This window comes from Aurantimonas endophytica, from assembly GCF_014196845.1.
Taxonomy (GTDB): domain Bacteria; phylum Pseudomonadota; class Alphaproteobacteria; order Rhizobiales; family Rhizobiaceae; genus Aurantimonas; species Aurantimonas endophytica.
Genome location: NZ_JACIEM010000005.1, coordinates 172,085 through 284,566, shown reverse-complemented (window position 1 = coordinate 284,566; position 112,482 = coordinate 172,085). Strand labels below are relative to the sequence as shown.

General features: G+C 63.0%; 104 protein-coding genes and 9 pseudogenes (2 of these 113 only partly in view). 61 read left to right on the top strand and 52 right to left on the bottom strand.

The genetic code is table 11. The annotated features are described in order from the left end of the window. The 5 genes from GGR03_RS18880 to GGR03_RS24805 all read right to left on the bottom strand — a co-directional run. Positions 1–394: the 5' portion of an ATP-binding cassette domain-containing protein gene (locus GGR03_RS18880; protein ID WP_183210321.1), read on the bottom strand. It extends 419 nt beyond the left edge of the window; the window shows 394 of its 813 coding nt (coding positions 1–394); the start codon lies at positions 392–394; its stop codon lies beyond the left edge, outside the window. Beyond that, positions 391–1,464, bottom strand: a complete 1,074-nt coding sequence (locus GGR03_RS18875) for a FecCD family ABC transporter permease (protein WP_183210320.1) — start codon at positions 1,462–1,464, stop codon at positions 391–393. Before GGR03_RS18875 ends, GGR03_RS18880 begins: the two co-directional genes overlap by 4 nt. Beyond that, positions 1,461–2,534 (bottom strand): ABC transporter substrate-binding protein, encoded by a 1,074-nt coding sequence (locus GGR03_RS18870; RefSeq protein WP_183210319.1) that lies wholly within the window; start codon positions 2,532–2,534, stop codon positions 1,461–1,463. Before GGR03_RS18870 ends, GGR03_RS18875 begins: the two co-directional genes overlap by 4 nt. A 173-nt stretch (positions 2,535–2,707) precedes the next feature. Continuing rightward, a complete protein-coding gene (locus GGR03_RS18865; protein WP_183210318.1) occupies positions 2,708–4,858 on the bottom strand; it encodes a TonB-dependent siderophore receptor in 2,151 nt (716 codons plus the stop codon). Positions 4,859–5,056: 198 nt separating this feature from the next. Continuing rightward, on the bottom strand, positions 5,057–5,887 hold the full coding sequence (locus GGR03_RS24805; RefSeq protein ID WP_183210317.1) for a helix-turn-helix domain-containing protein: 831 nt from the start codon (positions 5,885–5,887) through the stop codon (positions 5,057–5,059). Between the two features lie 511 nt (positions 5,888–6,398). On the opposite strand from GGR03_RS24805, the gene GGR03_RS18855 reads away from it, so the two are divergent. Both GGR03_RS18855 and GGR03_RS18850 read left to right on the top strand, forming a co-directional pair. After that, positions 6,399–7,142, top strand: coding sequence for a Rossmann-fold NAD(P)-binding domain-containing protein (locus tag GGR03_RS18855; protein ID WP_183210316.1), 744 nt, complete (start codon positions 6,399–6,401; stop codon positions 7,140–7,142). Positions 7,143–7,194: 52 nt separating this feature from the next. Beyond that, entirely contained in the window at positions 7,195–7,677 is a 483-nt protein-coding gene (locus GGR03_RS18850; RefSeq protein WP_183210315.1) for a VOC family protein, read from the top strand. A 242-nt stretch (positions 7,678–7,919) separates the two neighbouring features. Here GGR03_RS18850 and GGR03_RS18845 read toward each other — a convergent pair whose 3' ends face one another. The 3 genes from GGR03_RS18845 to GGR03_RS18835 all read right to left on the bottom strand — a co-directional run bounded on the left by GGR03_RS18845 (position 7,920) and on the right by GGR03_RS18835 (position 10,166). Then, a complete protein-coding gene (locus GGR03_RS18845; protein WP_252920305.1) occupies positions 7,920–8,744 on the bottom strand; it encodes a DUF3626 domain-containing protein in 825 nt (274 codons plus the stop codon). A gap of 307 nt (positions 8,745–9,051) precedes the next feature. Beyond that, positions 9,052–9,756, bottom strand: coding sequence for an RES domain-containing protein (locus GGR03_RS18840; protein ID WP_183210314.1), 705 nt, complete (start codon positions 9,754–9,756; stop codon positions 9,052–9,054). Further along, positions 9,753–10,166 carry an MbcA/ParS/Xre antitoxin family protein gene (locus tag GGR03_RS18835; RefSeq protein ID WP_183210313.1) on the bottom strand — a complete coding sequence of 138 codons (414 nt, stop codon included), beginning with the start codon at positions 10,164–10,166 and terminating at the stop codon, positions 9,753–9,755. The genes GGR03_RS18840 and GGR03_RS18835 overlap by 4 nt, the downstream gene beginning before the upstream one ends. Before the next feature lie 771 nt (positions 10,167–10,937). On the opposite strand from GGR03_RS18835, the gene GGR03_RS18830 reads away from it, so the two are divergent. Beyond that, on the top strand, positions 10,938–11,423 hold the full coding sequence (locus GGR03_RS18830) for a nuclear transport factor 2 family protein (RefSeq protein ID WP_183210312.1): 486 nt from the start codon (positions 10,938–10,940) through the stop codon (positions 11,421–11,423). A gap of 497 nt (positions 11,424–11,920) precedes the next feature. Beyond that, positions 11,921–12,133: a hypothetical protein gene (locus GGR03_RS18820; RefSeq protein ID WP_183210311.1), complete on the top strand. Its 213-nt coding sequence runs from the start codon at positions 11,921–11,923 to the stop codon at positions 12,131–12,133. A 96-nt stretch (positions 12,134–12,229) separates the two neighbouring features. Here GGR03_RS18820 and GGR03_RS18815 read toward each other — a convergent pair whose 3' ends face one another. The 4 genes from GGR03_RS18815 to GGR03_RS18800 form a co-directional block, all read right to left on the bottom strand. Continuing rightward, positions 12,230–12,406: a hypothetical protein gene (locus tag GGR03_RS18815; protein ID WP_183210310.1), complete on the bottom strand. Its 177-nt coding sequence runs from the start codon at positions 12,404–12,406 to the stop codon at positions 12,230–12,232. Then, positions 12,403–12,594: a hypothetical protein gene (locus tag GGR03_RS18810; RefSeq protein ID WP_183210309.1), complete on the bottom strand. Its 192-nt coding sequence runs from the start codon at positions 12,592–12,594 to the stop codon at positions 12,403–12,405. The genes GGR03_RS18815 and GGR03_RS18810 overlap by 4 nt, the downstream gene beginning before the upstream one ends. Positions 12,595–13,817: 1,223 nt before the next feature. After that, a complete protein-coding gene (locus GGR03_RS18805) occupies positions 13,818–14,078 on the bottom strand; it encodes a hypothetical protein (RefSeq protein ID WP_183210308.1) in 261 nt (86 codons plus the stop codon). A 385-nt stretch (positions 14,079–14,463) separates the two neighbouring features. Beyond that, entirely contained in the window at positions 14,464–15,237 is a 774-nt protein-coding gene (locus GGR03_RS18800; protein WP_183210307.1) for a DUF4142 domain-containing protein, read from the bottom strand. A 259-nt stretch (positions 15,238–15,496) separates the two neighbouring features. Here GGR03_RS18800 and GGR03_RS18795 point away from each other — a divergent pair, with 259 nt between their 5' ends. After that, complete coding sequence (locus tag GGR03_RS18795; protein ID WP_183210306.1) at positions 15,497–16,003, top strand: hypothetical protein; 507 nt, start codon at positions 15,497–15,499, stop codon at positions 16,001–16,003. A 68-nt stretch (positions 16,004–16,071) separates the two neighbouring features. Here GGR03_RS18795 and GGR03_RS18790 read toward each other — a convergent pair whose 3' ends face one another. The 4 genes from GGR03_RS18790 to GGR03_RS18775 form a co-directional block, all read right to left on the bottom strand. Beyond that, positions 16,072–16,839: a DUF2243 domain-containing protein gene (locus GGR03_RS18790; protein WP_183210305.1), complete on the bottom strand. Its 768-nt coding sequence runs from the start codon at positions 16,837–16,839 to the stop codon at positions 16,072–16,074. Positions 16,840–16,881: 42 nt separating this feature from the next. Further along, the gene (locus GGR03_RS18785; protein WP_183210304.1) at positions 16,882–17,856 is read right to left on the bottom strand and encodes an SDR family oxidoreductase; all 975 of its coding nucleotides are present in this window, start codon (positions 17,854–17,856) and stop codon (positions 16,882–16,884) included. A 283-nt stretch (positions 17,857–18,139) separates the two neighbouring features. Next, on the bottom strand, positions 18,140–18,514 hold the full coding sequence (locus tag GGR03_RS18780; RefSeq protein WP_281379057.1) for a DUF427 domain-containing protein: 375 nt from the start codon (positions 18,512–18,514) through the stop codon (positions 18,140–18,142). Between the two features lie 307 nt (positions 18,515–18,821). After that, positions 18,822–19,058, bottom strand: coding sequence for a hypothetical protein (locus GGR03_RS18775; protein WP_183210302.1), 237 nt, complete (start codon positions 19,056–19,058; stop codon positions 18,822–18,824). Positions 19,059–19,333: 275 nt separating this feature from the next. On the opposite strand from GGR03_RS18775, the gene GGR03_RS18770 reads away from it, so the two are divergent. After that, positions 19,334–20,161, top strand: coding sequence for an MBL fold metallo-hydrolase (locus GGR03_RS18770; RefSeq protein ID WP_183210301.1), 828 nt, complete (start codon positions 19,334–19,336; stop codon positions 20,159–20,161). 70 nt (positions 20,162–20,231) lie between these two features. Beyond that, complete coding sequence (locus GGR03_RS18765; RefSeq protein ID WP_183210300.1) at positions 20,232–20,678, top strand: DUF2383 domain-containing protein; 447 nt, start codon at positions 20,232–20,234, stop codon at positions 20,676–20,678. 62 nt (positions 20,679–20,740) lie between these two features. Here GGR03_RS18765 and GGR03_RS18760 read toward each other — a convergent pair whose 3' ends face one another. Together GGR03_RS18760 and GGR03_RS18755 are read right to left on the bottom strand one after the other, a co-directional pair. Then, positions 20,741–20,917, bottom strand: coding sequence for a hypothetical protein (locus GGR03_RS18760; RefSeq protein WP_183210299.1), 177 nt, complete (start codon positions 20,915–20,917; stop codon positions 20,741–20,743). After that, a complete protein-coding gene (locus tag GGR03_RS18755) occupies positions 20,914–21,204 on the bottom strand; it encodes a hypothetical protein (protein WP_183210298.1) in 291 nt (96 codons plus the stop codon). The genes GGR03_RS18760 and GGR03_RS18755 overlap by 4 nt, the downstream gene beginning before the upstream one ends. A gap of 149 nt (positions 21,205–21,353) precedes the next feature. Between GGR03_RS18755 and GGR03_RS18750 the strand changes: the two genes are divergently transcribed. From GGR03_RS18750 to GGR03_RS18705, 10 genes are all read left to right on the top strand, one after another. Beyond that, a complete protein-coding gene (locus tag GGR03_RS18750; protein WP_183210297.1) occupies positions 21,354–22,307 on the top strand; it encodes an MDR/zinc-dependent alcohol dehydrogenase-like family protein in 954 nt (317 codons plus the stop codon). Positions 22,308–22,646: 339 nt separating this feature from the next. Further along, positions 22,647–24,110: a UDP-glucose dehydrogenase family protein gene (locus GGR03_RS18745; protein ID WP_183210296.1), complete on the top strand. Its 1,464-nt coding sequence runs from the start codon at positions 22,647–22,649 to the stop codon at positions 24,108–24,110. A gap of 107 nt (positions 24,111–24,217) precedes the next feature. Continuing rightward, positions 24,218–25,321, top strand: a complete 1,104-nt coding sequence (locus GGR03_RS18740) for an NAD-dependent epimerase/dehydratase family protein (protein WP_183210295.1) — start codon at positions 24,218–24,220, stop codon at positions 25,319–25,321. Continuing rightward, on the top strand, positions 25,318–27,381 hold the full coding sequence (locus GGR03_RS18735; protein ID WP_183210294.1) for an SDR family NAD(P)-dependent oxidoreductase: 2,064 nt from the start codon (positions 25,318–25,320) through the stop codon (positions 27,379–27,381). The genes GGR03_RS18740 and GGR03_RS18735 overlap by 4 nt, the downstream gene beginning before the upstream one ends. Further along, complete coding sequence (locus GGR03_RS18730) at positions 27,378–28,508, top strand: glycosyltransferase (protein WP_252920303.1); 1,131 nt, start codon at positions 27,378–27,380, stop codon at positions 28,506–28,508. The genes GGR03_RS18735 and GGR03_RS18730 overlap by 4 nt, the downstream gene beginning before the upstream one ends. Positions 28,509–28,512: 4 nt before the next feature. Beyond that, complete coding sequence (locus GGR03_RS18725; protein WP_183210293.1) at positions 28,513–29,628, top strand: CgeB family protein; 1,116 nt, start codon at positions 28,513–28,515, stop codon at positions 29,626–29,628. Next, positions 29,625–30,719 carry a glycosyltransferase family protein gene (locus tag GGR03_RS18720; RefSeq protein ID WP_183210292.1) on the top strand — a complete coding sequence of 365 codons (1,095 nt, stop codon included), beginning with the start codon at positions 29,625–29,627 and terminating at the stop codon, positions 30,717–30,719. Before GGR03_RS18725 ends, GGR03_RS18720 begins: the two co-directional genes overlap by 4 nt. Next, positions 30,716–31,822 carry a glycosyltransferase family protein gene (locus tag GGR03_RS18715; RefSeq protein WP_183210291.1) on the top strand — a complete coding sequence of 369 codons (1,107 nt, stop codon included), beginning with the start codon at positions 30,716–30,718 and terminating at the stop codon, positions 31,820–31,822. Before GGR03_RS18720 ends, GGR03_RS18715 begins: the two co-directional genes overlap by 4 nt. 80 nt (positions 31,823–31,902) lie before the next feature. Then, a complete protein-coding gene (locus GGR03_RS18710) occupies positions 31,903–32,934 on the top strand; it encodes a UDP-glucuronic acid decarboxylase family protein (protein ID WP_246368284.1) in 1,032 nt (343 codons plus the stop codon). Positions 32,935–32,986: 52 nt separating this feature from the next. After that, on the top strand, positions 32,987–33,766 hold the full coding sequence (locus GGR03_RS18705) for a TIGR04290 family methyltransferase (protein WP_183210289.1): 780 nt from the start codon (positions 32,987–32,989) through the stop codon (positions 33,764–33,766). A 702-nt stretch (positions 33,767–34,468) separates the two neighbouring features. Here GGR03_RS18705 and GGR03_RS18700 read toward each other — a convergent pair. After that, on the bottom strand, positions 34,469–34,612 hold the full coding sequence (locus GGR03_RS18700; protein WP_183210288.1) for a hypothetical protein: 144 nt from the start codon (positions 34,610–34,612) through the stop codon (positions 34,469–34,471). A gap of 167 nt (positions 34,613–34,779) precedes the next feature. Between GGR03_RS18700 and GGR03_RS18695 the strand changes: the two genes are divergently transcribed. Next, entirely contained in the window at positions 34,780–35,538 is a 759-nt protein-coding gene (locus GGR03_RS18695) for a histidine phosphatase family protein (protein WP_183210287.1), read from the top strand. Continuing rightward, on the top strand, positions 35,535–36,422 hold the full coding sequence (locus tag GGR03_RS18690; protein WP_183210286.1) for an NAD(P)H-hydrate dehydratase: 888 nt from the start codon (positions 35,535–35,537) through the stop codon (positions 36,420–36,422). Before GGR03_RS18695 ends, GGR03_RS18690 begins: the two co-directional genes overlap by 4 nt. A 411-nt stretch (positions 36,423–36,833) precedes the next feature. On the opposite strand, the gene GGR03_RS18685 is transcribed toward GGR03_RS18690, so the two are convergent. Further along, positions 36,834–37,874: a class I SAM-dependent methyltransferase gene (locus GGR03_RS18685; RefSeq protein ID WP_183210285.1), complete on the bottom strand. Its 1,041-nt coding sequence runs from the start codon at positions 37,872–37,874 to the stop codon at positions 36,834–36,836. Positions 37,875–38,133: 259 nt separating this feature from the next. Between GGR03_RS18685 and GGR03_RS18680 the strand changes: the two genes are divergently transcribed. Then, positions 38,134–40,203 (top strand): putative bifunctional diguanylate cyclase/phosphodiesterase, encoded by a 2,070-nt coding sequence (locus tag GGR03_RS18680; RefSeq protein WP_183210284.1) that lies wholly within the window; start codon positions 38,134–38,136, stop codon positions 40,201–40,203. An 810-nt stretch (positions 40,204–41,013) separates the two neighbouring features. On the opposite strand, the gene GGR03_RS18675 is transcribed toward GGR03_RS18680, so the two are convergent. From GGR03_RS18675 to GGR03_RS18655, 4 genes are all read right to left on the bottom strand, one after another. Then, a complete protein-coding gene (locus tag GGR03_RS18675; RefSeq protein ID WP_246368230.1) occupies positions 41,014–41,670 on the bottom strand; it encodes a class I SAM-dependent methyltransferase in 657 nt (218 codons plus the stop codon). A gap of 81 nt (positions 41,671–41,751) precedes the next feature. After that, complete coding sequence (locus tag GGR03_RS18670) at positions 41,752–42,573, bottom strand: class I SAM-dependent methyltransferase (RefSeq protein ID WP_183210283.1); 822 nt, start codon at positions 42,571–42,573, stop codon at positions 41,752–41,754. 116 nt (positions 42,574–42,689) lie between these two features. Next, complete coding sequence (locus GGR03_RS18665; RefSeq protein ID WP_425486724.1) at positions 42,690–42,962, bottom strand: SDR family NAD(P)-dependent oxidoreductase; 273 nt, start codon at positions 42,960–42,962, stop codon at positions 42,690–42,692. A gap of 277 nt (positions 42,963–43,239) precedes the next feature. Then, on the bottom strand, positions 43,240–43,746 hold the full coding sequence (locus GGR03_RS18655; RefSeq protein ID WP_183210281.1) for a YciE/YciF ferroxidase family protein: 507 nt from the start codon (positions 43,744–43,746) through the stop codon (positions 43,240–43,242). A 343-nt stretch (positions 43,747–44,089) separates the two neighbouring features. Here GGR03_RS18655 and GGR03_RS18650 point away from each other — a divergent pair, with 343 nt between their 5' ends. The 10 genes and pseudogenes from GGR03_RS18650 (at position 44,090) to GGR03_RS18605 (ending at position 52,342) form a co-directional block, all read left to right on the top strand. Further along, the gene (locus GGR03_RS18650) at positions 44,090–44,770 is read left to right on the top strand and encodes a DUF4336 domain-containing protein (protein ID WP_183210280.1); all 681 of its coding nucleotides are present in this window, start codon (positions 44,090–44,092) and stop codon (positions 44,768–44,770) included. After that, positions 44,767–45,492, top strand: a pseudogene (locus GGR03_RS18645) (SDR family NAD(P)-dependent oxidoreductase). Before GGR03_RS18650 ends, GGR03_RS18645 begins: the two are co-directional and overlap by 4 nt. A 187-nt stretch (positions 45,493–45,679) precedes the next feature. Further along, on the top strand, positions 45,680–47,182 hold the full coding sequence (gene nadE / locus GGR03_RS18640) for an NAD(+) synthase (protein WP_183210279.1): 1,503 nt from the start codon (positions 45,680–45,682) through the stop codon (positions 47,180–47,182). Between the two features lie 889 nt (positions 47,183–48,071). Further along, the gene (locus GGR03_RS18635; protein ID WP_183210278.1) at positions 48,072–49,031 is read left to right on the top strand and encodes a TIGR03885 family FMN-dependent LLM class oxidoreductase; all 960 of its coding nucleotides are present in this window, start codon (positions 48,072–48,074) and stop codon (positions 49,029–49,031) included. A gap of 691 nt (positions 49,032–49,722) precedes the next feature. Further along, on the top strand, positions 49,723–50,001 hold the full coding sequence (locus GGR03_RS18630; protein ID WP_183210277.1) for a hypothetical protein: 279 nt from the start codon (positions 49,723–49,725) through the stop codon (positions 49,999–50,001). A 165-nt stretch (positions 50,002–50,166) separates the two neighbouring features. Next, positions 50,167–50,607 (top strand): hypothetical protein, encoded by a 441-nt coding sequence (locus GGR03_RS18625; protein WP_183210276.1) that lies wholly within the window; start codon positions 50,167–50,169, stop codon positions 50,605–50,607. 153 nt (positions 50,608–50,760) lie between these two features. Beyond that, positions 50,761–51,036 carry a hypothetical protein gene (locus GGR03_RS18620; protein WP_183210275.1) on the top strand — a complete coding sequence of 92 codons (276 nt, stop codon included), beginning with the start codon at positions 50,761–50,763 and terminating at the stop codon, positions 51,034–51,036. A gap of 211 nt (positions 51,037–51,247) precedes the next feature. Next, entirely contained in the window at positions 51,248–51,508 is a 261-nt protein-coding gene (locus GGR03_RS18615) for a hypothetical protein (protein WP_183210274.1), read from the top strand. Between the two features lie 58 nt (positions 51,509–51,566). After that, positions 51,567–51,830 (top strand): hypothetical protein, encoded by a 264-nt coding sequence (locus GGR03_RS18610; protein WP_183210273.1) that lies wholly within the window; start codon positions 51,567–51,569, stop codon positions 51,828–51,830. Positions 51,831–51,898: 68 nt separating this feature from the next. Continuing rightward, complete coding sequence (locus GGR03_RS18605) at positions 51,899–52,342, top strand: MarR family winged helix-turn-helix transcriptional regulator (RefSeq protein WP_183210272.1); 444 nt, start codon at positions 51,899–51,901, stop codon at positions 52,340–52,342. 1 nt (position 52,343) lies between these two features. Here GGR03_RS18605 and GGR03_RS18600 read toward each other — a convergent pair. Continuing rightward, positions 52,344–52,998: pseudogene (locus GGR03_RS18600) on the bottom strand (SOS response-associated peptidase). A 262-nt stretch (positions 52,999–53,260) separates the two neighbouring features. Beyond that, positions 53,261–54,265 (bottom strand): annotated as a pseudogene (locus GGR03_RS18595) (IS110 family RNA-guided transposase). 293 nt (positions 54,266–54,558) lie between these two features. On the opposite strand from GGR03_RS18595, the gene GGR03_RS18590 reads away from it, so the two are divergent. After that, positions 54,559–55,293 carry a Crp/Fnr family transcriptional regulator gene (locus tag GGR03_RS18590; RefSeq protein WP_183210271.1) on the top strand — a complete coding sequence of 245 codons (735 nt, stop codon included), beginning with the start codon at positions 54,559–54,561 and terminating at the stop codon, positions 55,291–55,293. A gap of 176 nt (positions 55,294–55,469) precedes the next feature. After that, entirely contained in the window at positions 55,470–55,622 is a 153-nt protein-coding gene (locus GGR03_RS24935) for a DUF6894 family protein (RefSeq protein WP_425486723.1), read from the top strand. A 78-nt stretch (positions 55,623–55,700) separates the two neighbouring features. Here the strand turns inward: GGR03_RS24935 and GGR03_RS24800 are convergent, their stop codons facing one another. Beyond that, on the bottom strand, positions 55,701–55,973 hold the full coding sequence (locus tag GGR03_RS24800) for a WGxxGxxG family protein (protein WP_183210270.1): 273 nt from the start codon (positions 55,971–55,973) through the stop codon (positions 55,701–55,703). 330 nt (positions 55,974–56,303) lie between these two features. On the opposite strand from GGR03_RS24800, the gene ligD reads away from it, so the two are divergent. Both ligD and GGR03_RS18575 read left to right on the top strand, forming a co-directional pair. After that, a complete protein-coding gene (ligD, locus tag GGR03_RS18580; protein ID WP_183210269.1) occupies positions 56,304–57,404 on the top strand; it encodes a non-homologous end-joining DNA ligase in 1,101 nt (366 codons plus the stop codon). A gap of 77 nt (positions 57,405–57,481) precedes the next feature. Next, the gene (locus GGR03_RS18575) at positions 57,482–57,718 is read left to right on the top strand and encodes a DUF6894 family protein (RefSeq protein WP_183210268.1); all 237 of its coding nucleotides are present in this window, start codon (positions 57,482–57,484) and stop codon (positions 57,716–57,718) included. Positions 57,719–57,796: 78 nt separating this feature from the next. On the opposite strand, the gene GGR03_RS18570 is transcribed toward GGR03_RS18575, so the two are convergent. From GGR03_RS18570 to GGR03_RS18560, 3 genes are all read right to left on the bottom strand, one after another. Next, positions 57,797–58,687 (bottom strand): outer membrane protein, encoded by an 891-nt coding sequence (locus tag GGR03_RS18570; protein ID WP_425486728.1) that lies wholly within the window; start codon positions 58,685–58,687, stop codon positions 57,797–57,799. A gap of 1,146 nt (positions 58,688–59,833) precedes the next feature. Beyond that, positions 59,834–60,010, bottom strand: coding sequence for a hypothetical protein (locus tag GGR03_RS18565; protein ID WP_183210266.1), 177 nt, complete (start codon positions 60,008–60,010; stop codon positions 59,834–59,836). 450 nt (positions 60,011–60,460) lie between these two features. After that, positions 60,461–60,697 carry an acyl carrier protein gene (locus GGR03_RS18560; protein WP_183210265.1) on the bottom strand — a complete coding sequence of 79 codons (237 nt, stop codon included), beginning with the start codon at positions 60,695–60,697 and terminating at the stop codon, positions 60,461–60,463. An 80-nt stretch (positions 60,698–60,777) separates the two neighbouring features. Between GGR03_RS18560 and GGR03_RS18555 the strand changes: the two genes are divergently transcribed. Then, entirely contained in the window at positions 60,778–61,113 is a 336-nt protein-coding gene (locus GGR03_RS18555) for a hypothetical protein (RefSeq protein WP_183210264.1), read from the top strand. A gap of 255 nt (positions 61,114–61,368) precedes the next feature. Here GGR03_RS18555 and GGR03_RS18550 read toward each other — a convergent pair whose 3' ends face one another. Then, entirely contained in the window at positions 61,369–62,370 is a 1,002-nt protein-coding gene (locus GGR03_RS18550) for an MBL fold metallo-hydrolase (protein WP_183210263.1), read from the bottom strand. A gap of 90 nt (positions 62,371–62,460) precedes the next feature. Between GGR03_RS18550 and GGR03_RS18545 the strand changes: the two genes are divergently transcribed. Beyond that, positions 62,461–63,270, top strand: a complete 810-nt coding sequence (locus GGR03_RS18545) for a helix-turn-helix domain-containing protein (protein WP_183210262.1) — start codon at positions 62,461–62,463, stop codon at positions 63,268–63,270. A 366-nt stretch (positions 63,271–63,636) separates the two neighbouring features. Here the strand turns inward: GGR03_RS18545 and GGR03_RS18540 are convergent, their stop codons facing one another. Next, a complete protein-coding gene (locus tag GGR03_RS18540; RefSeq protein WP_183210261.1) occupies positions 63,637–63,846 on the bottom strand; it encodes a hypothetical protein in 210 nt (69 codons plus the stop codon). 1,137 nt (positions 63,847–64,983) lie between these two features. Here GGR03_RS18540 and GGR03_RS25000 point away from each other — a divergent pair. From GGR03_RS25000 to GGR03_RS18530, 3 genes and pseudogenes are all read left to right on the top strand, one after another. Next, positions 64,984–65,127 (top strand): annotated as a pseudogene (locus tag GGR03_RS25000) (SH3 domain-containing protein); the annotation flags it as partial. Between the two features lie 67 nt (positions 65,128–65,194). Then, positions 65,195–65,359 (top strand): SH3 domain-containing protein, encoded by a 165-nt coding sequence (locus GGR03_RS24995; protein WP_484463083.1) that lies wholly within the window; start codon positions 65,195–65,197, stop codon positions 65,357–65,359. 328 nt (positions 65,360–65,687) lie between these two features. Beyond that, positions 65,688–65,873, top strand: coding sequence for a hypothetical protein (locus GGR03_RS18530; protein ID WP_183210259.1), 186 nt, complete (start codon positions 65,688–65,690; stop codon positions 65,871–65,873). Between the two features lie 258 nt (positions 65,874–66,131). Here the strand turns inward: GGR03_RS18530 and GGR03_RS24410 are convergent. Further along, a pseudogene (locus GGR03_RS24410) lies at positions 66,132–66,263 on the bottom strand (VOC family protein); the annotation flags it as partial. Positions 66,264–66,301: 38 nt separating this feature from the next. Continuing rightward, positions 66,302–67,030, bottom strand: a complete 729-nt coding sequence (locus tag GGR03_RS18525) for a TetR/AcrR family transcriptional regulator (protein WP_183210258.1) — start codon at positions 67,028–67,030, stop codon at positions 66,302–66,304. 105 nt (positions 67,031–67,135) lie between these two features. Between GGR03_RS18525 and GGR03_RS18520 the strand changes: the two genes are divergently transcribed. Together GGR03_RS18520 and GGR03_RS18515 are read left to right on the top strand one after the other, a co-directional pair. Continuing rightward, a complete protein-coding gene (locus GGR03_RS18520) occupies positions 67,136–68,512 on the top strand; it encodes a cytochrome P450 (RefSeq protein ID WP_183210617.1) in 1,377 nt (458 codons plus the stop codon). A gap of 370 nt (positions 68,513–68,882) precedes the next feature. Then, a complete protein-coding gene (locus tag GGR03_RS18515) occupies positions 68,883–69,311 on the top strand; it encodes an oxygenase MpaB family protein (RefSeq protein WP_252920300.1) in 429 nt (142 codons plus the stop codon). A 278-nt stretch (positions 69,312–69,589) separates the two neighbouring features. Here the strand turns inward: GGR03_RS18515 and GGR03_RS24925 are convergent, their stop codons facing one another. Together GGR03_RS24925 and GGR03_RS18505 are read right to left on the bottom strand one after the other, a co-directional pair. Continuing rightward, positions 69,590–69,817 (bottom strand): DUF1153 domain-containing protein, encoded by a 228-nt coding sequence (locus GGR03_RS24925; protein WP_183210257.1) that lies wholly within the window; start codon positions 69,815–69,817, stop codon positions 69,590–69,592. 1,339 nt (positions 69,818–71,156) lie between these two features. Then, positions 71,157–71,540: a hypothetical protein gene (locus tag GGR03_RS18505; protein WP_183210256.1), complete on the bottom strand. Its 384-nt coding sequence runs from the start codon at positions 71,538–71,540 to the stop codon at positions 71,157–71,159. A gap of 557 nt (positions 71,541–72,097) precedes the next feature. Between GGR03_RS18505 and GGR03_RS18500 the strand changes: the two genes are divergently transcribed. Together GGR03_RS18500 and GGR03_RS18495 are read left to right on the top strand one after the other, a co-directional pair. Next, a complete protein-coding gene (locus tag GGR03_RS18500; protein ID WP_183210255.1) occupies positions 72,098–72,601 on the top strand; it encodes a type 2 periplasmic-binding domain-containing protein in 504 nt (167 codons plus the stop codon). A gap of 38 nt (positions 72,602–72,639) precedes the next feature. Next, entirely contained in the window at positions 72,640–73,560 is a 921-nt protein-coding gene (locus tag GGR03_RS18495; protein WP_210292210.1) for a cation efflux transmembrane domain-containing protein, read from the top strand. A gap of 588 nt (positions 73,561–74,148) precedes the next feature. Here the strand turns inward: GGR03_RS18495 and GGR03_RS24795 are convergent. Further along, the gene (locus GGR03_RS24795) at positions 74,149–74,799 is read right to left on the bottom strand and encodes a response regulator (protein WP_183210254.1); all 651 of its coding nucleotides are present in this window, start codon (positions 74,797–74,799) and stop codon (positions 74,149–74,151) included. Positions 74,800–75,247: 448 nt separating this feature from the next. Here GGR03_RS24795 and GGR03_RS18485 point away from each other — a divergent pair, with 448 nt between their 5' ends. Then, positions 75,248–75,448: a hypothetical protein gene (locus GGR03_RS18485; protein ID WP_183210253.1), complete on the top strand. Its 201-nt coding sequence runs from the start codon at positions 75,248–75,250 to the stop codon at positions 75,446–75,448. On the opposite strand, the pseudogene GGR03_RS18480 reads toward GGR03_RS18485, so the two are convergent. Beyond that, a pseudogene (locus tag GGR03_RS18480) lies at positions 75,445–76,106 on the bottom strand (SOS response-associated peptidase). The gene GGR03_RS18485 and the pseudogene GGR03_RS18480 overlap by 4 nt on opposite strands. A 116-nt stretch (positions 76,107–76,222) precedes the next feature. Here GGR03_RS18480 and GGR03_RS18475 point away from each other — a divergent pair. The 5 genes from GGR03_RS18475 (at position 76,223) to GGR03_RS24920 (ending at position 80,430) form a co-directional block, all read left to right on the top strand. Continuing rightward, a complete protein-coding gene (locus GGR03_RS18475; protein WP_183210252.1) occupies positions 76,223–76,570 on the top strand; it encodes an ArsR/SmtB family transcription factor in 348 nt (115 codons plus the stop codon). Between the two features lie 73 nt (positions 76,571–76,643). Further along, positions 76,644–78,344, top strand: a complete 1,701-nt coding sequence (locus tag GGR03_RS18470; protein WP_183210251.1) for an MFS transporter — start codon at positions 76,644–76,646, stop codon at positions 78,342–78,344. Next, positions 78,341–79,510 (top strand): SRPBCC domain-containing protein, encoded by a 1,170-nt coding sequence (locus GGR03_RS18465; RefSeq protein WP_183210250.1) that lies wholly within the window; start codon positions 78,341–78,343, stop codon positions 79,508–79,510. The genes GGR03_RS18470 and GGR03_RS18465 overlap by 4 nt, the downstream gene beginning before the upstream one ends. A 441-nt stretch (positions 79,511–79,951) precedes the next feature. Further along, complete coding sequence (locus GGR03_RS24095) at positions 79,952–80,338, top strand: ABC transporter substrate-binding protein (RefSeq protein WP_210292209.1); 387 nt, start codon at positions 79,952–79,954, stop codon at positions 80,336–80,338. Next, entirely contained in the window at positions 80,287–80,430 is a 144-nt protein-coding gene (locus GGR03_RS24920; protein ID WP_353956213.1) for a hypothetical protein, read from the top strand. The genes GGR03_RS24095 and GGR03_RS24920 overlap by 52 nt, the downstream gene beginning before the upstream one ends. Before the next feature lie 129 nt (positions 80,431–80,559). On the opposite strand, the gene GGR03_RS18455 is transcribed toward GGR03_RS24920, so the two are convergent. From GGR03_RS18455 to GGR03_RS18445, 3 genes are read right to left on the bottom strand one after another with little or no spacing between them, the layout of a single operon-like run. Further along, a complete protein-coding gene (locus tag GGR03_RS18455; protein ID WP_210292207.1) occupies positions 80,560–82,017 on the bottom strand; it encodes a glycoside hydrolase 5 family protein in 1,458 nt (485 codons plus the stop codon). A gap of 27 nt (positions 82,018–82,044) precedes the next feature. Next, complete coding sequence (gene glf, locus GGR03_RS18450; RefSeq protein ID WP_183210249.1) at positions 82,045–83,208, bottom strand: UDP-galactopyranose mutase; 1,164 nt, start codon at positions 83,206–83,208, stop codon at positions 82,045–82,047. Next, positions 83,201–84,358 carry a glycosyltransferase family 1 protein gene (locus GGR03_RS18445; RefSeq protein ID WP_246368219.1) on the bottom strand — a complete coding sequence of 386 codons (1,158 nt, stop codon included), beginning with the start codon at positions 84,356–84,358 and terminating at the stop codon, positions 83,201–83,203. The genes glf and GGR03_RS18445 overlap by 8 nt, the downstream gene beginning before the upstream one ends. 203 nt (positions 84,359–84,561) lie before the next feature. On the opposite strand from GGR03_RS18445, the gene GGR03_RS18440 reads away from it, so the two are divergent. From GGR03_RS18440 to GGR03_RS18410, 7 genes are all read left to right on the top strand, one after another. Further along, positions 84,562–85,728, top strand: coding sequence for a glycoside hydrolase family 1 protein (locus GGR03_RS18440; protein WP_183210247.1), 1,167 nt, complete (start codon positions 84,562–84,564; stop codon positions 85,726–85,728). Continuing rightward, the gene (locus GGR03_RS18435) at positions 85,725–87,683 is read left to right on the top strand and encodes an ABC transporter ATP-binding protein (RefSeq protein WP_183210246.1); all 1,959 of its coding nucleotides are present in this window, start codon (positions 85,725–85,727) and stop codon (positions 87,681–87,683) included. Before GGR03_RS18440 ends, GGR03_RS18435 begins: the two co-directional genes overlap by 4 nt. A 191-nt stretch (positions 87,684–87,874) precedes the next feature. After that, the gene (gene istB, locus GGR03_RS18430; protein ID WP_183210612.1) at positions 87,875–88,690 is read left to right on the top strand and encodes an IS21-like element helper ATPase IstB; all 816 of its coding nucleotides are present in this window, start codon (positions 87,875–87,877) and stop codon (positions 88,688–88,690) included. A gap of 440 nt (positions 88,691–89,130) precedes the next feature. After that, positions 89,131–90,420 carry a PQQ-dependent sugar dehydrogenase gene (locus GGR03_RS18425; protein ID WP_183210245.1) on the top strand — a complete coding sequence of 430 codons (1,290 nt, stop codon included), beginning with the start codon at positions 89,131–89,133 and terminating at the stop codon, positions 90,418–90,420. Positions 90,421–90,800: 380 nt separating this feature from the next. After that, positions 90,801–91,253 carry a (2Fe-2S)-binding protein gene (locus GGR03_RS18420; protein ID WP_183210244.1) on the top strand — a complete coding sequence of 151 codons (453 nt, stop codon included), beginning with the start codon at positions 90,801–90,803 and terminating at the stop codon, positions 91,251–91,253. Further along, positions 91,253–93,544 carry a xanthine dehydrogenase family protein molybdopterin-binding subunit gene (locus GGR03_RS18415; protein WP_183210243.1) on the top strand — a complete coding sequence of 764 codons (2,292 nt, stop codon included), beginning with the start codon at positions 91,253–91,255 and terminating at the stop codon, positions 93,542–93,544. Before GGR03_RS18420 ends, GGR03_RS18415 begins: the two co-directional genes overlap by 1 nt. Positions 93,545–93,558: 14 nt before the next feature. Continuing rightward, complete coding sequence (locus GGR03_RS18410; protein ID WP_183210242.1) at positions 93,559–93,963, top strand: hypothetical protein; 405 nt, start codon at positions 93,559–93,561, stop codon at positions 93,961–93,963. Positions 93,964–94,316: 353 nt separating this feature from the next. Here GGR03_RS18410 and GGR03_RS18405 read toward each other — a convergent pair whose 3' ends face one another. Then, entirely contained in the window at positions 94,317–97,094 is a 2,778-nt protein-coding gene (locus GGR03_RS18405) for an EAL domain-containing protein (protein ID WP_183210241.1), read from the bottom strand. Between the two features lie 50 nt (positions 97,095–97,144). Beyond that, positions 97,145–98,578 carry a FecR domain-containing protein gene (locus GGR03_RS18400; protein WP_183210240.1) on the bottom strand — a complete coding sequence of 478 codons (1,434 nt, stop codon included), beginning with the start codon at positions 98,576–98,578 and terminating at the stop codon, positions 97,145–97,147. A 379-nt stretch (positions 98,579–98,957) separates the two neighbouring features. On the opposite strand from GGR03_RS18400, the pseudogene GGR03_RS18395 reads away from it, so the two are divergent. Then, positions 98,958–99,193 (top strand): annotated as a pseudogene (locus GGR03_RS18395) (DUF4287 domain-containing protein). A gap of 336 nt (positions 99,194–99,529) precedes the next feature. Here the strand turns inward: GGR03_RS18395 and GGR03_RS24405 are convergent. From GGR03_RS24405 to GGR03_RS18380, 3 genes and pseudogenes are all read right to left on the bottom strand, one after another. Continuing rightward, positions 99,530–99,695: pseudogene (locus GGR03_RS24405) on the bottom strand (integrase); the annotation flags it as partial. Positions 99,696–99,916: 221 nt separating this feature from the next. Then, complete coding sequence (locus GGR03_RS18385; protein ID WP_183210239.1) at positions 99,917–101,947, bottom strand: TRAP transporter permease; 2,031 nt, start codon at positions 101,945–101,947, stop codon at positions 99,917–99,919. An 82-nt stretch (positions 101,948–102,029) separates the two neighbouring features. Then, positions 102,030–103,079: a TAXI family TRAP transporter solute-binding subunit gene (locus GGR03_RS18380; RefSeq protein WP_425486722.1), complete on the bottom strand. Its 1,050-nt coding sequence runs from the start codon at positions 103,077–103,079 to the stop codon at positions 102,030–102,032. Positions 103,080–103,349: 270 nt separating this feature from the next. On the opposite strand from GGR03_RS18380, the gene GGR03_RS18375 reads away from it, so the two are divergent. Then, positions 103,350–103,808 carry a GNAT family N-acetyltransferase gene (locus tag GGR03_RS18375; protein WP_183210238.1) on the top strand — a complete coding sequence of 153 codons (459 nt, stop codon included), beginning with the start codon at positions 103,350–103,352 and terminating at the stop codon, positions 103,806–103,808. Positions 103,809–103,995: 187 nt separating this feature from the next. Here the strand turns inward: GGR03_RS18375 and GGR03_RS24400 are convergent. After that, positions 103,996–105,158 (bottom strand): annotated as a pseudogene (locus GGR03_RS24400) (diguanylate cyclase). A 1,681-nt stretch (positions 105,159–106,839) separates the two neighbouring features. Beyond that, complete coding sequence (locus tag GGR03_RS18360; RefSeq protein ID WP_183210235.1) at positions 106,840–107,373, bottom strand: hypothetical protein; 534 nt, start codon at positions 107,371–107,373, stop codon at positions 106,840–106,842. Between the two features lie 262 nt (positions 107,374–107,635). Here GGR03_RS18360 and GGR03_RS18355 point away from each other — a divergent pair, with 262 nt between their 5' ends. Together GGR03_RS18355 and GGR03_RS18350 are read left to right on the top strand one after the other, a co-directional pair. Beyond that, a complete protein-coding gene (locus tag GGR03_RS18355) occupies positions 107,636–107,893 on the top strand; it encodes a hypothetical protein (RefSeq protein ID WP_183210234.1) in 258 nt (85 codons plus the stop codon). Positions 107,894–108,307: 414 nt separating this feature from the next. Next, entirely contained in the window at positions 108,308–108,517 is a 210-nt protein-coding gene (locus GGR03_RS18350) for a cold-shock protein (RefSeq protein WP_183210610.1), read from the top strand. Between the two features lie 365 nt (positions 108,518–108,882). On the opposite strand, the gene GGR03_RS18345 is transcribed toward GGR03_RS18350, so the two are convergent. Beyond that, positions 108,883–109,623 carry an SDR family NAD(P)-dependent oxidoreductase gene (locus GGR03_RS18345; RefSeq protein WP_183210233.1) on the bottom strand — a complete coding sequence of 247 codons (741 nt, stop codon included), beginning with the start codon at positions 109,621–109,623 and terminating at the stop codon, positions 108,883–108,885. 78 nt (positions 109,624–109,701) lie between these two features. Between GGR03_RS18345 and GGR03_RS18340 the strand changes: the two genes are divergently transcribed. Next, positions 109,702–110,364, top strand: a complete 663-nt coding sequence (locus GGR03_RS18340) for a TetR/AcrR family transcriptional regulator (protein WP_183210609.1) — start codon at positions 109,702–109,704, stop codon at positions 110,362–110,364. Between the two features lie 167 nt (positions 110,365–110,531). On the opposite strand, the gene GGR03_RS18335 is transcribed toward GGR03_RS18340, so the two are convergent. The 3 genes in view from GGR03_RS18335 to GGR03_RS18325 are tightly spaced (at most 46 nt apart) and all read right to left on the bottom strand, a layout consistent with a single transcriptional unit that may run on beyond the window. Next, entirely contained in the window at positions 110,532–111,335 is an 804-nt protein-coding gene (locus GGR03_RS18335) for an aspartate/glutamate racemase family protein (protein ID WP_343058882.1), read from the bottom strand. A 46-nt stretch (positions 111,336–111,381) separates the two neighbouring features. Beyond that, positions 111,382–112,158 carry a molybdopterin-binding protein gene (locus tag GGR03_RS18330; protein WP_183210231.1) on the bottom strand — a complete coding sequence of 259 codons (777 nt, stop codon included), beginning with the start codon at positions 112,156–112,158 and terminating at the stop codon, positions 111,382–111,384. Further along, on the bottom strand, positions 112,155–112,482 hold the 3' portion of the coding sequence (locus tag GGR03_RS18325) for a cytochrome b/b6 domain-containing protein (protein WP_183210230.1). Its footprint extends 530 nt past the window's final position; the window shows 328 of its 858 coding nt (coding positions 531–858); its start codon lies off the right edge, out of view; it ends in the stop codon at positions 112,155–112,157. The genes GGR03_RS18330 and GGR03_RS18325 overlap by 4 nt, the downstream gene beginning before the upstream one ends.

Genomic DNA, 112,482 nt, shown 5'->3' with positions numbered 1-112,482 from the left:
ACCGCGACAGGACAGCCATGGCCCGCGAGAGGACAGCGCGATCCGACGGGTCTGCGGCGTCCCCCGTCGGAGTCGCCTTGAGGGCGGCCATCGCGGCTTCAAGAACGGTCAGAGAAACGCCGACCGGAATTTGCTGCGGCATGAAGGCGACGCGTGCGGCGCGTTCGGTCAGCGAAAGTCGTTGGAGGTCGGCGCCGCCGAGGCGGATAGAGCCTGATGCCGGCAGGAGACCGGCGAGCGCCTTCAGGAGCGTCGACTTGCCGGCAGCGTTCGGGCCGACGAGCGCGGTAAGTGAACCACGCCGTATCCCGGAAAGGTTCAGGCCGCCGATGACCTCGCGGCGTCCGTACCGTACCCGCAGATCGACGATGTCAAAGGCGTCAGCCGCCGTCACAGCCGTTCCCGCCGCGTCAGAATCAACGAGAAGAACACCGGCAGGCCGACTGCGGCGGTGAGGATGCTGATCGGGATCACGATGCCGGGGATCAGCGTCTTGGAGGCGATGCTGGCGAAGGCCATCACGGTGGCACCAACGAGTGCACTTGCCGGCAGGAAGAAGCGGTGGTCCTCGCCGATCAGCATGCGGGCGATGTGCGGTCCGACGAGGCCGATGAAGGCGATGGTGCCAACGAAAGACACAGCGGTGGCCGCCAGAAGGCTGATGCGCAGCAGCGAAAACAGGCGCAGCCGCCCGACGTCGATCCCGAAGGAGCGGGCTCGATCCTCGCCAAGGCGCAAGGCCGTCATGCGCCAGGCGGAGGCGAGCGAGAAGGGCAGCGTCAGGACGAGCACGCCCGAGAGGATCGCGATCGCCAGCCAGTTGGCGCGCGCGAGGCTGCCCATGCTCCAGAAGACGAGTTGCTGCAGCGCGTCGGCGGATGCCACAAACTGAAGGAGCGAGACCGCGGCCTCGAATGTGAAGACGAGCGCGATGCCGAGGAGAACGAGGTTGTCCGGCCCGCCGGTGACGCGCCGGCCGAGCGCCTGGATGAGGAGGACGGAGGCGAAGGCGAACACGAACGCGTTGCTGGTGATCAGGAATGCCGGCGGCAGGCCAGGCACGCCGAGCCCGAGGACGATCGCGACTGCGGCGCCGAGCGAGGCGGCGGACGAAACGCCGAGGGTGAAGGGACTGGCGAGCGGGTTGTTGAGGATCGTCTGCATTTCGGCGCCGGACAGGGCGAGCGCGGCGCCGACGAGAAGCGCGATCAGCGCCACGGGCAACCGGATCTGCCAGACGATAACCTGCGTCGATGCCGGATAGGCGGCCGGGTCGACCAGCGCGCCGAACGTGTCGGCTAGCGTCATCGCTGAGGGACCGGTTACGAGGTCGATTGCGAAACCGCAGAGGCAGGTGACGAGGAGCACGGCGACGAGCACGAGGCGCCGGCGCAGAAGCGCCCGGTATCCGGCCTCCGCGGCGGTCGTGGCCACTGTCTGTATCTCCGGCGTGCCCGATGTCATCGAGCGCCGGCGTGCGGGCGAGGACCGGCCGCCGCATCGATCCAGAAGGCGCCTTCAAGTGGAATGGCGAGGAAGCGCGCGTTGATTTCGGCGAGCGTCTCCCGCGGGTCCAGATCGGAAAACAGCTCCGGGTGAAACCAGCGCGCCATCACCTCGATGGCAACGAGATGCAGCGGCGAGTGGGTGAAGTCGTGCCAGATCCCATGTGCACGTCCCTCGTTGACGGCGCTCAGCGCGGCAATCCCGGGGCGCTCGAGTAGGCGTTCGAACCCCGCTTGGACTGACACCTCCTCCACATTGCGCCCGAGGGTGAAGCCGCTCGCCGAGCCGCGGGCATAACCGCCGGTTGCGACGTAGACGTCCGGATCGCGCGACAGCACATATTCGAGGCTAAGCTGCCCAGTCGGCGTCGTGAGGAGGTCGGCGCCGATGTTGTGGCCGCCCGCAGCGCGGATGAAACCGTCAAGCGCGCCCTGGCCGGGCGAATAGCAGCAATCAGGACCGGCGGCGTGGGCGTGCATGAAGATGGCCGGGCGCTCGAGCGTAGAATCGGCCTCGGCAAGACGGCCTATGATCGCCGCCATGCGCCCCTCGTAGAAGTCGAGGAAGCCGGCAACATGCGCTTCGGTGCCCAGCATCTGCCCGAGGATGCGAAGGCTCTGCGTCGAGTTCGCGAGCGGCTCCACGAAGAAGTCGACCACGATCACTGGGATGCCGGCCGCCTCGAAGTGCTGCACCATCGGGCTCGCGCTTGCGCCCTCCGCCGCGCCGCCAATGTCGTAGACGTTGAGCAGCACGGCATCCGGCTCAAGGGCAACAATCGTCTCGAACGACACCGTGTCGAGCGACATCCTGCCGACCAGCGGGATCGCGTCGATATCCGGATGAAGACGCCGAAGCGCTGTTGCCTGCGCCTCGTCCATCACCGCCGTCAGACCGGACCAGCCGGCGATCAGGGCGATGGGGTCGGGATGGGCGAGCGCCAATGCCTCCAGGTTCATGGAAGAGCCGACGACGATGCGATCCGCCGGCTCCTGGAGCGTCACAGCGCGACCGGCGATGTCGGTCAATTGCACCTGCGCGCCAGCGCCCGTCGACGGAAAAAGCGTCGCAAGGAACATCAAAGCGATCACCGCGCCCCAGCGACGTGCGAGAGCGCCTAGAGGCGCGGGTGAAAGGAGCTGCATCGGACGGGACATAGCGTCACCACTGCAGCGCGCCGAGCCGCTTCTCGTCCCGTACCCTACCACTTGTAGCGCAGCGTGCCGAACACCTGACGACCGTTGCCGTAGTAGCAGGTAGCAAGATCGTTGCATGTCGAGACGTAGTCCTTGTCGAAGAGGTTGCTCGCGTTGACCGCGATATCGGCGCCTTCGAGCCGAGCGTCGAGATAGCCGAGGTCGTAGTTCGCCACGGCGTCGACCAGCGTGTAGGATGAGATCGGCAGATCGTTGGCAAGGTTTCCCCAGTGCTCCCCGAAATAGCGAACGCCGGCGCCGAGCGTCAGCCCGCCAAGCGCGCCGCTGTCGAACGTATAGCTCGCAAAGGCAGCCGCCTGATGGTTCGGTGTCACCGGTAGGTCGCTGCCCACGAAGAGCGGGTTGGTGTTCTCGGTAATCTCGCTGTCCAGGTATGAATAGGAGGCGATCAGGTCGAGATTGTCGGTCAGCGACACCTTGCCCTCGATCTCGAAGCCGCGAACCTCAACTGCACCCGCCTGCGTCTGGAAGCCCGGGTTGGCGGTGTCGGCGACCAGGACGTTCTCCTGCACGATCTGGAACACCGAGGCGGTGAATAGTCCGTCGATGAAGGTCGGCTCGTATTTCACGCCGGCTTCGATCTGATCGCCTGTGGTCGGTTCGAAAGCGGCGCCCCCGGCGCCGGTCACGACGGATGAGAGACCGCCGGAGAAGCCGACGCCAACTGTCGGCTGGAACAGCGTCGAGTAGCTGAGATAGGGCGAGATGCCGGGGTCGAGTTCGTAGAGCGCGCCGACGCGGTAGGTGAATTCGGCATCGTCCGCGGATGCCTCGACATCGGTGATCCGGTTGCGCGTGTCGTTGCTGGCCCAGTCCTGGCGGCCGCTGAGGAGCAGCACCAGACGATCGTAGCGGATCTGGTCCTGGACATAGATGCCGGTCTGCTCGACGCTCTGATCGATGTTACCCGTCAGCGGCGGCGGCAAGATCACGGCGCTGTAGTCCGGATCGAAGACGTCGAGCGGCGAGGTCGGCACGAGGTGGGTCTTGAAGTCGGAATCGAACTGGCGGTAGTCGAGCCCGGCCAACAGCGTATGCTCGAAAGCACCGGTGGTGAAATCGTAGACGAGCTGGTTGTCGACGGTCAGTCCGCCGATCTCGTCATCAAAGTTCACGGCGCGCCGGGTGACGTTGCGGAAGTTGGTCGGCACGCCGCCGACGCTCGGGAAGCCGAAGCCGCGCACCACCGGCAGACTCACGTCGACATCGGTGTAGCGCAGGTTCTGGCGCACGAGCAGCGACTCGGTGAACCGGTGCTCGAACTCGTAGCCGATGCCCCACTGCTCACGCTCGAAGTCGTCAAAGTCCGGATCGCCGATGAAGCGCTCGCGTGGGATCTGACCGTTCGGGTTAGGGAAGCGCGTGCCCTGCGAAGGGAGGAACTGAAGCGATTTGGCATCGTCTTTGATATAGAACGCGCTCAGCGTCAACGAGGTCTCTGCCGTCGGTGTCCAGGTGAAGCTCGGCGCGATGAAGGCACGATCGTCGTTGACGAAATCGACCTCGGTGTCGGACAGACGACCGAGGCCGATCAGCCGGTAGAGCACGGTCCCTTCGTCGTCGATGGGCCCGGTGAAGTCGAAGGCGCCCTGGAAGCGGTTGTGATTGCCGACCTGGAACTCGACCTCGCGCTGCGTTTCGTTCAGCGGCTTCTTGGAGACGAAGTTGATGAGGCCGCCCGGAGGCGACTGGCCGTAGAGCACCGAGGCCGGACCTTTGAGCACTTCCAGGCGCTCAATGCCGTAAGGCTCGTAGCGCGGCGTGGCATAGGTCGAGTTCGGCAGAAGCAGACCGTCGAGATAGGCCGGCGCGTCGAAGCCGCGGATCTTGATCCAGTCGTAGCGCGGATCGGCGCCGAAGCGCTCGACTTGGACGCCGGCATTGTAGCGCAGGGCCTCGCTCGGGTTCTGCGCATTCAGGATCTCGATCTGATCGGCGGTGACGACGCTGATGGACTGCGGCGTTTCGACGATCGGGGTATCGGTCTTGGTGCCGGTCGCGCTGCGGGACGCGACGACGCCCTCCACGGGTCCGTTGGCGCGTTCCGGCGAAACGCTGCCGGCCGCCCCACTGCCTCCGCCCTCGACAAGGACCGTGTCCAGTTCGATAACCGTCGCTTCCTGCGCGGCTGCCATGCCGATTGTCAGAGCGGAAAGCGCAGTCCCCAAGAGAAGCGTCGTGCGCCGATAGGACCGAGGTCTAGCGACCGTGTTCTTCATGAAAGCTTGTCCCCAAATGCCAACGACCTGCGGCAAGCCCCTGCCCCGCATCGCCTTCTTCATTGGAAGAGCCGCTCGAGGTGCGCAACACGCCGATGTTCGCAATCCTGACAATTACATTCTAGAAAAGTTAGGTCGTTTCGAAGGTGCGGCCTGGGCTTCGCTGTAGCTGCCTTTCGGCAACAACTCCCGCGGCGACAGGCCGAACCGCTTGCGGAAGAGCGTCGCGAAATGGGTCTGGCTGTAGCCCGTTTCGGCCGCCGCCCGGCCGACGCTCCATTGCGCGCTCACGAGCAGACGGAAGGCGGCCTGCAGCCGTTCCTCCTGGAGGAGCGCGTAGGGTGTCATGCCGTACAGCAAGCGAAACCCCCGGCTGAGCTTCCACGGATTCATGCCGGCGCTTGAAGCCAGCAGCGCCATGTTCGGCGCGTCGCTGAGCGATGCAAGGAGGAGATCCCGGGCGAGTCGGATCCGCTCCGCCTCCCAAGCGGTCAGCCGGCCTGGACGGGTGAGTGAACGATCCGCCTCGAAGCCGCCGAGAACGAGCGCGGTCAGCTCCAGCGCCTTGGACAGACGGTAGAGATCGTGTCGCTTGCCGGTCGGACAGGCGAAGATCTGAGCTGCGACGGCATGCGATGCCGGATCGGAGGGGCGGGCATTGAGGACGAGCCGCCGTGTTTCGGCCCGCCCCTGTGAGTCACGGAGCAAGCCGGCGGGATCGACCCCGGTTTCCGCTGCGACGAGGCTCGGGTCGATCTGGATGAGAACCGCCCGGAACCGCTCTCCTTCATGAAAGAGCTGATCGCGATCGGCCTCGCCATCGCTGAGGATCGCCAGACTTGTCGGACCTCTGCAGTCGAGCGGCCGCGCGTCGTCGGCGCGTAGGCGCATCGCCCCCGCCAGCATTACGACGATCCTCAGGCCGTCGCCGATCGGTGCGGTCACGCGCAGCGGCTCGATATAGGTCGTGTCGCCCGAAGCGATCCGAAGGCGCCCGCCGAGATGCGTCGATACAATATGGGGTAGGCTGTCGATGCCCGCCTCCGTCCTGGCTCCGCCGAGGCAGCATCGTCCTTCGGCATTCTGGCTCGTTCGGGAAACATGAGTAACACGGTCAAGAAAATCCGCCAGTGTCGGCCGAGTGCATGTCAGATCGCAAACTGGCTACAGCGGTCCTTACCCGGTCGTTCTGCGTCGACGAAGGTGAGTTGGCGAGCAGACCGCGCAGTTCCTTCGAAGGCAGCAATCCGGACGGCATCAACCGAAAGCGGACTGCCTGCATTCTACGCGATCAGGCCGAACGGCGCAAAGGAAGTGGACGCCTGAGGCGGTCGATCGGTTATCGATCAGGCCGCCTCTTCGATTTACTCAGATCAGGCTCCGAGAGCTGACGTCCGAATCCGGGAAGACCCCTTCGGCATTAACCCCACGACAAACGGCGGCGCCGCTTCAAGTCATGGGCGCGTCAATCGCAGTGGTCGACGTCGGGGATGCCGTTGCGCTTCGCGCAATCTTTCGAACAGGACCTCGTGCCTTTCTCCTGAACCCACCCGCGCCGGTCAGCGGCGATACGGATACAGAGGAGCGCAGGACGGCTTCGTCCATCGTGGAAGCGTTAAACGGATCGGGTCTGGAGAAGGTGGTTGCCCAATTGACCTACGGTGCCCAGCCCGGACGAGGCAAAGGCGACCTCAGCGTGCTCCACGAGTTCGAGGAAGCGCTCCGAGCGCAGCCGATCCCGGTGACGATCCAACGCGGGGCATACTACATGAGCAATTGGGACTCGATGGTCGATGCCGCGCGCCAGGGTAATCTGCCTTCCATGTTTCCGGCTGATTTCGCGCTTCCCATGGTTGCGCCGGCCGATCTGGGAAAGGAGGCTGCGTCGCTCTTGATGCAGAGCCCTTCAAACTCTGGAACAATCCACACCGAGGGTCCCGGGCGTTACACGCCTCGAAACGTCGCGGACGCCTTCGCCACATCGCTGGGTCGTCGGGTAGAGGTCGCCGTGACACCCCCTGAGGAATGGGAAGACACATTCCGGAAGCTCGGCTTCTCAGCGGAGGCAGCACGATCCTTCGCAGGCATGACCGCTGCGACGCTCGACGGAGGGGCGGACAGGCCAACAGGTACGAAGCAAGGGGAGACAACCCTCGTCGAGTACGTCGACAACCTTATCGCCCGAACGAAGACGAACTGACGCCTCGGCGAAAGTCAGCGACCGTATCGGGGCGAGAACGAGGAGCCTGGAAATGACCGAACTCGTCACATGCCTTTGGTTCGATCACGGCGAAGCGGCAAAAGCCGCAGCGTTCTATGCGTCGCTCTTCCCCGACAGCCGGGTTGAGCGGGTGAATGCGGCTGCATCCGATTATCCCGGCGGCAAGGAGGGCGACGATCTGACCGTCGAGTTCACCGTGCTCGGTCGAAAGTTCGTCGGCCTCAACGGAGGCCCAGACTTCACGCCCAACGAGTCCGTTTGCTTCATGGTCGTCACCGAAGACCAGGAGGAAACCGACCGCTATTGGGATGCGATCGTCGGCAACGGCGGTCAGGAAAGTGCCTGCGGGTGGTGCAAGGATCGTTGGGGCCACTCATGGCAGATCACCCCAAGGCTTCTGCTGGATCTCACGACGAGTTCCGACCGCGACCGGGCAAGGCGTGCTTTCGCGGCGATGATGACGATGCAGAAAATCGACATCGCGACGATCGCGGCAGCCGCGAAGGAGCGTTGACGGATATGCAACGATCGCCGAACCAAGCATCGTGCCCCTTTCTGATTGTCAGCTGCCAAACTCATACGCTCCGAGGCCGACAGTCCGCAAACCACCCGGTCGAGCCATTCGCCGCTCGGCGAGGCTGAGCCGGAAGCGGACCGGCAGGTTTCGGACGAAGACGCTGGGAAGCTGCCGTTCCGCTCACGACCCTTCTTAGACGGTTGGTACGCTGTTCGATCCGTCTGGAAGCGGACGAAGGCTCATGCGTGACCGAACTTGGCAATACAGTGCCAGACCCATTTTGCCGTTTGGTAATCGATTAGCCGATCGCGCGCTCGTCCGAGGATGGCCGGTGTGACGGCGCTATCCACCGCGATCCGAACAATCGCATCTGCCGCTTCTGATCCCCGAAACGTCTTACAATCGGCAAGACGGTCGAACGAAAGGCAGAAGCCTTCATGCCACTCCACGCGGCACCCAAGTAATCGCGCAGCCTCCTCTACACCTGTAGCGCGGAATGAGGGATCGAGAACAATGGCCTCGACGTCGTCTACGATCATCAGAGGGCCATGGATGTGCGCCTCGACGTAATTATCGAGCGGTTCAAGAGCGTACTGATTTTCCTCCGCCAGACGAACCAGTCGCCGTACGTCATCGATGGCAAAATCGCGGGGTTGCAGGTGACTGTCGGGGTAGCAGAAAGACGTTCTCGGGCGGACATGTTGAGCCATACGAAAATGGCACGAACCAAAGCGCCTCGAGCCACCGACGGGATCATGCCGGTGATTCAGCGCTCCGTATTTCGGACGTAGTGAAGGATGCCCCTCGTCATAGGCAGAGCCGAAGATACGGCTTTCCCAGTTCCACCGATCACCACCCCGAAAAGCCGTAAGGCCACCGCTGCTTGTCCCGGTCTCGAATTGGGATCGATAGGTTCCATGCGTGACAAGCAGATCAATCACCGCTTCGCCGCCGACGGCGATGTCTGGATGGAAATTGATCGTAATCGGCCAAGGGACCTCATCGGCGCCTGGGGAACTCTGCTGTCGCAGATGCGTCAATGCTTCTTCGACCGGATCGCCCACCCGGCTAGTCCTTCCGCCTTTCGATAGTTTGGATGGTACGCTGCGACGGCAGCTTATCCAAGAGCGAAGCCGAAAGCTGCCAGTCCGCTTTCCACCCTAGACGGCCGTCCGGCACCTGTCCGCTTTCGACTCCAAAGCGGAATTAATTACCAATGACGGGAGGGGCGGCAGGCTGCTGCTTCACTTCGGAAATGGACGGCGCGGCCAACGCACCACGAGCCTAGATGTGGGCCACCTCTCGAAGGAAACTTGATAGAGGTACGACCATCCTCTCCGGCGTGTTCAGAGACCCTCCTCACGACGCCGACTATCGCACCACGCGGAACACCTTTCCCTTCGTGTGGTCCCGCACGAAATCCACCTCCCTTCCGTTCCAGTGGTAGTCGAGGTGACGGCCTTGTACGGCGTTCGATGCCAGGTCGGGACGGAACAGCGCCGCGCATGTTCCGCTGGCGCACCTGACGCTCGGGTACCGGATACCGCCAGAGCGCGCCGCCCGCATCGCGGCTGCGAAAGTCTGGCTCCGCGCGTAGTCGTCCGGCTGAAGAAGCTCTGGAGAGGAGACCCCGTCTACGCAATGAAGCTCAGCCTCAACGTCGATGACGATCTCTCGGAACTGGCAGTCCCAGTTCTCCGGCTCGTCCGTGGCGGCCATGAAGACCGCATGGTGATGGATGGTTTCCGAGAGGGCGACAGCGAACGTGCGTCCGACATAGAGGACCCCGAAGCTCCCGTCGGATAACCTGCTCGCCCGGTAGGACGACACGTGCGTGAACGGAGCCATCAGGTAGCTCGACCCCGAGCCGCCGACACGGTGCGCGGGATCGACGCGGTCCAGCTCCCCGACCGACTCCATGAGCCGCGGGTTGGTTTTCATCTCGGCGGAGAGGATTGCTGGCCAATCTTCCGGCTCTGCGATGTCCTCGAACAGGTCGATCGGCGGGAAAACGCTGCGGATGATGCGGGACGCCCGGTTCCAGGTCACCCGCTCGATGGGGACCGCAGCGGTCACCACGCCCCTCGCTCGGCGTCCAGATAGCGGCGCACGCGAACAAGATCCGTCATCTCCCCGTTCAGCATGACGTCAAGAGCCGTCCTATCGCCAAAGCGGGCGTTCGGGGCGTCGATCCACTGGTAGACCCGCTCCGACTTCCCGAAGATGACCCGCAGCGCCTTGTGGATGCCCATGAGGATCGAGAGGCGGGTCCGGGTGTCGCGGCCCATGGCGTTTGGCCCCTGCGCCTTCCATCGTCGATAGGTCCTAACGTTCATGTCGAGAAGCGTGGCCGCCTGCTCGTCGGTGATCCCCCACCGCCCGAACAGATTTACGGCCGCGCGGAAGGACGCTGCGCCTTCCTCGTGTGAGATCGGCTCGGAAACGAAGTCGCCGATGTGGGAGGTGACCTCAATCAGATTTACCATCGCCTACCCCTGATGACATTTGTCCTCAATTTAACACTTGACGCGCAAATGACAACCAGGAGCGAGCGGAAGCCACGCCTGCCTCTGCGCTAGCTGAAACACCAAGAGCTTGTGCCTCAGCATCTGCCGGCAAACCGAAATTGCGAGAGCTTTACGTCCCCCTCCGTGGATGTGACGCAGCGGGATTCCACAAGAAGTCGTGACCACATCGCTAGCTCGGCGCCTCGCCTGAATACTTGATGGCACCGGCGTGTCCTGGCCCCTCCAGTCGCTGGCACCGAAGTGAGCGGACGTTCAGAAGCGGACGGGCGGCTCACGACCCATTGTTGCCCCACAGGAGTAAGTTGGCGAGGCTAATAAGCGGACATACATTCATGGGCCAAATCGTTCGGTGCCAGCGAAAGCCCATGTCTTCGTCGACAAAATTGCCGTGATCGTCAGGTCCGCCTGGGCGTATTACCCGACGTTCGGCCCTGACCATTATCTATCCCAACCGTTAGTGAACGAGATCCACTACGGAAGGACGTTCGCGAGCGCTGAGGCGGGCAAGTCTTTCGCATATCGACTGGCCAGACTGGCGCGAGCTGCGTGACTGTCTGAAGCCCCAACGCCGTCAATTTGATCCGATGACAGCGCAGGTCCTGCGCATCAATCGCCTTGCTCATCGATCCCTTCGCGACAAAGCGGGGTCGGCAGGCGCTGCGCCCGGTTCGTTTTGCGGCGGGAGTTCGATCGCAGGGTGCTCCAAGCGACGCGTGGGAGGCTGGGAAGGTGACAGACATTGAGCGGAATAAGCGCAACGTTCGCCGTTTCTACGAGCTGATATTTGACGAAGGTTTGCCACGCAGGGCCATCCAGGACTACGCGGGCAACGACTATATCCAGCACTACCCGCACGTGGCAGATGACAAGGAGGGCTTCATTGACTACTTCGAACGAATGGCGCGTGAGTGGTACGGTAAACACGTAAAGATCAAGCGCGTGATTGCGGAAGGAGACTTCGTGGTTGTTCATTGTCTCCAGCATTGGCCGGGCGGAGACGATTTCGCGGCAATCGACATCTTCCGCTTGGATACAGATGGAAAGATCGTAGAACACTGGGATGTGCTGCAGACGATCCGGTCTCCTCGACTCATCAGAATGGGATGTTCTGATCCACAGCCTCCGGGCCAAAGAAGCTGCCGGATCAGGCTAGCCCCGCGCGATTTGAGTGGTTCTCTACCCTCAGAAAAACCAAAGTATAGCGATTCTGCCTAGTTGTACCACTCAATTGGTGGTTATGCGACAACGAGTATCGAATGAAACAGGCGGGCGCGGAACGCACCGAGTCTTCTTCGTCGGCGGAAACAGCGTGGTCGTCCAAGGGTCGATCGACGAGATCTTCAAGCGCCTTTGGCCGTGAAACACGCCACGCAGTCCGCAGGCCCCCTTACCACTCGACATTCGGACGGGCTGCCGCATCTCTACAGCGCCACCAGCGGAGGACATCATGGCGGACGACAAGAGCAAGACCGATGGGCGAGACCGGGCGAAGGTCTCAGCGAGCTGAGCCGTATGAAGTCAGCTACTTCGCGAAGAAGCATGGGCTGACGTCGGAACAGGCTCGCGAGATCATCAAGAAGCACGGGCCGACACGGGCTGATGCAGATGCCGCGGCAGAGCGGATGAAGACATAGGCTCGCTCTAACCGTCGCAGCAATGCCACCTTTTTGCGGCTATAGCTAGGGCAGTGTCCACGCCTCTAAGGTTCCACGATGTCGATTGAGACCAACCAAGCCGATCGGTTTCTTGCCAAGGGATCCGACGGCAAGGCCTACGATGTTCATCAGGTTCAGGTGCCAGAGTCAGACGGCGGTCTCGAAAGAACCGAGTGGCTCCTTTCGTCAGGGGTCAAGCTGACCACCAGCGATGGCATCTCTTTCACCGTGCCGTGGGAAGATCTCGTCCTGACGAAGGTCGGGGGATGAGCCTTCATCCGGAACAAAGCCTTTGAGGTTGAACAGCCCGCGACCAGCAGCTTGGCGGGCTTGTCTCTGATATGAATGTTGGACAAACGTGTGGAGCTATGGACCGCCCGCAACAGAGCCCAAGACTACCATCACAAGATCATCCAAATCGACCGGGCCGTTGATGGTCACCCGGTTGTCCGTCGTAGTCACCTTCAACTGCCCATCGCTGTTCTCAGCCTGGCGCTGCAGCTCCTCGACAATGGCCTGACGGATCTCGATCTCGACGGTCATCGGGAGCGCTCCCTCGCCGGATCATGGTCGGGAATCTGGGTCTCCTCATCCATTGTCTCGTCGATCGCCTCACCGAGGGACTCGTCGACGCCCTTGGGCGGTAGCTTCTTGCCGGTGTTGACGTAAAGCGACTCTGGATCCTCGAAGACGCTGTTCTCTTTGGAAGCGTGGCTCTTGATGTTCGACATCGACATCTCTCCTCTGGTTGTCAGAGGAAAGCCGGAGGAGCTTGGATGTTCCAGGCACGGCGGGCACCGGCGTCAGCGGCCTGTCCGTGAGTTGGAAATGCTGAGGTGGAAGGTCACCCTGCCTTGCGCTCGGCCATCTGCCAGCGGCGCTTGTTCGCGCGCTCTGCCCAGCTGAAGTCCGGATCGTTCGGATCGTTCGCGCGGACGGCATCTGCGGCGCGCGATGACCCGATGCCGCCCTGCGGCTCGAATGAGGCGTTTGATGCACTCTCCCCGATCTTGCCAACACCCAACGCGAAACAGCGGCCAGTGTGGACACCCTATCCCCGTCAGGGGCTTGCAACGATTTCCCGATTTAACGCGGCGACGATATAGAAGGCCGTGAGAACACGCCGATCTGCCGTCCGTGCACACGGCCGTTTTTCTTGTACCCACTGGCACATGAGCCGTAGATACTCGGGTTCGCCATACTCGCGGACCATGTCAGGATCAGCTTGCAATGCTTCAGATCGGGGACGAATTCGATCAGCCCTCCGTGCATCACCTCGTGGCGGCCGCGCTCGGGCGCCCAACATTCGGGATGGAGGTTGTAATCAGGATTAGCGCCTGCACGCGATCTGGTGCCACTGGTGCGATCTCACGAGCGACATAGCTGCCCATGGAGAAGCCGAGATCGGTACGAAGCTCCTTGACCTGCTGGCGGAGCGTCTTCGCGGCCTTCGGGACATCGATCTTCGCCGATCAGCCGGTCATGCCAGCGGAGCTGCTCAAACGCCTGCCGCAGTTGCCCTTCCGACGCTGCATTCGCCATCTTCGGCAGGGCCTTGGTCATGAGTGCCTCGAAGCTGTCCACCTCATCCAACTCCGAACATACAATTCTATAAGTCCGCTGTTCGTCGACGTGGCTCCTTCGTGGTGTGCGGGAACGGCCTGAACGTGGTCGAGAGCTGCATGATCGTTTTCGCCACCCCGTCTGTTTCCACGGCCGGCTAAATCGCGCCGCCCGGTGCTGTGATGCAGACGCCCGGAGAGCGCCTCAAAGCCGCGGGTCCAACGCGGAGGAATAAGCGGGACACTGCCGACCTTGCCTCCTGCGCCGCAAGAAAGATGTGCGCCGGGGCCAAACTGCGGGACAGGCAATCACAATCCGGAACTCTCTGCGCGCACGTTCTTAATTAAAATTTACTGCTCGCACAAGAATTTCAAGGATCAGAGCATCTTGTCTAGCTTTCCCATGGTACTTGCGGGGGCAGCGGCGGATGGTCCTCGTACATGGCCGGCCGGCTGAAGTTCGAGAGCCAACCCGGCAACCAACAGTCAGCGCCGGTTTCACGCACAGCACTGCTTGGCGCGTTGGCCGCGTAGCTGGGAGGCTCCGGCGGCTTATGTTCTATCTGGAAGCGGATGACTGTTTGCAGGTCATGCGGCCACAGGCTCGCAATGTCGCCGCCGGCCATCAACGCTGCGATCTGCGTATCGAACAACGGCGCTTCCTGCATCAAACGCCGAAAGACTGCATCTGCACGCTTCGCCTCCCGGCTTCGATAATAATGCCGCCCGCCAGCCCTTCCAAGCACGCGGGCCCATCCGAACAGCCGCCCGAGCATCATGTTGTGGAAAAGTAAGGCCTCCGCCCTGGTTAGAGGTCTCATATCAAGCTCTCGCGACCTGCGGCGAGTTTTTCGGGGGGACTTGGACACCGCGCTGAACCTCACGCTTTACGGAAGCGCAGTAAGCTGAGTTTTGAATAACAACCCCTTTGTGCGATGCACCACATTGCTCGATAGGGGCCCGATCCTCCCGCTTGCGGCCGATGGAGCCGCCCTTTTGGGCGGCTCTCGCACTTGCTGCCGCTCAGCCCACCTAGCGTCAGTTGGGGTTCTGCCCCGGGACAATGCCGCCCGAAGGGGTGGTCGACTCGGCCGGGTCAGCACCGCCCTGACCGCTGGTGGCCGTCGACGCGCCGGACTGCTGCGACGACATCGAGCCTCCGGTGGCGCCGGACGTCGTTGCCGACGTCGACCCCGTAACCGTCGCGTCGGCACCCGTCGTCATGACCATCTGATGGTGCTGCTCGAGAACCGGAAGGGTCGTCGCGGCAAATTCGCGGATGGGACCAGCCTCGCCGCCTTGTGCATAGGCGCCGAAGAGAGCGACCGCCTCGTCATGGACCTGACGCTGCATCTGGAGATATGCCGCGTCGAACTGGCCTTCGGGCAGGTTCTGCAACTGGTCGACCATCTGCTGGTGGCGCTGGTCCAGACCCGCAGGCACGGCGAGATCGGCGCCGGAGGCTTCCACCGCCTGCATCATCGCCTCGCCGGCGGCAGTGTGATCCTGAATCATGCGCTGCGCGAAATTGCGCACGTCAGTGCTCTGGGTGCGTTCCAGCGCCAGTTCGCTGGATTCGATCTCGAAGCGGTTCGAGAACGTAGCCGTCGGCACGAATTCCGCGGCGGTCAGCGCGGCCTGCTGCTGGGTGGCCGGGGCGGCCGTCTGGGCCGAAGCGACGCTCGGGACGAACAGCGCTGCAGCCAAGGCTGTGGTGACAAGATATCGGTTCATTGGAATGATCCTTTGCTGGACGGGCTCGTTGCCCGCATGGCACCCCAACGCACGCCGATTTTTGATGTTCCGGAACAATAAGTTAGCCGACGACCGGACCTTCCTCCAAGTGACTCTTGCGACGACCTGGCGGCGAGGCAAACAATCCTGGACGGGCGTGACGCCCTGCGCCTTCGCCACCGTCAAATCGGCACGGCAAGTGCAGATGGTCGGGAGCGAAGTTGGCGTCTGCGCATTTGTGGCTGACGATGCACAGTGAGCCCCTTGCTGTTGAGGAACCTTAAAGCCCTCTATCGCAGATCCTGGAGCGGAAGCCGGACATGAGCCCTGTTGGCTGATGCGGCAGGAGCGCCTGGAGCAGCAGGACTCGCCGCACTCGCACAGCCTGAGCATGACGCGCGGCTGGCACAGCAGAGGCAGACGAATGACGGCCAAGCGACTGTTGCTGAAGAATCTGCGCCTCAGCGTCATGGACAACTCGTCAGCCTATGCTTTCTCCATAACCATCACCGGCACCTACGCGCTCCTCGCCACGATTGCAGCGCCGGGTCTGCTCGAGATCTTTGCCGGAGCCGGAGGCGCGGTATGCGCGTTCATGGTCGCAGAACTGCTGACGCTGCTGCTGCTCCGCGAAGACCCGCAGCGGTCCGACACGGTCAAGCTGCTCGGCCGGATGCTCAACCTGCTGTCGGTCGGCTGCGCGATGGGAGCGGCGTATCTGTGCGGCATTCTGATGGACGGGCCGCTCGGCTGGCTGGTGGCCGGCTTCGTCGCAAGTCTGATCTTCATCTTGCTGGAAGGGCTGGAACTCGCTCTGGCCGAGGCGAAGGAAAAGGGCGTCTGACGCAGGCATATACGTCCACGGCCACGGGCGGATCTGCGGCAGCGCATCTTTGCGGGGGTGGTTGAACGTCAGACCCGCAGATAATCGAAGCAGCCCGCCGGCAGACCGGCACCACTGACCAGAATGGCGCCGTGCCCATAGAGCGTCGATGCCCAAGCGCCGGCATCGGTCTCGATCACCAGTAATTCGCCGCTCGGATCGGACCAGACGAGGCGGCTCCCGACCTTCGACATCGCTTCAAGGGCAGCGCCCGGGGCCGTTCCAGGCGCGAAGAGGACGGTCGTAAACTCACTGTCCCGAGGCTGTTGCAGGGCCTGTGTTCCGGCTCCCACGGTCACGAGGGTCGCCAGTACCGCGGCGACGACCGATGGCCTCTCGGCCGAGCCACCGGTCGGGCGGGAACCCGTCCACCAGCCGAGCAGGATGGGAACGAGGCCGAAGACCACGAACCACAGCAGATCCCAGAACAGCGGGATTGCGCTGTCCATCCGGATGCGGTGGATCCCCAGGAGCCAGTGCGACAAGAGACTGTCGAGCACATGCCAAGCGCCGAAGCCGAGCAGCAACGCCGCAGTCAGCCGGACCCCCGACACTGCTCCGCCGCCCCGCCAGGAGCGCCAGAGCATCCAGAGGCCTGCCGCGGCGACAACGTACATGAATGCGTGGAAATATCCGTCGGCCGCGACCTGAAACCTCAGGTCGTCGGAGTTGATCGCGCTGAGCAGGTGATGCCACTGGAGGATCTGATGCAGCAGGATGCCGTCGAAGAAACCGCCCAGTGAGAAGCCGAGCAGATACCCTGCCCATCGGGAACCGGAAGACGCTGTCTCTGACACGATGTTCTCCTTTGCCGGATGAAGATCGCCCAAGCCCGACGATCAGCGGCGCGACCGCAACAGCAGCAGGAGCCCCGCGCCGGCCGCGAGCGCAATGCCGGCAGCCATCGCTCCCTGCCGCCGCTGCGACGGTGAGCGCAGCCCCCCGTCGATACCGCCTGCGATGGCGGGAGGTCCGAACAGGTTCCCGCTGGTCGGCTCGATCGGGGTCGCGTGCGACAGCGACCGCTCCACGATCCGCTTCACGAGGCCGATGGTGAAATCTGGTGCCAGAAAATGCCCGATCCGGGCGGCATTGGTGACCCAGCCCACCGTGGTCGTGCGACGAGGCCGCTTTGCCAGGCGGACGACCGCGTCGGCCACCTTTCGTGAGTCGAAGACGGGAGGCGGTGCGGTGACCTTGCGCCCCGCGTAGTTGGCGGCGTGACCGATGCCGGGCGTGTCGATGAACGCCGGATAGACGTCGCAGACATGGATGTTCGGCTGGCCGACCAGTTCGGCGTTCAAGACTTCTGAAAAGCCCCGCAACGCGAATTTCGACGCGCTGTAGGCCGAGGCGAACGGCATAGCCGCAAAGCCGCCGAGCGAGATCATGTTGATGAAAGTGCCGCGGCCCTGGCGCAGAAAGACGGGCACGACGGCGTGGGCGCTGTTCATATGTCCGATGAGGTTCGTCTTGATGATCTGCTCGTGAGCCTCCATCGGCACCTCGTGAAAGCGACCGACGGCCCCGACGCCCTCATTGGCGAACCACACGTCAATCCGTCCGCCGAGCGCGAGCGCGCGATCGCGCAGGGCGGCCACGGCCGCAGCGTCGGTCACGTCGGTCGGCACGACGACGACCTCCCCGCCGAACTTCCTGCAGCCCTCCGCCACCTTCTCCAGCGCGTCCCGCCCGCGCGCAGCCAGAACCAGCTTCGCTCCGGACCGGGCAAAGGCCTCTGCCGTCGCCTGTCCGATCCCGCTGGAGGCACCGGTGATGACGACGACATGACCGCGTAAGCCGCTTCGTTGCATGACGGAGACCTCTTCAGACGGGCCAGCCCCGGGGCGACAGAAAATGCCCCGATGCAGTATGATGATGACGAGGGCCCGGAAGGCCTAGCTTGGAACAAGAGCTTTCAGCGCGAGTGTCGGCGAAGGCCCTGGTGGTGAAACGCTGTCTCCCAGTCCCGGATCGGCTACGTCGGCGAAGCGCGGGCCGGCCGCTGGAGGCGCCACCATCCGGGTCCGCTCAGCCAGACTGCGTCGATGTTCACGAGCATGCCGGCCTCCCTGCTCCTTCGCCTTCGGGCGGTGGTCAGTCGACGGTGATGTTGAACGGGTTGGGGTCGAAGCCGAAATGATCCAGGAGCGGCTCGGTCTCTCCTTCCGGCATCAGGAACATCCAGACGGCATTCTCGAGCCCGCCGCCCGAAGCGGTGACGGACCAGAATTTCATCTCCCGCCCGCCGAGACCCGGACCGGTACCGGTCTCGACCAGATGCTCCGTGTAGACATCCCGGCGAGGCACGAAATAGACCGGCGTTTCGCCGAGTCCGTGAACGAGGAGCGCATCCCTGGTAGCGGTCATGACGGCGTCGTGGCGTCGGATCACGACGGGACGTGGCTCGCGTTCGATGCGAAGCGAAGTGGCTGTTGACCCGCCTCGGGTCTGTCCGGGTAGCTCGTCCATGAGAACCTCCAATGCTTCCACCGTAAGTCGATATCCAGTGGTTGGTTCCGGAGCCGGTGTCCGAGGGATCACCAAGAGGGCGGCGCCGGATGAGGGGGGCAACGGCAGGAGCCCACGCCCCAGTGAAGCAGTGCTCCGGCACCGTGTCCCGGATCGTCGCTCCGGTTCCATCCGCCGGTAGACGCGAACTTGATAGGAGGGAACCAGGCCACTCCAAGCGAAGTCTTGGCCGATCGACGATCAGCTCCGAGATTCTTCATCGCGGCTGGGGCGGCCTGACCCGCCAGCTCGGGGAGACAAGAAGCCGTCAGGGCGTCTCTCCGAGAGTCTCGTCTGCCGTATCGTCCGGATCCTCACCGTCGAGGGCGGCGTCCTTGTCGACCGCCAGCGCCGCGCCCTCAATACGACCGCTGTCACCCTCGCCGTCCGTCACGGGATCATTGCGCTCCACCGAAGCGGGTCGATCCTCTCGGGGCTGTGCGGGAATGTCGCCGATACCGCCACCGCCACTGGCGTCGTCGAGGTTTTCGTTGGTCTTGGACATGACGATCTCCTCATGCTGAGCAGGATGGGAAAGCTTCCAGGGCTGCGGATGTTCCTGGTTTCGAGCGAATGGCGCCCGGCCAGCGGCTGCGTGCGTGTCCGAGAGAGCGATCGGAGCGGGTTCCGCCGCGTTCCCGCCCTCTCCCTGCCGGCGGTTCAGCTGCGGCAGGAGATTTTTCGTTAGTCGCGTGCGGGATCTGCCGGCGCGCGGAGGGAGCCAACGCGCGAGCCGCTCGTTGCAGAGCCGGCCGATAGCTTCATGCGACAGGAATCGAAATGAGTGTCCAGCTTCCGCTACCCGAGACTGCGCGCGCTCCCGAGCAGGTCGATTCCGCGCATGTTCGCGCAGTGTTACCTAACCTTGCCTACCTGCGGGCGGCGATGGTCAACGTTGCCTTCATCGGTCCGGCGAACGCCCAGGACCGCGGATGGGTGTTGGTCGACACGGGCGTTGCGGGAACCAGAAGGCAGATCGCCTCCGGCATCGCCTCGCGCTTCGGGACATCGCGCCCGGCGGCCATTATCCAGACTCACGGACATTTCGACCACGTCGGCGCTCTTGAGGAACTGAGCGAGGAGTGGGACGTGCCGATCTACGCTCACGCGCTCGAGCACCCCTTCCTCACGGGACAGCAATCCTACCCGGCACCGGACTCGGGCGCGGAAGGCGGCATCATGCCGAAACTCGCTCCGTTGTTTCCTCGCTCGCCGATCGACGTTTCGGCCCGTCTCAAGTCGTTGCCGGACGACGGCACTGTGCCGCATCTTCCGGGCTGGCGCTGGCTCCACACGCCCGGACATACGCCCGGCCACGTCTCCCTCTGGCGGGAGGCAGACAAAACTTTGGTTGCCGGTGACGCGGTGATCACCACCGGGCAGGAATCGGCCTACGAGGTCGCTGTCCAGGAGCCGGAGATGCACGGCCCGCCGCGCTATTTCACGCGCGACTGGGCGGCAGCGGCGGCATCCGTCCGCCTCCTCGCTTCTCTGGAGCCGAGCCTGATCGTCTCCGGTCACGGCCGGGCCATGGCGGGCCACGAGATGCTCGCGGCCCTGCATCATCTCGCCGACCATTTCGAGGAAATCGCGCTGCCCAGGGCGTAGCGCATCTCCGCCTTCCGGAACAGACGGGTCGCTCCGGGCCTTCCTGTGCATCACACCTAAGGAGAACCCCATGGTCACTACAGTCGGTACCGAAAACACCTTTGAGAAGCTCGTTCAGAACCTTCTCATCCTCGAGCACGACGCGATCGCGGCGTACGAATCCACGATCGAAAAGCTGGATGATCCCGCCTCGAAGGCGAAGATCGTCGAGTTCAAGGCGGATCACGAAAGCCACGTGGCCGAATTGACCCGCATGGCAGGCGCCATCGGCACTGCAGCGCCGCAGGAAGGCGATGCGAAGCAGTACCTCACCACGGGCAAGATCGCGCTTGCTTCCATCATCGGCGACAAGACCATTCTCAAGGCGATGTCGACGAACGAGATCGAGACCAAGATGGCTTACGATCACGCGGCGAAGAACGATGTCGCGACGCCGGAGGCGCGTACCTTCTTCCAGAAGGCCTACGCCGACGAATCCCGCCACAAGGAATGGATGGACGCGGCCGCAGCCGCCTGAGGCGCGGAGGAACCCGCCGGCCAACGCCGGCGGGTTCCTCCTTATGGCGTCGCTCCAGCGGGCTACGGGCCCCCTGCCACCGAACCCATAACGACCATCACGAGGTCATCGAGATTGACCGGACCGTTTATCGTCACCTTGTCATCACTCGCCTCGACCCTGAGCTTCGAGCCGCTGTTTTGCGCCTGACGCCGCAATTCTTCGACGATTGCCTCGCGGATAGTGCTTTCGACGGTCATAGCGAAGGCTCCTCAGGCTGGTCGTCCTCGGGATAGTGGAGGCCGCCGGCCGACGTCTCATCGATGTCTTCGGCGGCTGCCTCGCCCTCGTCGAGGGACGGAAGGTTATCGCTGCTTCTGCGTCCTTGCGGCGGGTCCTTGGGAAGGGGACTGGCTTCCGGATTTTTGCGATCGATATTCGACATGTTTTCTCCTCCGGTGGAAACAGGATGAACGCCACAGGTGGCGCGGGCGGTTCCACGACGAGCGGCATCTCCCAGTTCCAATACCGTTGCCCAGATGATCATCTCGCGGTTGATCGCACGGGGCCTGCGCGGTAGGCGGGCGAAATGCCGAGAGACGATCTAACGAGCGCGCGCACAATCGTGACCGCCCGAGACTCCGAAACCGCAAGCCGAGCGAGGACGATTTGACCACCGAGAGAACAGGAGAGACGATGCAGGCGGCCGTGGTCACCGGGCCCGGGCGGGTGGAGATCCAGACGGTGGCGCGGCCCCTCCCGGCAGCAGGGCAGGTGCGGGTCCGTCTGGAAGGCTGCGGGGTCTGCGCGTCCAACCTGACACCGTGGGCCGGACCCGAGTGGATGGAGTTCCCGACCGCACCGGGCGGGCTGGGGCACGAAGGCTGGGGCGTCGTCGACGCGGTCGGGGATGACGTGGCCGGCGTGGCGGTTGGAGACCGGGTCTCGGCCCTCTTCTACAACAGCTACGCTGGCTACGACGTGGGTCCCGCAAGTTCCGTGGTGCGGCTGCCGGCGGAACTGGACCTGCAAGCCTTCCCTGGCGAACCGCTCGGCTGCGCAATGAACATCTTTCGCCGCAGTGACATCCGGGCAGGCCAGTCAGTGGCCATCATCGGCGTCGGGTTTCTGGGTGCGATCCTGACCCGCCTCGCCGCCGAGGCGGGAGCGCGGGTGATCGCGATCTCGCGGCGCGATTATGCCCTGCAGGCGGCGCGCCGAATGGGCGCGGCGGAGACCATCCCGATGCTGGATCACTACCAGATTATCGAGCAGGTTCGGGAACTCACCGGTGGCGCCATGTGCGAGCGCGTTATCGAAGCCGTGGGCAAGCAGTGGCCGCTCGACCTTGCCGGCGAGCTCACCGCAGAGCGTGGGCGTCTCGTCATCGCCGGCTACCATCAGGACGGCCCACGCCAGGTCAACATGCAGCTCTGGAACTGGCGCGGTCTCGACGTCGTCAACGCCCACGAACGCGATCCCAAGGTCTATGTCGATGGTATCCGGGCGGCGGTGGAGGCGGTCACCAGCGGCCGCCTCGATGCGAGTCCGCTCTATACGCACCGCTTTCCGTTGCACCGCCTGGATGAGGCGCTGAACATGACCCGCGACCGCCCGGACGATTTCATGAAGGCGCTGGTGACGATGTAACTGCAGCCTTCCGGGCGCCGCATAGGCACGGACCCGACTCCGCGCCGATCCGGCAACCGAGCCGTCGAAACGGTCCGCCCAGTCACATGCGCGCTGCGCAATCGCGCGCTCGGCCAACCGGCAGCCAGATGGTTAGCCTCCTCCCGACCTTTCGGCTGCAGCGTCTTCCCCTGCTGCTGCTGCTGCCTAGTTCACTGCCCACCATGGTGCGGTTCCAAGTCACGCTCGCCCGGCCAAAAGCCGGAGCCGCGGGCCTCGGATGAGTGAGTTGCAGGGAAGCCTCATGCGTATTGCTTTATCCCAAAACATCGTCCTCCTGCATGCCGGTGGTGAGTGGCAATGAATCGGCGCGCTCCGGAAACCGAAGCAGATCCGACCTCGCCCGATCCCAGCAAAAACAGCCTCCCCGCTCCCGGCATCACGATGATTGGCGCGGGCTACGTCGGCCTCGTCACAGGTACCTGCCTGGCCAAGCTCGGCTTCGACGTTCTCTGTCTCGACACCAACGCCAACCGCGTCGCGGCACTGAAGGCGGGCAGGAGCCCGATCTACGAGCCCGGCCTCGAAGCGCTGATGGAAAGGCAGGTCGCGGAAGGCCGCCTGCGGTTCGACACGTTCGAGCCGAAGGGCGTCGCACACGCGGACTTCGTCTTTCTGGCCGTCGGCACCCCGTCCCTACCCGGAAGCGATCAGGCCGACCTCTCCCAGATATTCGAAGCAACGCGCATGGTGGCCCCACAATTGCGGGCCGGCGCCTGTCTGGTCGTGAAGTCGACCGTGCCCGCCGGAACCAACAGCACCATCCGGGCCATCGTTGCGGAGCGGCGCCCGGGACTGGCGTTTTCGGTGGTCTCAAACCCGGAATTTCTGCGAGAGGGGCGAGCCGTAGCGGATTTCCTCCGTCCCGACCGGATCGTCGTCGGCTGTCACGACGACGCCGGCCGCGCCGGTATGGAGAGGATCTATCGGAGCTTCGTTGACCAGGACGTGCCGGTCCTCTTCACCTCGCCGGAAAACGCCGAACTGATCAAATACGCCGCCAATGCCTTCCTGGCGATGAAGGTCGCCTTTGCCAACGAGGTCTCCGACCTTTGCGAGGCAGCCGGCGGGGACGTTCGCGACGTCGTGCGCGGTATCGGACTGGACGCCCGCATCGGTCCGAGATTCCTCGAACCGGGACCCGGATTTGGCGGTTCGTGCTTCCCGAAGGACACTCGAGCCTTCGTCGATATCGGCCGCCGGCTGGGCCGCCCCCAGCGCCTGGTCGAGGCCGTGGTGGCGATCAACGAAGACCGCAAGGAGAGCCTGTCGTCCCGCGTGGCCGACGCCCTGGGCTCATGCGCCGGTAAGACGATCGCCGTCCTCGGCGTCGCCTTCAAGCCAGATACGGACGATCTGCGCGAGGCGCCTGCTCTCCGCCTGATCCCGGCTCTTGTCGAGGCCGGTGCAGAGGTCCGCTTCTATGATCCCCAGGTCGCTGCCGCCGGGGTGGCGGAGCTGGAAGGGGCGCTCCAGGCTTCCACGCTCGCCGCGGCGCTGGAAGGCGCCGATGCGGCCGTGTTGCTGACGGAGTGGGCCGAATTCCGCATGCTCGACCTCGTCTCCGCGCGGCGCAGCATGAGGGGCGCGACCTTCGTCGATTTTCGCAATCTCTACGCCCGCGACACGATGGGCAAGGCCGGCTTTCTCTACCATCCGATCGGCTCCGCGCCACTCCGCGACCTTCCTCTGCTTCCGGAAGGCATTGCTGCGAGTCGGCGGGTAAGTCGAGCGGTTCGAGACGGCAGAGTGGCGATGGGCTGACGCGGCATTCGGTTCGGATGGTTCCCTGAAGGGGCGTCGGCACTAGTTGCCCCGTCTCCCCGCCATCGAAAATCGCGCATCGTTGCAACAGAACAGAGGAGTAGCGTTTGTCTCGTTTTCTCGTCACCGGCGGTGCCGGCTTCATCGGACGTCAGGTCTGCAAGGAACTTCTCGATCACGGTCACGAGGTCCGGGTTCTCGATTCCCTGATCGACCAGGTACATGGAGCCGGGCAGCCAGTGGATCTGGAGGGCGTGGACATTCGCAAGGGTGACGTACGCGATGCACAGCACGTGCGAGCTGCCCTGTCGGGCGTCGATGGCGTCGTGCATCTGGCGGCCGAAGTCGGCGTCGGCCAGAGCATGTACGAGATCGCGCGCTACGTCAGCACCAACGATGTCGGCACGGCGGTGCTTCTCCAGGAACTGATCGAGCAGCCCGTTGGGCGCATCGTCGTCGCCTCCTCCATGAGCGTCTATGGCGAGGGGAGATACGAGACAGGGGCCGGCGAGGTTGTGGACAACGCGCGCAGGGATCCGGCCGCGATCGCGGCCGGGCGCTGGGACGTCCTCGGTCCCTACGGCGACGTGCTGCGTCCGGTCGCCACGGACGAGACGAAGCCGGTGGATCTCGCCTCGATCTACGCGCTGACGAAGTACTTTCAGGAGCAGTCGGTCCTGATCTTCGCGAACGCCTACAAGGTGGACGCGGTGGCGCTGCGCCTATTCAACGTATTCGGCCCGGGACAGGCGCTGTCCAACCCCTATACCGGCGTCCTCGCCAATTTCTCGTCCCGCATCGCCAAGGGGCAGGCCCCGACGATCTTCGAGGACGGGCTTCAGCGCCGCGATTTCGTACATGTGCGCGACGTGGCGCGGGCGTTCCGTCTGGCGCTCGAGCGTCCCGAGGCGAAGGGCCAGACGATCAATATCGGCAGCGGCCGCTCCTATTCGGTCACCGACGTCGCGCGCATGGTGGCGCAGGCGATGAACAGTCCGGTCGAGCCCGAAATCATGATGAAGGCGCGGTCGGGCGACATCCGCAACTGTTTCTCCGACATCGCCAAGGCGCGCGCGCTGCTTGGGTTCGAGCCGCGCCATTCCCTGGAGGCTTCCCTCGGCGAGCTCGCCGAGTGGGTGGCGCAGCAGGAAGTCACCGATCGCAACGACGAAATGCGCAAGCACCTCGAAGCACGAGGCCTCGTGGCATGACGGATGGTCCCACCGGTCAGGACAAGTCCTACGGCTTTGCCGAGTGGTTCCGCCCCGGCGAGTACGAGCGAACGCAGAGCGCCCTTGACGCCATGGAGCGCGCGGGGGCGCGTTACGTGCGGACCCACCTCTCCTGGGCGGAGTATCATCAGCCGGAAGGCCCCGCGTGGTACGACTGGCTGATCCCGAAGATCGCAGAGCGTTTCGAGCTTCTGCCCTGCGTCCACTACACCCCCCCGTCGCTCTCGCGAACGGGCACGTCCGCCGGCCCGCCTCACCGCCTGCTGGACTTCGCCGACTTTGTCGACCACGTGCTGACGCGGTACGGCGAGCATTTCACCGCCGTCGAGTTGTGGAACGAGCCGAACAACCTTCTGGACTGGGATTGGCGCCTGGACACCGACTGGACACTGTTCTGCGAGATGGTCGGCGCCGCCGCCCACTGGGCGCAGGAACGTGGCTACAAGACGGTGCTCGGGGGTCTCAGCCCCTTCGACGCACACTGGCTGCATCTGATAGGCGAGCGCGGATTGCTGGCGAAGATGGATGTCGTAGGCCTGCACGGCTTTCCCGGCACCTGGGACAGCGAGAACAGCACCTGGAGCGGCTGGGACGATCTCATCGGCCACACGCGCGCCATTCTCGAACAGTTTGCCCCGGAAGCCGAAATCTGGATCACCGAAGCGGGCTACGCGACGTGGCGGCACGACGAGGCGAAGCAGGCGGAAAGCTTCCTCACGGCGCTGAGGGCTCCGGCGGAGCGCCTCTACTGGTATGGCTGGCAGGACGTCCAGCCCGATGTGGCGGTGCAGGAGGGTCTTCGCTTCGACGAGCGCCATTATCACATGGGCGTCGTCGACGCGGCAGGTCAGCCGAAGCTCCTGGCACGCCTCCTGTCGCAGGGCGGCGTTGCGGCCGTCCGCGAGACGATGGCGCTCGCCGCACCGCACCTGCGACGCGGGGCCGAGCCGATCGTGGTGACGGGGGGCGCCGGATTCATCGGCTGCAACATCGCCGAGAGTTTCCTGGCCGAGGGTCGTGACGTCGTCGTCGTCGACAATCTCAGCCGACCGGGCGTCGAGCGCAATCTGGCGTGGCTGAGGGATCGCCATCGCACGCGGGTGCATTGGCAGCCGGGCGACGTGCGGGATGAGGACAGCCTGCGCGACGTGCTCCAGGACGCCGGCGCGGTGTTTCACCTCGCCGCCCAGGTCGCCGTCACCACCAGCCTCGAACAGCCCATGGCCGATTTCGAGGTGAACGCGCGCGGCACGCTTAACGTGCTGGAGGCTGTCCGGCGCTCCGGGCGCAAGACCCCGGTGATCTTCGCCTCCACCAACAAGGTCTATGGCAACCTCGCCGATCTTGCGATGAAGGAGGAGGCCGACCGCTACGCGCCGGCCGACAACGACATCGCCGCCCACGGCGTAAGCGAGGCGAGACGCCTCGATTTCTGCACGCCCTATGGCTGCTCGAAGGGCGTCGCGGACCAGTACGTGCTGGACTACGCGAAGTCCTACGACCTGCCCACGGCGGTGCTCCGCATGAGTTGCATCTACGGTCCCCGGCAGTTCGGTACGGAGGACCAGGGATGGGTCGCCCATTTCCTGATCCGGGCGCTGCGCGACGAAGGGCTGACGATCTATGGCGACGGCAAGCAGGTGCGCGACATCCTGCATGTGGCCGATGCCGTGGCCGCCTACCGGGCATTGCTGGCGAACATCGATACCGTGCAGGGCCGCGCCTTCAATCTCGGCGGCGGCCCCGACAACGCGGTCAGTCTGAGGACCGTCCTGGCGGTGATTTCGGACCTGGTCGGAGGCGATCTCGCCATCCGCTACAGCGACACCCGCCAGGGCGACCAGACCTATTTCGTCGCAGATACGAGGCAATTGACAGAGGCAGTCGACTGGCGGGCGAAGATCGGCTGGCAGGAAGGCCTGAGCGATCTCCATGCCTGGCTGAGCAGCGAAGAGGGTCCGCTGGAAAAAGACCAGCTGGAATCCTTGCAGCCATTGCCTGCACCGCTCGGCCGGGATGGGCGGAGGCTGTGGGCGTGAGCGGCGCCGGAGCCGGTCAGCCGCGCCATGTGCTGATGACGACGGACTCCGTCGGCGGAGTCTGGCGCTACTCGGTGGATCTGGCGAGGGCGCTGAACGCCGCCGGAACCCGTGTGCTTCTCGTGAACGTCGGCCCAGAACCCTCCGATGCCCAACGACGCGAAGCCGCTGCGCTGCAGCAGACCCGGCTCAACGTCCTCGACGAGAAGCTGGACTGGATGGCGGCGCGGCGGGACGAACTTGCCGCCATCCCCCGCCGCTTGAGCCGGCTGGCCGAAGCGGAAGGGGTGGATCTTCTCCACCTGAACCTGCCCAGCCAGGCCTGCGGAATGCAGACCGCCCTTCCGGTCGTGGCCGTGTCGCATTCCTGCGTCGCCACCTGGTGGGACGCGATGCGCCGCGAAGCGTTACCGGGCGAATGGCGTTGGCTGTTCGACATGAATCGGGAGGGGCTGCAAAGAGCCGACCGGGTCCTCGCGCCGACGCAGGCGCATGCCGATGCGTTGATGCGCGTCTACGGGACTGCGGCAAACCTGGCGATCGTCCCCAACGCCGTCGAGCGCCTGAGTTGGCAGCCGCAGGAAATGCGGGAGCCCTTCGTGCTCGCGGCAGCGCGCTGGTGGGACGAGGGCAAGAATGCCGTCGTGCTCGACCATCTCGGGGAGCGCGTTTCCTGGCCTGTTCGCGCCGCCGGTGCCTGCCAGGGCGGCAACGGCCAGAGCTTCGGCTTTTCCCACGTCGAGGCGTTGGGTTCCCTCCCTGGCGCCGAGATGCGGCGACTGATGGGGCGCGCCGCGATCTTCGTTTCGCCATCGCTCTACGAACCGTTCGGCCTTGCGGCGCTGGAAGCCGCGGAGGCCGGTGCGGCCTTGGTGATGGCCGATGTTCCTACCTATCGCGAACTCTGGCGGGACGCGGCGCTTTTTGCCGACCCTCGCGATCCCTCCGCGTTCGCCGACGCGGTGGAAGCGCTGATCGCGGACCAGGAGCGCCGTACCGCCCTCGCCACGGCGGCGCGCGACCGCGCGGCGCAGTTCACCCCGAAGCAGCAGATGCGTGCGCTGCAGGCGGCCTATCGCCCCCTCGCCCCGGCACACGCCGCCGCCGAACCGTTGCATGCGAGCTGAACCGATGCGTTTCGTTTTCTACACCCACTCTCTCGTCTCCGACTGGAACCATGGTAACGCCCATTTCCTGCGGGGCATCATGCGTGAGCTGGTGGCCCGGGGTCACGACGCCGAGGCACTCGAGCCGGAGGACAGCTGGAGCCGCACCAATCTCGCCGAGCAGCAGGGCGAGGCCAATGTCGAGCGCTTCGGGCGCGACTTCCCCGAGCTCACCAGTCGGACCTACGGACCCGGCTTCGATCATGCTGCCGCGCTTGCCGAAGCCGATGTCGTGGTGGTGCACGAATGGACCGCCCCGGCGCTCGTCGCCGAGATCGGGCGCTTGCGCCGCGATGGCGGTCGTTTCGCGTTGCTCTTCCACGACACCCATCACCGGGCCGTTTCGGACCACCAAGCCATCGCCGGTATGGCGCTGGAGGACTACGACGCCGTCCTGGCCTTCGGCGAGACCCTGCGACGCCGCTATGAAGCCGACGGCTGGGGCCGCCGCGTCTTTACCTGGCACGAGGCGGCAGACGACCGCCTGTTCCGGCCACTGCCGGCGGAGCCGGCGGGCGACCTGGTCTGGATCGGCAACTGGGGCGACGGCGAGCGGACGAAGGAGATCGGCGAGTTCCTGATCGAGCCGGCGCGCACGCTCGGCCTTTCCGGCGTCGTCCATGGGGTGCGCTATCCCGCCGAGGGCATCGAGGCGCTGAGGGATGCAGGCCTCGACTATCGCGGCTGGATCGCCAACGCCGACGTTCCGGCCGCCTTTGCCCGCCATCGCTTCACCATGCACATTCCGCGGCGGCCCTATGTCGAGGCGCTGCCGGGCATCCCGACGATCCGCGTCTTCGAGGCGCTGGCCTGCGGCATCCCGCTGATCTCGGCGCCGTGGCGCGACGAGGAGAACCTCTTCCGCACCGGCAGCGACTATCTCGTGGCAGCCGACGGCGCCGAGATGAAGTCGCGGATCCGCGACGTGCTGAACGATCCCGATCTGGCCGCCTCGCTCGCCGCTTCCGGCCTCGAGACCTTCCGCGCGCGGCATACCTGCCGGCACCGGGTGGATGAGCTTTTCGCGATCCTCTCCAGCCTCGACGGGGCGCAGGACATCGCAAGGGAGGCCGCGCAGTGAAGATCGCGTTTTACGGTTCCAGCATTCTGTCTTCCTACTGGAACGGCGCCGCCACCTATTACCGCGGGCTGCTGCGGGCTCTGGCGGCGCATGGCCACGACATCACCTTCTACGAGCCTGACGCCTATGGCCGGCAGGAGAACCGCGACATCGATCCGCCGGACTGGTGCAGGGTCGTCGTCTACGCGGCGACGCCGCAAGCGGCGGGCGCTGCGGTCGCCGAAGCCGCCGACGCGGACGTGGTGGTGAAGGCGAGCGGCGTCGGCTACGCCGACGACTGGCTGCTCGGCGCGGTCTTCGACGCGGCGCAACCGCAGGCGGTGAAGATCTTCTGGGACGTCGACGCGCCCGCGACGCTGGCCGAGCTGCACGCCGATCCCGGTCATCCCGGCCACGCGGCGATCGCCCGGCTGGACGCGGTGCTGACCTATGGCGGCGGCGACCCGGTGGTCGAAGCCTACCGCCGTCTCGGCGCGGCCGAATGCGTCCCGATCTACAACGCGCTCGATCCGTCCACCCACCATCCCGTCGCGGCCGACGAGCGCTTCGCGGCGGCGCTCGGCTTCCTCGGCAATCGCCTGCCCGACCGGGAGGCGCGTGTCGAGCAGTTCTTCCTCGAGCCGGCGGCGCGCCTGCCGGACGCCACGTTCCTTCTCGGCGGGTCGGGCTGGGGCGACCGGCCTCTGCCGGAAAACGTCCGCCATATCGGCCATGTCGGAACGCGCGACCACAATGCCTTCAACGTCACGCCGAAGGCGGTCCTCAACATCAACCGCGCCTCCATGGCGGAGACCGGCTTCTCGCCGCCGACACGCGTCTTCGAGGCGGCCGGTGCAGGAGCCTGCCTGATCACCGACGAATGGCCGGGCATCGACCTTTTCCTGAAGCCGGGCGAAGAAGTGCTGGTCGCGCGGGACGGCCGCGATGTGGTCGACCTGATGGCCGGGCTCGACGATGAGCGGGCGGCACGCATCGGCCGGGCCGCGCTCGCACGCGTCCTGAAAGACCACACCTACGAGCAGCGCGCGGTCCTCGTGGACGCGCTGCTGCACCGTCATGCGGCGAGCCGACGCGAAAGGGCAAGCGCGTGAGGCCGCCCTTCGACATCGTCGTGGTCGGCCTGACCCTCTCCTCTTCCTGGGGCAACGGCCATGCCACCACCTTCCGCTCTCTTCTGAAGGGTCTCGACGCGCTCGGCAGCCGCGTCCTCTTCCTGGAGCGGGAAAAGCCCTGGTACGCGTCTCACCGCGATCTGCCCGATCCGGATTTCTGCACGCTGGAATTCTACGACGAAGTCGAGGAACTCGCTGCCCGTCACGGCGACGACCTCGCCGGCGCCGGTGCGGTGCTGGTCGGCTCCTATGTCCCGGATGGCGAGGCGGTCATCGACACGCTGTTCCGGATCGCGCCCGGCCGCGTCAGCTTCTACGACATCGACACGCCGGTGACGCTCGCCAGGCTGGAACGGGGAGATGAGGAATATCTCGCCGCCGCGCAGATTCCCGGCTTCCACACCTATTTCTCCTTCACCGGCGGACCGACCCTGTCGCGGCTGGAAAACCAGTTCGGCGCCGCCCGTGCGGTGGCGCTGTACTGCTCGGTGGAGCCGGAGCGCTACCGCAACACAGGAGCGGCGGCGACCTGGGACCTGGGCTATCTCGGCACGTACAGCCTCGACCGCCAGCCGACTCTGGAACGGCTGCTGATCGAGCCGGCGCGCCGCCTTCCGCATAAGCGCTTCGTCGTCGCCGGCCCGCAGTACCCGTCCGACATCGAGTGGCCGGGCAATGTCGACCGCATCGACCATCTGCCCCCCGCCGACCATGCCGACTTCTATTCCCGGCAGCGCTTCACGCTGAACGTCACGCGGGCCGACATGATCGCCGCGGGCTGGTCGCCGAGCGTGCGCCTCTTCGAGGCGGCGGCTGTCGGAACGCCGATCGTCAGCGACAACTGGCAGGGCCTCAGCGAGCTTCTTCCGGACGGCGAGGCGATCGTGATCGCACACGGTCCGGAAGACGTGGTCGCCCTTCTGGCCGATGCGGACGAAAAGCTCGCCGGCGACATGGCACAGGCGGCGCGGAAGATCGTTCTGGAGAAGCATACGGGGACGGCACGGGCGGCGGAACTGCTCGCCGCCCTCGATGGACTGGCGGTGGCCTCGCGATCCAAGGCGCGAGCGGGCGCGGCATGACGGAGGTGGAATTGGATAGCACCGGCAGCCAGGCACGGCAGGCGGAAAGCGAACCCCGGGGTGGAGAGCAGTCTCCGGGCTTGCCGCGCAGCGACCTGAAGCGCGTTCTGGTCACCGGGGGTGCGGGTTTCCTCGGGTCGCATCTGTGCGAACTGCTGCTGCGCCGCGGGCACCGCGTCACCTGTGTGGACAACTTGCAGACGGGATCGACGGCCAATCTTTCGCGCTTCGGCGCCAGCAACCGATTCACGTTCATCGAGCGGGACATCTGCGAAACGCTGCCGGCGTCGCTGGAGGTGGACGAGATCTACAACCTGGCGTGCGCCGCGTCGCCGCCGCGCTACCAGGCCGATCCCGTGCATACGATGATGACATGCGTGGTCGGCACGAACAATATCCTGGAAATCGCCGAGCGCTGCGGCGCCCGGCTCGTCCACGCATCGACCAGCGAGGTCTATGGCGATCCCCTCCAGCACCCACAGACCGAGACGTACTGGGGGAACGTCAACCCGACCGGCCCGCGTGCCTGCTACGACGAGGGCAAACGCGCCGCAGAGACGCTGACCTTCGACTATCTCCGTGCCGGGCGGGTGGACGCCCGCGTGGTCCGGATCTTCAACACCTATGGCCCGCGCATGCAGCCGGACGACGGGCGCATCGTCTCCAATCTCATCTGCCAGGCCTTGGCCGGCGACGCGATGACGCTCTACGGGACGGGCGAACAAACGCGCTCCTTCTGCTATGTGACGGACCTCATCGCCGGCATCGTCGCGCTGATGGAGGTGGAGCCCAACCCTGAGCAGCCGGTCAATCTCGGCAATCCCGGCGAGTTCACCATCAGGGAACTGGCGGAGGTGGTCGTCAGGCTGACCGGTTCGCGATCGCCGATCGCCCATCTGCCTCTGCCGCAGGACGATCCCCAACGTCGCCGGCCGGACATCACGCTGGCGCGGTCACTGCTGGGCTGGGAACCGAAGGTCACCCTCGTCGAGGGACTGGAACCGACGATCGCGTGGTTCTCCGGCGCACAGAGCGACGAAAACCGCGAATGGAGCGGGACCCGCGCGAGCAGCAAGGCCGCTTATTCCTTCGCAGAGACGAACCTCACATGAGCTACCGAAGCGGCGGCGGCCCGCGCTGAAACGGTCTCGAAAAGACATCGGCATGAGCAGAGACATGATGCAAGACAACGTCAAGAGCCGGATCCAGGCGCTGGCGCCGTGGTTCCACAACATGGAACTGGGCGGCATCCAGACGGCGCCCGAGCATTTCCTGGGAGACTATCCGACCTTCAAGTGGAACGGTTTTCGCCATCTCGTTCCGGCGGACATGCGCGGACGCCGGGTCCTCGACATCGGCTGCAATGCCGGTTTCTATTCGGTGGAAATGAAACGTCGAGGCGCCGAACTCGTCGTTGGCATTGACTCCGATCCGCGCTATCTCGCGCAGGCGCGGCTGGCAGCGGAGATTGGCGGTCTCGATATCGAGTTTGAGCAATTGTCGGTCTACGAAGTCGGCCAACTTGGCCAGAAGTTCGATTTCGTCATTTTCATGGGCGTCCTCTATCACCTGCGGCACCCGCTGCTGGCGCTGGACCTCATCTACGAGCACGTGGCGGAAAGCGACCTTCTCTTCCAGTCGATGCTGCGCGGCAAGCGGCACGTCAGCCCCGTCGAGGCGGATTACGGGTTCGAGGATACGGCGCCGTTCGACGACGACGGCTTCCCGCGATTGACGTTCATCGAGCACAATTACGCTGCGGATCCCACCAACTGGTGGGTGCCCAACCGGGCGGGCATGGAAGCAATGCTCCGAAGCGCCGGCTTCCGGATCGAAGCCGCCACCGAGGACGAAGTTTATCTGTGCTGTCGGGGTACGCGCCCAGTCATGGCTGATGCACCGCCTCGTATCGCTGTCATATCGCCACCCAGTCCATTGCCTTGAGCCTCACTTTCGCCAATCTTGCCTGTACGTGAATCGCGTATTAAGCAATTCTGACTCGATAGTGTGCCAATAAAGCAGCGCATAAGATTCAGCTTCATTAACACCCAGAATGCGACAAGGGTTGCGAGCTCGACTGCCCGGAGGAAGTGGCGGCAAGCTGATCGTAACAGGTGGCCACGCGTCGGAAGTCCTTCAGTCTGCCACCGGCGTCGATGCGCCAGCGCCCTTGTAGCGCGCCTCTTTGGACTCGATCTGAGCCTTGCGGTCTGAGCGTCCCGAAATGACTACCTTTGCGCCTTCGGCTCGCAGCCGCCGACGCAGCACGCGTCGTAGCCTTGGTCAGCGATCCGGCAGGGCACTCAGCCTGCCGCGTGCATCAGCGGCCCGGCCTGGTCACATTGGCAACGGTGCCGGCCGCCAGGCGTGGGATAGTAGGTTGCCCCCAAAGGTCCGTCGCACGAGTTCCAAGTCGTCATCCTGTCCGCATTCGTCTTACGGTGCACACTCTTCAATGGCGGGCGCTGTTGCCTGCACGAGAGCTGCGGCATAGACGTGGACTTATTGCCTCCTCCAGTGATCAACAAACCTGCAAGGCCAAGTGGTTCGAAACGTACCTGGGAGGTCCTCGTGGACGTCGATTTTGGGTACAGACTGCCCCGCAATCGTATTTCTGCACCAGCTTCAACTGAAGCTCCGCGGTTGTCACAGCGCCCCTACGTCCGGCTGCTGTTCAATGCTGGAGAGACCGAACCAATCGGTAATCAGGCCGTAGAATACTAGTGCTCCTAAAATGGCAACTATCACAATCAAGGCAGCCACAACTCGATCTTGTTTAGTCAGCTTCATAACATTTCCTGACTTTTGTGTTGCCGTAGCCCATCGATCTCTTGAAGGAGGTCGGTGGGATGTACAGCCAAACCTCCCTGCAATCCCACCGTTCCACCGTCGGTAGCAGCCCAACCACCTAAGATGGCGAGCCACCAATCAATGAGAGTGCAGATGCGAGGCCCTAGATGAAACTGACATGGCCATCCCACCTCTGGATAGTCCGGCACGGGGAAAGTCTTGGCAACGTCGCTCGAGATGCGGCAATGGCATCCGATATGACGCGGATCGACATTGCGCACCGGGACATTGATGTTCCGCTCAGTGATTTAGGATCGGAGCAGTCACGCTCGGTAGGGCTATGGTTCGCCGCTCTGCCCGAGATAGAGCGGCCGGAAGTTGTCCTTTCATCTCCCTATCGGCGGGCACTAGAGACCGCATCGGCGATTGTCGAGGAGGCGGATCTTGAAAGGGCGTGTTTGTCGACCGACGAGCGCCTGCGGGAGAAGGAATTCGGCATCCTCGATCGGCTGACGAGCATGGGCATCAAGAGCGAGCATCCGGAGCAGGCGGAGTTCCGGCAGCTGCTCGGAAAATTCTATCATCGTCCCCCTGGCGGCGAGAGCTGGTGCGACGTGATACTGCGCCTGCGGTCAGTCTTGGACACCGTTAGCCTCCACTATGAAGGTCGCAGGGTCCTGATCGTCGCCCATCAAGTTGTGGTGCTATGTTTGCGATACATCATTGAGAAGCTCGACGAGGATCAGATCCTCGCGATCGACCGCGACGGTGACGTCGCGAATTGCGCAGTCACTGAGTATCGTGCGCAAAGGTCCGGCGGCGGCGATATCGAGTTGAAGCTTGTGCGCTACAACTTCGTGGCGCCCCTCCTCAACCAGGACACGGAAGTCACTGCCGAGCCTCGTGCGAAGGAGTTCGGGCGATGACTTCGAGCGGCTCAATCGATCGCGACTTTCTGCTGGCCAACCCGCTGCCGGAGATCAATGTTTCGGCAGGCAAGGATGAACGCGGCGCGGTCTTGATAATCGGTGGAAGCAGCGAGATCCCGGGCGCTGTTCTTCTGGCTGCAGAAGCGGCTCTCCGCGCCGGCGCAGGAAAGCTTCAGATTGCGACCGTTTCCTCTGTCGCTCCGCAATTAGCAGTGGCAATTCCCGAAGCCCGAGTCATCGCATTGGCAGAAAACTCCGACGGAGAGATCGATCCGGCGTCTTCGTCCCGACTGACCGCGGAGGTACGCCACGCCAATGCTATTCTGGTAGGGCCCGGAATGGTGGACGAACCAGGAGCGCGCGCGCTTTCACTGGCGCTACTCGAAATTGAAGGCGACGCGCCGTTTGTTTTCGACGCAGCGGCCCTAACGAGTCTCAAAAGCGAAGCGACGGCTTTGCAGCGCTGCGGGCGTGACTTCGCGCTGACCCCGCACCCAGGCGAGATGGCGGCCTTCAACAACACGTCGAAGGAGGAAATCATCGGCAATCCACTAGATGCGGGAGCCAAGGCTGCCGCTCACGTCGGCGGGGTTGTAGTGATGAAAGGGCCGACCACCTTCATCTGCTCTCCTGAGGGTAGGACGTGGAGATGTGAGGGTGGCGGCCTTGGCATGGCCACATCGGGGTCCGGTGACGTTCTCGCTGGACTTATCACGGGCGTTGCAGCCCGCGGCGCGCCGCTCCTGCTAGCGGCCCAGTGGGGCGTCTTTGTGCATGCGGAGGCGGGACGCCGGTTGGCCCTGAGTGTCGGCAAAGCGGGATACTTGGCTCGGGAACTCGCTGTGGAGGTACCTCGCATCATCGACGAGTTGCGTCCGTAAACCCGACAAACCGCTGAAACGGCGCAGCCTCCGCACTTGAAGACGCATATGTAGGGTTACCCGTCGTCGAGCTTGATTTGCTTGGTGAGGGGAGCGCTGGCGCCGGGCGACTGGCAGCCCTGCTTTCGCTCAGGCAACGGCGCCCGGGGACGAGACCGTACAACCCACGACAAGCGCCGATTAAAACGACGACGACGGTTTCGACCTAGGCTCGCTGGGCTGATTGGGCTGCTGGGCCTTGGCGGCTGGGCCGGGCGCAAGCGCACCATGCATGTTGATGCAGTCAACCGGCCAATCGATCCGGCAAATCGCCCGCGCGTCTAGCGGCACACGAATACCGGCAGCCCTATGCCAAAGCCGCCGCCCTCCACCAGGGCGGCGGCACTTTGTCGCTTAACTCACGGCCTGCCGTCAGCGCTTCTGGCAGGTTCCATAAATAATATTTCGATTTTCTCCGAAGAAGACGTTCGGCTCGTAAACGTCGACGTCCATACTGGCGTTGATGATATCCCACATGTCTTTTTTTGAGCGAAGCAGCAGCGGCCAATTCATGAAAGTCTCCATGTATCCGTCGTCACTGATGTCGCTGTTGAAATTCGCGAACAGGAAGAGGCCCCCGGGCTTGAGCATGTTCAGGCACGTCTGGGTCAGTCGCACAGCAGCGGCTTGGGGCAAATAATCGTACAGCCCGGCCGCATAGATGAAGTCGAAGTGGCCCAGCCGGTAGACTTCTCCGAGTAGCCCCTTGACTGACCCGTTGACGGCTTCGACAGCTGTTCCTGCGTAGTCCTGAACCATCGAGCCAACGCTTAACGGGTCTTGATCCAGCGCCACCCAACGACCAAGGCGACGCTCTTGCAGTGCTGATGAGCACTCCCCTTCCCGCAGGTGTCCGCCGGCGATCGCCAGGATCTCGGCGCCGCCTTTTCGTTGGGCGGCAACTCGGTCGACATATTGCGTCAGCAGATCGCGTCTTTCGCGGACGGCCGCCGCTGCAGGCGCGTTGCTCGTATAGTTGTATACGGCGCGACCGAGCGGCGTCGCAGCGGCCACGAGCGGCGTAACGCTGGGGTGGCCGTAAATGAAATCCAGGAGCTTGGCATCCCCCGAATAGCCTCGCGGCTTTTCGAATGACCAACTGGTGAATGGGTCCTGGTGCAAGTATGCCGACACCGGATGGTTCTGAACCAAGGGTATGAGCTGCTGCCATACCGCCGGCAGGAGTCGCGTGCGCATCTCGTGCAGCGTCCGAAACAAATAACCAACCGCCTGCTCGACATGGCCCTCGTTCTTTAAGCGATCTAAGGCGACCCCCAAGGCAAGGGCGAGCGTCGCTTCGGCGTCGACAAGGCTTTTGCGGTTGCCTGCAACGCCCGAAGCGTCTGCACTAGCCGCGATAAGGTCCGGCGTGATCAGAGTTTCCCCATCGATTGGGGCCCGCTGTTGGTTCATTTCGGATTCCCCGGTATGGGACCGCTGCGAAATAGGCAGCGGTCACAGATTCTGACCGGAGGGGATGATTAAATTCTTAGGTTAATTTTCACTTAATTAAACACGACAGAAAACACGTACGCGTACGCGGACAATTTTGTCAGTCCTATCTCAATTATGAGAGAGTAAGATTTTAACTGAGGCGTTAACAGGAACGCTGATCAACTTCGTTACAATCCCATATCTGTGGTCAGCCGGCAGAGAACCTGATCGAGGACTGATGAAGCCTGGCACCCGCAAAAATCTAAGAAACTCACTTCCCAGAACGCCTTTCGGCAGCGGGCATGAAAGAGGTGACCGCCTGAGCCGGCACGGGAATCTGGTAGAAGCGGAGCTCGCCAAGCCCTGGTACGCTTCCCGTTCAGCATCGCTGGTTAAGGTCTACAATCGTCGACGAGAGCCCTATAGGCGGGCAGACGCACGCTATACAATGTGGGTCGCGGTTGTTATATACATCTCGTTCGCGCTTCTCGATTTTGTACTCATTCCCGATGTAGCCGAGGCGACAACTGGCGCGCGGATTCTGTTTGGGGCAGCCGCGTTTTGTATAGTAGAAGCCTTCATCAAAGCGGGCGCTCGCGCAAGCCATCTTGAAGCAACCTGCGCCGGAATTATTGTAGCTTGCTACGTTGCGTGGCTTTCTATCGCCGTATACAGCATACACACGTTAAGCGTTTCTTATTACATGGTCTTCGGGACAATCTTTATGATGGTCGCGAGCCTTTTGTTTAATTTCAAACCTATTTACGCAATTTTTGCATCAATATTGGTGACATTAGCTTTTTTTGTAGCTATGATATTCGTAATTACGGTTTCGCTGAATTATGCACTTGCTTTCAGTACATTTTATCTCTCATGTTTTTCCTTCACAGCTTACGTAAATTGGAAACTAAACCTCGAGCGGTACAGAGTTTTCCTGAACGCTTTCCAGGCCGAGAGGCGTCAGGAGGAACTGGCAGAACGCCGTGATACCCTCCTCCGTTTGTCCAACACCGACCCCCTAACCGGCTTGATGAATAGGCGGGCCATAGACGAAAAGCTTCGGCAGTTCTGGAGCACATGGCTAACTACCAGCACTCCATTTGCAGTCGTCCTGGCTGACATCGATTTTTTCAAGAGCTTCAACGATTATCATGGCCACCAAGAGGGCGACCGCTGTCTAGTTTATGTGGGGAAGGCCCTACAGCGGGCGATTGCGCCTTACAACGGCTTGATCGGACGGTACGGCGGTGAAGAATTCATCATCCTCGCCCCATTGGCCGATGACTCTCAGCTTAAAGCCCTTGCTGAGACAGTGCGCTCGGCGGTGGCAGACATAACCGTAACCCACCCGCATCGGAAGGACGGCGAAAATATCGTCACCGCGAGCGTCGGCGCGAGTATGACCCGGAGGCAAAGCAGTTCGAAGGTCGAAACGCTCCTGAACGAAGCGGACCGAGCTCTTTACAGCGCCAAAGCGAGTGGGCGCAACTGTGTTCACCTGTTTGATCCAAGTGATCCGAAAAGCGGAGATGACAGCGAAGCGGTAGCCGCCTTGCTCCGCACAGCAATTGATCGGCATCTGGTTTCTTTGGTCTACCAGCCCATCCAAAGCCTACCCTCGGGTCGCGTCGACGCGGTTGAGTCGTTGATGCGCCTTCGAATGCTGGATGGAACCGACGTTCCGCCGAGCGTCTTCATTCCAATCGCAGAACGAACAGGCGCGATCCTTGAGTTGGGGCGTTGGGCGATTGACACGGTCTGCCAAGAGCTTTTGAGCAACAGGCATATTGCGTTCGCCACCGTAAACATCTCGGTCGTCCAGCTGAGAGCACCCGGATTCTCGAAAACGGTTGAGGATATTCTTAATGAGCGGCGGGTTCCCGGTACCAGACTCGCTATTGAGGTGACTGAAGGTCTGGATCTTGAACTGAATTCCGAAGTGCTGCGCAGCATCGGCGCGCTAAGGCAGCTCGGAGTCCGGATATGGCTCGACGATTTTGGTACGGGTTTTGCGGGCTTATCTTGGCTCCGGCTAATCGACTTTGATACCGTTAAGATCGACCGCTCCTTTATTAATAATCTTAGTAACACCCGCGATGCAACGATGTTGAACGATATAATCGCTTTAATTCGTAACCGAGGGCCCCAGATACTGGTGGAAGGCGTAGAAACATGCGAACAGATGAAAATACTAAGTAATTACGAAGTTGACTACATTCAGGGGTATTATGTAGGACGCCCTGTCCCGTCAGCCAATGTAGAATCTATAATCGCTCCACAAGGCCTGCAGATGTCGAATTCACTTTGATGTTTACCTCACTGTTGCAGCCATCTGAGTTGCACCAGGGTAAACGGGTTCGACGGTGCCCGCTGGCGTGAACGCTTGAGGGACAGTTTGAGCGCCGAAAGCCGGGCACTCTAGCCTGCCTTCCGCAATAGCGCGCTAGGGGTCGTAGGCGCCGACGCGAGTGCACGGCCAAAGGGGTGCTCCGCGACCGCGAAGTGCCGCTCTGCTGCCACAGCGATCTCCTCACAACCACTTCCTCCCTGTCGACCTGTCAGACGGCCTTCAAAATTGACACCCGATCGGCGTCTAAAATAGCTCCCTACGGCGATGGCTGTACGCCGGGTCACACTCGAAGTTCCTAGATCGGAGACAATTTCCAGTCGGCGAGAGGGTGGTTCGAGGTGGCGACCACGACGTCATCCGAGCCCGGATCGGGATGAACAGCGGAGTATGTTCCACCGCTTCATCTGACGTTGGGGATCAGATGCCTTGAGCTAGCTGGCCGGGCCGCAACCGCCAAGCCTAACGTTCATGTCGCCCGGAGAAATAGGCTCTGGGTGAGAAACTTCGTCGACGAGATGCGGGTCGGCATCAAGGTCTACGTCACCACCGAGAACCCAGCATTGGCGGTCTCATTTTTCCGGCTCATCCGTAGGAGCCCCTGAAACTTAGCTCATGTCTTCAGACGTGTGCGCTCACCGTCCACGCCCTAGTATTGAGCGCAATTGAGCCGTCTTCGCGCTGGGGCAGCATCTTCGAGAGCTTATCCCGCAGACGCTCACGCTGCTCGGGATCGAGCCCGGCACAATATCCAGGGGCCGGTCCTGCCCCTTACGTGAACGGCAACCAGTAGTCCTCGAAGTCGCTGAACACCGACGGCGCCTCGATGGCCATGCACTCTGGGAAGCGCAGTCCGGCCTCACGAGCGAGTGCGATGAGGCCCTCAGGGGTGCAGAAGGGAAAGCGGCTGTTCTGGGTCAGATCCCGCACTTCTGGATCAAGCTCGACTGCTGCGGTCCGAAAAGTCCGCATGAACTCAATCCCTCCGCCCGGGTAATCCCAGACATAGAAGGCGACCACCCCGTCCCTCCGGACGATCCGCATCATGTCTGCAAGCGCAGCTACCCTATCGGGGATGAAGTTGAGGACCAGACCACCGACCGCTACGTCGCGGCTGGCGGCCGACATCCGCGCCAGACTGGCTGCATCGCCGATGCGGAAACGTACACGCGGATCGGCAACTCTTGCCCGGGCCAGCGAGATGAATCCTTCCGAGGGGTCGATGGCCGTCACGCCTGCCGGTGCGCAATGCCGAACGATGGCCTCCGTCAGGGCACCGGTCCCGCAGCCGACTTCAAGCCAATCGAGTCCCTCTGGCACTTCGAGCCAATTCAAAAAGCGAGATGCGATCGGACGGCTCCATCGGCCCATGTAGGCGTCGTAGCTTTCCCCGGCCTGCCAGGCATCGTGACGAGTAGACGCAACCATCGAAACTCCTCGGAAATGCGCTTCCCGCACCCGGCGGCCCGAAGTTAATGGTCGTCCGATCACGAGGCGCCATTCCGAAAATCAGCGCCGAACCCCAATCGTGAGGAGATAGGTGCGCGGAACACAAATCCCGACCTCGTTTGCGAACTGCTCATGGAATGCCACGAACTCTCGCCGAAGATCCTTCCTCCGCTCTTCGTCCAGGCTCGTCGCGAGCGACCTAGTCGGTCCATAGTTCGTCGAGAACGTCTCCCATGCGGCTTCGCCGCTGTGCTCCCGATAGTACGAAATGCCATCCTCGAACTTCAGGTCGAAGGCATCGCCCAGAAGCTTTTTGACCCGCTCGCGCCTTCCCCATTCGAACGGTGATGGCGGCGCTGGTTCCGGAGGTGGGACCATGTAGGGCTTCATCACTTTGAACATCTCGAAGACATTGCTGTCCGGAAGCCAGGTCGTTAGGGCCACACGTCCTCCAGGCTGGGTGACGCGAGCAAGTTCGGCGGCCGCGGCTTCAGGACGGCTTGCGAACATGATCCCGCAGGTGGATATCACCGCTGCGAACTCGCCATCCGCGAAAGGCAGCCCCTCTGCATCCGCGACGCGATATTGAGCGCTCACGCCTTCTGCCGCAGCTCGCTGCCGCGCTGACCCTATGAGATCCGAACCGAGATCAACCCCGATCACGCGCGCACCCCGTCTGGCCACGAGCCTCGACGTCCAGCCGGTTCCAGTCGCGAGATCCAGGACATGCTCGTTTGGCTGCGGGTTCAACCGCAATACCGCATGCGCGATCGAGTCTGCGATGCCGCGGCTGATTTCTTCGTAACCGCTACCTGCTGAATTCCACACTCCGGCGGACTTCTGATTGTGCTGCTGGATGGCGGGGATCGATGTCGCACTCATCATCTGTCCTCCACAGGATCCGAAGGCACCCGCCCATAATCCATTGGAACAGTGCGTAGTCGCCCGTACGGGAGGAGCCGTTGATGGGATCACCCGCTGACCGAGCCTTACCCAAATTAGCTGCCCCGACTTCGGCGGAATTGTGAAGGGCATCGGGCAGGCCAGACGACGCGAAAATCCATCACCGCGTCAGGGTCGCGCAGGGCGGCCACGGCCGCAGGGTCGTTCACGTCTGTCGGAACGGCGACAACCTCCATACCAAACTTCCTGCAGCCCTCCGCCACCTTCTCCAGCGCGTCCCGGCCGCGCGCAGCCAGAACCAGCTTTGCTCCCGAGCGGGCAAAGGCCTCTGCCGTCGCCTGCCCGATCCCGCTGGATGCACCGGTCATGACGGTGACATGACCGCGTGAGCCGCTTCGTTGCATTGACAGAGACCTCTTCCAGATGCGCCAGCCGCGTCGCAGTTGAACGATTCACTCTCAATCCGATCCACCAAATGCCGGGACTTAACACCTGGCGGAAGGCCATGTCCGTTCCCGGTCGGCCATGGCGTGAGCATGGTTGATCTTCTCGAAAATGCAGCCGTCACGCCAGGCAGCGACCACCGATAAAACGTGGACCATGACGGAAAGTCTCTCGGCAGCCGGCTCCAGGCGCACGCAGGCGTCAGCCCCCGGCCTCCTTCTCGGCCCCGGCCGGATTTACCATTCCGATCGCGATGTCCGTCAGCAGGTCATCGGCATCCTTTTCCTCCCCGAGTATGCCACTCAGGATCTGGTGATCGTTGTCGAGCCCGAGGATCTTGGCGTAGGTGGCGAGCGTGCCGTAGACGGCGATCTCGTAATGCTCGATGCGCTGGGCCGAGGCGATCAGCGCCGCGTCGCGAAGCGGCCCCTCGACGACCATGTCGGCCATCTTCTGCGACTGCTCGATCAGCACCTTCATCGACTGGTCCTCGTGCGCCTTCAGATCCGCACCGGCCTCATTTAGGAGGGCCTCGACGCTGCCCAGCTGTTCCCGCGTTGCCTCGAGGTGCTGCTCGAACGCCTGCCGCAGCTGCTCTTCCGACGCTGCCTTTGCCATCTTCGGTAGGGCCTCGGTCAGGAGCGCCTCGAAGCTGCGCGCCTCCTGCAACTCGGCGATATACAAATCTCTAAGTCCGCTGATCGCCATCGTGACCTCCTTCGTGGTGAGCGGGAAAGGCCTGAACGCTTCGAGAGTTGCATGATCGGCTTCGCCGACGCGGTTGTTTCGACGGTCGGCTGAGGAGCGTCGGCCGGCGCTGCGAGCCAAAAGCCGGAGATCGCCGCAAAGCCGCGGGTTCTGTTCCGAGGAACCTTCCCGAGGTGGAACGCGCGACTGAGGGATGTTTTGCCCATCTGCGCATCTGAAACCCAGCAGGCGCGTTGTGCGCAGAGGAGGGAGACACCGAATATGCAGAGAGAGCCAATGGAGCAAATCTGGAACAGGTTCTTCGGCGCAGGCGAGATGATCTTTGCGTTGATCGGAAGCTGACATGCAGGACGAGGCAATTCTCTATCCACCGCTGGACGTGCCCAAGAAGGTCGCCGAGGGCATCTGGATCGTCGACAGTGGCCCTATCCGCCCGCTCGGCCTGCGGTTGCCGGTCCGCATGACGGTGATCGGTCAGGCCGACGGCGGCCTGCTCCTCCACTCTCCGACGAGGTTCGACGCGGCGCTGAAGGGTGAGATCGAGAAGATCGGCCGCATCGCGCACCTCGTTGCGCCTAATAGCGCGCACTGGACCTTCCTGAAGTCGTGGCAGGAACACGTGCCGGATGCCGTGACATGGGCGGCTCCCGGACTGCGGGACCGTCGGCAGGTTCGCCGTTCAGGCGTCAGGCTCGACCGCGATATCGTTCCTGGCGCCGCGGACTGGCCGCAGGAGATCGTCCCGATCATCGTTCCCGGCATAGGCAGCTTCGCGGAGGTGGCGCTTTTCCACCAACCGAGCCGTACGCTCGTCCTCGTCGATCTGGTGCAGAATCTCGAGCCGGGTAAACTGCCGCGGGCGTCGCGAATTCCGGCGAGGCTAGCCGGCGTCACGGCGCCGCACGGGCGGGCTCCGATCTATCTGCGGGCGGTCGTAAGAGCCAAGGGGCACGACGCGAAGGCGGCGGCGCGCCATATTGCGGCGCTGGAACCGGATCGCGTCATCTTCTCGCATGGTGCCTGATTCGAACGGGATGGCGCAGCCCGGCTGCGTCGTTCGCTCGACTGGCTGCTGCGATAGGTCGGGCGCACGGCGCCGCGACCGTACAGGGGTCTTGGAGCCTCTGTCGAGGCCGTCCATGCCGACCTTGCCACGATAGAGGGTGTCGACAAGCTCTGCACCGCCATCGGCGTCCGCCCGTTCGGGGTGCTCCTCGCCAGTGTCGGCGTCGGACTCGGCGGCGGCTTTCTCCACCAGGATTTCGGCCGGATCCGGCGCGTCATCGACACCAACATCACCGGAACCATTTATCTGATCCAGAAGGTCGGAGCCGACATGAGGGCCCGGAACCGTGGCAAGCTCCTGATCACCGGCTCGATCGCCGGTTTCACCCCCGGTAGCTTTCAGGCCGTCTACAACGGCACGAAGGCGTTCCTCGCCAGCTTCGCCTTGGCGTTGCGCGACGAGCTCAAGGAGACCGAGGTGACGGTGCCCTGCCTGATGCCCGGCCCTACCGACACCCAGTTCTTCCGCCGCGCCGACATGCTCGATACGCCCGTGGGCCAGGCAAGAAGGACGATTCCGCGATGGTGGCGCAAACAGGCGTCGACGCCATGATGAAGGGATCCGGAGACGCTGCAAGCTGCTAGAAAAACCAGCTCCAGTCGACGCTCACCAACATTACCCCTGACGGCCTGATGGCCGAACAGCGTCGCAAGATGGCCGAGCCGCACACCGACCGCTGATCCCGGTGCGCTGGCACGGATAAACGGAGGCGATCGGCGCGCGACGTCGACCGCCTCCGTTGCTCCAGGGCGCGCGCGGTAGGCTAGCACTTTCGTCCGCCCGCGTGTTTCGAGCACTCGGCCCGATGCAGTCGGAACCGCGACCTGCCGCCATGGTTCTGCGCGAAATGGTTTAGGAGACCGGTCGATGCAATATCTGGACGAAATCCTTGAACTCTCGCGGCAGAGGCCCCGTGGGCCACTGTCGCGGTGGTTTGACGCTCGGCTGCGCGAGCAGGTCGAGTCGGGGCACTTCCTGCCGCCGTCGGACCTCCGGGCTGTGGGAGAGCGGCTGATCGAGCAACTCGTCGGCTACCGGGAGCAGGCCGGCGTCTCGACCGCCGTTCTTGGCATGTCCGGCGGCGTCGACAGCGGGGTGACGGCGGCGCTGCTGAAGGAGGCCGGCTGGCGCGTGGTTGGCTACACCCTTCCTATCGAGCAGGATCCTACCGAGACCGAGCGCGGCACCGAAGCATGCCGCGCGCTAGGCCTGGAGCACCTGCATCTCGATCTGTCGCAACAATACAGGGACGTGGTCGCGGGGCTGGGATCTCTGGACAAGGAACTGCCCGCTTCGGACACTGAGCCGCTGCGCACGAGGCGCGGCAATATCCGCGCACGGCTGCGAATGGTCACTCTTTACGATCAGGCGCATCGCTGGGGCGGCCTGGTGGCGAGCACCGACAACTTCTCGGAACTTGGCGCGGGTTTCTGGACCCTCCATGGCGACGTCGGCGACCTTGCACCGGTGCAGTCGCTGCTGAAGTCATGGGAAATACCCTGGATGGCGCGCGAATATGCCGTACCGGAGCGCACATGGCGCGCAAAGCCGACTGATGGGCTCGGCATAGGCGAAGGAGACGAGGCGCAGATCGGCGCAACCTATCTGGAGTGGGACATAGCCGTCTTCGCGGTGGTGGATGCGCTGCGCCAGAACCCTTCACTGACCGCGGAAGAGCTTCCCGAGGTCCTGGGGGCTGGCGATGATCCGGTGGCCGTACAAGCTATCGGCGCCGTTTTGAGTCGGCTGCGCATGACGTGGTTCAAGCGGATGAACCCGGTCATCTTCGACCATCCGCGGGCGGACCGGCTGGGGATACTGGATCTGATCGATGACCGCCTGTTCCGACCTGCCGTTCTGCGCGACGACCGTGCTCTCGCCTCGTTCTCGGGAGAAATCGCAGCGCTGGGCCAGCGCCTTGCCCACGCCCTCGCCGAGAGGCCCATGCGAGTTGTCACCGCCGAGTCCTGCACTGCCGGGCTGCTCGGCGCCTGCATCGCCGCCGCCCCGGGAAGCTCTTCGGTGCTCGAAGGCAGCTTCGTCACCTACCGCCCGTCGATGAAGATCGATGCCTTAGGCGTTTCCAGCGCGCTGATCGGTGATCGGACAGTCTATGACCCGGAAGTGGCCAGCGCGATGGCCGAGGGTGCGCTGCAGCGCGCAAAAGGGGCCGAACTGGCGATCGCGATTACGGGCGTTGCTGGTCCGGAGCCGGATCAGGGCAAACCGGTGGGCCTGGTGTACATCGCGACGCTCCTCGCGGGTGGAACGCCACAGGTGACCGAGTGCCACTTCCGGGGCCAGCCGAAGGAGATCGTGACGGCCGCGATCCGAAAGGCACTGTCCCTAGGTCTGGCCGAACTGGCCTGAGCGGGTGCACATGCGCTTCCTGTGGTTTTTCCACCGGCTCAGCAGCGTCGAGACGCTATGGAGTTCCGATGGAACAGGTCGTACGGTTCTCCTCCTCCCTCACCGAGGACAGGTGCTATCGGATCTTGATCGAGGCGGTCACCGATTACGCCCTGCTGGACTCCGACGGCATTGTAGCGCGGCGGATTTCTGCCTACCCGTCGCCGAGGCGGCGCCCCAATCGCAGGAAGAGCCGGTTCGGGCGCAATCATCGGTACCGGCTACGTCCAAGCTCATCTCGCAGTGGACGACGATCCGCTGGTGCTCATGAGCATGGTGGTAATGCTGGAGGACACGGGCACCGCGCGTGTTCCAGCGACCTCCGGAGCCGAGGCACTTACATCCTCAGGATTGAAGAGGCTGTAAATAGGTCATCACCGATCAAGCCATGCCACGCATCGCCGGTATGTAACCCACCGAAGCCATTTGGGCTAAGTGGCCAGACATCCGATGATATTGGCGACCGACTACGCAGAACTGCCCTGGGGCGCGAACCAGGGGCTTTTGAAACTCACTAAACCGTTTCGGGCGGCGAATTTGCCGTCGTGGCCTAGGCCCTGGGATTAGTACCGTAGCAAACCACCGCGGTTGGGCTAACTAGCCCATACCCCCAAGGTATACCGAAGTTCAGCATCACCACCTTCTGCCTGATGCCGCATTTCGGTGGCGGCCAGCATGATGAACTTGCGGCGAGCTTCTTTGCAGCTAGCTACCAAGCTATGCCTGCCCCAACTCAGGCGAAGCCGCGAGAGGCGGAATATCGCCGCCCAAACAATCCGGACGTCCCATGCAGGAACCACGCTCTTTGCCTGCAGTTGGCGATGGATCCGGCAAAAAGGAGGAGCACGCTTTGGCCCGCATCGGCTTTCACGCTTCGCATGAACAGTTTCCGCCCTCCCAGCTTCTGCGCGCCGTGCGGATGGCGGAACAGGTCGGCTTCGATTGCGCGATGTCGTCGGACCACTTCAAGCCTTGGGGTCCCGCCCAAGGTCACTCGGGCTTCGCTTGGTCCTGGCTCGGCGCAGCTATGTCGGCCACTGCCCTCCCCTTCGGGGTGATCTCCGCCCCGGGATACCGTTATCATCCCGCCGTGATCGCCCAAGGGGCGGCGACACTCGCTGAAATGTTCCCCAACCGGCTCTGGCTCGCCCTCGGCAGCGGCCAGCGGCTGAACGAGTCGATCACCGGTCAGCACTGGCCGAGCAAACGGGAGCGAAACGACCGGCTGAAGGAATGCGCCGACGTGATCCGAGCCCTGCTACAGGGGGAGACCGTCACGCATCAGGGGCTCGTCACTGTCATCGATGCCAAGCTCTACTCGCTCCCCGAAACACCGCCTTTGCTACTCGGGGCCGCGGTCAGCGAAGCTACGGCCGAGTTCGTCGGCGGCTGGGCCGACGGGCTGCTGACCGTCAGTACGGAGCCTCGCCAACTGAAGAAGGTGGTGGATGCATTCCGGCGCGGTGGGGGCGAAGGCAAACCTCTCCACCTGCAAGTCGGCCTGAACTGGGCGCCGACGGACGACGAGGCGACGGCCGCGGCACACGGCCAGTGGCGCTACAACGTCCTCGGCGGACAGGTGAACTGGGAGCTGTCCTCGCCGGAAGACTTCGATACCGCGACTCGGCATGTTCGCCCTGAGGACATGCGGAATGCGGTACTTGTCTCCTCGGATCTCGGACAACACGCCGCGTGGCTCAACGAGTTCAAAGGGATCGGGTTTTCAGAACTGCTGCTACACCAAGTAGACCAGAACCAGCTACGGTTCCTCGAAGCCTTCGGCGAAAAAGTATTGCCCCAGCTACGGTGACGTCGGACGGGCGCGGGCTGCTATAAGGGCGTATCGGTACACCAAAGCTTTCGAGAATTCCGATCCCGGAGCATTTGGTCCGTGGCGGCCCCTTTTTGCTCAGTAATGCAGTCACGCCTGAGTGGAGCACTTTGAACGTGGTCGGGGTCGTGGCGGTAGAGCAGACGGTCAACATCGAGACCGGCGAAGTCCTGGAGGAGCCAATCGTGCTCGTTCGGCATGGCGAGGTGCCTGCGGAGGTCGCGGGAGAGTAAAGGTATCACTCCAGCCTGGGGGCATCACATCTTCTCCCCGTTGTACAGCCGGTGGATGACGTTGGCTTTGCCGAGGCAGCCCATACACACGGTTGAGTAACCGTCCCTTACCGAGCACAGGGCGCGACCGATATCCTGCGGGAAAGGATTTATGCACCAAGAGCGAAGCGCAAGGGCAGCCAAGAGTGCAGTCTCCGGCTTCAGGCGCGCGACCTTCCGGTGGCGGAAGGCAGTCTCGAGCCGGTCGGCGATCTGAAGCAGGGAGCGAGTCTGGTCCATCGCTCGTTGAAGAACCAAGCGGGAACGTCGTCAAGGGTGTTAACCATAATGGGATATGCTCCGGCGGCGGCACCGGATTGATTCGACAACGCAAACCGATCTGTTAATCAATCGTTAAGATTCTAATCAATGCCTCTTGCGTCGCGAATTCACCCGCCATGATCGCCCGTCTGCTCGCCCAACTTCTGGAGCCCGCCGAAGATATACGAGACGAGGTGACGTCTTTTCTCGCGACCTATCAGGATCCGCGAGACGCTTGGATGGAGGCACGCGGGCGGCGACAGGCTGCCGAGGGCGTGGCGCAGTGGAGCGCCGATATCGAGTGGCGCCATCGCAGCCTCTACTGGCGCCGCGTAATGGGCGAAATAGAGCGTCAGACCGGCTACCGACACCAGCCACAGATGCCGACACTGCCTTTAGAACAAGTCTCGCAGTGAGCAGCTAAACTAGGATGTAGCACGGCCTCAGATCTTGGAGCCAAAGACCTTCTAAAGCTAAGGTCGAGGTGGATAAGCGGCACCGGATCGCGACGGCGGAAACGTGCGGCGCCACGCTGTCCCGCACGATGATATTCATGACTTAGATCAGGAAGGGTGGGCCTAGTGGGGATTTTCAGATGGCTGTTCGGGCGCGGAATAGCCGCACAGCCTGATCGGTGGCTCGACGAAGTGATAGTCGACGGGGACGGTAGCTTCGACTTCAGTATCGTTGGCGAGGCCAACTACCAGAACCAGCTTGATAGCCTCTGTGGCGGACGAACCAAGACCGGTCACGAGATGGAATGCATGGCAATTCTGGTCGAGGAGCCGACCAATCCCTTTGATCCGAACGCTGTAACAGTGACCATTGACGACCTGACGGTCGGCAATCTCGCGCGTCGCGATGCGGTCGCTTTCAAGAGAGCTTTGGCGAAAGCGGGGTTCACCGCGATGCCCGTCAGCGTCGAGGCATTTATTGTTGGGGGCTGGGATCGGGGCTTCAGCGACCGCGGGCATTATGGGGTCAAGCTAGACATGTGCGAGCCGTATCGTTTTCGCCGCTAGGCACTGTTCTCGGCGATGTTAGGTTCGCAGAACAGAGACAACGCACCAAAGTGATTGGCCAGCTTGCCGCCGACGGAACCGTTCCGGAGTCTGGCGGTTGGCCTATACTGGGGTCAGTTACCCTCTGCCAAACCTACCTGTCAGGCATATCGTATGTCCCAGAGGGACACCCTTCCGGCTGCGGTCGATTTCGAGAACCGGGGGTCGCTTTCTGGTATCGGTGACGTGCACTTGCGCAAGCTTGCCGCGGACTGCGATGCCTGGTGCCTCTGGATGGAGGAGTTCCGGGCAGCACTGTCCACCCCCGCAGGCCAGACGGAGTGGGACGTGCTGATGCGTCACGAGCAGGACGAAGTTACGGCGGCGCACCGCCGGGTCCAAGATGAGATTATCGCCAGGGAAGAGACGCGCCCCGCCACCTCCCGATGACGGGGCGCTACGGACGCCAACTTGAGGACTCGGCATCCGGCACTATCGCCGATGCGCATCGGCGGCGCTTCGCCATTCTTAGCACGTAACGAGCCGCGCCCGCGCACATATTCCCATGCCAAGGCCACACAGCCCACTCGGCGCGCGGGAGGCTACCGGCGCGCTTTGGGCGAGCGCTCAATTGCGGAGTCCGGGCAGGGAGCGAACGCTGATGTTTCGCAACCCCGATCTACGCGACCTCGGCCTCACCCCCTCCCGCATCGTCCTTATGCACCGCCTGAACGAGGGTCCAGAAGAGGACTGCGTAGGGCTTGAGATGAAAGAGATGACGGGACGGGAACTGCAGGCGGCGGACTACCTGACGGGCAGGAAACTCGCCGAGGTCGTGCCCGGCTGGCGGATGTCCTTCTGGTATCGGCTCACGCAACGCGGCCGACAGACGCTGCGGATACTGGCAGCCTTGGGCCTTTGAAGAACTTGCTGATTGCCTCGCCCCTCTCTGGCCCTGGCTGCTCACCGCCGGTCGGGCCATGATCCGGCGCCTGCTCGCCCGCCTGTTCCGGCCGTCTGCCCAGATCCGGCAGGAGGTGACTGTGCTCCTGGCGATGCACGGCACCAGGGATCCATGGCTGGAGGCGCGCGAACGCCGGCGAGCGGCAGAGAAGGATGCGCGCTGGGTCGATGACGGTGTCATCCGCCGCCGCCGCTACTGGAACAGCGTCATGCGGGAGATCGAGCGACAGACGGGCTACCTGCATCAGCCGGACGCGGCGAACGGGACGGGGGACGGTTGAAGCGGACCGCTGTGCTATTGAATGGGCCGATCCCCACTTTCCGCGATCAATGAGAGGGCGTTACGGATATGCCCAAAATCAAGAATCCCTCGACGACGCAGCTTCTGCCGAAGATCTTCGCCATCAACAGATCGATTAGAGGGCTGATGGGCCTCAAGCTCGCTGAGATCGGCCTTTATCCTGGGCAGGACGAGCTGCTCCTGGCACTATCTCCGGAAACGGGAACGAATGTATCGCGTCTGGCTGATAGCCTCCGCATACGCCCCTCGACCGTCTCGAAGATGGTAAGGTATCTTGCGGCTCAAGGCCTCGTAGAGCGCGCCGGAGATCCACACGATGCTCGGCTGACTTTCATCTGCATCACACCTTCCGGCACCGAGATGCAGAGACGCATCAAGGAGGTGTGGCAATCGATAGAACAGGGATTCCGGGAGATGGATGACCGGAACCGGGTGGAACGGGACCTGAGGCTGATTGAGGAGTTCCTGCGCAAACCGCGAAGCAGCTCCTGACCTAAACCGCCCTCTCCCCGTCCTTCCGATCGCCCTGCGCCACGATCCGCAGCACGTCATCCGGCAGCGGCCGCTGCAGCGCCGACGCCTCCGCCCACTTCGCCCGCATCCACGCGTCGATATCGTCCGGCTCCGTCAGGATGACCGGCATCGCCTTCGAGTGGATCGGAGCGACGACGGCGTTCGGCTCGCTGGTGAGGAAGCCGTAGAGGTCGGCGTTGACCTCCCCCTCCTTCACCTTCCGTACGCTGGTCCAGTTCGTCCGGCGAAGACCATCAGGGGTCGGCTCTCGTCGCGGGCGAACCAGTTCGGCACCTTCTTGCCGTCGATCGTGTCGTATTCGCAGAACGAGGTCAGCGGCACGACGCAACGGTGCGCCGGGCCGAGCCAGCGCCGCCAGTGCGGGCTGTTGGTCCGCCGGATGTTCGTCACGCCGGGTCGGTCTTCTTGCCCTCCAGGGCGAATTTCGGCGAGGGCATGCCCCAGCGCGCCATCGTCAGCTCGCGCACCCCGTCCTCGCCGTTCCGGACGACCGGAGCGGTGGTGTCCGGGAAGACGCCCGGCAGCGGCGGCATGTTGCCGGTCCGGTCCCGCATGGCGCGGGTGAACTCGAGGATGGCCGTCTGGCCCTTGGTGATGGAGTAAAGATTGCAGATGTGGACGGCCTCCGGCTTGTAGGATCGTAGCAGAGTATTGACCTGATCGCTTGCTATCAGATGTCGGCCTATTTGCGCAGGGAAGCCCGCTGGCCAAGATGGTGTTCGCTACGCACGTTCCAAGCACATGGAGGACATTCGCTGGTGCTAGCGTAATCTTCGGAAGCCCGCACGTATCGACCGATCGGTCATTCCATCTACAGCGTCCTGCAAGTCCGTGGGCTATCCGCCGAGCAGCCTGCTCGTCGGTGCCGGTCTCGGATCAAGTTGGCGTGTCGACCTCCATTCGGTTGTAAACTCCGCCCGAGACCATCAGTCTCCATGCGATGCGGGCGAACTTGTTGGCCAGCGCTACCGCCACCAGCTTTGGCGGCTTTCGCTCGAGTAGTGAGGCGAGCCATGGCGTAGGTCTGTGACGACCAGCGCGTACGTGTCTCAGCAAGGCCGTTACGCCGACAATCAATGTTGAACGGAGCACGGAGTCCCTGGCTTTTGTAATGCCTCCGTGCCTCTGACGACCGCCCGTCGAATGATCCTTTTGCGTAAGCCCGAGCTAAGCCGCAAAGTCGCGACCGGACCTGAACGTCTCGGGCGGAGGAGCCTTCATGCTCAACATCGTCGAACCGATCGGGCCAACGCCCGAAATCGTTGCAATTCGCCGGCTGATCTCATCCTCACGATGCCACTTCATTAGCTTGGCCTCGATCTCCTTGAGGCGTGCCTCGACCGCGGCGTAGTCCTTGGCCTGGAAGCGGAAGAGATCCCGAGCCATCGCCGGTAGATCGTCATCCTAAAGGACGCGCTTCATGAGTGCATTGACGTTCTGTCGACCCGCAGCCCCGACGATGCCAAACTCCGCTGCATAGCTTCGGAAGGCGTTCGAGAGCTGCGACTTCACGCTGACTAAACGCTCCCGTACTGTCATCAGCATGCAGGCCGCCTGCCGCTCCTTCGACTTCACCGGCACGAAGCGCATGCTCGGCCGAGTGACAGCTTCGCAGAGGGCTTCAGCGTCCGCGGCATCGTTCTTACCGCGCTTCACATAGGGCTTCACGTACTGTGGCGGAATCAGCTTCACCTCGTGGCCGAAGGATCGCAGCAGGCGAGCCCAGTGGTGAGAGCTGCCACATGCCTCGATGGCAACGAGAACCGACGGAAGCCTCTCGAAGAAGCGGATCATCTCAGCGCGCCGGAACTGCCGGCGAACGACCACAACCTCGTTCTGATCGACGCCGTGGAGTTGGAACACCGACATGGAGGTGTCCATGCCAATGCGGATGGGAATATTCACTGGTCTCTCCTCTCAACTGGCTGTGACGCTTGAAAACGTCATTAAGCGCTTGGGTTGAGAGGCCGTCCACACCAGCACATCTCGGCAGCAGAGCACGGCCCACAGCTGCCGTCGAGATGAGCCGGGCTAGCTACAGTTATCAGCCTGGCCGTACGAAAGATGATGGAGAGGCAGAACGGAACAGCAGCTCGGTTCATTCAACATCCGGTCGGTATTTGAACACCCTTTGGTGCTATAGCGATCTCCACACCTTCCCGATTGGACAAACCATGCTCTCGAGTTCGGCTCCTGCCGAAATTCTCATCAAACGACTACGTCGCTCGACGGGCCTGGACGAGCAGGAACTGGCGGACCTGCGAACACTGCCGGCCACGCTCCGTGAGATTAGAAAGAACGAGACGATCAGCTGTGAGGGTGACCGCGTTCATCACTGCGTCCTGATCGTCGACGGCTTCCTTGCCAGGTTCCTAGACACTCGCGAGGGCAAGCGCCAGATCCTTTCCTTCTACGTGCCCGGCGATATTCCGGACCTGCAGTCACTGCATCTGCCAACCATGGATCACAGTCTCGGAAGCATCGCGCCCTCCAAGATCGCGATGATCCCGCACCAAGCGCTTGCAGACGTCAGCGGGCGCAATCCCCGGATCGCCTCGGCCCTTTGGCGGGAGACGCTGATCGACGGATCTGTCACCCGCCGATGGGTGCGCTGCCTCGGCCGACTGAGCGCACGCCAGCGCGTCGCCCACATGCTGTGCGAGCTCTACGTCCGGCTCGACGCAGTCGGGCTGGCGGACCGGCCGATCCGCCTAATGACGCAGCAGGATATCGGAGACGCGATGGGGCTCACCGTCGTGCAGATCAACCGGACCCTCCGCGATCTGCGTAGCGAAGGTCTGATCGCGATCGAGAAGCGACACCTGACGATCGTGCACCGGGAACGCCTGCAGAAGATCGCGGAGTTCGACCCCTTCTATCTCCACCTCGACCCGGAGTCTCGAAGCTAGGCGGCCAAGGACATTCCGTGGCTTTGTCGGGATCGAATGGAGGAGCTGGAGCGTCTACGTGCTGAAGAGGCGAAGTCCCCCGGAAGCTTGCGTGTCCCGCTACTTTTTCGACATCAACGACAACGGTCTCACCGTCCCCGACGAGGACGGCATCGAGTGGCGAGACACGGGACGCGGTGCGAGAAGCCGCGATCGATGCGCTTCCCAAAATGGCCTGCGATGCTTTGCCGGCCGGAGATCACCTAGTGATTAGCATCAGTGTACGTGATCAGGCTAACCAGCCGGTCTTTCACGCGTCGCTGACGCTCGATGCTAGGTGGCAGCAGTAACCAGATCCCGGAACGACAAAAGCCGCCGCCCCGGCGAAGGGACGGCGGCTCTGGCGCGACGGCGATGGGCAGTGGAGTCTAGACGCGCGGGCGGTTTTCCGGATCAATCGGCCGGTTGACCGGGTCCACGTGCGTCGTGCGCTTGCGTCCCGCCAGGCCGGCCAGACCCAAAAGGCCGATAAGTCCAAGCCACCCAAGATCGAAGCCGTCGTCGTCATCGTTCTGGCTGGCATTCGTCATAGGTTGCACAGGGTCGTTGGCGGGCGCAGTGGTCTGAGCGAGAGCGGCAGGGCCGGTCGCGGCGAAAAGGCCAGCGGACAGAGCTGCGGCATAGAGGGGATTGCGTCGCATTTTCGTTTCTCCAGTGATCTATGGAGCTGCAATGGCTGCAGGCTGGGAACGTTCCTGTGAGGTCCTCGTGAACTGCGGTGGTGGCAACAGACTGCGCCGCGAAAAAGCCGATGCACGCCAGCTTCAGCTCGACCTTCTGGCATGAAAACGCGGCTGCGTCCGGCTGCTGCTCGATACTTAAGAGGCCGAACCAGTCGGTTATCAGGCCTTCCCGCGTCGCGGTGACCGACGTAGTAGCCGCTTACGCTAAAGGCATAGCCCTGGGTAACGTCTCGGCATGCCGTAGCTTGAGATCATCGTATCTTAAGCAGTTTCTGACGCAATGGCGGGATGGCGAAGCGTCCCCGTCCCCCGAAGTCGATCGGCCTCCAGCAGGAGCCGGATATTATTGCCCGCGGCAGGACGCTGACGCCGCGCGACCCGCGCCAGCCGCAGCTTCCCTTCGACCCGATGCCGGATCGCATCGAGCCGTGCCTCGCCCTACTGGCAGCCAAGCCGCCCGTGGGGCCTGACTGGGCGTTCGAGATCAAATGGGACGGCTACCGCCTAGCGATCCACGTAGATGGCAGGGGTGCTCGCGTTCTGACCCGAGGCGGCCAGGACTGGACGCATCGCTTCCCCGCCATCGCTAAGGCGGCCGTCGCGCTCGACGCCCCTGCCCTCATCCTGGACGGCGAGGCCGTGGTCCTCGACGACCAAGGGCGCTCGGACTTCGCTGCCCTTCAGCAGGCTCTTGGCGGACGCGGCGGCAAGCGCATCGCCGGCGAGGAGGTGATCTTCTACGCCTTCGACCTCCTCTACTTCGATGGGCACGACCTCTCCGGCATGGCGCTCGTCGAACGTCGTCACCTGCTCGAGGATCTGCTCCGGGATGCGACGGGCACGATACGGCTGTCGGAGGAGGTTCAGGCCGAAGGAGCGGACCTGCTGCGGATCGCCTGCCAGCACGGCCTCGAAGGGATCATCGCAAAGAACCGCGAGGCGCCCTACCGGAGCGGTCGCCGCGGCGACTGGCTGAAGATCAAATGCATCCAAAGCGACAGCTTCGCGGTCATCGGCTACGAGCCCTCGAGCAAGGTGCACGGCGCGATCGCCAGCCTGCTTCTTGCAGCCCATAGCGAGGAAGGCCTCGTGTATGTCGGCTCGGTCGGGACCGGGTTCAAAGGCGATCAGGTCCGCGAGCTAAAGCAACAGCTAGACGCGATGAAGACGGACCGACCGCCTTACGCGCCAAGGGAGCGGAAGCTGGTCTTCTCGCGCCCCGAGCTGGTCGCCGAGATCGAATACCGCGGCTGGACCGGAGACCGAAAGCTCCGCCACGCCTCATTCAAGGGCCTGCGCGAGGTGGCCGACCGCGCTGACGTCTTCGCCTGTCGCCGGCAGGAGCAACCGGATGACGTTTCAACGCAACTAGACGGCCACCGAGATTAAGGCGACGTAGCGGCATCAGAAGCGACAGCGGGAGTGTCTTCCGTGCTAAGAGGGCGGCACCCACCGGAGATATCTGTATGGCCCCCTACTTTTTCGACATCGTCGACAATGGTCTTTTCGTCCACGACGATGAAGGGATTGAGTGCGGATCTCTTGGCGCCGTGCGGGAGGCCGCGATGGATTCGCTGCCGAAGATGGCATGCGACGCATCGACGGAGGGAGATCACCACGTGATCAGCATCAGTGTCCGTGATCAGGCCGATAAGCCCGTGTTCCATGCTTGCCTGACTGTCGATGCCGGCTGGCCGCAGTAAGCTGAAGCCTGAACGCAAAATAGCCGCCGCCCCGGTGAAGGGACGGCGGTTCTGGCATGAGAGTGGCGCGGACTCTGCCTACTTGAAGACGGGCTCTTCGTAGAACGGAGCCGGCTCCTCATATGCCGGGGCAGCCGCGTAGAGCGGTTCCTTGCCCTTGCCGAAGCCGCCGCCGAACTCGTAGCGCAGGCCGGCGCGGACCGCGTGCAGGTTGAAGCCGTGGTCCCGGCCCTGAACGCCGCTAGCGCCGAAGGCGGAATCAACCTGGTCGTAGCCGAAGGCGTCGCCCTCGAAGACGCGGGTGTAGCGGTAGCCGACGTCGAGCTTGAGCTGCTTGGTCAGGTCGACGCTGGCGCCGGCCATCAGGGAGGACGCGAAGCGCCAGCTGTCCTCGCCCTCGTGGTAGCCCATGAAATTGCCCTCCGCGCCGCAGGTCGGGTTGCAGATCTCGTTCTTCATCTTGCCGTAGCCGACATGGGCGAAGCCAAGGCCGGCGCCGATATACGGCGTAATGGAGCCCAATTTCTTCAGGTCCACATAGGCATTCGCCATCGCCGTCCACACATCGGCCGACGTGCTGTCATTGTAGTTGCAACCGAAGCCGACATAGCTGGGGCAGTCGCTGCGGCCATCGATATCGAGGTCGTAGTAGTCGAGCGAGACGTCCGCGCGGAAGTGGTCGGAAAAGCGGTATCCAAGGCCAGCACCTAACGTGTATGACGACTTTGTCTCAAGCTCGTCGAAGTGATAGCGGGAGCCGCGCTCGCCGAAGACGCTGTAGTCACCGCTGGTCTTGCTGCTGAAGAGATATCCCGCGTCGCCGCGGATATACCAGCCCGAGTAGTTTTCCTTGACGGGTTCCTCATAGGCGGGTGCCGAGGGCTCGACGTAAATCGGCTCGATTATATCCGCCGCCCGGGTCGTGCCGGTCATGCACGACAGGACGCCGATCGCGGCGACGGTCGCCATCAGCATCGATTTCATTTCGAATTTTCTCCCCGACTGCATAACGGCCGCGGCGGGAATGCTCACCGCGCTCTTAACGAACAAGGTAAATCGGAATGGTTAATCAATTACCATTTAGCTTACAGGGAACCCCTGCCGTAAGCCTTTACGGATTCCCGCTACAGAAGATGGTAGATTGCTGAATCACTTCAGTCGTGTTCGGTGCGGAGATCACCGTGGCCCGCTACTATTTCGACTCGACGACAACGGCGTTCTCTTTCGCGATGAAGAAGGTGCCGAATGCTACACATCAGCCTCTGCCCGAGAGGCCGCGATAGATGCCTTGCCTATGTGGCCCGAGACGCACTGGCGGGCGAAAATCCCCATGTGATGAGCATCAGCGTCCGCGACGGAACCGACACGCGGATTTTCCGCGCGTCGCTGACACTCCATGTTGGATCTATCAACAGAAGCTATTGTTAGTCGTTCGAGTCGGCAGACACCGGGGATAGGAGACGAGCGACGTCGCCAAAGACCTTGCCGCAAAAATTTCCGCCGCCGAACGCGAGCGGACGGTGTGGGCGGAGGGACGAAAAGCCTTTCGGACCGGCGGCATAGCGGCTCTCAATCCGCACTCACCGCGATCGCCCAATCACACCCTGTGGGCCGAAGGGTTCGAGGCCGAGCGGGAGGCTACGAAGGCGCCGGACTGGTCCGAATAGTTCCACCAGATAATCTCACAACGCAAAAAAACCCGCGCGGGAGACCCGGGCGAGCAAGTTGTGCGAGCTACTGTGAAGATACCGCGCCACTGAGCATTTTGACGCGGGGGGCCCAATTCGTCGATACGTCCTACCCCTTTGCCTGATCTTTTTACCGCCGACCGGATGATGTTCTTCAGGTCGTTCAGATCGTGTGCTGCCGCAGATCCTCCCGCAGCTTCCGCTTGTCGCGATCACAACCATCGACCGAGACGTGGTTCGAGCGGTCATAAATCTGGCGGCTCCCGAAGAGTGCGCCCCGCCGCGTGGAGGCTTTGTGCGGGCGGGACGCCGAGCGCGCTGGTGGGGCCGTGCGTGCGCTCCTCTCCCGTGCGGTTTCCCGCGGGGGCAAGATGAAGCTTAGCGGGTCGAGGTAACACTCAACAACGCCGGCGAGAACGAAAACCTGCTACTCGTTTGAACCGGAGCCCGGCTTTTCTCGCTTATCACGTGCCGAGCGATCTTCGCGCTTCTGCGCTTCTGCATCCTCGTAGCCCATAGCCTTGCCCGCCGCGTCTTTCGCTCCGGTTTTGGCATTGATCTTGGCGTCCCATCCGCCAGGGGATTCGGGCTTCTTTTCGTTCATCTTGAGATCTTCCTATAAGAGACGAAGCAGAACCATCTCGGTTAGCCGCCACCGATCCCCTCCAGTACAACTCCTGTTCCCAAGCAGCGCAAGCAGGGCTCCCCCTGATTTTGGCCGCTACCCCCGCAGGCAGGACAAACGTTCTCACCGCTCCCAGGAGTGCCCGGCGCGGCTTCATCTCCAGGCTTCAGGGGATCTGTTTCATCTTTGGGCAAGTCGCTCATAAGGGTCCTCCCGTTTTCACCCAGAACGATCATCCGTTGGAAATGTTCAACGTCTATGGCTTTAACGCAAAATGCGCCCGCGCCACCCGATGAAGGGCAACGCGGGCGCGGCGGGTCGATGATGGGGGAGAGGCTAGCTCGATCCGTAATACTCCAATCCGCCGAGAGCTTTGATCCATTCGATCACTGGCTGCCCCCCGAGCCGGAGAGAAAGGTCGATGGGCGCTCAAGAGCGTCTGGAGTCGAGGAATTTCACGGCATGCTCGACAGTGACTATTTTCTCAGCTTCGCCATCGGGTATCTCTATTCCAAATTCTTCTTCGAACCTCATAACTAGCTCAACGACCTCAAGGCTGTCAGCGCCAAGGTCATCGGCGATTTCGCTGTTCAATTCGATCTTCGTTTGATCCAAACCGAGATGCTCGGCAACAATGGCTCTTACGCGCTCTTCGGTGTCGCTCATAAAATCCTCGCACGCCTCTGAAGGAGCGTTCCGTAGAAGGCGTGTGGCGCGGAATTGAGGCTTCCTAATCCAGCAGGCAGATGTATGCGCATCCGGCGGGCTCTTCACGCAACCGACCGGAAAATGTTCTGCCGTTAGTCACGGCGCTGATCCTTGCTCATGGACCGGACGATATCCCGAAGGTCATTGAGATCGTGCTCCTGCTGAAGATCCTCGCGGAGCCGGCGCTCGTCGCGATCCCGGTCCAGCCGATCCGCCATCAGCCGCACCGTCTCGTGGAATTTGATGATCGTCTCGTGCAGGTCGCCGATCGCCGAGATAAGCGCGTCCTGGGTGATGCGGTCGGGTTTATCGCCAATTGCCGAGCGGCGTATGTGGTCACGGCCACGACGCACCAGGCGGCCATCGAGCAGTAATCAAACCACCGAATCAATAAAGTCAGATCGATTTCCGCCTCGGTCTTGCCAGTAACGCGGCACAGGCCGCGACAAGCGGGTCGGATCGATCGACTGGCGCGGGGTATTCCAGCTGTTGGGCGATATCCGGCCTCGATTCGCTTCCGGCTGCTATTGGCGTAAGTGGGAAAACTGCTGGACCCTTGTCGACTCCCAGCAGCCCATCCGGCGCCGGGCAAAAACCGGGCTCGGCATCTCCCAAGAATTGCCGCCCGATCAGTAATCAAGCTGATAGCTGACCGGAAGCCAGCGGTAGCCATCACCGCGCCGCTCGACGTAGCCGAGCGATGGAAATGACGTGTGATAGCCCCCCACGGCCAACCTGTCGGTGGCCGCCATGTCGTAGATTTTCTTTCGTGTTGCGGCGCCCTTTGCCTTGTCCTGATCGAATAGCGCATGCCATTCGGGCCGTGCCAGCGACGCGACTTCGTGATGGGCGCAGTCGCCCCAAACGAGCAGGCGCTTGCCCTCGCTCTCGACATGAAAAGCAAGATGACCCGGCGTATGCCCATAGGCTTCAACGGCGACTATGCCGTGTGTCACGTCCTCGCCCGGTTTGACAAAGCTTGTCCGCTCGGCCTGTGGTAAAAGGTGCGTGCGGAACATTAGAGCCGACTTGTGCTCGTTGCTTTCCTTCGGCGCGGAGAGCGCTTCATCCGACTTCCAGAAGCGGTACTCTTCCTCGCCGACGACATAGCGGGCATTGGGAAATGCAGGCCGTCCATCGACGAGAAGGCCACCAATGTGATCCGGGTGGGCATGCGTGACAACGACCACGTCGACCTGATCGGCACTATAGCCAGCGGCCGCCAGCGACTTGACGAGCCAGCCGCCATTGGGCGGTGGTACGAAGCCGTTTTCACCGTTGCCGGCATCGAACAGCACGAGGTCCGTACCTGTGTTGATCAGTGTTGGCGAGAAACCGGGGCGGAACTTATTCTCCGGCAGTAGATTGGCATGCATCAGCTGCTCGACCTCGGCGGCCGGTCGATCTTCGCCGACGATTGGCCAAGGGCCGTCGATCATGGCGCTGGCATCGAGAAGCGTGGTGACCTCGAACGCGCCCAGACGAAAGCGCCGGAAGACAGGCGATGCCGCGCCGCGGATAGGCGCTTTAGCCCAGACGGGCGCCGCTCTTAGTAGAGCCGGCGCGGCGATAAGTGCAGCGGCGGAGATGAGAGCTGTGCGGCGATCAAACCGAAGCGGGCGCGTCGACATGGCTATTCCTCCAAGCACCCGCTTCGAGGCGGGCATCTTTCATGGTTCAATGTGCGGTCCGCCGCGTGGCGGTCTCACTGGAGGTTAGGCATGGGCCAGCCTGCACGCTTGTATGAACGTGCTGCACCAACGCACGCCCCGCTCTGGCATCTCGATGCCGGCCGAACCTGCTTTATCGGCCCGCTGAACTACAACGCACCACATCAGCACGGCGCGCCGGTCTTCCTCGCTGGCCTCTATGGTACGTTTCGCCTTCGGCTGGCTGGCGGCAGTTGGTGCTCTTGCCGAACCGCTGTAATTCCCGCGGGAGTCATGCACGAACTCGACGTTGACGGAGACCCAATTGGCGTCCTCTACATTGAGCCGACAGTGGACGGGCAGAGTGCGCTGGCATCACTCGTCGGCTCGGGCGAGCAAACCGATGGGGCCCTCATCGGACGTGCCGGTGAAACCCTATTGCTACGTGCTTTATGGGAAGATGCTGCAAGCGTCGGCTGGGCCGGAGAAGCGCTGGATGATCTTCTCGGCTTCGCATCGGCGCATGCGCGGCAGCACCCGGACCCAAGGATTTCTTGCGCCATCCACGCCATTGGCAACAGCATGGACCGTCAACTCAGCGTAGAGACGGTCTCTGCGATCGTGGGCCTCTCCCCTCACCGCTTCCAGCATATTTTCACGCAGGAGCTCGGCGTGCCGTTTCGACGCTATCGCTCGTGGATGCGAATGCGTGATGCCATCGCAGCCATCGTGAACGGCATGATTTTCACCCATGCAGCGCACGCCGCGGGCTTTTGCGATCAGGCTCACTTCACCCACAATTTCCGGCGGACCTTCGGGGCGGCACCATCGGTAAGTCTGTCACGCTTAAGAATTTCGGGCAAAAAGAAGAAGTTCAATTGAATGGTGTGGGCATCGATGCGCTCTATGCCTTTCATGATTGAGGGTAGCGCTTGGCGGCATCTCACCTACCTCCGGTTCCCGTAACCAATCAAAGGGGGAGGATCGCCTTTCTGCGGCAGGCGGAGGAGAGAGTGATCGTTCAAATGATCACACACCTGAAGCAGACGGGCTCAGAGCGTTCTAAGATCTTCTTCGTCGGCAGGGGGACCATCGAGGAGGTCTTCGAACCGCTCTGGCCGTGAGTCGTGAGGGGCGGCACATCCCTGCTTCTGCTGGCGCGGCGACAGAACGACGAAGCCCGCCTGCTTTCGCGGACGGGGCTGTTATGTCTTGCGGCTCTTGGAGCCGGATGAGGGCGACGAGGAGTTAAGCTCCCGTGGGAGGCGATGGCGCCGCAACGTCGCCGTCGTCGGCTTCATCGTATTCCGGCGAACGGCCACCCTGAGGCAGCTTGCTCTGTTCCCGCTTCACGTGTTCGGTTTCCGTCTCGCCGGACGGGCTGTCTTCGGTCGCGATCTTCGACCCATCGTCGCGGTACTCGGTCCCGTCCTTCGTCGTTTTGCTGATCTCGGACATCGTATCTTCCTCTTGTTGCAGATGAGGAAGGTCCGGCACGGGTTCCGGTTCCTTTGTGGGGAACGTCGTCCCGCGCTTTGGCCGCGGGAGCATTCGCGGGCGCTCGGCCAACGGACTGATTACAGCGAGCAGCTATTGGCTCGACCAGCTGCGACGATTCATTAACTCAGACTTGAATTAGCGCGGGCCGGCAGCCGAAACCCACAGATCATTTTCAGCGATCTGATATCGATAGCTCTCTGACTTCCTCGATCCGCCGCGCGACACAACTGGAGAGGCAGCCGGACTGCTGAGGCACCCTGTGGTTTGCGGGCACTTTGAAGGAGGGCATCGATGACGACGAACTCTCGACGCGAACTCCGCGCCCTGATCCGCGACCTTTCTCTTGAGGTGAAACAATTGCGAAGGCAGGTACAGCGGATTGAAGCGCTCCCGGATAGCCGGGACCACTACTCATTGGGTGCAATCCGATCGCCGTCCCGGGCTATAGTGACGCCGCCTAGTCTTGCCGCGTCGCACAGGGACTTACTGAAGCGCTAGACGCTCTCCGCACATAAGCACCATGCTACGAGTTCTGGCACTTGGAAGCGCAAGGCATGCTCGCGCTGGTACGCGTGCAGCGTCCTCCACCTAGGTCTTGTCTTGCTTGATTGACTCCCCCCGAGTGCTGGCAGATTGTTCTCGTGCCCATGGGAGGGGCTACTATGGCGAAACCATCGAAGAACGAGCAGACCAGCGAGAAGGCTGGTAAGGCCGCATCCAAAGTCCTGAAGAACAAGGTTCGTCGAAGGACGAAAAGACCGCGGCAGGGTCCGCTCTCACTCAGCGTCCGCCCAAGAAGAAGTAATTCAGCGGTTCCACGGGCATGCAGCAGCCGTCACCGGCCGAGCTCGTGCTGAAGCCCCGATTTAGGGCTCCTCTTGCCCCTGCCGTAGTCCCGATGGTCCCCTGCAACAAGTAATGCGGAGGAATGGCACCGGTGTGCAGAGACCTCTTAGTACTGTCCGGGTTGCGTCGTGCGATGCAGATCCTCGGCCTGACCTTGCTCGCCGGAGGCACACCGGCATTCTCTTCCGCTCAGGCCGCCTCCCCTGTTCCCGGTGAGGAGCATTGCGTAGTGAACGTCGCTTCGATGACGTGCTGAACCTTCGCGGCGGCCCAGGAACTTCGGCGGACGTGCTGACGGGAAAAAAGTACGGCACCTGCGGTATTATCGTGACGGACGCCTGCAAGGGCAGTTGGTGCCCGGTGGATGACGGCCACTACCAGGGCTGGGTGAGCGGACGCTTCATCGCAAAGGTTTCCCCTGCCCGCTACTGCGTTACAGGCGTCCCCCCCCGGCGATACCTTGAACCTCCGCGCGTATCCATCAGCGCAAAGCCGGGTGGTGCATCGGCTCGTTCGGAACCAATGCTCCACTGCCTTCCTGCCCTATGCGACGGGCGGGTGGCAGAAGATTCGCGTCGAGGGATGGGAAGGCTGGGTTAACGGGCGGTATTTAAGCGGGCAGTGAAAGGCCGGCGTCGGTGCGGGATCGAACCAGCGATTTTAGAAAAGCCCGACTGCAAGATGAGCCCATATCGCCAATGTGATCGCGAGAACGACCCCGGCCAGGAGAACCCGCGGCAGGAGGCCGGGCATAGATTCGAAGACAACGACCAGGGAGACGCCGGCGCCGCCCAAAAGCGCTGCTGCCGCTGCGAAATCTTCCAAACCCCAGTTCATGACGGTAACGCTCCTACCAGCGGCGAATTGTCGGCCGCGAGAGCAGCGGTACTATGCTTCTTTACCGCGGCAACGCGTTGAGTTCTAAGAGCCGCTTAGCTGGAAAAGGACTCAACATGGCCGCATCGCCCGGGCGACAGCATTTTGTCGACACGAACAATCAGAAGATCATCGTGGTGGTCCAGATGATCACCCACCTGAAGCAGGCAGGCCCGGAACGGACCGAACTCTTCTTCGTCGGCGGAAACAGCGTCGTCGCGCAGGGGGCCATCGAGGAGGTCTTCAGACGGCTCTGGCCGTGAGCCGCGAGGGGCGGCACATCCCAGCTTCTGCTGGCGCTGCGATCGGCGCACGAAGCCCCGCGTGCTTTTGCGGACGGGGCTCTGATCCTCTGCGGCTCTTGGAGCCCGATGAGTGCGACGAGCGGTTAAGCTCCTGTGGGCGTCTCCGGGAAGTCGCCCTTTGTTCGGCAACTGCGAAGCTTGTAGGAGATGGCTGGAGGGCCATCTGGCGCTCATAGCGCCGTTCGTGAGAGGCAGAGCACCTCTCTGTTCATTCAGTTAGCACACCATCTCGATGTTGTTGCCATCAGGATCAAGGACGAAGGAAGCGCAGTAGGACGAATGACATCGAGCGCGGATGCCGGGCCGACCGTTGTCCCGGCCGCCGGCGCACATGGCCGCCGCGTAGAAGGCGTATAGGTTCGTCAGACAAGTCCGGCATGTGGAACTTAGGCCTGCACCCACTTGGAGACTATCTGTCCTAGGTTCTCGTTGCCCTCACTCGCTTTCCGCAGCCTCACGTGTCCGGACAGCGGAAGCACGCCGTCGCCCCCCATCGGAACGAGGTATGGCTTGAACAGGTGCGAAACCTGATTGAGGCCCCAGTCCAGATGTCCGGCGTCCAGTTCGTCGATTCCCTCCTGAAGGTTGAGATAGACGGCCCAGTAGGTCGAGACCATCCAAACGTTCGCGAGCAGCGGCTCGATGTCGTCCTTAGGCACGTTGACGATCTGGTCCTCGATCATGCGCCGCAGGAGCGCTTCGACGTCGCCGCGCATCCGGACGCTAATTTTCCTGATCGGGGTGGCCAGCGACGGCATGGTCCCTGCTAGCGCGAGAAGATCGCGAAACAGGAAGCGGTATGCCCAGACCAGCCGGAACAAATCGCTCAGAAGATCCCCGTAGGTTTGCGCTTCACCCGCACCGCCACCGAGTGCCCTGGCTGCAAAGGTTTCTGCATCAGCCTCGAAGCGTGCGAACAGCGCCAAAACCAAGCTCTCCTTTGTGCGGAAGTGATAATAGAGGTTGCCCTCGTTGATCCCGACCGTCCGGGCGATCTCCGCCGTGGTGACACGGTCCGGCCCCCGTTCGTTGAAGAGCCCGAGCGTTGCTTCGAGGACCCTTGCCCGTGTCCCGCCGCGCGTCCGTAGCCTGTCGTGTTTTCCCGTCGTAATCATGAGCGGCCCGGCCGAAACATTTTGAGGTGCTCACCCTAATTCCGCCGAATAAAGGTATGCACCTTACGTCTCATGTTCGAGCCTCGCTTGCAAACTGGGACTCCCATGTCATTGACCGCGCTTCCTCGACCAAGCCTTTCCTACCTCGGTTCACTGGGAGCTGCGGCGTCTACGGTGCGCGCCTTGACGGCCATTGTCCGGAACCCGCTCGAGGCTCTTCCTCCTGAGATCTACCGCGAGCCGATTGTCGTTTCCCGCATGGCGGGGGCGCCACGGATCTACCTGTCCGATCCCGTGCTTATCCACGAAGTGCTGGTCAAGAACGCCAACGCCCTCGGCAAGGGCGAAGAAGTGCGGCGCGCCCTCGGGCCGGCGCTGGGAAAGGGCCTGCTGACGGCCGATGGCGCTCATTGGAAATGGCAGCGGCAGTCCGTCGCGCACGCGTTCCGGCACGAGAAGTTGCGGGCCCTCCAGCCGGCGATGATCGCGGCGGCTGAGGACACCGGACAGCGTTGGCGGGTGCAAGGGACAACAACCGTCGATATCGGCCACGAGATGATGCGCACGACCTTCGACATCATCGTGGAGACGATGATGTCGGGTGGCGCGGGGATCGACGTGGGTCGGGTCGAGCAGGGCATCACCGATTATCTCAAGCCAAGCGGGTGGACATTCGCCCTTAGTGTCCTTGGTGCCCCGGACTGGATCCCCTACCCGGGCCGACGGAAGGCCAGCGCCGCGGTCGCCTTTCTGCGCTCCAGCCTGCACGCCATCATCGCCGATCGGCGCGAGGGCGTTGATCAGAGGCAGGACCTTGTCGCCATGCTGCTCGCCGCTGCGGATCCGGAAACGGGGCGCACGATGACCGGCGAGGAGATCGTCGACAACTTGATGACATTCATCACGGCGGGGCACGAGACCACGGCGCTCGGGCTCGCGTGGACCTTCCATCTCCTGGCGCTCCATCCGGCAGTCGAGACAAGGGTCCTCGAAGAGATCGTCACTGTGACGGGCGGCCAAGCGGTCGCGGCGGAACACATCGCCAAGCTCGCCTTCACCCGTCAGGTGTTCGCTGAGGCCATGCGGCTCTATCCCCCGGCGCCCATCATTACCCGAACGGTGATCCGGGACTTTGTCCTCGGGGAGCACTCGGTTGCCGCAGGGACCATCATCTACGTGCCGATCCACGCGGTCCACCATCACCCAGCCCTGTGGGACAGCCCGGAAGCATTCGATCCCGATCGCTTTGCCCCGGAGGCCAGCAAGGCTCGGCATCGCTACGCCTACATGCCGTTCGGTGGGGGGCCGCGTGTCTGCATCGGCAACGCTTTTGCCGTGATGGAGGCCGTTGCCGTGCTTGCGGTGCTCCTCTCGGCCTTCAGGGTTTCTGCCGCGTCGGCGAGCCCTCCGCAGCCGATCATGAAGGTCACGCTGCGTCCGAAGGAGAGCCTCGTGATGAGGGTCGAACAACGGCATGTCTAAGCCTCCGCCAACCCGCGTGCCCGTTGACGGGTGCGGGAAGAATGACTGTTGATATGCTCATCCGGTATGACTCTTGGCATCGTCGAAAGGTACCGGGATCACCCCGGCATCAGCTAGCAAAATCCACCAGATGAAGACGGCGTGTCCCAGGGCGAGTCAACGCCGTGTGCCAGCGGTTGTCTTCTTGGCGAGTTCGTGCGCATCGCGGCTCCTGAAACCCATTACGATAGGCGACCTCCCCTTTCGGCCGCCCCGAATGGATCTGACCGGCCCGCGATTGGCATAGGCGGGCGGATATCGACCGCAACCCCACCCTTCAAGGCCTCCGCAAGTTCGGGGCTTTGAAGGGGATCAGTGAGGCAGCGCGAGAGTGTTTAATAAAATTCAGAATCTGATGCGGCCGCCAGCAGGCCTGGAGTTTGACTTCAGCAATCCGGCAGGCGAGCCGGCGCTGGCACCGGTGGATGGCGTCACCTGGCGAGGGTTCGCCAATCCGATCTCGCGGTTCATCGGCGGAGTCGCAGCGGCGCTGCTTGAACTGGCTGAACCCTCAGTGCGTACGGGCGTATGGGATCACAGCAGCTTCCAGAACGATTCAGGAATGCGGCTGCGTCGTACGGGTGTCGCGGCGATGATGACGGTCTATGGCCCACGTTCGGAGGCCGAGACGCTGATCGCGCGGGTCGTCAGGATGCATGGCCATGTTCAGGGCACCACGCCCGGCGGCGCGAGATCAAACGCCACTCCGGCTACAGCCATCAGCCGGAGACGGCCCACGCGATACCCTGGACACAGCTGACGAGGAGCGGCGCAAGCGAAGAAGGCCGCGGCGGTAGAGCGGCGCAAGCGAAGAAGGCCGCGGCGGTAGAGCGCCGCAAACGAGCGCCTTAGACCGCCGCAACACCGTCCTTCCGCTCTCCGTGCGCTACAATCCGCAGGACATCATCTGGCAGTAGCCGCTGTGGCGCTCCTGCCTCCGCCCGATGCGATTGCCGCGTCTCAATTCCGGCCACGCGCGGAGAGCAAGCTGATTAGAGCGAAGTGTCAGGCGGAAAGGTGACAATGGTTTTCGGACGGTTAGCGTCCCGCCTTCTTCCGATGAGACTGAACGAGCGTGGTCTTCAGACCCGAGATGCCGAACTGTTCGTCCAGCCTCTCCCACTCGAGAAATTCCTCTCGCGAAATCCTGTAGCGGTCGAAAACGATTTCCGGCGTCACATGACCTCTGGCCACGGCGTCAACGATCTGAGCCTTTCGCCGAGGCGTCCACCTTTTCACGTGCGGTGAAGGCAGAAGTTCGCGCATGCGGGCCCCCGCGACTAAGTCGACCGTAAAATTTATCGACTAGTTTTAGGCTTTATTGCGGCCCGACATGGACTGTAGCGTCCCTCCAAAGAGGTATCCGTGCTTACTTTTGTAATGTCGTCAGAGCGCTCGCCCACGTTCACTCCGTCTCAAAATTGCGCAGTCAGGAACAAAAGAGGCCTCGGCCTTTCGCTCTCCTCGGGCTACGATCCGCAGCACGTTGTTATCACGCTGGGGTCGTCGGCACCGTAGCGAGACTACGGGCGAGCGGCTGATCGGCTATCACCAAGTGCCGTTCCACTGCCGCGGCGATCGCCTCCGCCATCTTTTCCCGAGCGATGTCCTGATCCTGCCAGGACGGACGCGGCCGCTTCTGTGCGCAGTGCGCTGCCGCGTCTCTGGCGGCACTGCGGCGAGGGCGAGCTTGATGACGGTCCGGAGCTGGCGGGCTGGGTGCGACTGGGATCCTCGTCAAGTATCAGGGGCAAAGCTCTGCCGTACTACCCCACATCTCTCCACCGCCTTCTCGTCGTCAATCCCTGGATTATCCGCTGCCAAGCAGCTTCCGGGCGCTACTCGCTGGACGCACAGAACCAAGGGCTGGCCGAAACCGCTGACTCACCACACCCACCGGCCGCCAAGCTGAACATCAGCTAAACGGCGCGTTCCGAAGCTGTTCGGTTCGGGTGTGGACTACTCCTCGAAGAACCAGCGAGTTTGGGATCTACGATGAGGCGCACATGAAGAAGATGTTGCCGCTCGACATGAACATGCCTGCCACATGAATTGGAGACTGCAGGATGGGTCAGAAGAGGACTCCCCGGGTTGTCAGCATGATTGCAGGGGCGCTGGCATTCATGGCCTTCTCCGTCTGTATTTTGGCGACCATGGCGGCTTACCTTGTAGTCGGACCGCACCCCGATATATCTCTTGCTCCCGGCGCTGACGGTGGTGGGCTGGAAGCTTCCTGGGTCGAGTGAAGGGTCCCCCGGCAGTCAGAGGGCGAAGGGAGGATTTCCCGCAATGCCACTCGCTTAACCTTCAGCGGCTTGGCCAAAAGCGGCTGCCGGACTAGATCCGGTTCATGCCCACGCGACGATCCTGCACCCCCTCCGAATGGCTGCAGAGGTGTCGATCCCTGCCAAGCATGCGGGACATCTGCAGTACGTCATCCGCCCCTTCCGCCAGCTTCGCGCAATCGCGCGCGACTACCTGGTTCGGCCGGCACATGATGAATTTTGTCGTATGGTAGTAGCTTCGCCGGAAGATCTACCGAACCGCTGACTGCCAATTCGGGTTGACCTCGCTTCCAATCTTGTCGTTAAAGGCCGACGGGCGGCTAGCGTCCGCTTGCTTGCCCCTGTCTCACCGTCATCAAAAATGCCGCGGCAAAGAGAAGGTGGATGACCAGGAAAACCTTTGCGATCTCACGAGCGTCTCCTGACACGACACCCCATAGGTCGTTTGCCGCCACAGCCCCGAACCCGACGAGGTTTGCCACAAGGACGTAGCCGCGCTCCCGCGACGACGGGCAGTCTCGGAAGAGCCAGTTGAGCGCCGCGATACCCAGAAACGGCCCTCCCAGAAGCCTTAGCAGTGCGACGAGTTCGGGAGGTGCATCGGCCGGCACTGCTCCGGTGCCGAACTCCAGGGGGAAGATGGTCAACCCCATGCCAACCGCGAAGAGGTAGAGGGCGGCAACAACCAAAATCAGCTTCGGCACCGAAGTCTCCCAGGTTAAACATTATGAGTAGCATGCCTCTGCCTCCGATCTCCTCGCTGGATGGAAGCACCAGCCCGCCGCGGTCGAACAGCTCCCATCGGGCAAGCTTGTCCTCTCTTTGCTACAGCCACCTAGGATCGATGCTTCGTTCGATCGCTTAGCCATGATCCGACGCCTGCTTCTCGTCCTGTTCGTGACGCTCCTCGCGGCGGGGCGCGATCAGGACCATCGTCGTATCGGTCCGACACTCTTCGAGGCCATCGCCGCCCTGTAAACCCAGGAAAGACCGCCACCCGATGATGGGCAGCGCTGGCGCGGCGGGTCGATGAGGTGTTCATCAACACCGCCCCGCTACTGGAACAGCGTCATGCGCGACATCGAGCGCCAGTCAGGCTACTCGCATCAGCAGGCCAAGGCGACAGGGTGCTGGGCCTGTAGCCTCCGATCGAGACAGATCCGGCTACGCCACTGGACCAAAGCTATTCTTCCTGCTCTTCCTATGTCCTGCTTGGCCATGAGCACAGGCCAGATGGCCTAATGGGTGACGGCATCACGCTATGTTTTCGATCATTCTTCAAGTGCGCGCTGGGGCCGTTATCCGCGTTGCACGGTCCTTACTCGCCTTGGGGATTCTCGCGAGCTTTGCAGCATGTGATCTGCCGCGCGATCCGGAGGGCACGACGGAGAGGGTTCGCGGCGGCAATCTCGTCGTGGGGGTCATTGAAGGCTCCCCCTATGCCGCCCTCCCCGACCAGGCTGCGCAGGGCGAGGAGGCCACCCTCGCTCTGGCAGTTGCCCGTGCATTGGACCCCAAGCCCGTATGGATCCGCGGCACGGGCGAGAGCATTTTTGCTGCACTGGAGTCGGGAGACGTCGATCTGGCTATCGGCGGCATCGCGGCATCCACCCCATGGTCGAGCCACGCGGCGCTGAGCACATCGATTGGCACAATGGAATTGGCTGGGGACACGGAAGATCGAGTCTTCGCCTTGCCACTCGGGGAGAACCGCTGGCTGCTCGAGGTCAACCGGGTCGTTCGCAAGGCACAGTCGGACCGATGAGGCCGCACGAACGCCTGCCTGACGAACAGCGGAAGGCCTTGCACCGGGCGATCCGCTTGGAATGGTGGACGCTGGCTTGGATGGCCTCGATCATTGCGCTCCTCGCTGTCGTGCTCGGCTCGTCGCAGGCGATGCGGACGGCGTGGATCGAGGACATTCTGAGCCTTCTGCCGCCCGCGGCTTTCCTGATCGCCGAGAAGTTCTCGCGGCGCACGCCGAGCCGGCGCTTTCCCTACGGGCTGCAGCGCTTCAACTCGATCGCGTTCTTGGCCAGTGCCGTTGCGCTTACGGTGCTCGGCGCCGTGCTCCTTGCAGAATCCGCATTGAAACTGGTGACGGCCGAACATCCGACGACCGGCTCGGTCGCCATTTTCGGCGAGGAGATCTGGCTCGGTTGGCTGATGATCGCGGCGCTAATTTACAGCTGTGTGCCTCCGGTGATCCTCGGCCGGATGAAGCTGCCGCTGGCGAAGCAGTTGCAGGACAAGACACTGCACACCGACGCCGACATGAACAAGGCGGACTGGATGACGGGCGCGGCCGCGATCGGGGGCATCGTCGGCGTGAGCCTAGGCTTCTGGTGGGCGGACGCGGTTGCGGCACTGATCATTTCATTCGACGTCCCGCGGGACGGCCTGCGAGCTCTGCGCATTTCCACCGTCGAACTGGCCGATGGCGCACCACGCAGGATCGACGCGCCCGACTTGGCGCCCGTCGTCGACACCCTCACCGCTCAACTCGATCTGTGGGGACTGCGCGTTCAGCCGCATTTGCGTACAACCGGCCGCTTTGTCACCGGCGAGATCGTGGGGCCGGACGCCGGTCGGGTGACCGCTGAGATGCTCGTAACGCTGGAGGAGATGGACTGGCGCCTGGTCGACCTCTCGCTGCGGCCGACGGACGATTCCGTCTACCCGATGCTCGGGGAGGAAGAGCATTTCTTGACCTCCCGCCTGTAGCCATCGCAGCGACTGCGGCCTGCCAGAAACCTCCGTCCTAAGCCACCACCTCCCCATCCTTTCGCTCACCCCGCGCCACGATCCGCATAACATCGTCCGGCAGCGGCCGCTGCAGCACCGACGCCCCCGCCCAATCCCCCATCCACACGTCCATCTCACCGGCTCAGCCAAAGTCACACCGCGACGGATCTGGACTGGCGCGCCTCATCCTAAGGCTCGCGGACTGTTGAAAAGAAAATGCTCGCTGCCGTGACCTTGACGAGTGCGGCATTGTGCCTAAAGGCAGTTGTAGGGCGAGGCCGATAATTTGCTAAAGGGAGGCACTATGCCAAACCAGTTGTCATCTCTAGGCCGTTCGCGGCCGTCTCCAGAGGCATCCGGATCGGCAGCAGCTGACTATGCTACGTGCCTGCAGCTGACAGCAGATGGCGTTTCGGTGACCGAAATGGCTAGTCTGCTCAGCATCACTCCAAGTGAAGTTGAGGACGTTCTCGATCAAGCGCGTCAGAAACTTGGAGGAGTTACGCTAACGCATGCTGTCGCTATCGGCATTCGTTCGCAACTAATCGAATAGCAGCCCCGCCTCGCCTAATTGCGGTCCGAATACTTTTGTTCGAGTTTCTGCACCGCAAGCACCACCTCGACCCGGTTACGTGCATCGAGCTTCTGCATCAGCAATGTCATATAATGCTTTACCGTCTTCTCGCTGACTTGCAGTTCATTGGCGATGGTCTTATTCGAAAAGCCCTTCATGAGCAGACGAACGACCTGATCCTCCCGAACACTTAGACGCGCTCCACCGGCACTCCTGGAAGGAGGCGTTCGAAGCGCGGTGATCATTTTACTGGCAAGACTTGGCGTGACAAATGTCGCGCCTTGCATTGCACTGACAATGGCTTCTCGGAGATCGGCTGCCGTGCTGCCTTTCAGAACGTATCCATTTGCGCCGGCCTCGAGCGAGTTGATGGCATGATCAACCCGGTCCGAGGCGCTAAAGGCTATGATCACCATTGACGGCGATTTCATTCTGATCCGGGCAATGGCTTCAAGCGCATCGCCGGGCATCAGCAGGTCAATAATCATGACCTCCGGCGACTGCTGCTCGGCGATACATACAGCGTCTGCGGCGCACGAGCCGCCTCCCACCACGACGTATTCATCATATGCATCGAAAATTTCGATCAACCCTTGGCGCAGGATCGGGTGATCATCAATGAAAGCTATCGACGTCGGCGCCACATCTCCTCCTCTAACCACCTTCGGCTACCTCGTGTCCCTGCCGCACGAGTTTCAACCAACCACAGCCGAGGCATCCCTTTCTCCTCGCGCGAGTAGATGACCTGACTGCTGCCCACTGAACTATACACGCCACCGCTGACCATAGGTCAACCCAGGTCCGTGATGTTGCTTTGCCGGCACGCGAGTTGGTCCGCCTTCGCTTGGTCGCCTGATTGCCACTCGAAAGCAACATCGTTTGAGAATACTTTGTTCGTCGATGCAGCTTTCATCAACGCCCGACCTCCACGCGTCGCCGCGACTGCAACGGTGTCGTGCGCCGGATCGCGCAGCAGTCCGGTATCGTCACATGTCGTACACAGGTAGGGGGTATCTCGACCCGTGACGCGCATCACTTGCGAGCCAGCCCCTCCCATGGCGCAATAGGGGAAGATGCGCGCGGATCTACTTCTTGGTGAAGCTCATGGTGACGAAAACCGATAGACCGATTTTTCCCGCGACGAACCGTTCGACCGACCTCGGTGCTCTCGTCGCCGTAAGTGACTATCTTCGCACCGAGACTGAGAAGCTCGGTCTTCGTATGGCTGCGGAGATGGCCGAGATGCTGAGCAACGAGCTGCGAATTACTGCCATGCGTTCGGCACCGCGTTAGATCGCTGCCTCCCCGTCCTTCCGCTCCCCGCGCGCCACGATCCGCAGCACATCGTCCGGCAGCGGCCGCTGTAGCGCCGACGCCTCCTCCCAGTCCGCCCGCATCCCAACGTCGGTCCCGTCCGGCTCTGGAAGGATCACCGGCATCGCCTTCGGGTGGATCGGACCGACAACCGCGTTCGGCTCGCAGGTGAGGAAGCCGTAGAGGTCGGCGTTGACCTCCCCCTCCTTCACCTTCCGCACGCTGGTCCAGTTCGTCCAGATGCCGGCGAATACCATCAGGGGTCGGCTCTCGTCCCGGGCGATACCAGGTCGACACCTTCTTGCCGTCGATCGTGTCGTACTCGCAGAACGACGTCAGCGGACGACGCAGCGGTTGGCAGGCCCCAGCCAGCGCCGCCAGTGCGGGCTGTTGGTCCGCCGGATGTTCGTCACGCCGGGATCGCTCTTCTTGCCCTCGAGCGCGAACTTCGGCGACGGCATACCTAGCCCGCCATCGTCAGCTCACGCACGCCGTCTTTGCCGTTCCGAACGATCGGCGCCGTCGTGTCGGGGAAGACACTCGGCAGCGGCGACAAGTTACCGGTCCGGTCCCGCATCGCGCGGGTGAACTCATGGATCGCCGCCTGGCCTTTGGTGATGGAGTAGAGGTTGCACATCCCGGAATGAGAGCACGCAGCATCGCCCGCGTCGAGAAGGAGCCGACTTCGGCACATTCGCCAAACGTGGCAACTGTCTGCTTGACAAGATTGCCTCTCTATCCTCATTTAACCAGATGGTTAAATCATTCGACGGCGGACTCGATGCTATCTTCCACGCTCTTGCCGATCCCACTCGGCGGGAAATCCTCGCCATGCTCTCGGTCAGCGAACTCAGCATTGGAGAGATGGTCCCGGCTTTCCCGATCTCGTTTGTGGCCGTCTCCAAACATATCAAAGCGCTCGAGCGAGCGGGGCTGGTCCGGCGCGAGGTCCGCGGCCGCAACCATGTCTGCAGCCTCGATCCCGTCGCCCTGAGGACCGCGAGCCGTTGGCTCGCCGCCTACGAGCGCTTCTGGAACGAGCGCCTCGTCGCGCTGGAGGACGTCTTGGAGGAGATGAAATCGCAGGAGCGACCGCACTGATCATCTGTCGTTCGTCGGGCGCAGCAACCCTTGCCGCTTGGTCGGCAATGAAGGCCAAGGGAGGATCAAGAGCATGACAGACGACACTATTGCTTTGCACCGGACGGAGTCGGCAACGCCGGCTGCTAGCGCTGCCGCACCGCCGACCGATCGGGGCGAACTTCGCCGGGTCGTGGTTGCCTCATCCCTTGGCGCGATCTTCGAGTCCTATGACCTCGTACTGTATGGGCCCCTCGCGGCCATCATCGCTGCGCAGTTCTTTTCCGGTCTTGACCCAGCCTATGCCTATATCTTCACGCTTCTGTCCGCGGCGATTACGTATCTCGTCAGACCCTTTGGCGGTCTCGTATTCGGCCGCCTCGGCGACCTCATCGGACGCAAGCACACCTTCCTCATCACCATCGTCGTCATGGGGGTTTCCACCTTCGCGATCGGTCTTCTGCCCAGCTACGCGGCAATCGGCGTCGCCTCCCCCGCGCTCCTGATGGCTTTTCGCGTCCTGCAGGGCCTCGCATTCGGCGGTGAGTTCGGCGGCGCGGTCACTTATATCGCCGAACACTCCCCAGCAGGTCGTCGTGGCCTCACAACCAGCGCGGTAGCCACAACGATGGCCTGCGGATTAGTCCTCGCAATCCTTGTCGTGCTCGCGTGCGGGTTCCTCCTCGGACAAGAGGCCTTCGAGAGCTGGGGTTGGCGTATCCCGTTCCTGCTTTCGGCCATGCTGATGTTGATTTCGGTCTACATCCGCCTCCGACTGCATGAATCGCCACTGTTTCTGGAAATGAAGCGGACGGGCCAGACATCAAAGGCGCCGGTGCGGGAGGCGTTCGGCCGCTGGCGCTATCTGCGGGTGTCCATTCTTGTCCTTTTTGGCGCGATCGCCGGCCAGTCGATCGCCACCGCAACTGGCGCCTATCCGATCTACATGCTGATGCTGAATCTGAAGATCGACCCGTTCCTGCTCCATTACACGATCCTCGGCTACAGCGTGCTCTTGGTCGGCTTCATGATATTGGCTGGCTGGCTTTCCGACCGGGTTGGCCGCAAGCCTGTCGTGCTCCTTGGCTTCCTTGGCACGACGCTGGCAGCCTATCCCGTTTTCCAGGCCGTCACCCACTATGCCAATCCGGACCTCGAGCAGGCTGTCGCTGACAGTCCGATCACGGTGATCACAGATTCTGCCGAATGCAGTCGTCAGTTTGACCCGATTGGCTTGGCCCAGTTCCGAACCTCTTGCGACGTGGCGCGCCGCGCTGTTGCCAAGGTCGGCCTGCCCTATACGGATCGGGACGGGGAGCCGGGGACGCCCGGCCGCGTGGACATCGGCTCGACCTCCATTGTCGCCCTCGACGGCCGCACGCTCGACGATGCCGCGTTCAAGGAGCAGGCTAAGACGTTCGACTCGCAGGTTTCGGCAGCACTGGCGGAGGCGGGTTACCCGCTGCGCGCCGATCCGACAAAGACGAATGTCCCGGTCCTGATCGGCCTCCTTGCCTTCCTCAACTTTTTCGTCGCGCTGGCATCCGCCCCCTTGGCTGCCTGGGTGATCGAGATGTTCCCCACCCGCATCCGCAACACGGCCATCTCGCTCCTCTACAACATCGGCGGCTGGTTCGGGGGATTCCTGCCGGCGATCGCGTTTGCATCTTTTACCGCGACCGGCAATCTCTATGCTGGCCTTTGGTACTCGGCTACGATCCTCGCCCTGTCGTTCCTGATCGGGGCCGTTTTTCTTCCTGAGACGCGAGGCCGAGCGCTGGAGACGATCGAATGACCTCTCCAGATCGCCCAACCCCGGCCAACACGTCTGTCTCGATCGCGCTAGTAAGGCGGCTCAACGCCTCTATTCATCTCGCTTATACCGCCTGCACGGACCCGAAGTGGCTGTCGCGCTGGCTCACCCCGGGAGCCGGCCGCATCCGCTCGGCGCGAACAGACCTCCGGTGCGGGGGAACCTTCAGGCTCGATGGGACCGACCCTGACGGCGCGCCCTACGAAGTCTCTGGCTATTTCACAGAGATCATTCCGAACAAGCGGATCGTCCTCACCTGGAACTATGATGGGGCGAATGCAGCTCTCGGGGGCTCCACGTCGAAAGTTGAGATCGAGCTTCGCGGCCTAGGCGCGGATGCATGCGAACTGACGCTTACTCATTCCCAGTTATCAGGGAGCGAAGCTGGGGAAACCTATCAGGCGGCGTGGGGGATCTGCCTTGACCGACTTCGATGGTCGAGCGATCCGAAGCAGGAAACTACGAACTTCCGCGTGCCTTTCGGAGCGATGGCCGACATCTATGGGGATCGCCATCGGGCGCTTCAGGATGCCTTCGATTCACGGCGGCTCGCTAACCGGCTACGCAAGGTGACCGTCTCGACTTCCCTCGACGCCGACCAGCGCGGCTTCGTCGCCGCGTGCGACATGGTCTTCCTGAGTACGGTCGATCATCGCGGTTTCCCGACATGCTCATACAAAGGAGGCGCACCCGGCTTCGTGCAAGTGGCGGATGAAAGAACGCTTCTTTTGCCAAGCTACGACGGGAACGGGATGTACCTCAGCACCGGGAACGTTTCCGCGAACCCGAAGATTGGCCTGCTTTTCATCGATTTCGAGAACCCGCGTCGGTTGCGCATACACGGCACGGCGACGATCCAGCGAGACCAGGCGGCGCTGACGGCCTTCCCCGGCGCCGAACTCATGATGGTGGTCAGGATCCTGGAGATCTTTCCCAATTGCCCCCGGTATGTCCATCGCTACCGGCGGGTGGCCGCTTCGCCGTCCCTCCCGGACAATCAAGGGGTTTCGGAGGTCGCGCCGTGGAAAAATCTGGACTTCATCCGTGACGCTATCCCTCACAGAGATCGCGCGCGTCTGGAAAAGGCGGGCGTCAAGCCCGTGAATCGGGAGCAGTACCTTGCACAGGCCAACAAAGGCGACGACTAGTCTGGGCAAACGTCATTGAGGTCTACTGCGCGGTCGTGCTCGGGACGCCTTACAAAAAACGTCTGAGACACTTGACAAAGTAGACTGACCGTCACGAGAGGATGCATTCCCCTCCATGGTCGCGCAGAAGGCCGCGGTAGTTCTCCCCAGAGCGGTCGTACTGCGCATCCGCCGCCGACGCCTTGTTTGCGGCTGGAGCGGATCCGGCCGTCAGCACCAGCCGGGCAGCGCGACGAGGACGCCCGGACCAGTCCGCCCGGATTTCACTTCTCGGTATGCGACCGGAAGAAGGGCGATCAGGCCAAGCAGCGTCCGAGCCACCAGGACATTCACCGACACAAGATCCGCGCGGGGTTAAGATCGTCCCGAGTTCCCGCCCGAGCTGAGCGTAGACGACAGTGCCAGGGACGCCATCCCTTCCGCCAATACGCCGATGCCATGATGGCGGCCGGCACGCCGGAGAAGCTTGACCTCGAGCCGGTCGGCACGGGACCGGCCTCCTTCGCCCGCTTCCGGCGCAACGTGACGATCCGCTATCGTGCCTTCGATGGCTACTGGTGCAGACGCCAGCCAATCGACACGCTGGTCTTCCCCATCACCCCGACCTCGGCTGCCCGGCTCACCAAGCTGAAGGCCGGCGAGAGCCACGTCTCGGCCTTCCCCGCGCCGGCCGACGCCGAGGAGATCGCCGCGGATCCGCGGCTGCGGCTGATGACGCTCGGCAGCTTCAACATAGGCTGTCTCGCCAGGACCCACGCAAGCCGCCCTTTGACGACGTGCGCGTGCGCCGCGCCCTCAATTTGGCGATTGATCAGGAGGCGATACTGAGAGAGATCTTCTCTGGCCCGGCTGGCGGCGACCAACCCGCTGCCGCCGGTGCTGTGGGCGTACAACCCCGTCATTCCGACGTTCCCCTATGACCCGCAGGAGGCGCGCCGCGCCCAGTTGCGGTGGAGAACGAACCTGGCCGAGAACGGCCAAGACGGCCCACGCACTCATCACTGCGACCGCCGAAGACAAGACTCATGCACCGCATATTCCTGTCGCCGCTATGCCGGAATACGGCGTGCAAAGACGGCGAGGTCCGTGTGGACCGCAGCGTCGATCCGTAATCCGCCTCGGGCGGCTATTTCCGCAATTCCGGCAGAACGGCCCCCTTTAGTGTCCCAGAAGTTGACCCGATAGCGACCGTCGCGCAACCCGGGTATGGTTATGTCGGTCCCGCTCACCTCCGCGTCTTCCCGCAGCCGGCCTCCAGCGCCCCGGATGTCTTGCCGAAGCAGCCAGGCGATCGCCTGCTCCGGGTCGCCGCACGCAAACACGGCGAGCCTCGCCGTGTCGCCGGTGATCTCTTCGTTCAGATTGACGCGGCGAAAGCTTCCCCAGTCCACCAGATCCGCGAAGCCGGCGAGGCTGCGCTGCGCCTGCCGCATGCCGAGAGTCAGAGTGTGCGGATGCCGGTTGGGCCAGCGCATGCCTCCGCCGGCACCGCCCGAGGCAAGATGGGCCCACTGGATGTGCCGGAAGTACTCGTCGTCGAACGGCTCGGGCAGGGTCCTCTTGCGGTCTTTGAAGAGGTGGATGGGACCGTGCTCGGTATCGAGAAACGGCCTGTCGTCTCCGATCTCGGCCAGGCAGTTCCGCACGATCCGTCCAACCGCCAGAGCCGGTTTCACCGTGTCGCGGGGCCAGTCGATCGTTCCGCTCTCGTAGATATGGATAGTCGCGAAATCCAGATCGGGATGGCGAAAGATCGCTTCTGCTATGGTTCGCCCGTGGCGGGTATCGAGTTCCGGCCCGAACACGGAGACCGTCTGGAGGTGGCTTCGACCATAGAGACGGCACTCGATCTGGCGCAGATGCGTGGAAATGTCGTGGATGAACTCGCAGAAATTCTCTGCCCGCCCGCCATCATGCGCCGGATGGATCTCATTGAGGAGGTCCCAAGCAAAGAGTGCGCCGCTGCCGCCCCAGCGTTCCGCGGCGAATGTGATCCGCGCCTTCATGGCGGCACGGGTGGCTTTGCAGGTCAGCAGCCTCGACGGATGGTCGAGAGGACCGTTACCGGCGCTGTTGTAGGGATGCCAGCGCCAGCGCTGCCACATCCAGAACGTGTCGTAGGGCGTAAGAAGAATCCGCAGGCCGTGCTTCTCGCACAGGCGGAAGAGATCATCCCAGAACTGCACCATGTTCGGCACGAACCGACCGGCGGGACGCTCGAGATAGCGATGCCGTCCTTGGGCGTATTCGAGCATCAGGCGCAGACAAGTGACGCCATGCGCCCGCAGATGCGCCAGATGGCGGTCAACCGCCTCGATGTCCCGCCGACGGTAGAGCCCGGCAAGCTCCGGCCAATCCACGGCGTCGTTCTGGCCGAGCGGCGTGAATGGCATGCCGTCCTCAGCCTGAAAATACGGAGCGCCCGGCGCCACGCCAACCCAAGGAAGAGTCGCGGTCGAGCCGGCCGGGAGCGGGAAGAAGTCAGCAGGATACGGGCGTTGAAGCATCTGCATCCTGTAGCGCAACAGGCTGGCTCACGACAGAACGGGGCTTTCCCTCTCCGTCTGCGCAACCTGGAAGGTCCGCCCCGAGCGTTCCGCCTCCCGCTCCTCGTCAATCCGCCTGAAGGCGGCCAACGCCTGACCCACCACCTGATCCATGTTGTAGTAGCGGTAGGTGGCAAGGCGCCCGATGAAGTGAACATCGGGATGCGAGCGCGCGAGCGCCTGGTATCGCCGGAAGATCGCCTGGTTCTCCTCACGCGGGATCGGGTAGTACGGATCGCCTTCCTCCGACGGATACTCGTAGGTTAGGCTCGTCTTCGAATGTACCTGCCCCGTCAGGTGCTTGTACTCAGTGACGCGGGTGAACTGTTCCGTCTGGGGATAGTTCACGACCGCGACCGGCTGATGCCACTCCTTGTCCAGCGTAACATGGCGAAAGGTCAGGGAGCGGTAGGGCAGCCGCCCGTAGCCGTAACCGAAATACTCGTCGATCGGCCCGGTGAATACGAGCCGCCGGTGCGGGACGGCCGCCCTGATCTGGTCGAAGTCGACGCCGAGTTGCACCGTGATGTTGGGGTGATCCAGCATCTTCTCGAACATGCGGGTGAAGCCGTCAGCCGGCATGGCCTGATATTTGTCTCCGAAATAGCGGTCGTCGGTATTGGTCCGCGTCGGCACGCGCGCAGTCACGGACTTGTCGAGCTCCGAGGGATCGACGCCCCATTGCTTGCGCGTATATCCCTGGAAGAACTTCTCATAAAGTTCACGCCCGACGGTTCCCACGACCACGTCTTCGGATGTCCTGACCTGCTCCACCGTCTCGGCCTGGGAGGCGAAGAAGGCCTCCGCCTCCGCATCCGTCTCCAGGGATAGGCCGTAGAGCCGATTGATCGTGGTGCGGTTGATCGGGATCGGCAGCAGCTGATCGTCCACCCGCGCCAGGACGCGATGCTCGTACGGCCACCACCTGGTGAACCTAGACAGGTATTCGAAGACCGCGTCGGAGTTGGTGTGGAAGATGTGCGGTCCGTACTGATGGATCAGGACGCCTGCAGCGTCCAGTCGGTCATAGGCGTTGCCTGCCACGTGCGGCCGGCGGTCGATCACGAGGACCTTCGCCCCGTGCTGGCTCGCAAGCCGTTCGGCAATCACGGTGCCCGCGAAACCTGCTCCCACCACGAGCCAGTCAAACATGGGTCAGTTCCCTGCTCAGGGGAGAGTGATCGATTGAGAGGCCGCGCGTCTTGCGTTTGGCGATGCTATCGAGCTCGCGGTGCATCGCAGCCCAGGTGACGTCCCAGGACGTCTTGCTTAAGGTCTCGTCGACCTTAGAGAGCCAGCTCTCGCGCGGCCGCGAAAGCATACTCTCGATACCCGCGACCACCTCCTCCGCCGTGGCGGCGATCTGCACCAAACCGAGTGCCCCGTAGGGACGAACGACGTCGGTGATCGGTGTCGACACCACCGGTAGCCCGGCCGCGAGGAACTCCGGCGTCTTCGTCGGGCTGATGAAGCGCGTCGCCTCGTTGATGGCGAACGGCATGAAACCGGCGTCCCAGCCGGCAAGATAGCTCGGAAGCTCCGTGTAGTTCTTGCCACCGATCCAGTGGATGTTGTCGGCCTGTGGCAGGGTGGCGGGATCGATCTTGACCACCGGTCCGATCATGACGAACTGCCAGTCCGGGCGCAGCGCGGCGGTCCGACGAAGTAGGTCCAGGTCTATCCGCTCGTCGATGACGCCGAAAAAGCCGACCCGGGGCTTGGGCACCGGTGCCTGGTCATCGGGGTCGGCAAGCTCCCCGCGAGCCGCAGAGAAATGAGAAACGTCGACGCTGCTCGGGAAGGGCTGGACGTTCGAGTGGCGCCCCTGCTTCGCCTCGAAGAGGCTAAGGCCTCCGGTGAAAACCACGTCGGCAGCCCCGAACAGGCGGGCTTCGAGTTCAAGCAGCTCGGGCGGCGCGCCGAGGAAGGCTGAAAGCTCGTCCATGTTGTCATAGACGACCACGTCGGCGTCGCTCGGGTCGGTGAAGGCGCATGCGAACGGCGTATAGTACCAGAAAATCCGGCCGCCCGCTGATGTCTCTCCCAGCAGGCTGCCGATCAGCTGGCGCTGGAGGCGCAGCGCCGTGGCCGTGTCAGTGCCACGAGGAAGGACCGGGACGGCGACAGTGACACCCGCCCGCTCAGTCCTGCGTATGTAAGGTTCGGAGACGTTCTCGAAGATAGGTTCTTCAACAAATATCACTTGATATTCTTTCGATGCACGGGAAAGAATATGTTGGGGCCTCTGGTAAACGAAATCCCAGCGAAGATGGGAAAAGCACACTAGGGTTCGCAGCTTCATTGCCGTTTCCGCATGGTATACAGCACTCGAAGAACTCGAAGGCATCCTAATACTCCAGTAGGCGCTAGTGTCGCAGCACAACAATCATCCGAGATGAAAATCGTTGCACCCCCTGTTTCTAGCCAGCTACGCAGCTTGTACTGGGCTCACGCAACACATCGCAGTGCCGCGAGTTGAGGGACTGCGCAGCGGTCGGGGCCCGAATGTTCAACAGCTTCCTTCTTGCCGGATTCGAGTGTTCCTCCCACCGACGGTCGGATGGCCGGCGCCTCGACCTCATTGCCTCCTCCCAGCATGACCGCCTGGTCGAGGCCGACTACGCCCGCGTCAGGGAGCTGGGGCTGCTGAGCATCCGGGACGGGCTGCGATGGCATCTGATCGAGGTGCAGCCCGGTTGCTACGACTGGTCGAGCGCGCTCCCCATGATCGAAGCGGCGCGGCGCCACCGCGTTCAGGTCATCTGGGACTTGTGCCACTATGGCGTGCCGGACTTCATCGACATCTGGTCGAGAGACTTCGTCGAACGCTTCGCCGACTTTTCATCAGCCGCGACCCGGTTGCTGCTTCGGGAGAGCGGCGGGTCAGACCTGTTCTGCCCCGTGAACGAGATTTCCTACTGGGCCTGGGCCGGAGCCGAGACCGGCATTATGAACCCCGGGACGCACGGTCGGGGGGCTGAACTCAAGCGGCAGCTGGTCCGGGCAGCTGTCGCAGCCATGGCTGCCATTCGTGCGGAAGATCCGGCAGCGCGTTTCGTCTTCGCGGAACCAGCCATCCACGTGGACGGCGGCGACGGCCCCTCAGAGCATCGCGAGGCAGCCGAAAGCTACCGCCTCGCCCAGTACGAGGCGTTCGACATGCTAGCGGGCCGGCTAGCGCCGGAACTCGGCGGCCGGGCCGAGTTTCTCGATGTCGTCGGGGTAAATTTCTACCCCGACAACCAGTGGTATTTTGGCGGCAGCGCGATCCCGCTCGGTCACCACGCCTACAAGCCTTTGCGGGAAATGCTACGCGAGGTTTACGAGCGCTACCACAGGCCGCTGATGCTCTCGGAGACGGGGGCGGAAGGAACCGCACGGCCGGCCTGGCTCCACTACGTCATGGGCGAAGTCGCCGCGGCGATCGAGGACGGCGTGCCGGTCGAGGGGGTATGCCTCTATCCGATCCTGGACTGCCACGGCTGGCAGAACGAGCGGCTCTGCCCCGTCGGATTGCTTTCTAGTCCGGACGACAGTGGACGGCGCGCGCTCTACAGTCCGCTCGCAGAAGAACTGCGGATGCAGCAGCAGCGTATCGGACAGCTTCTCGATCGCCGGGCTGCAAGCTCCGCCGACGACAGTGCGGGAATCAGGAGCACAGGCCGACCATGACGATTGCCTGGCCGCTGAACCGGGAGCCAGATGTGTCTACGGCGACGGTGCACTCCCTGCCGGGAACGCCGGGATTTCTGACGGCACCGGTCGCGTTCGTCCTGCATTACGTGAAACGCCACCCGATCCTGTTCTTCTGCCTCTTCCTCGTCGCGTTCCTCGCGGCCAGCCTCTCCGTCGGGGTCCATTACGGGATGAAGCTGCTGGTGGACGCGATAACCGGGGCGCAGCCAAACCCGGACGTTGCCTGGATGTGGCTCGGCGTCTTCATCACGCTGATCGCCGCTGAAAGCGTGCTCTGGCGCGCCAGCGGCTGGCTCGCGGCGCGCACCACGATCTCGGTCGGCGTGGACATCCGGCTGGACCTCCTCGACTACATGGTCGGCCACCCGGTGCGCTATTTCCACGACAATCTCGCCGGCGCGCTGGGACACCGCGTCACCGCGACCGCGGGGGCCTTCGGGGCGCTGACGAACCGGACCGTCTGGGACATCGCGCCGCCGATCATCAACTTCCTCGGCGCCCTGATCATCTTCGCCTTCATGGATGGCTGGATGACGGCGGCACTCGCCGTCTTCGCCATTGCGGTCACCTACGGGCTGATCCATTTTGGCGTTCGAGGTCGCGAGATCCACCGGACCTACGCGGAGCAAGCTGGCAAAGTGGGTGGGGAACTCATCGACGTGATCAGCAATGTCTGGGCGATCAAGGCGTTTTCCGCAAAGCAGCGCGAGCGCTCGCGGCTGGCGGGGGCTTTCGTTCAGGAAGCCGTCGCGCAGCGACGCAGCTGGATGTACACGGAAAGAAGCCGCATCATCCACGACATCCTGCTCGTCATTATGGCGGGTACCATGCTGGTGTGGGCTATGCTTCTTTGGGATGCCGGACGGATCACACCCGGTGACGTCGTGGTGGTGAGCGCCCTGACCTTCCGCATCCTCCATGGGTCACGTGATTTCGCCATGGCGCTGGTCGAGATGACCCAGCAATTTGCTTACCTCGGCGAAACCCTCAGGATCATCGGTCAGCCTCACGAGATACCGGACGCGCCGGGAGCCGCGACCATCGTTCCCCAGAAGGGAGACATCGTCTTCACCGACGTGGTGTTCGGCTATGGCGACAACCGGCGGATCATCGAGAAGTTTTCCCTGCACATTCCCGCCGGCCAGAAGATTGGGATCGTGGGCCCCTCGGGTGCGGGCAAGTCGACGATCCTTCACCTCCTGCAGCGTCTGCACGACGTGCAGTCAGGCGAGATCCAGATAGACGGATGCCGGGTGAGGGATCTGAAGCAGGACAGCCTCCGCGCCGCGATCGCCGTGGTTCCGCAGGAGGTGGTGCTGTTCCATCGCAGCGTGATGGAGAACATCCGCTTCGCCCGGCCTGACGCGTCCGACGACGAGATCTTCGCCGCCGCCAAGGCCGCCTATTGCCATGACTTCATCATGGAGCTGACGCAAGGCTACGACACCCTTGTGGGAGAGCGGGGCGCGAAGCTGTCCGGCGGCCAGCGCCAGCGGATCGGAATCGCAAGGGCCTTTCTGAAGGATACGCCGATCATCCTCCTGGATGAGGCGACCTCGGGCCTCGACACCCAATCGGAGATCGAGGTGCAGGCCGCTCTGGCCCGCCTGATGCGCGATCGTACGGTCGTCGCCATTGCGCATAGGCTCTCAACGGTCGCAGCCTTTGACCGGATCATCGTCGTGATGGATGGTCGCATCGTGGAGGACGGATCGCCCGCGGAGTTGCGCCGTGCCGACGGCATCTTCGCCCGGATGTGGTCGCTGCAGGCCGAGGGTCTATCGGTGGACGACATCACCCGGAACATGGCCCTGCGGGAAGGTCCTGAGGGCCAGGAGATGGGTGTTGTCTTCGGGCGGCGGCCGGAAAGCATCCGGGACGATGCCGGCGCAGCCAGCACCGGGCACTTGCTGCCGCGGACAGGGCTCTAATGACGAATAGCTCTGGCAAAAGGGCGGCTATTCCAGCCCACTAAAGCGTCACGATCTGGCGCCTCAAACGTCAAAGCGTACTCCAGTCTTTATAGATTTACGAACCTACTTATTAAACCAAGTAATTTCAGCAGCAGCGTTCTGAGTCCAGTACTCCTCTATTGTAAAACACTAGTTGGCATCTCAAGCAGCTGAAGCTGCCGACGGTTCTGTGGGAGTATGACAAGGTCGCCCGCGTATGCGCTCGCGAGGGTGTCGACCATCCCCGCTACCTGCTTCGCCTGATCGAATTGGAGCTGATCGATCGGGAGCGTCGCACGATCGAGCGACGGATCAAGGCAGCCCGGTTCCCGGCAGTCAAAAGCCTCGACACGTTCGACTTCACCGCGATTGCGAGCCTCAACAAGATGCTGGTGCTCGAGCTGGCGCGTTGCGAGTTCATCCTACGCCAGGAGAACGTCATCGCCCTCGGCAACTCCGGCGCCGGCAAGAGCCATGTGGCCCTGGCTCTTGGACTGGCCGCCTGCCAGAAGGGTCTCACCGTCACGTTCACCACCGCGGCGGCTCTCGTTCACCAGCTCATGGAAGCCCGCGACGAGCGCCGTCTTCTGAAGCAGCAACGCGATCTTCAGGCGGTGCAACTCCTCATCGTCGACGAGCTTGGCTACGTGCCGCTGTCGCCGACTGGGACCGAGCTTTTGTTCGAGTTGTTCTCGCAGCGCGACGAACGCGGCTCCACCATCGTCACCTCGAACCTGCCGTTCGAGGACTGGACGAGCGTCCTGGGGTCGGAGCGGCTCACCGGCGCGTTGCTCGATCCCCTGATGCATCACGTCCATATCCTGATGATGAACGGCGACAGCTACCGCCTCAAGCAGTCCGCCGGGCGACGTCGGGCTGCCGCGGCAAGGGCGGAACAAAACCAGGCCACCGGCGAGACCATGGATCCGGACCCCGGCGCGATTACTGATCCGAGATCCTCAGGACAGGCCGAGCGACATAGGTAAGGGCCCGATCGGGCCATTTCCTATGTCGCGCCCCTCTCGGCCCACGTGGCCTGCTTTTACTCCGCCGCGTTGGCCTGGTTTTGCTCCGACGTTGACAAGGGTCGCCCGTGGATCGGCCGGGCGGAAAGAAGACAGTCAGCTTCAGAGCAACTCCAGAACGAAGCAGCCGTTCCGCGCGGACCCATTACAGTCATGTCCCTTCCAACCACATATTGTTGAAAGCGGTCATGTTCGCGGCTCGCGCACTCGGAGACGGTCTATGAACAGTCCTGCTGAAAGAGCTTCGATCCGGTCGCCGATGGTGGGATGGCTGGGACCGATGCGGCAGCCTGAGACGCCTTGACGTAGCCTCATGCCATGGTGAAAACCGCATATCGATGCCAATGCCCTACAGGTGTTGGTGCTCTCTATACATCCTCCTGAGGACAAGGCGGTCGACTATGGGAATTGTCGCGAAGGCGACTGAATTCGTGGGTGGCGCTGTCGCGCTCTTCAGGCGTTTTGGTTCTCCGTCGCATCAAGCCGTCGGGCTGACACCCCAAATTCCGGAGGCACGAAAACAGGGAATCATGACCTTGAAACTTCCCGCCGCAGAGGGCTGGAAGGAGGGGCGCCTGCCCACCTGCGCGCCGGGGCTTCAGGTCAATGCCTTTGCGTCGAACCTCGATCATCCCCGCTGGATCGAGGTCCTGCCGAACGGCGACGTCCTCGTGGCGGAGTCGAAAGAGCAGCCGGAGAGGCCGCGCACCCTCATGGACCACGCTCAGCAGGCCACGATGCGCCGCGTCAAGGCGATCGGCCCCAGCGCCAATCGTGTCACGCTTTGGCGTGACGCGGATGGGGACGGTGTCGCCGAGCGCCGCGAGGTCTTCGTGGAAAACCAGAACCAGCCCTTCGGCATGGCGCTGGTCGGCGACCGGTTCTACCTCGGGAACACGGACGGCATTCGGTGTTTCGACTACCGGCCAGGCGATACGAGCCTCATAGGCGGTGGTGAAAAGCTCGTCGACTTCAAGCCGCACGGGCACTGGACCCGCAGCCTGATCGTCTCGCCGGATCGGGCGAAGATTTACGCTGGCGTCGGATCGTTGTCCAATATCGGCGACAACGGGATGGCGGCAGAAGAGGGTCGCGCGGCGATCTGGGAACTGGACGTTGCCACCGGAAAGGCGCGGACTTTTGCCTCCGGGCTGCGAAACCCGGTCGGCATGGCCTTCGAGCCGGTAACGGGAAAGCTCTGGACCGTCGTCAACGAGCGCGACGGGCTTGGGGACGAAACGCCGCCGGACTACCTTACGTCCGTCGAAGAGGGTGGGTTTTACGGCTGGCCCTATTGCTACTGGGGCAGGACCGTGGACGATCGTGTCACGCAGGCTCCGGACCTCGTCGCCCGTGCCATCCAGCCGGATTATGCTCTCGGCGGCCACACGGCATCGCTCGGCCTCTGCTGGATGCCGGGCGGCACCTTGCCGGGGTTCGGCGAGGGCATGGTGATCGGCCAGCACGGATCGTGGAATCGCTCGACGCTCAGCGGCTACAAGCTGATCTTCGTCCCCTTCGACAATGGCGCGCCGAACGGACCGGCTCGCGATATCCTGTCCGGCTTCCTGTCCGAGGACGAGAAACTTGCCTATGGGCGTCCCGTCGGCGTGGCGATCGGCCCGGACGGCAGATCGCTGCTGATGGCCGACGATGTGGGAGACGTCATCTGGCGCGTGACCGCCGTGTGACGCAGTCGGTCGCACCGTAGCGGCGATCGCGGAGGCTGAAAGAAATCCGTGGACCTGGAATGGGCGCATGAAGGCGATCGTGATCATGCGGGAGTCTTGACCGATTGCGGACTGACCGCTTTGTGGCTGAGCCCGCGAGAAACCTGACCTATTCAGGGAATTAGGCTTGTCGACATTGCCTCAAAACTCCAGCGAGATCACAGTATTCAAGAGGCCGCGTCGGTGCGCCTTTTCACTGCGCCCCCAGCCCGGCCGCGGCGACCTGCCGAGAGGGCGCATTGCTGCACTGGACAGGGCCGGATCGGAACGCATGTTCCGTAGGACTGCGCGAATATGCCGAGGCAGTTTTCTCTCGGCTTTGGATGCAAAGGAAAAACCCAATGGTCCGTATGATGCTCAACGGAGTCGAGCAGGAATTCGACGGCGATGGGGAAACGCCGCTGCTTTGGTATCTCAGGGATGAGTTGGGGCTCACGGGGACCAAGTATGGTTGCGGTATAGGGGCTTGCGGGGCCTGTACCGTCCATGTCGACGGCAACCCCACTTTCGCCTGCCTTACGACCGTCAGCATGCTCGAAGGCTCCCAGGTCACAACGATCGAAGGTCTGTCCAAGAACGGCGATCATCCGGTTCAGGTCGCCTGGCGTGACCTGAACGTGGCGCAATGCGGCTACTGCCAGGCGGGGCAGATCATGCAGGCGGCATCGCTCGTGGATCAGTCCGACACCGTGACCGACGAAGACATAGACACGGCGATGAATGGCAACCTGTGCCGCTGCGGCACCTATCCCCGCATCCGGGCTGCCATCAAGCAGGCAGCGGAGGCGTCGTGATGCGAAACTCGTCGATCACCAATATCAGTCGCCGCGGCATTCTCGGCGGCATCGGGGCCTCCGCCTTCGTCCTCGCTGTGGGTCTGCCCTTCCGGGGCTGGGCCCAGGAGGAAGAGCCCAAGTTCGGCCGGGATGCGATGCCGAACGGCTGGAGTGACGACCCGAAGGCCTTCATCTCGATCGCCGAGGACGGGCTCGTCACCGTGACCGTCCACCGCTCCGAAATGGGTCAGGGCGTCCGCACCTCGATCGCCATGGTCGTCGCCGACGAGCTCGGCGCCGATTGGGACCAGGTCCGGGTGGACCAGGCCCCTGGCGACGAGGAGAAGTACGGCAACCAGGACACCGACGGCTCGCGGAGCCTGCGGCATTTCTTCATGCCGATGCGCCGGGCCGGCGCGGCCGCGCGCAGGATGCTGGAACAGGCTGCCGCTGCCGAGTGGGGGGTCGATGTCGCCGAGGTGAAGGCCGAAGGTCACAGGGTGAATCATGCCGTATCGGGCCGGTCCCTGGGCTATGGTGAACTCGCCGCTGCGGCCATGGATCTCGACGTGCCACCCGCCGACAGTCTCGTGCTCCTCGACCCGTCACAGTTCCGCTACATCGGCAAGTCCGATATCGGGCTCGCCGACAACATGGGCATCACCACCGGCACCGCGATCTACGGCATCGACGTCCGGCGCGACGGCATGCTCTACGCGGTCATCGCCCGGCCACCGGTCTATGGCGGCCGCGTCAAAAGCTTCGACGACAGCGCCGCGCTGGCAATTGCCGGGGTGGAGAAGGTGATCGTGATCGACCCCGTCGACTTCCCAACTGAGTTCGCCCCGTTGGGTGGGGTCGCGGTCATTGCCAAAAACACCTACCTCGCGATGAAGGGCCGCGACGCGCTCACCATCGAGTGGGAGGACGGCCCGAATGCCAGCTACGACAGCGAGGCCTATCGCGAATTGCTGTCCAAGGCGGCGAATGCGGCCGGCGGCACGGTGATCCGCGATCAGGGCGACTTCGATGCGGGCATGGCCGGCGCCGCCCGGACCGTCGAGGCGGAATACTACATCCCGCATCTGGCGCAAGCGCCGATGGAAGCGCCTGCCGCGGTGGTGGAGATCCGGGACGGAAAAGCCGAGGCCTGGGCCTGCACCCAGGCGCCGCAGGTGACGCGGCTGCGTCTGGCAGAACGGCTGAAGCTGGACAAGGAGAACGTGACCGTCAACGTCACGTTGCTGGGTGGCGGCTTTGGCCGCAAGTCGAAGCCCGACTTCGTGCTCGAGGCCGGCATTCTCAGCCAGGCGATGGACGGTGCGCCGGTCAAGCTCACCTGGACCCGCGAGGATGACATCCACCACGGCTACTATCACACGGTATCGGTCGAGAAGATGACCGCGGGCCTCGATGACAGCGGCATGCCGGTGGCCTGGCTGCATCGCACGGCGGCACCGACGATCGGCTCGATCTTCGCCCCCGATCCCAAACAGAAACTGCCCTTCGAGCTCGGCATGGGGCTCTTGAACATGCCGCTTGCGATCGAGAACATCCGGGCCGAGAACCCCGAGGCATCCGCTCATGTGCGCATCGGCTGGTACCGGTCAGTCTCGAACATCCCCCACGCCTTCGCCATCCAGTCCTTCATATCCGAACTGGCAGATGCCGTCGGCCGCGATCCGAAGGACTACCTGCTCGAGGTCATCGGTCCGGCGCGGCTGGTCGATCCGCGGGAACTCGGCGACGTCTGGAACTACGGCGAGGACCCCGAGGTCTATCCGATCGACACCGGTCGGCTGGCCGCTGTCGTCGAGGAAGCAGCCAAGGGCATCGAGTGGGGCCGTCGGATGCCAGCGGGACAAGGTCTCGGTATTGCCGGGCACTACAGTTTCGTCAGCTACGTTGCGGTCGCCGCGGAGGTGGCGGTCGAGGATGGCGTCGTCTCCGTGCCGCGTGTCTCGATCGCCATCGATTGCGGCGCGCAGGTCAATCCTGATCGCATCCGGTCGCAGATGGAAGGCGCGGTGATCATGGGCGTCGGCCAGGCGCTGATGACAGAGGTGACGTTCGCCAACGGCCGGGCGCAGCAGGATAATTTCGATAGCTATCTCGTCCCGCGCATGGAGGCCGCGCCGAAGCGGATCGATATCCATATCGTGAACGCGGGCAACGCCTACGATCGTCCGCTCGGCGGGGTCGGCGAGCCGGGCCTGCCGCCTGTCGCACCGGCCATCACCAACGCCGTGTTTGCCGCGACCGGGCAGCGGATCCGCCGCCTTCCCATTGCCGGCCAGCTCCAGAGCTGACGAAAGGACACATGATGACCCGCATCGAACTCTTTACGGTGGCCGCGACCGCCCTCCTCCTCGCCGGACCCGCCCACGCCTACACGTGCGCGGAGCGCATCGCCGATTTGGAACGCCTTCTCGATGTCGCCGCCAGTCAGGCCATCTCCGCCTCCTCCGGCGGCCAAGCCGTCGCTGGTGCCCGCGAGGCGCAGGCGATGGCGGAATCGGACGAGGGCGACGAGGCGCCCGTCCCCTTCCAGGATGAGGCTGATGAAACCGCTGCGATTGAGGAAACCGACGCGGCAGGGGACGGAGGCGAAGAGCTGATCGAAGCCCGCACCGCGCTCCAGGGTGCGCGAGACCTGGCGGAGAGCGGTGACGAAGATGCCTGCGTCAAGGCCGTTGACAACGTCATCCTGTCCCTGATCCAGGATTGACGTCTTTTCAGCAGACGGCTATCTAGCCCTACCTTAAGTGTTTGGACTTAACCTTACGGAGAAGTTAAATTCGAATCACTTAAGTTGCTGATGAAGCAGGGTAGGCTTCTCTCGAAACACCGTAGGCCACTAAGTTGGACTGGCCTGCCTGCCGTCACAATGAGTAGAACTCACAACGTTCGGCTCCGCGTGACACTCTCTCATTCTCGCGGTCATTCCTACAGCTTGAAGGGGCCGTAAGCGGAACGGCGGCTTCAGAATGCCCGCGAAGCGAAAGCCGCCGTTCGACTCTCGCCCCTACACCGTTTGGTCAGTTCTGATGGCTGCACTGCGGCAGCCGTATCTGTGTCACCTCAAGCGACTAGCGCGCGCTGCTGGGAGCCGTCGGCTCTCAGGCGCGACTGTATCGCCTCCGCGTCCATCGGCTTGCCGAAGAGATAGCCTTGCCCTTGCTGGCAGCCCATGATGCGCAAGGTCTCGGCCTGCTCGGGCGTCTCGATTCCTTCCGCGATGGTCTTGATGTCGAGGCCTTCAGCGAGGGCCCGGATCGACCGCAGGATCGCCATCGCCTGCCCGTCCATCGGCACGTTGGAGACGAAGCTTCGGTCGATCTTGATCTTGGAGATCGGGAAGCGGTGGAGGTAGCCGAGCGAAGAATAGCCGGTGCCGAAATCGTCAAGTGCGAAACTGATGCCGAGGCCCAGCAATCGCTCGAAAATCTCATCGAGACCCTTGCTGTCCTGCACGAAGGCCGATTCCGTGATCTCGAGTTCGAGACGCTCTGCAGGAAGCTGCGACGCTTCAAGCGCCTCGCCAATAGCGGCGACCAGATCGCCTGTCGCGAATTGCACAGCCGAGACGTTAATCGCGATCGTCGCGGTCGACGGCCATCGCTTCGCCTCGCAGCATGCGGTCGTCAGGACCCACGCGCCCAGCCGGTGGATGAGCCCCATCTCCTCCGCCACGGGAATGAAAACAGCGGGTGAGACGAATCCCTTCGTGGGGTGCTTCCAGCGCAAAAGCGCCTCGGCTCCCACCAATTCGCCTGACACCAAGTCGACTTGGGGCTGGTAGAAGACCTGGAACTCGTCTTTCTCGAAGGCCCGGTTCAGGTCGGCCTCCAGTTCCAGCCGCGCCAGGCGATCCTCTTCCATCGCTGGCTCAAAGAGGACGACCAATCCGCGACCCTGGCGCTTGGCCCGGTACAGAGCGACGTCGGCTTGCCGCATCATCGCGCTCGCCGTTCCTCCCTCCGCAGACCACCAGCAGACACCGACGCTTGCGGCAACGGCTATTTGATGCCCGGACTCATAGAAGAGCTCGCCGAGCGAGGCGGCGAGTGCGTCCGCGTCGGCCAGGGCTGCTTCCGCCGTCTCGGCGCCGAGCAGGGCCATGAACTCATCGCCTCCCGTCCTGGCTAGCAGGGCGGGCCGTGCGATCACCTGGCTCGCACGTCGCGCCGTCTCCATCAGAACCTTGTCGCCGACGGCGTGCCCGAGCACGTCGTTGACAGCCTTGAACTGGTCGAGGTCAAAGCAGAGGATCCCGAGGCCGCTGCCGGGCGTGCGTTGATTCAACGCCGCGTCCAGCCGCTCTTCCAGTGAGTGCCGGTTGTAGAGGCCCGTCAGGCCGTCATGGAGGGCCATAAAGCGTATCTTTTCCTGCGTCAGTTCCCGCTCGGTGACGTCCCGCAGCCTCAGGCAGACATAGATCGCGCCTTCGGAGACTTCGTCGTCAACCGCCGCGATCTTCTCCATCCAGAAGGGCGCCAGCCCGTATTCGAGTACGCGGCGATCTCCGTCTTCCGAGGTCAAGGTCTCGAGGCACCCGTCCTTCGGGATCGAGGCGTCGTTCCTGAAGGCTTCACGCACGAGGGAAAGGCGTTCGACGATGAAGGGCGGCAGCCCAGCCAGCCGGGTTCCGGGCGAATATCCGAGCAGATCGCGCGCCACTTCGTTCATCCGCACGATCCGGTCCCGGTCGTCGAAGATGACCACCCCGTCGAAGCCGTCCTCGATGACGCGCTCCAGAACGCTGTGTCCGTTCTTCACCTCGGTCCGGGCAGCCCAGAGCAGCAGCCCGCGCATGTCGAATTCGCGGATTATGGCGAACAGCGCGAAGCCGGCGAGGGTCGCTTGCAGCAGCGCCGTCGCGAGCACTATAGCGTGGGTGGCCTGCAGGTGGAGCGCGACGGCCTCGACGGTAATCGCTAAGCCCCCGAAGACGATCAGCACCCGCCTCGACGGAACCAGCGCGCACAGAAGCAGGGCGACCATGGCGGCGGCGACCAGCAGGATTGCCGGCATGGCGACGAATGTGAGGTCGCGCCCCTGAAGCAGGGAATCGGCCGCCAGCGCAAGCACAGTCGATCCGGAGACGACGCCATAAACCGGCACCGAGAAGCGGTCCTGCAGCTCGAGCGCCGCCGCGCCGACGATAAGCGTCTTGCCTGCGAGTGTGCCCGGCTGCAGACGCTGGTTCAGAGCATCCACAAAGGAGACCCGCCGCAGGCGGGTGGCATCGATCCCGTAATCTATTCCGAACAGCCCGTTCGAACCGTCCCGGCCGGCGAGGATGGACGGCATGGCGGAGACCGTTTCGGAGCCGATCTCGACCGGAAAGGCTGCGCGCCGCACCAGTCCGTCCGGATCGAGCGGGACGTTGACGATCGCCGGCCAGGAGTGCTGCAGGAGAAGATCGATCGGCAGCGACGGGAGCATCAGCCCGCTGCCGGCAGCGCTTTCCTGAACGAAGGCGGCCAAGAAAGTCTCGATGCCGGCCTGCGAGAGCGCAGCCGCGAACGCCGAGTCGGCTTCGGGCGTCGAAAAGGTGCTGAAGTCCACGTCGAAGGCGATCCGGGCAGCCCCCGCCTCTGCCGCCGCGAGAACGAGTTCCCCGTGCAGGTTTCTCGGCCATGGCCACACCCCGATCTCGGCCAGGCTCCTGGCGTCGATGTCGACGAGGACGATCTCGCCGGACGGCGAACGACTCGTGGCCCGAAACCGCAGATCGGTGAGTTCGTTGTCGAGCGCGTGCGTCAGGCCGACCTGCTGCAGGGACACGACGCCCACGCCGATCGCCAGCAGAACCAGCCCTCTACGCAGCAGTCGAGAGTAGCGCGCTTGGGCCACGTGGAATCCTGTTGCTGAAGGGGAACTATGCCGTTGTCAGACCGATCGCATCAGCCCCTGCCGTTCGCCTTGCCGCCGGCCTTGCCGTTGCCGGCGTTGCCGTTCTCGCTCGCATTCCCGCCACCGGTGTTATGGCTTCCGCCGGTATTGCTGGCGCTGCCGCCTGCACTGGCGTCGACGCCGCCATTTCCGTTGCCATTGTTCCCGTTGCCGCCACCGGCGTTGCCGTTCCCGCCGGTATTGCTGGCGTTGCCGCCTGCACTTGCGTTGGCGCCGCCATTTCCGTTGCCGTTGTTCCCGTTGCCGCCACCGGCGTTGCCGTTGCCGCCGGTGTTGCTAGCGTTGCTGCCTGCGTTTCCGTTGGCGCCGCCGTTCCCGTGTCCGTTACCGTTGCCGTCGGCTCTTCCGTTAGCGCCGCCATTTCCGTTACCGCTGTTCCCGTTCCCGCTAGCGGCGTTGCCGTTTCCGCGTCCGCCAAGGCTGCCCCCTCGACCCCCGCGAGAGGCGGCTTCCGCGTTCCCGCGTCCCCTGTCGGATCGGGCTTTGTCACGGTCACGGCTGGCGGCGTCGCTCCCATCTGCGCCGGACGCGTTGCCGCGTCCTTTGCCATTGCCCCGCCCGACGAGACCGTCCATGGCGCGTTGGCTGCCACGGGAGTTGCCGTCCGCGCTGCGGCGCCCCCTGTCGCCGCGGGCGGCAGCATCGCCGGCGTCCCTGCCGAGACCATTGCCCCCGCTTCCGCCGTCACTGCGACCTCCGAGCCCGCCGGAGCGATTCGCGCCATCGGATCTGCCATTGGGTGCGCTGCTCCCCATGCCCGCGGCATCCGCGGAAGAGCTCGCCGGGTCGGGCGCCCGATCGGATCGGAAGCTCCCGTGATCGCGGCCCACCGGGGCAACCGCCGGGGGTGTCGGCGTCCCTTGGAAGACCCCCGGGGCAACGGCTCCGGCCGTCTGCAAGCCCGTAAAGCTCGCACCTGCGCTCGCCCGCTGATTGGCCCCAACATTGGCCGTCTGGCCACTCCGGAGATCCCGAACAGAAACGAGACCGTGCCGCACGTCTACCGCGGAGGCCACGCCTGTGACGCTGACGGCGAACCGCGTCCCCTTGACCACAGCTGCCAGGTAAGGAGTTTGTATGGAAAAGTGCGGTCGCCCTCGCTTCTGGACGTCGAACTCGACCTGTCCCGCCTGCTGCACGACGAAGGTTTCGCGGGGTCTGGAGCCCGGCACGACGACGGTTCGCGTGTTCGGCGACACCATCATCGCGTTACCGTCGCTGACGAGACGGACACGGCCGCTCGCTCCGGTCGCGATCGTCACCCCTTCGGGGACGATCATTCTCGGCTGAAGCCGTACCTTTCCCTGCCCTTGCGCGAGCGCCCAGGCGGCGCCGGACACCCGCTCGACGAGCCAATTGGCGGCATGCCCGGCCTGGGCGCCGGCCAAAAGCAGAAGACCTGAGAGGAAGAGTATTCTTTTCATTTTACACCGGAGGTTGAGCGGCCGATCATTGCCTCCAGGTCCTGCACTTACGTTAAGAGCGGTTGTGCAAAATCACTGGATTAGCAGGGTGGCTACCTGTCGCCAAGGAATTGCCCTGATCGGCATCGCGCGCTAACGGTGTTCGCCTTCGGCACCCGCGCGTACTGTTGCGGCTCCTTTTAGGTCGAGAAGCGGCGCGAAGCAGTAATAGCTTCGGCTTCGCCGGGCCGGAAGGAGACCGGCAGCTTCCGGGTGCCTCCCGGCGAAAGCTGCGATTCGGGTCCCGACCCTACCAAGCCGTTCATCACCGATATCTGCTTGCTCGAAACCTGCCCTTGCGATGTTGCTAATGAGGGTTGAGGATGAGGTCGACAGCACGATGCGCGGAGCAGCAGCGGTGACCGACAATCCGGTTGTGGGACCAGCCTCCTACTTCCGATCGATCGAGAAGAGATACGGGCGCCCGATCGCGGAATGGCAAGATCTTGTGCGCCAGCATCTTCCGGCAAAGCATATGGACTGGTCGCCATTCTGAGAAATGACCACGGCATGGGTCACGGTCACGCCAATGCCTTGGTCGCGCACGTACTCGCGTCTCAACAGTCAGATCGCTGAATAAGGGCTTCCTTCTGCTGCGGCAGCTATCGATCCTTCCTCGGAAGCCACCGCATCCCAGAGCCACATATGCCACCACGCCGAACTGAGCGAGGTCTCATGATTCGACCATTTGTGCCTGCCAAGGACTATGACCAATCGCGGCGTTTCTACGAGGCACTTGGCTTTGTCGCTCGCTTCGCCACCGACAGGATTACCGTGATGGCTCACGGCGACGACGGCTTCCTCCTCCAGAACTTCTACCAGAAGGACTTGAACCTGCGTGAATCTACCGTGCTGGGCCTCGTTGGAGCCGGCGGCATCGGCATCATCCTCCAGGGCGCCATCGATACGTTTCGCCAGATCGAAGAGGGCTCGGTCCCGCAGCCTACCCTCGTGGTCGAGCCAGAAGCGGATGGCCCAAACCTGCTGCGGCTTCAGTGCCCGTTTGGCACCAACGGTTGCGTCCGGCATTCCATGCCCTGCGTACGCTGGCGAGCGGATCGAATGGCGAATGTCCCATTGTCGTTCTCCTACGGCCAGGATGGCCGGTAGGGAGTGTGCTGCTGTTCGAACGCCACAGAGCGCTCGAACTTGGGGCCGAATGGAGACAGTCCGCTTCAGGTGGCGGATCTGGAAAAGCGGCCGTCTCAACGTGAAGATGCCGTGGTCGATGCGAGCTGAAGCTCCCCATCGCGATGTGAGCTTGTCGATGCATTGATGCATCCGGCTCGGATGCTTCGCTCACGCCGGCAAAGCGCCCTCTCGTTTCCAGAACAGCGGGCGCGCTGCAATCGGTATGAAGATCGCCGTGCCAATGATCGTCGTCGTCAATTCTGGCGCCACCAGCAGAATCGCCGCAAAGCCGAGCAGTAAGCGCTCCCACCACCAAAGCCGGTCCAGCAGATAATCGGAGAAGGCCGCGGAGAGCGCGGTGATCCCGAGGACGCAGCCGACGGTCGCCAGCGCGAACTCCTGCAGGCTGAAATCCTGCACCATGATCAGGAGCGACGGGGAGAACACGAAGACGAAGGGCACCAGCGCCTTCCCCATGCCGAGTCGGAAGGCCGTGTTGCCGGCGGTGAACGGATTCGCCCCGGCGATGCCGGCCGTCGCATAGGCGCAGAGCGCCACCGGCGGGGTGATGTCGGCGAGAATGCCGTAATAGAAGACGAAAAAATGCGCGACCAGCGGCTCGACGCCGAGCAGCGCCAGGATCGGCGCCGCCACCGTCACCATGATCAGGTAGTTGGCGGTGGTCGGCACTCCGGTGCCCATGACGATGCAGACGACGCCTGTGAGGATCAGCGTCATCAGCAGTGTCAGCGTCGCCGTGCCCATCAGGCCGAAGGGGATCATCGCTTCCGCCGCGGCAGCCCATGACGTTGCCGTAGAAGTGACGATGTAGGCGACCTTGAACGAGACGCCGGTCAGCGTGACAACGCCGATGACGATGCCCACCGTCGCCGCGGCCGCGCCGACCGCCAGCGCATATTTTGCCCCCGTCACAAAGGCGTCGAAAACGTCCACCGGCGTTAGCCGGTGTCGTGGGTTGAGCAGCCCGATGACGATGCAGGCGGTGATGCCCCAGAAGGCCGCCAGATACGGCGTGAAGCCGTTCATCAGGATCGCGACGAGGACGAAGAGCGGGATGAGCGTCGGCCAGTCCCGCTTCAGGACGCGCCAGATCTGCGGCATCTCCTCTCGCGTCAGTCCGCGCAGGCCGCGACGCTTGGCCTCAAAATGCACCTGCATCAGGACGCCGAAGAAATGCATGAAGGCCGGCACCAGCGCCGCGATCATCACGTGCGTATAGGGGATCGCCAGGAACTCGATCATCAGGAAGGCGGCCGCCCCCATGATCGGCGGCGTGATCTGCCCGCCGGTCGAGGCGGCCGCTTCCACGGCGGCGGCGAAATGGCGTGGATAGCCGATGCGCACCATCGCCGGGATGGTGAGCGAGCCGGTGGTCACGGCATTAGCGATCGACGAGCCCGAGATCGAGCCCATCAGTGCCGAGGCGACCACCGAAACCTTGGCCGGGCCGCCGGAAAACCGCCCGGCGATGGAGGTGGCCGCGTCGATGAAGAGCTGGCCGAGCCCCATGCGGGTCGCCAGCACGCCGAACAGGACGAAGTGGAAGACGTAGGTCGCCACGACCCCGACCGGCAGGCCGTAGATGCCCTGGCTGGTCAGATAGAGGTGGTTGACCAGCGTCGACCACGAGGCGCCGGGGTGGACGAGGAGTCCGGGCGCGTAGCGGCCGAACATGCCGTAGGCCATGATGATGATGGCGATCACCGGCAGCGGCCAGCCCATCGAACGGCGCGTCGCCTCGAGCAGCACGACGATGAGGATCGAGCCCATGATGACGTCGATCGGCAGCGGGTTGCCGACACGGAACGCCAGGTCGTGGAAGACCCACGGCACGTAGAGCGTCGAGACCACAGCGAGCGCCATCAGCACCCAGTCAATGGCCGGAATGCCGGCCGGCCGCCAGAGAGTGCCGGAATAGAGCTTGTCGTCGCCGCGCTTGCCGGAGAAGACCAGGAAAATCAGCGACAGCACGAAGGCCATGTGCACGCCACGATGGGTGACCTCGCGCAGCAGGCCGAAGCCGGCGGTGTAATAGTGGAAGAGCGACAGGGAGAAGAGCGCCAGCGCGGCGATCCAGGCGGCCACCGGTCCGAGCGGGCGGAAACGCACCTCCGGATCGAACTTTTCCTCAAGCTCGCGGGCTTTGGCTTCGTCGAAAGTGGTCTCCGGCGCCGTCATCGTCTGGTCCCCTGCCTAGGCTCACAAGCCAAGCGGGACCGGCCCAAGAGCCGATCCCGCAGCATCTGTCGCCTCTGGACGCTTACTGTGCGGCCGGTGCTTTCGCGGCCGCGGGGATCTCTAGGCCGGCCTCGCGATAGAACCGCTCGGCGCCTGGATGCAGTGGGATGCCGACGCCTTGAAGTGCAGTCTCCATACGGATCTCCTTGCCCTTGGCATGGCCGGCGTCGAGCAGCGCCCGCGAGCCCTCGTTCCACACCGCCTTGGTGATCTCGTAAACGAGTTCTTCGGGCTGATCGGCGCTCGTCACCCACTGCGCACCAACCGCCAGTGTCTGGACGTCGGCGTCGACGCCCTCGTAGGTGCCGGCCGGCACCGTATTGGCCGAGAAGAAGCCGTATTCGTCGGCGATCGCATCCGCCTCCGGCCCAGCGATCGGTACGAGCGAGATGTCGAGGCTGGTGGCAAGTTCCGCGATGGCGCCCGCCGGGAACCCACCGACGAAGAAGAACGCGTCCATATTGCCGTCGCGCATCAGATCGGCGGCCTGGTTGGGCTTGAGGAATTCCGGCTCGATGTCGGCCTCGCTTAGCCCGTACGCCTCGAGGATCAGGCGAGCGTCGACCAGCGTACCCGAGCCGGGTTCGTCCATCGAGACCTTCTTGCCGGCGAGGTCCGCAACGCTCTCGATGCCGGCATCGGCCCGCGCGACAAGGTGGATGCTCTCGGGATACAGATTAGCGATGGCGCGCACGCTCTCGACCGCCGGCTGGCCCTCGAACACGCCGGTGCCCGTGTAGGCCCAGTAGGCGACATCCGACTGCGAGAACGCCGATTCAAGCGAACCACCGGCGATGGCGTTGATGTTGGCGACGGAGCCGTTCGACGCGACGGCGGTGGCGACGAGGCCCGGCACGCCGCAGGAGCCGCCCTCGTCACAGGCGCGCGAGCCCGGAGGATTGGAAATGGCGTTGGCGAGAAGACCACCGATTGGGAAATAAGTGCCGGCCGTGCCGCCTGTCCCGATGCGGAAGAAGCTCATCTCCTGTGCATTCGTCGGCACTGTCGCGACGCTCGCGCACATGACCAGTGCGGCCAACCAACCCGAGTTCTTGAGCGATCCCATTTTCAATCCTTCCACTTTCGATGGCGGCACCTAAGGCGAAATCGCGGCCAGCGGCAAGCTATAGCGATATCTTCGCCAGGAACTGGAATGCCATCCTACCAGCGTCCGCGGATCCCAGATATTTCAATATTCGTCGGCGACGCGGTGCAAGGCAGAACCAGGGTGTGCGGGGCCCCCGCGTCGCGCGAACGTTCTCAGACGGGTGGCTGGCTCTCGGCGTGCCGAGCAATTGCCGCAGATGCATCGGCCTTGCTAGCCTCCGCGGAAGGAGATCACATGGTGAAGCTGACATTTCGACGGGCTACGCTGGCGGATATCCCGGCAATCGTCTCGATGCTGGCAGATGACGACCTCGGTTCGCAGCGCGAGACAGCCACAGAGGAGACTCCCCAGCACTATTTCGATGCATTCAGCGAGGTCGACGCCGATCCGAACCAATTTCTTTGCGTAGTGCAAGACAGCATGGAGATCGTCGGCACGTTGCAGCTGACGTTTATCCCGGGGCTCGCGAGGAATGGATCGAAGCGCGGACAGATCGAAGCCGTGCGGATTGTAGGTGATCGCCGCGGCGAGAGGATCGGCGAGTCCCTGTTCGCTTGGGCCTTGGAAGAGTGTCGCTCGCGTGGCTGTTCTTTGGTCCAACTTACCACGGACAAAGCACGCCCGAATGCTCACCGCTTCTATGACAGGCTGGGCTTCAAACCCACTCACATTGGCTACAAGCTTTTCCTCTGAACATCTTGGCTATGCCCTCTGTTCAGGGTTGGTGCCTGATTGCAGAAAGGGGCCGAAACCCGCCTGTCCGCTTCCGGGCCGTCGGCCGTCGAAAGCCGCCGTTCGGCTATTCAACCAAATGTTCATGGCTCCGCCTGAGCGCAGCCAAGTGTGCGATCCTGATCGCAGCCTTGGCCTCGATGCCTGATTAGGTTCCTGTTGGGGGTCGAGCGTCCGCCCGGATCGTGTCCCAACCGCCCGCCTTGGCCTCGTAGAGTCTGCGATCCGCTCCCTCCACCATCCCCGCGGCGTCGATATAGCCCGAGCCGGCGGCGAGCGTCGCCACGCCGATGCTCGCCGTGACGATCTTGAACTCGGATCCGGCGTGTTCATGGCTCAACAAACGGATGGCGGAGCGGATGGCCTGCGCCCTGTCGGCAGCGCCCTCCAAGGGCGTTCCGGGGAGGATCGCGGCGAACTCCTCCCCCCGTATCGAGCGCCCACGTCGCCCGGTCGGTTGAGACTGTGTCGGAAAGCGGTGGCGACGAGGCGCAGGCACTCATCACCTGCGGGATGACCGTAGGTATCGTTGAAGTTCTTGAAGCGATCGATGTCGAGGATGATGAGGCTGAGATCGGTCTTGTCGCGGACCGCTCGCTTGAACTCGACATCGAACCGCACATCGAAGGCGCGACGGTTGGTCAGGCCGGTGAGAGCGTCCTCAAACGCGAGAACCTCAAGGCGACGGTTGGCTACCTTGAGTTCCTCCTCCATCGTCACCCGCCTGGTGATATCGCGCACGACCAAAACCGCGCCGCCGCCGGCCAGCGGCCGTGCAGTGACCTCCACCCATTTCGCAGCGGTTACCGGATGGCGGACACGGAAGCGGACGTCAGAAACCCGATCGCCGCTTCGGAGCGTTGCGATCATCTCCTCCACGACGCCGCGATCCTCCGGGATGCTGATTGTGGTCGGATCGGAGCCGAGCATGTCGAAGGGGTCGGTGCCCAACACTTCGCGCGCAGCCGGCGACACGAAGGTGCACGTCCCATCAGCATCAATCCTTACCACCACGTCGGCTGTATTCTCGGCGAGCAGTCTGTAGATCGCATCCCGTGCGGCGGCAGCTTGCTCCGCCGCCCGGGCCGCCTGCAGGCGCTCAGTCATCATGTTGTGCTTTGTACCCAGGCGACGGAATTCCGGAGCCTGCCAAGGGGCGATTTCGGCCCTCGTTTCGAGATCGCCGATGCCGATCCTTTTCGCCATCCTGGTCAGCCGGACGATCGGTACGACATGGGTTCTCGTCCCGAGCCACCAGGTCGCCAGACAGGCGAGAAGGCAGACAAGGAGTGCCGTCGCAGCCGCCTTCATCGAACGGGCGTAAACCGGGGCAAGCGTTTCCGCCTTCGAGACGCCGACCGACGCGATGAATCCTGTACCCTCCGATCCCGGAAGCGCGGCGAAACCAAGGATACGCTCCACACCGTCGAGGCCTACCGCATCAGCGACGCCAGATCGGGGGCCTTCGCCAATGGCAAGCGCCAGCGCACCGCCGGGAACGGGGTCCGTCAGACGCACGTCTCCTGCTTTGTCGACCGCAACGAAGCGCCCGCTTCGGCTGTCCAGCATCGATGTGGTCGCACCGGCCGTCAGTCTGTCTTGATCGCCGATCGCGAGCAGGTACTCGAGGTCGTACCCGACGAACACAAAGCCGGTGTTTGATGAGTCTCGGATCGCCAGAGTCAGGGTCGGCCGCGTTGCCGCGTGGCCCGTCGTAAGATCGCCTACAGCGAATCCGTCGTAGCCAGCCTCAGCCATTCGCTCGAAAAGCACGGTTTCGCCGAGCAACCCAGACGCGACAGTCGAACGATCGCAGATCGATGTCCGGGCCTGGTCGACGATGCCAATTCTTACGAACTGAGGGTTGGCCTCGAGCAGAAGCTCCTGGGTGGGATCGCATCCGGGGCCGCCCGCGAGCATCGTCGCGGACGTATATTGCAAGGTTTCAAGGAACACGCGGCTCTCCAGGAAAGCCCGCGACTGGTTGCTGACGGCAAGTTCAGCCGCAGTCCGAACCTCTGCCCGGGCGGCGGCGAGCGTCTCGCGAAAGTCGGACCGGATTTCGAGGGCGATCAGCACGACGAACGGGGTGACGGCGACGAGTATAACGGCGAGCAGGCGGGGCCGGATACCAACGCATTGGACCAGTGACGCGAGCATTCCCGTAGCCCAATCGGCAATGGCGGCTGCCGAGAGCGTTGGCTGGACACCTTCCGGTGAGGTTGGCTTACGAGGCTGGAGCAATGTGGACTTTCCTTCCGGCCTCCGGCGCGCCGGCGTTGATGTTCGCTATAGGGGAAAGCCTCACTCCCGAGGGAATATTTCGCCGCGGTTCCCCAAACCTGCAGATCGAGGTCCATGGCGGCGGGCGGGCTAGGATCGATGCGGGCCAAGTCAGAAGCGACATTCGCATGGGTCGAAGCAGAGAGCTCGCGCTGTGATACGGTCCGTTCGTAACGCCCCTTAGGAGCTACGATCGACCATGGACATGAGCGCGAGATCCCAGGCTGACGCCCACTTCAAAACGGTGCGAGATGCGAAGACAACCACGGCTTCAAAGCGGATCAATCAAGAGCGCATGAAGACTGACAGCGACAAGTCCGCTCGCCTCAAGGCCGCGCGATTGGCGAGGGACGTCGAAGGCGCCCGCGAAGCGAAGTAGCTGCGAGCTCTCATTTCCGAAATTGTTCGAGCATGGAGGCAATATTGACTTCCATGCTCGGCGGGCGCGGCGATGCGGGCGCATGAGCCGCGGCAGCAACAAGAAAGCGCCCCGCCACCTCCCGATGACGAGGCGCTACAGGCACCAACTTGAGGACCTGGCGCCCGGCACTACCGCCGAAGTAGTGCTCGGCGGCGCTACGACTGCCCGCTGGAGCAAGCAGTCGATGGGATAAAAACTCTGCCATTCCTGATCTAGCATGGAACACTCGATACCACGCCGCTTCATTTTCCGCCTAGCGCTTGCAGCATCGAATGCGACGGTCAGCCGCTAGTAAGGATCAAGCGGGTCGTTGAGTACGAAACGCATCGCCATTAGCGCGTCCGCGATCTCGGCCTCGGCGTCGTAGAACTTCTCGACGAACGAGAGCCATTGCCGACTGGCATACTCATGTTCGAAAGCGAGCCTTTCTAAAATGCTGGCAGCTAGCGCAGCCGCAGCTCCGGCCTGCTCCAAAGCAATTACTGCCTCGCTGATCAGGGCGTGCTCCACCCTGCCTGCTCTGAGCGCTTTTCCGGCAGCCCACGAAAGCCGCAGACCGGCACTCCGGCATTTGCCGAGATCTTTCTCCGCCGGTCCAAAAAGTTCGTGCACGTCTTCGATCGTCGCGGGCAATCGGCGTCCCCAGTGCAGGATAGTCGCATAGGGACGGGTTCCGTCTTCGACGCGGGGAGGGAGATCGGCGGGCGAAGCGACCACTTCGAACTCCGCGTCGGCGATGCTTGCCTTTTCCGTGCCGTCGAGGACCTTCCGGACGAACCGACCAACGCGAGAGAAAAACAAAAGGTCAGTGAGCCAGGCCATTCACTCTTGTCTGCCGTAAGTCGGTGCGATGCAACACGATTTCCGGTCAGCATCCGGCTGCCAACCATGAGTCCCGCGGCAACCCGTTGTCTCACAGCGCTAAGCCCATTAGGCCCCCAATCGTCGTGCACAACCACTCATCCGCGGGGCTCAAACGTGCGCCGCCGCGCGCATGTCGGATAATGAGGCGGAACCGAGCCTGACAGCGGAGGTTGCTGAATACTAAGGGCATCACCCCTTGTTCCTATTGTTAGGCTATTCCATGTCCTCCAAGGACACGCTTCCGGCTGCGGTTGATTTTCCAGATCGCCGATCGCTTAGTGATCTTGACGAGGCTCGCCTCACCACGCTCTGGGAAGATTGCGGCGCGTGGTGCATCTGGATGCAAGAATTCAGAGCCGGATTTTCCACGCAGGCGGGTGAAACGGAATGGCAAGTCCTGACGCGCCACGAGCATGAGGATGTCGCCGCAGCGCATGCTCGCATCGAAGACGAGATAGCTGCCCAAAAGTCGTTATGACGACCCTCTATGCATCGCCGTTCCTGTCCTGCCGCAACTAGACAGCCCGATCTACAAACCGTTTCATTGATGGATGTCCTCAGCGATCGCGCAAAAGATGTCGTCATGAACGGACCCTGTACACAACGAACCAGATGCTTCTGATGCAAGCAGGTCGTTTGCGACTCCGAGTTTGTCTTCATCAATCAAACGACGTCCGCATAGCCCTCGAAGCAGACTTCTCCAAGGATGAGGCGGCGCCCATGCTGCGTCTCGACCGCCTTCTGATTGTTACGGAGCCTGTCGATATTCCTGATGGCAAAGAAGTCGAGGGTTCAAGCGAAAGTCGCGACGGCTCTGAGTTTGCCAATCGGTAGTGCATGGCCCATGCTCGCCTGGGCAACGTCGCCCATGATCTCATTGCGACAGGCTTTCATGGCAACTGGTACCGTAAAATTCTTCAATGTAGATAAGGGCTTCGGGTTCATCACACCAGATGACGGCGGGAAGGATGTTTTCGTCCACGTCTCCGCTCTGGAGCGATCAGGCATGTCTTCCTTGAGCGAGAACCAGAAAGTTTCGTTCGACACCGAGCCTGACACCCGCGGCAAGGGCGACAAGGCCGTCAATTTACAGTCCCTGTAAGCGGCATAGCAGGCACAGAGCGGGAACTCCCGTTTCGGCGGGGGTTCCCGATCCGGCTGGAAACGGGCGTTCCGGAAACCTCTAGCGCGGATTCCGGCGCTCTAGGGGCGAAAGCGGTCTGTCCGCTTCCGGCCATGCTGACGGCGAAAGTTGCCATTCGGCTCTCGATCCTTCTCAGACACTCGCCGGGCTGATGGTCGATCCTCGGAAGCAGCCGTTCGAGGCGGGTCGGGCATCCGCTCTACGGCTGCGCCGCCCGTCGACGCTATGGTCACGATCGGTTGGATCGCGAACGATTTTGAACTGACCTTCCCCGGGTGACCAGCCCCCGTGCCGACAGGTGGGACGGCACAGGGGCGTGCGGCTTAGGTGTTCAGGCCGCCGTCGACATTCAAGATCGCACCGGTGATATGCTTGGCTGCCGGACTTGCAAGGAACGCGACTGCCGCAGCGACGTCCTGCGGATCGCCGTAGCGACCGAGCGGCATCAGCGAACGCTGCCAGTCGGAGAACTCGCCGTCGGCCGGGTTCATGTCGGTGTTGGTCGAGCCCGGCTGGACGAGGTTCACGGTGACGTCACGTGGGCCCAGTTCCCGCGCTAAGCCGCGCGTGAAAGACTGAAGCGCCGACTTCGTCATGTAGTACACGGTTCCCGGATCGCCGACGATGCGCTCGGCGCCCGCCGAGCCGATCGAGACAATGCGCCCACCTGTTTTCAGATGAGGGATAGCGGCCTGCGCGGCGAGGATAGGGGAGCGCACGTTCACACGGAGCAGCGCGTCGATTTCGTCTACGCCGAACTCGGCGATCGTGCTGTAGTGCGCGATCCCCGCGTTGTTGACGAGGATGTCGAGACCGCTCAGCACTGCGACCGTCTCCTCCACCGACCGCTTGATAGAATCTGGATCGCTGCTGTCGGCCTGAATGGCCAGCGCCTTGCGGCCCTTCCCCTCGATCGTCCGGACGACCTCGGCCGCCCGGTCCGCCGAACCGGAATAGGTGATCGCGACATCGGCGCCCTTCTCTGCCAACGCCACGGCGATTGCCGCGCCTATTCCACGTGAGGCGCCCGTCACCAAAGCGCGCTTGCCTACCAATTCCTGCATGATCATCCCCTTTCTGTGTTGATCGATACAGAAGTAGGGTCCTTGTTGGCGGCGGTCAATCCAATTATGTGTCAATCGATGCAATATGATGGAAGTCGCATTACGAAGCCCTGTGAACCCAGACCACGCGCTCGCGGGCGCCCCCGTGCGTTTGACCGCGAGACGGCGCTCGGCGCAGCAATGCGCCTGTTCTGGCAGAAGGGTTTCGAGGCGACTTCGATGGCCGAGTTGACGGAGGCGATGGGGATCGGGTCGCCGAGCCTTTATGCTGCCTTCGGTTCCAAGGAGGCGCTCTACGCCGAGGCGGTACGACACTACGTCGACAGCTACGAGCACCACGCCTGGACCTGCTTCCATTCAGCGAGCACGGCTCGAGAGGCCGTCGAGGCCTATCTTCTGGCTCTGGCGGATGCGCTGACAGGATCGCTCTACGACAGCCCCCGAGGCTGCATGGTCACCTTGTCCTCCGTCGGGTGCGAGGGACATGCCAAGCTCGGCGCCCTGGTTCGAGCGGAGCGGAGCGTCTCGCTCGAGCGCATCAAGACACGCCTGGTCGAGGGGATCGAAAGCGGTGAGATCCCGGCATCGACCGACATTCATGCGCTAGGGCGCTTCGTGCAGACCGTTCAGAGCGGCATGTCGATCCTGGCTCGCGACGGGGCCAGCAGGGAGGAGCTGCGGTCCGTTGCTGAGACTGCCATGCTCGGGTGGGACGCACGAACGGTTCCGGTTAGCCCTTGAACAAGGCCGGCCTTGTCGGGAGCTATCGGGCATTCCGCCTTTGACGACCACGTCTCAGTAAAAGAAGCCCGCAAGCCACCCTCGTCACAAATGATTTCCGGCGGCGCTTCGGGCCGAAAGCGGACCGGCAGGTTTCAGACGAAGACGCCGGGAAGCTGCCGTTCCGCTCACGACCCTTCCAAGACGTTCCGTCGGGCTATTGCTCTTGCCGAAACCGGACATGGGCAAGCCTCGCATTCGGCGCGGCGCGGCGCGCTCGCCGTTACGTTGTCTTCCGCGAGGGCCAGATCCACGGCTGCCTCGGCGTGGATGGCCGTGGTGTCGAACAGCGGCACCACGCTGTACTCTGGACGGACGAGCAGCATGATCTCCGTGCAGCCAAGGATCACGGCCTCTGCCCCGCGCTCCACCAGGCGGGCGATCACACCGCGATAGGCCTGGCGCGAGGAGGGTTCGACCCGGCCCTGCACCAGTTCCTCGTAAATCACCCGGTGCACCAGCGCCCGGTCGTCGTCCTCCGGCACCAGGACCTCGAGCCCGTGCCGGTCGGCGAGACGTCCCTTGTAGAAGTCCTGTTCCATGGTGAAGGCGGTACCGAGAAGGCCGACATTTCTGAAGCCGGCGGCCTTGATCCGCTCCGCCGTCGGGTCGGCGATGTGCAGCAACGGCAACCCGATGGCCGCCTCGACCTGGTCGGCCATGCGGTGCATCGTGTTGGTGCAGATCACCACGAAGTCCGCGCCCCCGCGCTCCAGACGTTGCGCCGCCGCGACCATCTCGGCAGCGGCTTCGTCCCAGCGCCCGGCGTGCTGCAACGCCTCGATTTCGCCGAAGTCGAACGACCACATGAGGCAGCGGGCCGAGCGCAGGCCGCCCAGCCGTACCCGGACGGTCTGGTTGATGATCCGGTAATACTCGGCCGAGCTCTCCCAGCTCATCCCACCGATGAGGCCGATGATTTTCTGCGACACGTCATTCTCCGTCGGGGGATCGAGGATCCAACCACCTCCAGGGCACTCAGATCCCGGCATACCATTGGTAGCCGCGATCCTCCCAGAAACCGCCTCTGCCGCCCCACAGGCCGCTGAAGCTGTCGACGATCTCGATGTGCATGACGTATTTGGCATGCTTGTAGCCAAGCTGCCTCTCCACCCGCAGGCGAAGCGGGGCGCCGTGCCCGACCGTGAGGTCCTCGCCGTTCATCGCGTAGGCGAGGATCGTCTGGGGATGGAACGCGTCGACCAGATCAATGCTCTCGTAGTAGACGCCGCTGCCGTCGAGCGTCTTTTCCAGTTCGTCGGCGCAGTGGAAAACCACGAAGCGGGCCTCCGTTTTCATCTCCGCGGCTTGCAGAATGAGTCCGAGCGGGGTGCCGGTCCACTGGCCGATCGCGCTCCAGCCTTCGACGCAGTCGTGGCGGGTGATCTGGGTGCGCGACGGGAGCTTCCGGAGGTCGGCCAGCGAGAATTCCATCGGCCGGTTCACCAAGCCGTCGACCTTCAGTCGCCAGTTGGCAAATCCGTTCTCGTGGAGCGCGGCGTATTCCTCGCTGTCGGGGCTCTGCGTTCCGTTGACCCGGAACGTAGGCGAGATGTCCGCCGGCGAGAATTCGCGTGCCAAGGTCCCCTGCCCGAGCAGGAGGCGCTGCGCCTCCATCGTCAGTTTCTCGGCCGACCGCAGCACGGCGTCGACATCTTCGTTCTGCTCCAGGGCGTCGCAGCCGCCGAGCGCGAGCACGCCCGCGCCGAGCGTACCGCCGACGAGGAAGCGGCGGCGTGTGAGAAAACCGGTCATGCGTCGGGTCCTTCCTTGCGGATGGCATAGCGGCCAGTGATCATCGAACGCATGTTGTTCCAGGGCCCCGAGAGGATGACCATGGCGACATGGACGATGACGAACAGGACGAGCAGCGATGCGGTGATGAAATGAAGCGTCCGCGCCGACTGGCGCCCGCCGAGGATGTCGAGAAGGAACGGGACGGCGGCGTCCATGCCGGGCGACATTGTCAGGCCCGTCAGGAGCATCAGGGGCAGCAGGACGGCGATAACGGCGATGTAGGAAAGCTTTTGCAGTGCGTTGTAGTGCCGAGCATCGTCGCCTGACGGGAAGCGCAGGCGC

What these genes read in the sequence shown, in the direction of transcription:
- GGR03_RS18875 (WP_183210320.1), bottom strand. Translation starts at nt 1,464, where the DNA reads ATGACATCGGGCACGCCGGAGATACAGACAGTGGCCACGACCGCCGCG.
- GGR03_RS18615 (WP_183210274.1), top strand. Translation starts at nt 51,248, where the DNA reads ATGTTTCGCAACCCCGATCTACGCGACCTCGGCCTCACCCCCTCCCGC.
- GGR03_RS18570 (WP_425486728.1), bottom strand. Translation starts at nt 58,687, where the DNA reads ATGGCGACCGTCGCCGCGATCGGCGTCCTGTCGTGCATGACCGGCACG.
- nadE (WP_183210279.1), top strand. Translation starts at nt 45,680, where the DNA reads ATGCAATATCTGGACGAAATCCTTGAACTCTCGCGGCAGAGGCCCCGT.
- GGR03_RS18700 (WP_183210288.1), bottom strand. Translation starts at nt 34,612, where the DNA reads ATGAAGCTGACTAAACAAGATCGAGTTGTGGCTGCCTTGATTGTGATA.
- glf (WP_183210249.1), bottom strand. Translation starts at nt 83,208, where the DNA reads ATGTTTGACTGGCTCGTGGTGGGAGCAGGTTTCGCGGGCACCGTGATT.
- GGR03_RS24925 (WP_183210257.1), bottom strand. Translation starts at nt 69,817, where the DNA reads ATGCGCGAACTTCTGCCTTCACCGCACGTGAAAAGGTGGACGCCTCGG.
- GGR03_RS18685 (WP_183210285.1), bottom strand. Translation starts at nt 37,874, where the DNA reads ATGAACCAACAGCGGGCCCCAATCGATGGGGAAACTCTGATCACGCCG.
- GGR03_RS18665 (WP_425486724.1), bottom strand. Translation starts at nt 42,962, where the DNA reads ATGACCGGTGCATCCAGCGGGATCGGGCAGGCGACGGCAGAGGCCTTT.
- GGR03_RS18565 (WP_183210266.1), bottom strand. Translation starts at nt 60,010, where the DNA reads ATGAACGAAAAGAAGCCCGAATCCCCTGGCGGATGGGACGCCAAGATC.
- GGR03_RS18670 (WP_183210283.1), bottom strand. Translation starts at nt 42,573, where the DNA reads ATGAGTGCGACATCGATCCCCGCCATCCAGCAGCACAATCAGAAGTCC.
- GGR03_RS18705 (WP_183210289.1), top strand. Translation starts at nt 32,987, where the DNA reads ATGAGCAGAGACATGATGCAAGACAACGTCAAGAGCCGGATCCAGGCG.
- GGR03_RS18550 (WP_183210263.1), bottom strand. Translation starts at nt 62,370, where the DNA reads ATGTCGACGCGCCCGCTTCGGTTTGATCGCCGCACAGCTCTCATCTCC.
- GGR03_RS18360 (WP_183210235.1), bottom strand. Translation starts at nt 107,373, where the DNA reads ATGGCCTGGCTCACTGACCTTTTGTTTTTCTCTCGCGTTGGTCGGTTC.
- GGR03_RS18695 (WP_183210287.1), top strand. Translation starts at nt 34,780, where the DNA reads ATGAAACTGACATGGCCATCCCACCTCTGGATAGTCCGGCACGGGGAA.
- GGR03_RS18500 (WP_183210255.1), top strand. Translation starts at nt 72,098, where the DNA reads ATGTTTTCGATCATTCTTCAAGTGCGCGCTGGGGCCGTTATCCGCGTT.
- GGR03_RS18530 (WP_183210259.1), top strand. Translation starts at nt 65,688, where the DNA reads ATGGCCGCATCGCCCGGGCGACAGCATTTTGTCGACACGAACAATCAG.
- GGR03_RS18605 (WP_183210272.1), top strand. Translation starts at nt 51,899, where the DNA reads ATGCCCAAAATCAAGAATCCCTCGACGACGCAGCTTCTGCCGAAGATC.
- GGR03_RS18415 (WP_183210243.1), top strand. Translation starts at nt 91,253, where the DNA reads ATGCGAAACTCGTCGATCACCAATATCAGTCGCCGCGGCATTCTCGGC.
- GGR03_RS18675 (WP_246368230.1), bottom strand. Translation starts at nt 41,670, where the DNA reads ATGGTTGCGTCTACTCGTCACGATGCCTGGCAGGCCGGGGAAAGCTAC.
- GGR03_RS18560 (WP_183210265.1), bottom strand. Translation starts at nt 60,697, where the DNA reads ATGAGCGACACCGAAGAGCGCGTAAGAGCCATTGTTGCCGAGCATCTC.
- GGR03_RS18545 (WP_183210262.1), top strand. Translation starts at nt 62,461, where the DNA reads ATGGGCCAGCCTGCACGCTTGTATGAACGTGCTGCACCAACGCACGCC.
- GGR03_RS18795 (WP_183210306.1), top strand. Translation starts at nt 15,497, where the DNA reads ATGCGGCAGGAGCGCCTGGAGCAGCAGGACTCGCCGCACTCGCACAGC.
- GGR03_RS18525 (WP_183210258.1), bottom strand. Translation starts at nt 67,030, where the DNA reads ATGATTACGACGGGAAAACACGACAGGCTACGGACGCGCGGCGGGACA.
- GGR03_RS18435 (WP_183210246.1), top strand. Translation starts at nt 85,725, where the DNA reads ATGACGATTGCCTGGCCGCTGAACCGGGAGCCAGATGTGTCTACGGCG.
- GGR03_RS18540 (WP_183210261.1), bottom strand. Translation starts at nt 63,846, where the DNA reads ATGTCCGAGATCAGCAAAACGACGAAGGACGGGACCGAGTACCGCGAC.
- GGR03_RS18855 (WP_183210316.1), top strand. Translation starts at nt 6,399, where the DNA reads ATGGGCGCGTCAATCGCAGTGGTCGACGTCGGGGATGCCGTTGCGCTT.
- GGR03_RS18375 (WP_183210238.1), top strand. Translation starts at nt 103,350, where the DNA reads ATGGTGAAGCTGACATTTCGACGGGCTACGCTGGCGGATATCCCGGCA.
- GGR03_RS18410 (WP_183210242.1), top strand. Translation starts at nt 93,559, where the DNA reads ATGACCCGCATCGAACTCTTTACGGTGGCCGCGACCGCCCTCCTCCTC.
- GGR03_RS18815 (WP_183210310.1), bottom strand. Translation starts at nt 12,406, where the DNA reads ATGACCGTCGAGATCGAGATCCGTCAGGCCATTGTCGAGGAGCTGCAG.
- GGR03_RS18770 (WP_183210301.1), top strand. Translation starts at nt 19,334, where the DNA reads ATGAGTGTCCAGCTTCCGCTACCCGAGACTGCGCGCGCTCCCGAGCAG.
- GGR03_RS18655 (WP_183210281.1), bottom strand. Translation starts at nt 43,746, where the DNA reads ATGGCGATCAGCGGACTTAGAGATTTGTATATCGCCGAGTTGCAGGAG.
- GGR03_RS18440 (WP_183210247.1), top strand. Translation starts at nt 84,562, where the DNA reads ATGTTCAACAGCTTCCTTCTTGCCGGATTCGAGTGTTCCTCCCACCGA.
- GGR03_RS18630 (WP_183210277.1), top strand. Translation starts at nt 49,723, where the DNA reads ATGATCGCCCGTCTGCTCGCCCAACTTCTGGAGCCCGCCGAAGATATA.
- GGR03_RS18785 (WP_183210304.1), bottom strand. Translation starts at nt 17,856, where the DNA reads ATGCAACGAAGCGGCTTACGCGGTCATGTCGTCGTCATCACCGGTGCC.
- GGR03_RS18835 (WP_183210313.1), bottom strand. Translation starts at nt 10,166, where the DNA reads ATGGTAAATCTGATTGAGGTCACCTCCCACATCGGCGACTTCGTTTCC.
- GGR03_RS18385 (WP_183210239.1), bottom strand. Translation starts at nt 101,947, where the DNA reads ATGACGGCGCCGGAGACCACTTTCGACGAAGCCAAAGCCCGCGAGCTT.
- GGR03_RS18850 (WP_183210315.1), top strand. Translation starts at nt 7,195, where the DNA reads ATGACCGAACTCGTCACATGCCTTTGGTTCGATCACGGCGAAGCGGCA.
- GGR03_RS18400 (WP_183210240.1), bottom strand. Translation starts at nt 98,578, where the DNA reads ATGAAAAGAATACTCTTCCTCTCAGGTCTTCTGCTTTTGGCCGGCGCC.
- GGR03_RS18420 (WP_183210244.1), top strand. Translation starts at nt 90,801, where the DNA reads ATGGTCCGTATGATGCTCAACGGAGTCGAGCAGGAATTCGACGGCGAT.
- GGR03_RS18725 (WP_183210293.1), top strand. Translation starts at nt 28,513, where the DNA reads ATGCGTTTCGTTTTCTACACCCACTCTCTCGTCTCCGACTGGAACCAT.
- GGR03_RS18555 (WP_183210264.1), top strand. Translation starts at nt 60,778, where the DNA reads ATGTATGCGCATCCGGCGGGCTCTTCACGCAACCGACCGGAAAATGTT.
- GGR03_RS18810 (WP_183210309.1), bottom strand. Translation starts at nt 12,594, where the DNA reads ATGTCGAACATCAAGAGCCACGCTTCCAAAGAGAACAGCGTCTTCGAG.
- GGR03_RS18355 (WP_183210234.1), top strand. Translation starts at nt 107,636, where the DNA reads ATGTCCTCCAAGGACACGCTTCCGGCTGCGGTTGATTTTCCAGATCGC.
- GGR03_RS18475 (WP_183210252.1), top strand. Translation starts at nt 76,223, where the DNA reads ATGGTTAAATCATTCGACGGCGGACTCGATGCTATCTTCCACGCTCTT.
- GGR03_RS18590 (WP_183210271.1), top strand. Translation starts at nt 54,559, where the DNA reads ATGCTCTCGAGTTCGGCTCCTGCCGAAATTCTCATCAAACGACTACGT.
- GGR03_RS18610 (WP_183210273.1), top strand. Translation starts at nt 51,567, where the DNA reads ATGATCCGGCGCCTGCTCGCCCGCCTGTTCCGGCCGTCTGCCCAGATC.
- GGR03_RS18745 (WP_183210296.1), top strand. Translation starts at nt 22,647, where the DNA reads ATGAATCGGCGCGCTCCGGAAACCGAAGCAGATCCGACCTCGCCCGAT.
- GGR03_RS18425 (WP_183210245.1), top strand. Translation starts at nt 89,131, where the DNA reads ATGGGAATTGTCGCGAAGGCGACTGAATTCGTGGGTGGCGCTGTCGCG.
- GGR03_RS18575 (WP_183210268.1), top strand. Translation starts at nt 57,482, where the DNA reads ATGGCCCCCTACTTTTTCGACATCGTCGACAATGGTCTTTTCGTCCAC.
- GGR03_RS18760 (WP_183210299.1), bottom strand. Translation starts at nt 20,917, where the DNA reads ATGACCGTCGAAAGCACTATCCGCGAGGCAATCGTCGAAGAATTGCGG.
- GGR03_RS18330 (WP_183210231.1), bottom strand. Translation starts at nt 112,158, where the DNA reads ATGACCGGTTTTCTCACACGCCGCCGCTTCCTCGTCGGCGGTACGCTC.
- GGR03_RS18520 (WP_183210617.1), top strand. Translation starts at nt 67,136, where the DNA reads ATGTCATTGACCGCGCTTCCTCGACCAAGCCTTTCCTACCTCGGTTCA.
- GGR03_RS18755 (WP_183210298.1), bottom strand. Translation starts at nt 21,204, where the DNA reads ATGATCATCTGGGCAACGGTATTGGAACTGGGAGATGCCGCTCGTCGT.
- GGR03_RS18750 (WP_183210297.1), top strand. Translation starts at nt 21,354, where the DNA reads ATGCAGGCGGCCGTGGTCACCGGGCCCGGGCGGGTGGAGATCCAGACG.
- GGR03_RS18350 (WP_183210610.1), top strand. Translation starts at nt 108,308, where the DNA reads ATGGCAACTGGTACCGTAAAATTCTTCAATGTAGATAAGGGCTTCGGG.
- GGR03_RS18465 (WP_183210250.1), top strand. Translation starts at nt 78,341, where the DNA reads ATGACCTCTCCAGATCGCCCAACCCCGGCCAACACGTCTGTCTCGATC.
- GGR03_RS18470 (WP_183210251.1), top strand. Translation starts at nt 76,644, where the DNA reads ATGACAGACGACACTATTGCTTTGCACCGGACGGAGTCGGCAACGCCG.
- GGR03_RS18690 (WP_183210286.1), top strand. Translation starts at nt 35,535, where the DNA reads ATGACTTCGAGCGGCTCAATCGATCGCGACTTTCTGCTGGCCAACCCG.
- GGR03_RS18735 (WP_183210294.1), top strand. Translation starts at nt 25,318, where the DNA reads ATGACGGATGGTCCCACCGGTCAGGACAAGTCCTACGGCTTTGCCGAG.
- ligD (WP_183210269.1), top strand. Translation starts at nt 56,304, where the DNA reads ATGGCGAAGCGTCCCCGTCCCCCGAAGTCGATCGGCCTCCAGCAGGAG.
- GGR03_RS24095 (WP_210292209.1), top strand. Translation starts at nt 79,952, where the DNA reads ATGGCGGCCGGCACGCCGGAGAAGCTTGACCTCGAGCCGGTCGGCACG.
- GGR03_RS18455 (WP_210292207.1), bottom strand. Translation starts at nt 82,017, where the DNA reads ATGCTTCAACGCCCGTATCCTGCTGACTTCTTCCCGCTCCCGGCCGGC.
- GGR03_RS18820 (WP_183210311.1), top strand. Translation starts at nt 11,921, where the DNA reads ATGTCGATTGAGACCAACCAAGCCGATCGGTTTCTTGCCAAGGGATCC.
- GGR03_RS18775 (WP_183210302.1), bottom strand. Translation starts at nt 19,058, where the DNA reads ATGTCCAAGACCAACGAAAACCTCGACGACGCCAGTGGCGGTGGCGGT.
- GGR03_RS18340 (WP_183210609.1), top strand. Translation starts at nt 109,702, where the DNA reads ATGCAATATGATGGAAGTCGCATTACGAAGCCCTGTGAACCCAGACCA.
- GGR03_RS18780 (WP_281379057.1), bottom strand. Translation starts at nt 18,514, where the DNA reads ATGGACGAGCTACCCGGACAGACCCGAGGCGGGTCAACAGCCACTTCG.
- GGR03_RS18445 (WP_246368219.1), bottom strand. Translation starts at nt 84,358, where the DNA reads ATGAAGCTGCGAACCCTAGTGTGCTTTTCCCATCTTCGCTGGGATTTC.
- GGR03_RS18620 (WP_183210275.1), top strand. Translation starts at nt 50,761, where the DNA reads ATGTCCCAGAGGGACACCCTTCCGGCTGCGGTCGATTTCGAGAACCGG.
- GGR03_RS18765 (WP_183210300.1), top strand. Translation starts at nt 20,232, where the DNA reads ATGGTCACTACAGTCGGTACCGAAAACACCTTTGAGAAGCTCGTTCAG.
- GGR03_RS18865 (WP_183210318.1), bottom strand. Translation starts at nt 4,858, where the DNA reads ATGGCAGCCGCGCAGGAAGCGACGGTTATCGAACTGGACACGGTCCTT.
- GGR03_RS18345 (WP_183210233.1), bottom strand. Translation starts at nt 109,623, where the DNA reads ATGCAGGAATTGGTAGGCAAGCGCGCTTTGGTGACGGGCGCCTCACGT.
- GGR03_RS18680 (WP_183210284.1), top strand. Translation starts at nt 38,134, where the DNA reads ATGAAGCCTGGCACCCGCAAAAATCTAAGAAACTCACTTCCCAGAACG.
- GGR03_RS24800 (WP_183210270.1), bottom strand. Translation starts at nt 55,973, where the DNA reads ATGCGACGCAATCCCCTCTATGCCGCAGCTCTGTCCGCTGGCCTTTTC.
- GGR03_RS18650 (WP_183210280.1), top strand. Translation starts at nt 44,090, where the DNA reads ATGCAGGACGAGGCAATTCTCTATCCACCGCTGGACGTGCCCAAGAAG.